General features: G+C 60.7%; 92 protein-coding genes (1 of these 92 cut by a window edge). 52 read left to right on the top strand and 40 right to left on the bottom strand.

The genetic code is table 11. From position 1 onward, the window contains the following. Positions 1-337: 337 nt before the first annotated feature. The 4 genes from AA0535_RS07685 to AA0535_RS07670 form a co-directional block, all read right to left on the bottom strand. Entirely contained in the window at positions 338-1,948 is a 1,611-nt protein-coding gene (locus AA0535_RS07685; protein WP_264815357.1) for an efflux transporter outer membrane subunit, read from the bottom strand. Continuing rightward, positions 1,945-3,126 (bottom strand): efflux RND transporter periplasmic adaptor subunit, encoded by a 1,182-nt coding sequence (locus AA0535_RS07680; RefSeq protein ID WP_264815356.1) that lies wholly within the window; start codon positions 3,124-3,126, stop codon positions 1,945-1,947. Before AA0535_RS07680 ends, AA0535_RS07685 begins: the two co-directional genes overlap by 4 nt. After that, positions 3,126-6,290: an efflux RND transporter permease subunit gene (locus tag AA0535_RS07675; protein ID WP_264815355.1), complete on the bottom strand. Its 3,165-nt coding sequence runs from the start codon at positions 6,288-6,290 to the stop codon at positions 3,126-3,128. Before AA0535_RS07675 ends, AA0535_RS07680 begins: the two co-directional genes overlap by 1 nt. 470 nt (positions 6,291-6,760) lie before the next feature. Then, positions 6,761-7,153, bottom strand: a complete 393-nt coding sequence (locus AA0535_RS07670) for a helix-turn-helix domain-containing protein (protein ID WP_264815353.1) — start codon at positions 7,151-7,153, stop codon at positions 6,761-6,763. A 404-nt stretch (positions 7,154-7,557) separates the two neighbouring features. Between AA0535_RS07670 and AA0535_RS07665 the strand changes: the two genes are divergently transcribed. The 12 genes from AA0535_RS07665 (at position 7,558) to AA0535_RS07610 (ending at position 17,855) form a co-directional block, all read left to right on the top strand. Continuing rightward, entirely contained in the window at positions 7,558-8,061 is a 504-nt protein-coding gene (locus AA0535_RS07665) for a hypothetical protein (protein ID WP_264815352.1), read from the top strand. Between the two features lie 28 nt (positions 8,062-8,089). Continuing rightward, positions 8,090-8,485: a hypothetical protein gene (locus AA0535_RS07660; RefSeq protein ID WP_264815350.1), complete on the top strand. Its 396-nt coding sequence runs from the start codon at positions 8,090-8,092 to the stop codon at positions 8,483-8,485. Between the two features lie 15 nt (positions 8,486-8,500). Beyond that, positions 8,501-8,938, top strand: coding sequence for a hypothetical protein (locus AA0535_RS07655; RefSeq protein WP_264815349.1), 438 nt, complete (start codon positions 8,501-8,503; stop codon positions 8,936-8,938). Further along, the gene (locus AA0535_RS07650; protein ID WP_264815348.1) at positions 8,925-10,250 is read left to right on the top strand and encodes a phage terminase large subunit; all 1,326 of its coding nucleotides are present in this window, start codon (positions 8,925-8,927) and stop codon (positions 10,248-10,250) included. Before AA0535_RS07655 ends, AA0535_RS07650 begins: the two co-directional genes overlap by 14 nt. 9 nt (positions 10,251-10,259) lie before the next feature. Further along, complete coding sequence (locus AA0535_RS07645) at positions 10,260-11,702, top strand: phage portal protein (RefSeq protein ID WP_264815347.1); 1,443 nt, start codon at positions 10,260-10,262, stop codon at positions 11,700-11,702. Continuing rightward, the gene (locus tag AA0535_RS07640; RefSeq protein WP_264815346.1) at positions 11,692-12,123 is read left to right on the top strand and encodes a phage scaffolding protein; all 432 of its coding nucleotides are present in this window, start codon (positions 11,692-11,694) and stop codon (positions 12,121-12,123) included. Before AA0535_RS07645 ends, AA0535_RS07640 begins: the two co-directional genes overlap by 11 nt. Positions 12,124-12,145: 22 nt before the next feature. After that, on the top strand, positions 12,146-13,513 hold the full coding sequence (locus tag AA0535_RS07635; protein WP_264815345.1) for a DUF4043 domain-containing protein: 1,368 nt from the start codon (positions 12,146-12,148) through the stop codon (positions 13,511-13,513). Continuing rightward, positions 13,510-13,926 (top strand): hypothetical protein, encoded by a 417-nt coding sequence (locus AA0535_RS07630; RefSeq protein ID WP_264815344.1) that lies wholly within the window; start codon positions 13,510-13,512, stop codon positions 13,924-13,926. Before AA0535_RS07635 ends, AA0535_RS07630 begins: the two co-directional genes overlap by 4 nt. A 684-nt stretch (positions 13,927-14,610) precedes the next feature. Next, positions 14,611-15,585, top strand: coding sequence for a hypothetical protein (locus AA0535_RS07625; protein ID WP_264815343.1), 975 nt, complete (start codon positions 14,611-14,613; stop codon positions 15,583-15,585). 30 nt (positions 15,586-15,615) lie between these two features. After that, on the top strand, positions 15,616-17,106 hold the full coding sequence (locus AA0535_RS07620) for a phage tail protein (RefSeq protein ID WP_264815342.1): 1,491 nt from the start codon (positions 15,616-15,618) through the stop codon (positions 17,104-17,106). A 3-nt stretch (positions 17,107-17,109) separates the two neighbouring features. Continuing rightward, on the top strand, positions 17,110-17,535 hold the full coding sequence (locus AA0535_RS07615; protein ID WP_264815341.1) for a hypothetical protein: 426 nt from the start codon (positions 17,110-17,112) through the stop codon (positions 17,533-17,535). Beyond that, positions 17,532-17,855, top strand: a complete 324-nt coding sequence (locus tag AA0535_RS07610; RefSeq protein ID WP_264815340.1) for a hypothetical protein — start codon at positions 17,532-17,534, stop codon at positions 17,853-17,855. The genes AA0535_RS07615 and AA0535_RS07610 overlap by 4 nt, the downstream gene beginning before the upstream one ends. 1,140 nt (positions 17,856-18,995) lie before the next feature. Here AA0535_RS07610 and AA0535_RS07605 read toward each other — a convergent pair. Continuing rightward, the gene (locus tag AA0535_RS07605; RefSeq protein WP_264815339.1) at positions 18,996-19,127 is read right to left on the bottom strand and encodes a hypothetical protein; all 132 of its coding nucleotides are present in this window, start codon (positions 19,125-19,127) and stop codon (positions 18,996-18,998) included. Between AA0535_RS07605 and AA0535_RS07600 the strand changes: the two genes are divergently transcribed. The 9 genes from AA0535_RS07600 to AA0535_RS07560 all read left to right on the top strand — a co-directional run bounded on the left by AA0535_RS07600 (position 19,126) and on the right by AA0535_RS07560 (position 26,668). Continuing rightward, positions 19,126-19,992: a hypothetical protein gene (locus tag AA0535_RS07600; RefSeq protein ID WP_264815338.1), complete on the top strand. Its 867-nt coding sequence runs from the start codon at positions 19,126-19,128 to the stop codon at positions 19,990-19,992. The genes AA0535_RS07605 and AA0535_RS07600 overlap by 2 nt on opposite strands. A gap of 66 nt (positions 19,993-20,058) precedes the next feature. Then, a complete protein-coding gene (locus tag AA0535_RS07595; protein ID WP_264815337.1) occupies positions 20,059-20,247 on the top strand; it encodes a hypothetical protein in 189 nt (62 codons plus the stop codon). Further along, positions 20,244-21,302 (top strand): hypothetical protein, encoded by a 1,059-nt coding sequence (locus tag AA0535_RS07590; protein WP_264815336.1) that lies wholly within the window; start codon positions 20,244-20,246, stop codon positions 21,300-21,302. Before AA0535_RS07595 ends, AA0535_RS07590 begins: the two co-directional genes overlap by 4 nt. A gap of 12 nt (positions 21,303-21,314) precedes the next feature. Beyond that, a complete protein-coding gene (locus AA0535_RS07585; RefSeq protein WP_264815335.1) occupies positions 21,315-21,962 on the top strand; it encodes a baseplate assembly protein in 648 nt (215 codons plus the stop codon). Further along, positions 21,959-22,333: a phage tail protein gene (locus AA0535_RS07580; protein WP_264815334.1), complete on the top strand. Its 375-nt coding sequence runs from the start codon at positions 21,959-21,961 to the stop codon at positions 22,331-22,333. Before AA0535_RS07585 ends, AA0535_RS07580 begins: the two co-directional genes overlap by 4 nt. A 39-nt stretch (positions 22,334-22,372) precedes the next feature. After that, positions 22,373-23,515 carry a baseplate J/gp47 family protein gene (locus AA0535_RS07575; RefSeq protein ID WP_264815332.1) on the top strand — a complete coding sequence of 381 codons (1,143 nt, stop codon included), beginning with the start codon at positions 22,373-22,375 and terminating at the stop codon, positions 23,513-23,515. After that, entirely contained in the window at positions 23,515-24,750 is a 1,236-nt protein-coding gene (locus AA0535_RS07570; RefSeq protein WP_264815331.1) for a hypothetical protein, read from the top strand. The genes AA0535_RS07575 and AA0535_RS07570 overlap by 1 nt, the downstream gene beginning before the upstream one ends. Then, positions 24,750-25,412, top strand: coding sequence for a hypothetical protein (locus AA0535_RS07565; protein ID WP_264815330.1), 663 nt, complete (start codon positions 24,750-24,752; stop codon positions 25,410-25,412). Before AA0535_RS07570 ends, AA0535_RS07565 begins: the two co-directional genes overlap by 1 nt. Further along, a complete protein-coding gene (locus tag AA0535_RS07560; protein WP_264815328.1) occupies positions 25,412-26,668 on the top strand; it encodes a glycine-rich domain-containing protein in 1,257 nt (418 codons plus the stop codon). Before AA0535_RS07565 ends, AA0535_RS07560 begins: the two co-directional genes overlap by 1 nt. Positions 26,669-26,683: 15 nt before the next feature. On the opposite strand, the gene AA0535_RS07555 is transcribed toward AA0535_RS07560, so the two are convergent. The 9 genes from AA0535_RS07555 to AA0535_RS07515 form a co-directional block, all read right to left on the bottom strand. After that, positions 26,684-28,006, bottom strand: coding sequence for a c-type cytochrome (locus tag AA0535_RS07555; RefSeq protein ID WP_264815327.1), 1,323 nt, complete (start codon positions 28,004-28,006; stop codon positions 26,684-26,686). After that, complete coding sequence (locus tag AA0535_RS07550) at positions 28,003-29,781, bottom strand: GMC family oxidoreductase (RefSeq protein WP_264815326.1); 1,779 nt, start codon at positions 29,779-29,781, stop codon at positions 28,003-28,005. Before AA0535_RS07550 ends, AA0535_RS07555 begins: the two co-directional genes overlap by 4 nt. A gap of 26 nt (positions 29,782-29,807) precedes the next feature. Beyond that, positions 29,808-30,503: a gluconate 2-dehydrogenase subunit 3 family protein gene (locus tag AA0535_RS07545; RefSeq protein WP_306310228.1), complete on the bottom strand. Its 696-nt coding sequence runs from the start codon at positions 30,501-30,503 to the stop codon at positions 29,808-29,810. 155 nt (positions 30,504-30,658) lie between these two features. Beyond that, entirely contained in the window at positions 30,659-31,510 is an 852-nt protein-coding gene (locus AA0535_RS07540; RefSeq protein ID WP_264815324.1) for a hypothetical protein, read from the bottom strand. A 27-nt stretch (positions 31,511-31,537) separates the two neighbouring features. After that, complete coding sequence (locus AA0535_RS07535; protein ID WP_264815323.1) at positions 31,538-32,548, bottom strand: hypothetical protein; 1,011 nt, start codon at positions 32,546-32,548, stop codon at positions 31,538-31,540. Then, entirely contained in the window at positions 32,545-33,462 is a 918-nt protein-coding gene (gene hslO / locus AA0535_RS07530) for an Hsp33 family molecular chaperone HslO (protein WP_264815322.1), read from the bottom strand. The genes AA0535_RS07535 and hslO overlap by 4 nt, the downstream gene beginning before the upstream one ends. A 56-nt stretch (positions 33,463-33,518) precedes the next feature. Continuing rightward, positions 33,519-34,493: an ornithine carbamoyltransferase gene (gene argF / locus AA0535_RS07525; protein WP_264815320.1), complete on the bottom strand. Its 975-nt coding sequence runs from the start codon at positions 34,491-34,493 to the stop codon at positions 33,519-33,521. Then, on the bottom strand, positions 34,490-35,701 hold the full coding sequence (locus AA0535_RS07520) for an aspartate aminotransferase family protein (protein ID WP_264815319.1): 1,212 nt from the start codon (positions 35,699-35,701) through the stop codon (positions 34,490-34,492). The genes argF and AA0535_RS07520 overlap by 4 nt, the downstream gene beginning before the upstream one ends. A gap of 136 nt (positions 35,702-35,837) precedes the next feature. After that, the gene (locus tag AA0535_RS07515; protein WP_264815318.1) at positions 35,838-37,394 is read right to left on the bottom strand and encodes a D-aminopeptidase; all 1,557 of its coding nucleotides are present in this window, start codon (positions 37,392-37,394) and stop codon (positions 35,838-35,840) included. 60 nt (positions 37,395-37,454) lie between these two features. Between AA0535_RS07515 and AA0535_RS07510 the strand changes: the two genes are divergently transcribed. From AA0535_RS07510 to AA0535_RS07470, 9 genes are all read left to right on the top strand, one after another. After that, positions 37,455-38,081 carry a regulatory protein RecX gene (locus AA0535_RS07510; RefSeq protein WP_264815317.1) on the top strand — a complete coding sequence of 209 codons (627 nt, stop codon included), beginning with the start codon at positions 37,455-37,457 and terminating at the stop codon, positions 38,079-38,081. Next, a complete protein-coding gene (locus tag AA0535_RS07505) occupies positions 38,078-38,587 on the top strand; it encodes a CHAP domain-containing protein (RefSeq protein WP_264815315.1) in 510 nt (169 codons plus the stop codon). Before AA0535_RS07510 ends, AA0535_RS07505 begins: the two co-directional genes overlap by 4 nt. 51 nt (positions 38,588-38,638) lie before the next feature. Continuing rightward, positions 38,639-38,911: a twin-arginine translocase TatA/TatE family subunit gene (locus tag AA0535_RS07500; protein WP_264815314.1), complete on the top strand. Its 273-nt coding sequence runs from the start codon at positions 38,639-38,641 to the stop codon at positions 38,909-38,911. Between the two features lie 7 nt (positions 38,912-38,918). Beyond that, the gene (locus AA0535_RS07495) at positions 38,919-39,536 is read left to right on the top strand and encodes a methylthioribulose 1-phosphate dehydratase (protein ID WP_264815313.1); all 618 of its coding nucleotides are present in this window, start codon (positions 38,919-38,921) and stop codon (positions 39,534-39,536) included. Continuing rightward, positions 39,533-40,090 carry a 1,2-dihydroxy-3-keto-5-methylthiopentene dioxygenase gene (locus AA0535_RS07490; protein ID WP_264815312.1) on the top strand — a complete coding sequence of 186 codons (558 nt, stop codon included), beginning with the start codon at positions 39,533-39,535 and terminating at the stop codon, positions 40,088-40,090. The genes AA0535_RS07495 and AA0535_RS07490 overlap by 4 nt, the downstream gene beginning before the upstream one ends. Next, positions 40,087-40,779 (top strand): acireductone synthase, encoded by a 693-nt coding sequence (mtnC, locus tag AA0535_RS07485; RefSeq protein ID WP_264815311.1) that lies wholly within the window; start codon positions 40,087-40,089, stop codon positions 40,777-40,779. Before AA0535_RS07490 ends, mtnC begins: the two co-directional genes overlap by 4 nt. Then, entirely contained in the window at positions 40,776-41,705 is a 930-nt protein-coding gene (locus tag AA0535_RS07480) for a bifunctional riboflavin kinase/FAD synthetase (RefSeq protein WP_264815310.1), read from the top strand. The genes mtnC and AA0535_RS07480 overlap by 4 nt, the downstream gene beginning before the upstream one ends. 39 nt (positions 41,706-41,744) lie before the next feature. Next, complete coding sequence (locus AA0535_RS07475) at positions 41,745-42,161, top strand: VOC family protein (RefSeq protein WP_264815367.1); 417 nt, start codon at positions 41,745-41,747, stop codon at positions 42,159-42,161. 95 nt (positions 42,162-42,256) lie between these two features. Further along, entirely contained in the window at positions 42,257-42,466 is a 210-nt protein-coding gene (locus AA0535_RS07470; RefSeq protein WP_264815309.1) for a hypothetical protein, read from the top strand. A gap of 44 nt (positions 42,467-42,510) precedes the next feature. Here AA0535_RS07470 and AA0535_RS07465 read toward each other — a convergent pair whose 3' ends face one another. Continuing rightward, positions 42,511-42,933 (bottom strand): hypothetical protein, encoded by a 423-nt coding sequence (locus AA0535_RS07465; RefSeq protein WP_264815308.1) that lies wholly within the window; start codon positions 42,931-42,933, stop codon positions 42,511-42,513. A gap of 331 nt (positions 42,934-43,264) precedes the next feature. Between AA0535_RS07465 and ileS the strand changes: the two genes are divergently transcribed. Genes ileS through mutL form a run of 4 tightly spaced genes read left to right on the top strand, consistent with a single transcriptional unit; the run spans position 43,265 to position 49,179 of the window. Then, positions 43,265-46,153: an isoleucine--tRNA ligase gene (gene ileS, locus AA0535_RS07460; RefSeq protein ID WP_264815307.1), complete on the top strand. Its 2,889-nt coding sequence runs from the start codon at positions 43,265-43,267 to the stop codon at positions 46,151-46,153. After that, positions 46,129-46,731 (top strand): signal peptidase II, encoded by a 603-nt coding sequence (gene lspA / locus AA0535_RS07455; RefSeq protein ID WP_370264814.1) that lies wholly within the window; start codon positions 46,129-46,131, stop codon positions 46,729-46,731. Before ileS ends, lspA begins: the two co-directional genes overlap by 25 nt. 43 nt (positions 46,732-46,774) lie before the next feature. Beyond that, positions 46,775-47,311: a DUF3035 domain-containing protein gene (locus AA0535_RS07450; protein WP_127100026.1), complete on the top strand. Its 537-nt coding sequence runs from the start codon at positions 46,775-46,777 to the stop codon at positions 47,309-47,311. 23 nt (positions 47,312-47,334) lie between these two features. Continuing rightward, the gene (gene mutL / locus AA0535_RS07445; protein WP_264815305.1) at positions 47,335-49,179 is read left to right on the top strand and encodes a DNA mismatch repair endonuclease MutL; all 1,845 of its coding nucleotides are present in this window, start codon (positions 47,335-47,337) and stop codon (positions 49,177-49,179) included. 69 nt (positions 49,180-49,248) lie between these two features. Here mutL and AA0535_RS07440 read toward each other — a convergent pair whose 3' ends face one another. The 4 genes from AA0535_RS07440 to AA0535_RS07425 form a co-directional block, all read right to left on the bottom strand. Further along, positions 49,249-49,950, bottom strand: a complete 702-nt coding sequence (locus AA0535_RS07440; RefSeq protein WP_264815304.1) for a YfdX family protein — start codon at positions 49,948-49,950, stop codon at positions 49,249-49,251. 107 nt (positions 49,951-50,057) lie between these two features. After that, positions 50,058-50,963, bottom strand: coding sequence for an EamA family transporter (locus AA0535_RS07435; protein ID WP_264815303.1), 906 nt, complete (start codon positions 50,961-50,963; stop codon positions 50,058-50,060). Then, a complete protein-coding gene (gene parE / locus AA0535_RS07430) occupies positions 50,963-52,981 on the bottom strand; it encodes a DNA topoisomerase IV subunit B (protein ID WP_264815302.1) in 2,019 nt (672 codons plus the stop codon). Before parE ends, AA0535_RS07435 begins: the two co-directional genes overlap by 1 nt. Before the next feature lie 64 nt (positions 52,982-53,045). Further along, positions 53,046-53,603, bottom strand: coding sequence for a hypothetical protein (locus tag AA0535_RS07425; RefSeq protein ID WP_264815301.1), 558 nt, complete (start codon positions 53,601-53,603; stop codon positions 53,046-53,048). 355 nt (positions 53,604-53,958) lie between these two features. Between AA0535_RS07425 and AA0535_RS07420 the strand changes: the two genes are divergently transcribed. Then, positions 53,959-54,492 carry a hypothetical protein gene (locus AA0535_RS07420; RefSeq protein ID WP_373319295.1) on the top strand — a complete coding sequence of 178 codons (534 nt, stop codon included), beginning with the start codon at positions 53,959-53,961 and terminating at the stop codon, positions 54,490-54,492. A gap of 138 nt (positions 54,493-54,630) precedes the next feature. On the opposite strand, the gene AA0535_RS07415 is transcribed toward AA0535_RS07420, so the two are convergent. Continuing rightward, the gene (locus AA0535_RS07415; protein ID WP_264815299.1) at positions 54,631-55,080 is read right to left on the bottom strand and encodes an RrF2 family transcriptional regulator; all 450 of its coding nucleotides are present in this window, start codon (positions 55,078-55,080) and stop codon (positions 54,631-54,633) included. Positions 55,081-55,192: 112 nt separating this feature from the next. Between AA0535_RS07415 and cysK the strand changes: the two genes are divergently transcribed. Continuing rightward, positions 55,193-56,194, top strand: coding sequence for a cysteine synthase A (gene cysK / locus AA0535_RS07410; RefSeq protein ID WP_304500901.1), 1,002 nt, complete (start codon positions 55,193-55,195; stop codon positions 56,192-56,194). Between the two features lie 86 nt (positions 56,195-56,280). Here the strand turns inward: cysK and AA0535_RS07405 are convergent, their stop codons facing one another. From AA0535_RS07405 to gltX, 9 genes are all read right to left on the bottom strand, one after another. Further along, positions 56,281-57,489: an OmpA family protein gene (locus AA0535_RS07405; protein WP_264815298.1), complete on the bottom strand. Its 1,209-nt coding sequence runs from the start codon at positions 57,487-57,489 to the stop codon at positions 56,281-56,283. Positions 57,490-57,722: 233 nt separating this feature from the next. Then, positions 57,723-58,055 carry a DUF1491 family protein gene (locus AA0535_RS07400; protein WP_264815297.1) on the bottom strand — a complete coding sequence of 111 codons (333 nt, stop codon included), beginning with the start codon at positions 58,053-58,055 and terminating at the stop codon, positions 57,723-57,725. Next, positions 58,052-59,569: a S41 family peptidase gene (locus tag AA0535_RS07395; protein ID WP_264815296.1), complete on the bottom strand. Its 1,518-nt coding sequence runs from the start codon at positions 59,567-59,569 to the stop codon at positions 58,052-58,054. Before AA0535_RS07395 ends, AA0535_RS07400 begins: the two co-directional genes overlap by 4 nt. Before the next feature lie 201 nt (positions 59,570-59,770). Continuing rightward, positions 59,771-62,494, bottom strand: a complete 2,724-nt coding sequence (gene topA / locus AA0535_RS07390) for a type I DNA topoisomerase (RefSeq protein WP_264815295.1) — start codon at positions 62,492-62,494, stop codon at positions 59,771-59,773. A 41-nt stretch (positions 62,495-62,535) separates the two neighbouring features. Next, on the bottom strand, positions 62,536-63,663 hold the full coding sequence (dprA, locus tag AA0535_RS07385; RefSeq protein ID WP_264815294.1) for a DNA-processing protein DprA: 1,128 nt from the start codon (positions 63,661-63,663) through the stop codon (positions 62,536-62,538). A 6-nt stretch (positions 63,664-63,669) separates the two neighbouring features. After that, a complete protein-coding gene (plsY, locus tag AA0535_RS07380; RefSeq protein WP_264815293.1) occupies positions 63,670-64,320 on the bottom strand; it encodes a glycerol-3-phosphate 1-O-acyltransferase PlsY in 651 nt (216 codons plus the stop codon). After that, positions 64,317-65,609: a dihydroorotase gene (locus AA0535_RS07375; RefSeq protein ID WP_264815292.1), complete on the bottom strand. Its 1,293-nt coding sequence runs from the start codon at positions 65,607-65,609 to the stop codon at positions 64,317-64,319. Before AA0535_RS07375 ends, plsY begins: the two co-directional genes overlap by 4 nt. Then, positions 65,606-66,547, bottom strand: coding sequence for an aspartate carbamoyltransferase catalytic subunit (locus tag AA0535_RS07370; protein WP_264815291.1), 942 nt, complete (start codon positions 66,545-66,547; stop codon positions 65,606-65,608). Before AA0535_RS07370 ends, AA0535_RS07375 begins: the two co-directional genes overlap by 4 nt. After that, entirely contained in the window at positions 66,540-67,946 is a 1,407-nt protein-coding gene (gltX, locus tag AA0535_RS07365) for a glutamate--tRNA ligase (RefSeq protein WP_264815290.1), read from the bottom strand. The genes AA0535_RS07370 and gltX overlap by 8 nt, the downstream gene beginning before the upstream one ends. A gap of 709 nt (positions 67,947-68,655) precedes the next feature. On the opposite strand from gltX, the gene AA0535_RS07360 reads away from it, so the two are divergent. Both AA0535_RS07360 and AA0535_RS07355 read left to right on the top strand, forming a co-directional pair. Next, a complete protein-coding gene (locus AA0535_RS07360) occupies positions 68,656-69,723 on the top strand; it encodes a purine-nucleoside phosphorylase (RefSeq protein WP_264815289.1) in 1,068 nt (355 codons plus the stop codon). A 63-nt stretch (positions 69,724-69,786) separates the two neighbouring features. After that, positions 69,787-71,886, top strand: coding sequence for a ComEC/Rec2 family competence protein (locus AA0535_RS07355; RefSeq protein WP_264815288.1), 2,100 nt, complete (start codon positions 69,787-69,789; stop codon positions 71,884-71,886). A gap of 1 nt (position 71,887) precedes the next feature. Here AA0535_RS07355 and AA0535_RS07350 read toward each other — a convergent pair whose 3' ends face one another. After that, complete coding sequence (locus AA0535_RS07350; RefSeq protein WP_264815286.1) at positions 71,888-73,138, bottom strand: cation:proton antiporter; 1,251 nt, start codon at positions 73,136-73,138, stop codon at positions 71,888-71,890. A gap of 222 nt (positions 73,139-73,360) precedes the next feature. On the opposite strand from AA0535_RS07350, the gene AA0535_RS07345 reads away from it, so the two are divergent. Continuing rightward, positions 73,361-74,074 carry a M23 family metallopeptidase gene (locus tag AA0535_RS07345; protein ID WP_264815285.1) on the top strand — a complete coding sequence of 238 codons (714 nt, stop codon included), beginning with the start codon at positions 73,361-73,363 and terminating at the stop codon, positions 74,072-74,074. Positions 74,075-74,122: 48 nt separating this feature from the next. On the opposite strand, the gene AA0535_RS07340 is transcribed toward AA0535_RS07345, so the two are convergent. Together AA0535_RS07340 and nth are read right to left on the bottom strand one after the other, a co-directional pair. After that, on the bottom strand, positions 74,123-74,410 hold the full coding sequence (locus tag AA0535_RS07340; protein WP_264815284.1) for a DUF1330 domain-containing protein: 288 nt from the start codon (positions 74,408-74,410) through the stop codon (positions 74,123-74,125). Next, a complete protein-coding gene (gene nth / locus AA0535_RS07335) occupies positions 74,407-75,093 on the bottom strand; it encodes an endonuclease III (RefSeq protein ID WP_233582001.1) in 687 nt (228 codons plus the stop codon). Before nth ends, AA0535_RS07340 begins: the two co-directional genes overlap by 4 nt. A 115-nt stretch (positions 75,094-75,208) precedes the next feature. Between nth and AA0535_RS07330 the strand changes: the two genes are divergently transcribed. Together AA0535_RS07330 and AA0535_RS07325 are read left to right on the top strand one after the other, a co-directional pair. Continuing rightward, entirely contained in the window at positions 75,209-77,023 is a 1,815-nt protein-coding gene (locus tag AA0535_RS07330) for an ABC transporter ATP-binding protein (RefSeq protein ID WP_264815283.1), read from the top strand. Between the two features lie 264 nt (positions 77,024-77,287). Beyond that, positions 77,288-77,917: a LysE family translocator gene (locus tag AA0535_RS07325; RefSeq protein ID WP_264815282.1), complete on the top strand. Its 630-nt coding sequence runs from the start codon at positions 77,288-77,290 to the stop codon at positions 77,915-77,917. On the opposite strand, the gene AA0535_RS07320 is transcribed toward AA0535_RS07325, so the two are convergent. From AA0535_RS07320 to AA0535_RS07305, 4 genes are all read right to left on the bottom strand, one after another. Then, on the bottom strand, positions 77,900-78,643 hold the full coding sequence (locus AA0535_RS07320) for a hypothetical protein (protein WP_264815281.1): 744 nt from the start codon (positions 78,641-78,643) through the stop codon (positions 77,900-77,902). The genes AA0535_RS07325 and AA0535_RS07320 overlap by 18 nt on opposite strands. A gap of 31 nt (positions 78,644-78,674) precedes the next feature. Then, positions 78,675-79,292, bottom strand: a complete 618-nt coding sequence (rdgB, locus tag AA0535_RS07315; RefSeq protein WP_264815280.1) for an RdgB/HAM1 family non-canonical purine NTP pyrophosphatase — start codon at positions 79,290-79,292, stop codon at positions 78,675-78,677. Continuing rightward, positions 79,289-80,020, bottom strand: a complete 732-nt coding sequence (gene rph / locus AA0535_RS07310) for a ribonuclease PH (RefSeq protein ID WP_264815279.1) — start codon at positions 80,018-80,020, stop codon at positions 79,289-79,291. Before rph ends, rdgB begins: the two co-directional genes overlap by 4 nt. Before the next feature lie 101 nt (positions 80,021-80,121). Then, the gene (locus AA0535_RS07305) at positions 80,122-80,922 is read right to left on the bottom strand and encodes an MOSC domain-containing protein (RefSeq protein WP_264815278.1); all 801 of its coding nucleotides are present in this window, start codon (positions 80,920-80,922) and stop codon (positions 80,122-80,124) included. Positions 80,923-80,996: 74 nt separating this feature from the next. On the opposite strand from AA0535_RS07305, the gene hrcA reads away from it, so the two are divergent. Together hrcA and AA0535_RS07295 are read left to right on the top strand one after the other, a co-directional pair. Then, complete coding sequence (gene hrcA / locus AA0535_RS07300) at positions 80,997-82,043, top strand: heat-inducible transcriptional repressor HrcA (protein ID WP_233582004.1); 1,047 nt, start codon at positions 80,997-80,999, stop codon at positions 82,041-82,043. A 346-nt stretch (positions 82,044-82,389) separates the two neighbouring features. After that, complete coding sequence (locus tag AA0535_RS07295; protein WP_264815277.1) at positions 82,390-82,620, top strand: (2Fe-2S)-binding protein; 231 nt, start codon at positions 82,390-82,392, stop codon at positions 82,618-82,620. A gap of 116 nt (positions 82,621-82,736) precedes the next feature. Here the strand turns inward: AA0535_RS07295 and bfr are convergent, their stop codons facing one another. Together bfr and AA0535_RS07285 are read right to left on the bottom strand one after the other, a co-directional pair. Continuing rightward, positions 82,737-83,228 (bottom strand): bacterioferritin, encoded by a 492-nt coding sequence (bfr, locus tag AA0535_RS07290; RefSeq protein WP_025885276.1) that lies wholly within the window; start codon positions 83,226-83,228, stop codon positions 82,737-82,739. 331 nt (positions 83,229-83,559) lie between these two features. Beyond that, positions 83,560-85,386 (bottom strand): DEAD/DEAH box helicase, encoded by a 1,827-nt coding sequence (locus AA0535_RS07285; RefSeq protein ID WP_264815276.1) that lies wholly within the window; start codon positions 85,384-85,386, stop codon positions 83,560-83,562. Positions 85,387-85,640: 254 nt separating this feature from the next. Here AA0535_RS07285 and AA0535_RS07280 point away from each other — a divergent pair, with 254 nt between their 5' ends. Both AA0535_RS07280 and AA0535_RS07275 read left to right on the top strand, forming a co-directional pair. Next, entirely contained in the window at positions 85,641-87,821 is a 2,181-nt protein-coding gene (locus tag AA0535_RS07280; protein WP_264815275.1) for an FUSC family protein, read from the top strand. Between the two features lie 166 nt (positions 87,822-87,987). After that, the gene (locus AA0535_RS07275) at positions 87,988-88,947 is read left to right on the top strand and encodes a sugar phosphate isomerase/epimerase family protein (protein WP_264815274.1); all 960 of its coding nucleotides are present in this window, start codon (positions 87,988-87,990) and stop codon (positions 88,945-88,947) included. Positions 88,948-89,040: 93 nt separating this feature from the next. On the opposite strand, the gene AA0535_RS07270 is transcribed toward AA0535_RS07275, so the two are convergent. Next, the gene (locus tag AA0535_RS07270; RefSeq protein WP_264815273.1) at positions 89,041-89,688 is read right to left on the bottom strand and encodes a class I SAM-dependent methyltransferase; all 648 of its coding nucleotides are present in this window, start codon (positions 89,686-89,688) and stop codon (positions 89,041-89,043) included. Between the two features lie 77 nt (positions 89,689-89,765). Beyond that, a complete protein-coding gene (locus AA0535_RS07265; RefSeq protein ID WP_264815272.1) occupies positions 89,766-90,392 on the bottom strand; it encodes an LLM class oxidoreductase in 627 nt (208 codons plus the stop codon). A 109-nt stretch (positions 90,393-90,501) separates the two neighbouring features. Here AA0535_RS07265 and dapF point away from each other — a divergent pair, with 109 nt between their 5' ends. The 7 genes from dapF to AA0535_RS07230 all read left to right on the top strand — a co-directional run. Continuing rightward, a complete protein-coding gene (dapF, locus tag AA0535_RS07260) occupies positions 90,502-91,317 on the top strand; it encodes a diaminopimelate epimerase (protein ID WP_264815363.1) in 816 nt (271 codons plus the stop codon). Continuing rightward, positions 91,314-92,558 (top strand): tRNA (N(6)-L-threonylcarbamoyladenosine(37)-C(2))-methylthiotransferase MtaB, encoded by a 1,245-nt coding sequence (gene mtaB, locus AA0535_RS07255; protein ID WP_264815271.1) that lies wholly within the window; start codon positions 91,314-91,316, stop codon positions 92,556-92,558. Before dapF ends, mtaB begins: the two co-directional genes overlap by 4 nt. Position 92,559: 1 nt before the next feature. Further along, the gene (ftsY, locus tag AA0535_RS07250; RefSeq protein ID WP_264815270.1) at positions 92,560-93,522 is read left to right on the top strand and encodes a signal recognition particle-docking protein FtsY; all 963 of its coding nucleotides are present in this window, start codon (positions 92,560-92,562) and stop codon (positions 93,520-93,522) included. 515 nt (positions 93,523-94,037) lie between these two features. Further along, positions 94,038-96,767, top strand: a complete 2,730-nt coding sequence (locus AA0535_RS07245) for a TonB-dependent receptor domain-containing protein (RefSeq protein ID WP_264815269.1) — start codon at positions 94,038-94,040, stop codon at positions 96,765-96,767. Between the two features lie 448 nt (positions 96,768-97,215). Beyond that, entirely contained in the window at positions 97,216-98,010 is a 795-nt protein-coding gene (locus AA0535_RS07240; protein WP_264815268.1) for a hypothetical protein, read from the top strand. Then, complete coding sequence (locus AA0535_RS07235) at positions 98,007-99,752, top strand: ShlB/FhaC/HecB family hemolysin secretion/activation protein (protein ID WP_264815267.1); 1,746 nt, start codon at positions 98,007-98,009, stop codon at positions 99,750-99,752. The genes AA0535_RS07240 and AA0535_RS07235 overlap by 4 nt, the downstream gene beginning before the upstream one ends. 149 nt (positions 99,753-99,901) lie before the next feature. After that, on the top strand, positions 99,902-100,275 hold the 5' end (the start) of the coding sequence (locus AA0535_RS07230) for a TonB-dependent receptor (protein ID WP_264815266.1). It continues 2,092 nt past the right edge of the window; 374 of the gene's 2,466 nt are visible here — the first part of the coding sequence; it begins with the start codon at positions 99,902-99,904; the stop codon falls past the right edge of the window.

The raw sequence follows: 100,275 nt of genomic DNA, 5'->3' as shown, positions 1-100,275 counted from the left end.
GCCATTCGGGCCCTCTGCTCTGGTGTCCACATCCAGAGCTTGAATCACATCTGCTCCAACTTTCCAAACAGGCTCTCAGGTTGACCTGATTATTCAAGGATGCGCACGGTTAAAAGTAGTAATGACCGAACGTCTCATTATAGATCGATGCGAATATCCTATCGATATACAGCGGCTCTCAATGAAGCTCTATTTGTCAATATTTTTCAGAAAGGAATTTGATAAGCTAGATATTTCAAACTTGCTTCGGAGCTGTCGGTAGGAGGGCGCCCGATCTCGCCCAAAGGGGAGATGTCCCGGCTCGGTGTCGTATGAACAAGGCCGGGACCGAGGCGCTTCACTGGTCGTTTATCGGGCGGAGGGTCTTGCCCGTTGCAGCGGCGGGCAGTTGAGGGGCCGCGCTGCTGAGATTTTCGAACTGCTCAGGGTGTTGGGAGATATCCACGCCTCCGACGGGCTGCGGGTGGTGCAGATCATCATATTGCAGTGGGGTGATGGACAATGTCTGATCCATGGTCGGCAAAAGCTTGACGTTCCAGCCGCCGCCGAGCGCGCGGATCAGGCCGATATCTGCCTGATAGAGCCGGGTTGCGACCTCGATCTGGTGAATGCGGGTTTCCAGTGTCTGAACCTGAGCGAAGATAGCTTCGAGATAGGTGCCTACACCGCCCTGATAGAGCGTCATGGTCATGTTCTGTGTAGCTAGGGTGGCGTCGACCGCCTTTTCGAGGGTGCGATTTTCCTGATCGAGACGACTGGTGCGTGACAGGCCATCTTCCACTTCACGGAAGGAATCCAGCACCTTGCTACGGTAATTGTCACGTGTTTCGCGGTAGGACGACCAGGCATGCTGGAGCTCGGCGCGTCTCATGCCGCCTTCGAAAATAGGCAGCTCGAAGGAAGCACCGTAGGACCAGAGCGAATTGGCCAGATTGGCCAGATCGAAGCCGTTCTGGGCGAAGCCGCCGCCTGCCTGAAGCGAGATATGGGGATAGAAGGCGGCGCGGGCGATGCCGATCTCGCGATTGGCCTGAGCCATTTCGCGTTCGGCGCTGGCGATATCCGGGCGGCGCTGGAGCAGCTCGGAGGGGACGCCGGCGGGAAGGTTGGGCTGATGGAAGCCCATGACCTGCGTCGGTGCGATGTGAAACGACGAGGGTGAGGCGTTGGTCAGGATGGCGATGGCATGCTCAGTAACCTCGCGGGCGGCCTGCACATCGAGCTCGGCTGCCTGTGTCGAGTAGAGCTGCGCCTGAGCACGGGCCACGTCGAGACGCGGGGCGGCCTGGTTCAGCAACTGGTTCTGCGTGATTTGCAGCGCCTTCTGGTAATAGCCGATCGACTGATTGTAGATGGCGATCTGGGCGTCATAGCCGCGCAACTGAACATAGTCCGAAGCAAGCTCAGCCTGGAGACTCAACCGCGACATGGCGAAGTCGGCGGCTTTTTCCTGGGCGAACTGCTTCTGGGCACGCACATGGTTGCGGATGGACGACCAGAAATCGGGCTCCCAGGAGGCGAGGCCGTGATATTCTTCATCCGTCTCGGTGATATTGCCCTTGTAGCGAAACAGGCGGTCCTCGGACTGCTTGTTGTCGAAGGCACCGGCACCGAGCGCGAGGTGAGGCAGCAGCTCCGAACGGGCCTGTACGACGAGGGCGCGTGCCTGGATGAAGCGTTCGGCTGCGGCCTGCAGATCGGCATTGGACGTGGTGAGCGTCGCTTCCATCTGGTTGAGAAGCGGGTCGTTCAGCAAGGTCCACCAGTTGGTGGGCAGGGTCGTATCGGCAGGGGTGGCGGTCGCGAATGGGCCTTGTCCGTGCCATGTGGCTGGCACGACGAAGGTGGGCGGCTTGTAGGTTGGCGCGAGGTCACAGGCTGACAGGCCGAAAGCCGTCAGAACCGTGCCGCAGGCCAGTGCCAGCTTCTTGATCTTATGTGTGGTCATTCCGAGGCCCCGAATCCGGACTGGTTATAGCCGCGCTGGGGGGTGGTGACGGTGACCTTGTCACCTTCCAGCAGATCGGCTGGCGGGTTGGCGATAATGCGGTCCTTGGGCGAGATACCCGCCTGGATTTCGGTCGAGGTGTCGGCCATGCGTCCGACGACCACATTCTTGTAATGGACCGTGTTGTCGTCATTCACGACGACGACCTGCATGCCCTTCTCCTCGAAGACGAGGGCAGAAGTCGGTACTTCGTAAAGATGCGCCGTCTCGTTATGCGCCTTGAGCTGGACTGAGGCGAAGGTGCCGGGCCAGAGAACCTCACCGGGGTTTTCCATGGTGAATTCCGAGGTCACGGTACGGGTGTTCGGGTCATAGCCGCGCGCCGTGGTCAGGAAGCTCGCGTGGAATTTCTTGTCCTTGAACTGAGGCACGCTGACATCGGCGCTGATGTCGGATTGGAGGATGTAGGAGAAGACTTCCGGCACGGAGACGAAGAGACGCAGCTTGTGCACGTCGGCCACGGTAAAGAGCTCTGATGCGGCGCCCGTGCTGTTGAGGTTGCCGCCACCATCATGGACGTAATCGCCTACGTTGATGCTGCGCGACGTCACGATACCGTCAAAGGGCGCCACGATGGTCTTGAATTTCTCGAGAGCAGCGAAGTGGTCGACATTGCGTTGGGCCGCGTCGACCTCGGCCCGGGCAGATTGCTCATTGGCGTTCGACACGGAGACGGACTGGCCCGATACCGATTGCGACTTGCCCATGGCACGCCAGCGTTCGGCTGTGACAGCCGCAAGGTGGTACTTGGCGAGCACGGCATTCAGATCGGCCTGCGCCTGCGCGTATTGCGCGTCCAGCGCGGGTGCATTGATCTCGGCCAACGCATCCCCTGCCTTCACATGGGCGCCGTAATCCTTAAACCACATTTTTACATAGCCCGAGACCTGCGGGTAGATTGGCGCCTGATACCAGGCATCGATATTGCCGGGGAGGGTGAGGGCCACCTTGTCGGGCGACTGGATGGGGTTGAGCACGGCGACATTCGGGATGGCGCTCTGCTGCGTCTCGGTGGCGAGAGCATGATTGTGGTGGACGCGGCCGACAACGAGGGCGCCGACCCAGAGCGCGAGGACGCATCCTCCCGCAACAGCGATGATCTTGGGGGAGGTGGCCATTAGACGGTTTCCTTCTGGCGGGCAGAGCGGTTGTGCAGGATTGCGTAGACGCAGGGCACGAAGAGCAGGGTGGAGATGGTAGCCACGATCAGTCCGCCGATGACGGCGCGGCCGAGCGGCGCGTTGGTGGAGTTCGATGTCGCCATCGGGATCATGCCGACGATCATGGCGAGCGCGGTCATGAGGACCGGGCGGATACGACCATAACCAGCCTCGATGGCGGCGCGCAGCGCGTCGCCATGGACTTCGAGGCGCTCACGAGCGAAGGACACGACAAGGATCGAGTTGGCTGTCGCTGTGCCCATGCACATAATGGCACCGGTGAGCGCCGGAACCGACAGGCGTGTTCCGGTAAGGAACAGGGCCCAGGCAATGCCGCCCAACGCGCCGGGAAGGGCCGTGATGATAATGAACGGGTCCAGCCAGGACTGGAAGTTCACGACGATCAGCAGATAGATCAGCACGACGGAAACGCAGAGGCCGAAGACGAGCTGTACATAGGCACCATGCATGGTGGTAGCCTGACCGTGGACATCGACCGCTGTGGTGCGCGGCAGGTTGGGTGCGTCCTTGGCGATGGTGTCGTTGACGGCGTCGAGCACGTTGCCCAGATCGGTTCCCTCGACGTTCACGTAGATGTCGATCTCGGACATCGAGTTGTAATGCGAGACCTCGCCTGGTGTACCGGTGGGTACGACATCGGCAATGGCGCCCAGAAGCTGTGTCTGGTCGTTGGGGTTGCCGTCACCCTTGTCGATGGGAACCGTGAGCAGGTCGTTCAGGTGGGTGAGCTGGTCCTGCGACGTATAGACGTTGAGCGGGAAGGTCACGTTATCGACCGGATCGAGCCAGAACTGGGGATCGACCACGCCAGAACCGGCGAGAGTCAGAAGTTCATTGGTGGCGAGATCGTTTTCGCTCAGACCGGTTGCCTGACTGAAGGTACGGTTGCCGTTCACCATGAGGGTAGGGGTGGACATGGTCTGCTGGATGACAACGTCGGCGGTGCCCGGGATCTGGCGGATCTTGCCGATCAGGTGTTTGGCGTAATTGTAGTTATCCGAGACGCTGGGGCCGGAGAGCTGGATGTCGATCGGTGCGGCCGAACCGAAATTCAGGATCTTGTCGGTCAGGTCGGCGGGCTGGAAGGTGAAGACCGTGCCAGGAAAGCGTGCCGAGAGGTCCTTGCGGAGCAGGGCCCGGTAATCCCAGACGGGGGATTCCTCGTCCTTCAGCGCGATGGTCAGATCGCAATCCTGCGTGCCGACGGTCGGCGTGGGGATGAAGGCCTGGTTGTGCGGTCCTTCAGGCAGGCCGCAATTGGAGATGATGTTCTCGACCTTGCCCGGCAGGAGCTGGTTGATGCGGTTATCGACCAGGGCGGCAATACGCCCTGCGACCTCGATGCGGGTGCCGAGCGGGGCACGCATATGCATCTGCAGCGCGCCGGATTTGACCTCGGGGAAGAAGTCACGACCCGCTACACCATAGAGGCCGAGCGAGGCGACGGAGATCAGCAGGAACACGCCGACGAACATGCCGCGACGGGCCACGCAACGTGTAAGCAGCGTGTTGTAGCCTTCGCGGAAATTGTTGAAGCGGTGCTCGAAGCCACGCTGGAAGCGACCAAAGAAGCCTTTGGGCGCCGGAGCGTGGTCGTCATGGCCGTGGGCGTGATGGACCTGACCGGCCAGGAGGAACTTCGCCATGGTGGGCACAAGGGTACGCGACAGGATGAACGACGCGATCATGGCGAACATGATGGCGAGCGCCATGGGCATGAAGAGATAGCCCGCGACCCCTGACAGTTCGAAAAGCGGAAGCCAGACGATACAGATGCAGGTGGTGGAAACGAAGGTCGGGATGACGATCTGGTTGGCGGCGTCGATGATGGCGAGTTCGAGATCCTTGCCCATTTCGAGATGGGTATCGATGTTCTCGATCATCACGGTGGCGTCGTCGACGAGGATACCGACGGCGAGGGCAAGGCCGCCAAGGGTCATGATGTTGATGGACTGACCCGCCCAGCCGAGCCCGATGATCGAGCAGAGAATGGCAAGCGGGATGGAGGTGGCGATGATGACGGTGGAACGCCACGAACCAAGGAACAGGAGCACCACGATACCGGTCAGGATGGAGGCCGTGATCATTTCACGGACCACGTCCTTGATCTGCTCCTTCACCATGACTGAGGCGTCGGCAAGGATGGAGACCTGAACGTCCGGGGGCAGGATGGCGCGCAGGCGTGGCAGAAGGGCCTTGGTGGCGGAAACCACGTCGAGGGTCGAGGCCGTACCGCCCTTCTGGGTGATCATCTCGACCGCCTGACGACCCTTGACAAGCACAAGGTTGGTCTGGGGATGACCGCCGCGATACACATCGGCCACATCACGAATATAGATGACGGCGTTGCCGACGCGCTTGACCGGAATATTGGCGATGTCTTCCATCGACTCCGGGGCCGCGTTTGTCTGGACCATCCAGTCTGTCGCATCGATCTTCTGGTCACCGGCGGGGAGAACGATGTTCTGCGCGGTGAGCGCTGCCTGCACATCGGCGGCCGAGAGGTGATGGGCTCGAAGCTGTTCCTGATTGAGCGAGACCATCACGAAGCTGTCCATGCCGCCATAGGGATGGGCGACGACCGCGCCCGGAACCGTGGCAAGAAGCGGACGCACGCGGATGACACCAAGTTTGAACAGGTCAGACGGGGTCTGTTTTTCGGAGGTGATCTGAAGCGCGATGACGGGAACCTGCGAGGGATCGAGCGCGACGATCATGGGGGCCGGAACCTTGGGAGGCAGGCCGAGCAGGATTGTCTGGGAGATGGCCGTCACTTCTGCCTCAGCCGTACCGACAGGGGTGCCGGGCTGGAAGTAGATGTTGACGATGGAACGCCCGTAATAGGAATTCGACTCCATATGCTCGATATTCTGCACAGTCGTCGTGACTGCCAGCTCGAAATTATAGGTGATTCGTCCGGCGAATTCGTTCGGTAGCAGACCGGGGTAGGTCCAGATGACCGAGACAACCGGCACCTTGATTTCGGGGAATACGTCGGTAGGCGTCTTGAAGATCGACATGATTCCGAACATCAGAATCAGGATCGAAAAGACGACAAAGGTCAGGGGCCGCCTTAAGGCAGTTACGACGATGGCGTTCATGAATTCATGCGCTCTCTTCTCGTACGAAGGGAAGATGCCTTACGGCAGTTTGTGTTGTTTCATTAATCCGAATTAACATTAAGAAAATGATAGCGGCTGCTTTGTGTCGCCCATTACTTATTCAGATCACTCATCTTCGGATCGTATAAGCGCAGACATAAAATGTCGCATAAATGTTGTTTTAGAGAACGCGAAACAACCTGCGCGCCACTCCCTTTATGGCGAAACGCCATGATCTATTCTTGACATTATGGCACAATGCCATTAATAAGACGTTAATCGTCCAGAAGTCGGATCGACTTCAAGGCGCAGCTGGTCGGTTGAAGCTGATCAATACGCGACGGCGTGAGGCGCGAAAGACAGGGGAAGACGTGCTTGGTCACGTTCTGTTCTTTGCTGCGTACCGCGTCGTACGTCTTGTCGGCGAATGAAGAAGGCTGTGTTCTGGATGTGCGATGAGAACAAGGACGCTAAAAATGGTCCCCATCTGGTATCCTGGGCGGATCAGGCATGTCGAAAGGCATGTTTCTGCCCTTGTGCAACCCCGTGTCCGTGGGCTGGAGCACCAGCTCTGGGTGCAGGGCTGCAAGACGAAGAGCCATCTCTTCATCCGTACGGCCGTTCAGGACCCCTTTCAGAAGGAAATCGGTCGAGACCCGTAACCGGTTCGACAGAGACAGGATAAGAAACACGCTTGGCGCGCGATCACCCTTCTCGATCTTGTTGAGGGTTGAGGCGTCGACGCCAAGCAGGCGTGCGCATTCGCTCTGATTGGGGAAGACGAGTTCCCTTGCCCAGGTGATGCGTTTCCCGATGGCGCGCTGAACGATCGCATGTGAATCAGGGCGTTTGTGTTTGGCCATTTGACATTCATAGCAATGGCTCATTGCCAAATCCAGTAGGTATTTGTGAGGAATTGCCACGTTCCAGTCGGTGGCATTTAGCCAATGATCAGAAACATGCATGAGGGTGGTATGAGGCTTTGCAAGGAACGGCCGAGACGTGCGGCTTCGGGAAAAGAACTGATGTTGGCGTTGGCAGCATTGGACCAGCACGTTGTACCGCCACCGCCCACCGGCATTCTTGTCCGGGATGCCGAGCGCGATGAGTCGGGCGCATTGCCTGCTGGCCATGTTGTGAGCTGGGAGGCGCTTTGGCCTGCCGGAGAAGCCCCTTCCTACGTGGAGATGCGGCGAACAACGACTTTTCTGCGGGGGCGCTGAGTGTTAGCCGCCGATCATCATGCACTTGAAGAGGGAGGTCGATCATGACCAAGTTGGCGCCAGCCATCATGGATTGCAGTCCTACGCCTGAACGACTGCGGCGGGGCCGCTTCAAGAAGGCCGGCGAGGCACTCGTCGTATGGTCGACTGTGGCTTGGCTCTACGAGGCCGGGGATGTCGGCGATGACGAAGTGGCTGCCGCCCGGCGCTGGAGGGCGGAATATGACTATGCCGAGCTTGGCACGATAGAGACCAATGACCGTGGCCGTCAGGTGGAGAAGGGTGACCTTCACACCTGGATGCTTGGGCGCGGCAAATGCGCCCAGCGCCTGCGTGTCCTTCGCGAGATTCTCGGACCGAGCCTTTATAGTCGTATCGATATGATGCTGGTTCGGGAGATGAGTTTCCCAGATATTGCACGCATGGTGTTTCCGGAAGGAACGCGCGCCCAGGCGCGAACAAAGGCGGCAGCGCAATGCGCTCTGGCGCTTGAGCGGCTTGCTGAGTGCTATAAGAATAAAAAACTTGCGAGTTATGATTTATTGTAGTATATATAAGCAATAATGAAATAAAAATATGAAAACAAATTCCCAGATAAAAGCTGGGGATATCGTAGTTTGTCGGAAGTGTTTCTTCCTCGTCGTATTTTCCGATGCCTGTGAGGCGGTACTTTGCCCCCTGATTCTGGCTTCGGATTTGCGCCATCGCGCCGATCTCGAATTTCACTGGGGTGATCTCGCAACGGCCAATCTGCCATTTCGCGACATGCGTCTGCGTGCCACACCTTGCCGGCGACGTCTTTCGACGCTGATCGGCGTGGGGGCGGTGCAACCTGACTGCGTGGTACGGGCCTTGCATCATATGGCGCAGGAAATGCGAGAGAGCGACCGACGCCTTTCATCGGTAGGCTCCGGCAGAACTCAAGCGCGAGGGGAAGGGCAGAAGCCCTCGGGTCGATATCTCCGCCGGTAACGCAATGGAGCCAAAATGAACGACAGGCTCATCAGACGGAAGCGCCCCAGGGACAGCGCCCTGCGTGACGTTTTCCTCGAGCATTTGAAAAAGGCGGCGAATGTATCGGATGCAGCACGTGCTGCCGGTATTGATCGCAAGACAGCTTATAACTGGCGCAAAGGAGATCCACTTTTCAGCGAGAGCTGGAGATTGGCGATTGAGGAGGCGACCGACCTGCTGGAGGGCGAGGCGCGTCGCCGGGCTATCGAGGGATATGACGAGCCTGTTCTGCATGGTGGGCGTCTTGTCTGTGATGCCGAGGGTCAGCCCGTGACACGCAAACGATATAGTGACGGCCTGCTGCGCATGCTGTTGCGCGCTCATCGCCCGGCAAGTTTCGGTGGAGGGCGAACGACGCCCGATCATGATGATCTTCCCCCCGTGACGAGCGAGGGCGATGACGCTCTTTAGGGAGCGCTTTGCCCTCACGCCCGTGCAGATCCAGGCCAACCGGCTGCTCGGTAGCGGCGCGCGGCATATCTTTTTGCGTGGCGGGTCGAGATCGGGGAAGACATTCGTCCTGATCAGGGCTCTGGTGATCAGGGCTTTGCGCGTGCCACAGTCGCGTCATGGCGTGTTCCGGCACCGCCAGATCGCGCTGAGGGCCAGTATCATCCAGGATACTTTTCCCAAGGTTATGCAGTGCTGTTTTCCACGTGTCAGATACAAATGGGACGGGCGAAGCAATTGCGTGATTTTCGGGAACGGCTCATCCATCCTGTTTGGCGGCCTCGACGACTCAACGCGCACCGAGAAAATCCTGGGTCTCGAATTCGCGACGATCTATCTGAACGAGGCAAGCCAGATCAGCTACAGCGCGCGCAACATGCTTCTGACGAGGCTGGCGCAGCGTTGTGCGTTAAAGACCCGGGAATATATCGACGCGAACCCGCCAACGACGGATCATTGGCTCTATGCGCTTTTCGAGGGCGGTATCGAGCCACGTTCGGGCATGCAGCACGGCGATCCCTCGCTTTTTGCCTCGATGATCATGAATCCCGAGCAGAACAGGGCCAATCTGAGCGAGGTCTATCTTCAGCAGCTCGACGCCCTCCCGGAGCGCGAACGCAGACGTTTTCTACTGGGCGAATATCAGAGCGTGATCGAAGACGCGCTATGGCGGCTGGATATGTTCCAGCGTCGTGCGGCACCCGATGATCAGGATCTGGAAAGCCTTATCACACAGATGCGTCGCATCGTGGTAGCCGTCGATCCCTCTGGTGCGGCAGGGCCAGGAGATATGGGTGCCGACGAGATCGGGATTGTGGTGGCGGGCATTGATCATGAAGGGGTCGGGCATGTGCTGCAGGATTGTTCGGGACGCGATACACCAATGGGCTGGGCGCGCCGCGCGATTCAGGCCGCTGCGTCATGGCGGGCAGACAGGATCGTGGCGGAACGCAATTTCGGTGGTGCGCTTGTTGAGGCCACATTGCGCAGTGTCGATCCCAAAGCGTCCCTGAAACTGGTGACGGCGTCGCGCGGTAAGGCGGCGCGCGCCGAGCCGGTGGCAGCGCTCTATGAACAGGGTCGGTTGGTGCACCATGGCCGGTTTGTCGAACTGGAAGCACAGCTGTGCCTGTTTTCCGTGCGGGGGTTTGGCGGTGCGACATCACCCGACCGTGCCGACGCACTGATCTGGGCTCTGAGCGAATTGATGATCGAGCCCCAGCCCGTAAAGGGCAGGTGGCAGGACCGGGGCTGGTTCAGCCTCTCAAGATAAGGAAATGGCATGGATTGGCTGGCGCTCCAGCGACGATACCCGTCATCGTCGGGGCTGACGTCGCGTACCCTCAGGCTTCTGGCCCTGCAGAAGGTACTCGACGGGACGCAATATGATGTCTTGCCCTATCCCTTTGCGATGGAGCGCAGCCCGGCAGGGGAGTATATTCCGCTATCCCAACGACGTCCTTCTGTTCGTACCAATCTGTGCCGGACTGTCGTCGATGAGGCGGTATCGCTTCTTTTCGGGACCACTCATTGGCCGCTGGCCTTGTCACTCGACGCGAAGACTGCCCTGGCGCTGAACCGGTTTGCTGCCGAGGCCTCGCTGCAGCCATGCATGATGCAGGCGGCACTCTGGGGAGCTGTTGGTTCGGTTGCGCTCTGGGTCGAGGTGATTTCGGATCGGGCCTCGGTTTCTGTACTTGGCACAGCCTATCTGACACCGGAATGGGATCGTGATGGCACGTTGTTGAGCGTGACAGAGCGCTATGTCGTAACAGGTCGGGAATTGCTGGCGAACGGGATCACGCCTGGAACCGGTGGGGAAGAAACGCGCTACTGGTGGCAGCGGCGCTGGACACGACGCGAGATCCTGTACGACGTACCCTTTCCTGTCGGAGAAGAGGGCAAGCCGCGTATCGATAGTGGTCGGACGGTGGTTCATGGTCTGGGTGTTGTGCCTATCGTCTGGATACGCAATCCCGGCGGAGATGGTCGGGAGCCCGAAGGCGAGTGCAGCTTCGAGAAGGCGATCGATACGGTTATAGAGGCAGACTACCTGCTTTCACAGGCAGGAAGGGGTTTGAAATACGGATCGGACCCGACACTCGTTCTCAAGACGCCTGACATACCGGAGGGTGTAGCGCGACAGGGCGGGGCAGCCTCGGCACTGACATTGCCCCCGGAAGGGGACGCCAAGCTTCTCGAGATCAATGGTGCGGCGGCGGGCGCTGTACTTTCTCATTACCGGGAATTGCGGCAGCTTGTTCTCGAGCAGCTCCACGGTAACCGGATGCATGGCGACCGGCTGGGTGCCCCGCAATCGGGACGCGCCATGGAACTGATGTGCCAGCCCCTGATCTGGATGGTCGACCGCCTCAGAGGCAGCTTTGGTCATAACGGCCTGTTATGCTTGTACAAAATGCTTTGTCATTTCTCGTCTGTCTTGCCAGGGGGGCTCGATATCGGGGGGGTAAGGTACCGTGACCTCGATCCGGGAGGGCTCGCCTTGCACTGGCCTGCCTGGTTCACGGCAGATGAGGTTGAATTGCAGCCGTTGGCCGCGGGTCTGAGGACCGCGCTCGATGCCGGGCTCCTGAGCCGCGAAAATGCAGCGCGAATTTATGCGAGCGCGGCAGGTATCACGGATCCCGCAGCGGAATGGATCAAGATCCGGACGACGCAAAGCGACGTGACGGAAGAATTCGGAAATAGCGACCATGACGGATGAAATCGATGCGCTTCGCGAAACTGTTGCTCGGCTCACTGTTGAGCGTGACTCCCTGGTTCAGGGCCATCAGGCAGAAATGGCCGAGGTTAACAAGGCGGCGCGGCAGACTGTTCTGACAGGAGCCCTGCGCGCCGAGGCCATGCGTGTCGGGGCCCATGATCCTGACCTTATTCTCGGGGTCGTGGATCGCTCGGCGATCGGGTGGTCTGACGAGGGTATTCCAACGGGGGTAGAAGCCGCAATCGCAGAAGCCAAACGGGCGCGCCGCTATCTTTTTCGAGAGACCGCAGGAGGGAAGACGAGCGCTGAATGTCAGACGAATACGCCCCGTCCAGCGTCCGCCGAAACGCAGGACGCGAGGCGGCTTACCGATCAGGATTACGTGGCACGCAAGCGGCAATTTCTGGCCGGCATCATCTGAATAGCGGATCAGGGAGAGAAATATGGGAATCGAGAATTTTCCGGAACAGCTTCGTGCGGCGATACAGCAGGGTTTTCTGGCAAGGGAATTTCAAACTGGCCTTCATGCACGTCTGGGATTCCGGGCAATCGCTGACCGGGAATTATTTCTCAATGCGATAGGCGAAACGCTGACAAAAACGCGCAAAAGCCTCAAGGCACCGGTCACAACTCCGCTTTTGCCGTCGGGTAACACCAATTTCGATAATGGCTTGTCGTCAAGCGGCTGGGCGATCGAGCAATATACGCTCAGTATCAACCAATATGGCGACACCATCGATTTGAACATGGTGACGACAGGGGTGGGCATTGCATCGCAGTTCCTGGCCAATGCGCAGACAAATGGCATGCAGGCGATGCAATCGCTCGACCGATTGGCGAGAAACGCGCTCTTCGGCGGGGTACCCGGCGGCGTTGGCGGATATCTGGGGGGCAATACGCGTGTCGTGACGACAGCAACCGCGAAAACGACCACAGTGGCAGTGGACGATATCCGGGGATTTCAATTTGTGATTGCATCGGGCCTTGTTCGGCCTGTCAATGCCGGACCTGGAATGGTCGTGACGATAGGCAGCGGTGTTTACACGCTTGTCGGCAGTGTGGCGGATACGGTGAATGTCTCAAAAGCTCCTGGGGGAATTTCCGGGCAGCTGCAGCTCTCCGTAGCGGTTTCGGTAGCCGACGCGACGGCCGGTATGGCGGTGATTGCCTCGACCGCGCCTCTCGTTCTGCGGCCGAATGGAAAACGGACGACGGCGGAACTCAGAGCGAGCGATGGCGACACGCTCGGTATCCAGCATGTGCTTGCAGGCGTGGCGTCGCTGCGCCGCAATAACGTGCCGATGATCGACGGCGCGTATAATTGCTATCTCGATGACCTGCAGCTTCTATCGCTGTTTCGGGATGCAGATTTCAAATACCTCTATCGCGGCGCCTACGGATCGGAAGAATACCGATCCGGACAGGTCATCGAATTGCTGGGGGTACGCTTTGTGCCGACGACCGAGGCGCCACAGCAGGCCTCGCTGGGAGGCGGGCCCATACACAGGGCGTTGCTTGTAGGTCAGGGTGCGCTCGTCGAGGGGGACTGCGCATGTGTAGGACATACGGACATTCCGGATGCGGAACGGGCGCTGATCGAGATGGTCGATGGTGTGGCGATGGTGACACGCGAACCGCTCGACCGTCTGAAGCAGATTATCGCGCAGTCCTGGTACTGGATCGGGGGGTTCGCCCTGCCGACAGATGTCACGGCAGATGCTTCGATCATACCGACGGCCACCAATGCCTATCTCAAGCGTGGCGTTGTGATCGAGACGCTCGGTACGGACGCCGGTGGGCCGGGGAGTTGAGTTCCTGCGACCAGATGCTTTCTGCGCAGGCTTCTGGTGCTGATCTCGACGATGCGGAGAAGGCGGAAATCCGGCGTTTTTGTGGTTACGCTGCGCTTGGCGATGTTGCGAGTGGAGAAAGTTCCTGGCGGTTTTTTCAGGGAGCAGGGGCGCTGGAATGGCGTCTCAACACGCTGAGCGAAGCGGAGCGCCGTCGGGTTCGTTATTTTCTTCAGACTTTGGCGCAGATGGAAAAAGCCATTCATGGGGCGTCGGAAAGCCTGGACATCGAGACCATCTCTGTATGGACGCGCAACAGGCGGGAAGTCCCTGAACGCGTGAAACTGCTGGAATGGTGGCGTCGCAGGCTCTGCGGTTTCCTGGGTGTCGCGCCGGGGCCGGACCTGAAGGATCATGCGGCAATCCACATCTGATCCAGGCGCTTTGGAATAGCCGCGCTGAGTTTACCCTGCGGCGGCGATGAGGGGAATGATGAATAATTTCGGCCCTGATGAGGTTCGTTCGCCTGGATATCTGCAACGTCGCCTTGACGCGGGTGCGGCAAGACTGGCCCGTCGGGTGGGCGCGTGCACGTATCATTATCGGGTTCGCGACCTCGCACGTCCCTTCTCTACGCTGATAGGAACGCCCTTTATCTGTTTCGATACCGACGCAAGTTTCAGAATGCGTCGGCCCAGGTCATGGGGACAGACGTCTCTTTATGCCCTCGGCGATACTCTGCACCTGCGTGTCGGCGATTTATTGCAGCAGGCCGGGCGTTTCTATTTCGTGGCAGAGAAAGAATCCCTGCGACCCCTGCTGTGCACCGCATGTAATCGCCAGGTCACGATAATGGGCATGCGAGGAGATGAAGGAGGATATGTGCAAAAATGTCCGGCAAGTATTTCGCTCCATGGCAGAGGCGGGGATCGGCATAGCGGTATGCCCGGATCGTTACGGGCGGGTAGTTACATGATGCATCTTCCGCTTCTGCCTGACTTTTGTTTGATGCCCTACATGCAACTCATTGATGAGACCGGTATGCGCTATCTGGTGGATGCAGTGGAGCTCTCGCAAAACGGCACACGCGCTGTTCTCTCCGTGCAGCAGGTCTGAGTATGACGGGTATCTCCGACGTGACCCGTGGGCTCGCCCTGTGCTGCGCTTCAGGGTTCGCGGCGAAAGCCTCTTTGCTTGCTCAGTTGCGGGACGCTTCCGTTATCTTCAGGGCGGGTGTGCTCATGCCGTCGGATCTGTTTTCGACCCCGTCTTTACGTGACGATGTGATTTACATCACGTTTGCGCCGGTAGCTGGCACGCAGGAGAACCTTGCGCCACCGCTCGGGCGTGAATGGGTCACCACTCTGATAGTGAAGCCCAGTATCGAGGTACGAGTAGAGGGGCGCCAAGCCTCCTTCATGTCTGAGAGTGACAGCAAAGTGCCCGGTATTGTCATGCTTGCCTGGAAGACTGGTGACGGGCGCTCTCACGCTTTGCGCCATGTTGCGCACGAAAATGAGTCGATGACGCAGGTCGCTCAAGCTCTTGCCATGCAGGGGGATGGACTGGAAGCATCAGGCAATGTGCTGCATGTTCCCTCAGGTGCGCTGAGTGGTGGCATAGGGGGATACGGGCGTTCGACCTGTCTCCTCAGACGTCAGTGCCAACGTTTCACCATGTCGATCTGGACGACGCGCAGCAAAAACCGCGAGCTTCTGGGAATAATCGCGCGCCATCATCTACTACCCCGGGACTGGCTCGATTTACCCGACGGACGCAAGGCACAGATTCTCATCGAGGGTGAGGAGGATCAGGACGCGATGCAGACCCAGTCCCTTTACCGGCGCGATTTGAGACTGCGGGTCTTTTGGGATGATTATGACGAACTCTGGTCGCCCCAGATGCTCGCTGGTGGCGGATGGGTCCTGTCAGAGGGGAGCAGGTCATCATTCGGTCATGAACCGGACGGCCTGCACGACGACATACCCTTTGAAGCATTGCGCGAGATAGCGATGAGACAGGACATGCCAGTGGCCTATCAGGGCTGGTGCCTTGATGCGGCTGGAACGGTATTCCCGTCTTACGCCTCCTAGCCTTATTTCTGGAAACCAGAAGGATTTTCCATGCCGCAACTTATTGAGAGTGGTGCGCTGAATACGGCCGCCTTGCCGGTTCCTGACCTGTATGTGCAGATTGCGCAACCGGAGACCCTGCAAATTGCCGGGCTTTCCTCAGGATTGCTGGGCGTTGTCGGTACAGCGTCCTGGGGGCCGTCTGATACGCCGACGATACTGGGAAGCGTGGCGCAGTGCCGCGAGGCTTTCGGTGGAAAACGTGCCTCAATATCCAATCTCAATCTGGCGGTGGATATTGCGGTTCATCAGGGGGCAAGTCAGTTCTGCCTGGTTCGTGTCACAGACGGAACGGATAGTTGTGCGCTGGGGATGTTGGACAATGCACGCATTCGGGCACGCCATACCGGGTCTGCGGGTAATGGCATCAGCCTCACCCTGGCGCGTCAGAACTATCGCGATGGTGTTTTTGGTCTGACTGTCTCCCATGAGGAACTGGGCACGGCGAGTTATCAGGGCATGGATTGGCTTGCCCTGCAAAAGGCCGTGGCGGACGACACGCGAGCGCTGGTGGTGATCGAGCCGACAGATCATACGGCAATTGACAGTACTGGGACGATCACCCTCGCGGGGGGAAGCGATGGAGCCGAACCACCCGTAGCGCGACTGATCGGCTCATCCGAAGCCAAGACAGGATTGCAGGCTCTGGCCAATCAGGGATGCGCCATTGCCGTGCTGGCAGGTACAGGTGACGCTTCCTCCATGACAGCAATGCTGGCTTTCGGTCAGGCTGAAGCAGTCTATATGGTCGGCGCCGGCCCGAAAGGGGAGACGCCAGCCCAGGCCGTCCAAAGCCGGGCGGCATCAGGTCTTTCCTCGCCCGTGCTGAAATACATGCATGGTGACTGGCTCTGGTGGAATGACGATACGCTTGGTTTGCAGCTGGTCAGTCCAGCAATATTTGCTGCTGCGAAGCTGGCGGCCCTTTCGCCTGAACAGTCAGGGCTCAACAAGCCGTTGACAGGTGTCGTGGGTAGCCAGAAAAACGGGCTCGAATCCAATCGCTTCGGCTATACGATCGCGGAGCTCGGCCTGTTGATCGAGCACGGCATTGATGTGATCTGTAATCCCTCACCCGGCGGGCAATACTGGTCGATGCGTTCGGGGCATAACACGTCGTCGAATGTTGCAATCCAGAATGACGCGTACACAAGGTTGACGCATTATCTTGCGCGTAGTCTTCAGGGATCGATGGGACAATATGTGGGCAGCGTGATCAACGACACGCTGTTTGGAAATATTCGCGCTTCTCTCCTCGGTTTTTTGTCAGGATTGCTTTCTCAGGGCATTTTGGGGATCACCGGGGGACGCCTGCCTTATGCCGTGATATGCGACAGCTCCAACAACCCCATTGAGCGGATCGCGACGGGATATGTGCAGGCTGATGTGCAGGTCCAGTATCAGGGCATCAACGAGAAATTCATCATCAACTTGCAGGGCGGTGCCTCGGTAAATGTCAGCACTGCCAGTGGGAGTATTTGATCGATGGTCAATCCTTACAGTATCGGACGAGATTGCCGGATCACCCTGCTCTGGAACGGATCGCGTATTGATTTGCGTGACGTGACGGGATTCCAGGCTGAGCAACATACCATCACCCAGCGCGCAACTCCCCTCAATGGTCTGCCCGTCGAATTCAACACGCCGAGCGGCTGGCGGGGCGTATTCACGATTGCCCGCGCCAATGCCAATCTGGACAGCCTTGTCGCGGCGATCGAGGCCGCATTCTGGAATGCCGGAAGCATCGGCAGTGGCACGCTTTACCAGTATATTCGCGAGCCCGATGGGACGCAGACAACCTGGGAATATGGCGGGGTTTCTCTCTCGCTCAAGACGGACAGATGGCAGGCTGAGGGGATGATTCACCAGCATGTCCAGTTTTACGCGTCATTGAGGAGCAAGATTTCATGAGCGGCCTCCCCCAGAAACTCGAAGTGCGATCCGGGCATGATTTGAGCCTGCGCGCTCTCGATCCGGCCGATATGCTCGATCTGATCGAAGCGGGAGGAAGTGCCGTATCCGGTCCTTCTGCCTCTGCCTGGCTCTCTTATGCACAGATGATCTGCTCGGTCAGCGCCATCAATGGCGTTCCGGTCCAGATGCCTGCAACGAAAGACGAGATCAAGGATCTGGCCCGTCGCATCGGCAATGACGGTCTCTCGGCGTTGCAGGAGGTTTTCGTTGCGGATGCGTCGGCCGGCGATGGCATGCTGGACACGTCAAAAAACTGAGTCGGCATCCCGTTTTTCGTGAGGTGCTTTATCTGCTGAAAAACGGGGTGCCGTGGCCATTACTGGAGCGTTGGTCTCGGGCGCGACGGATCGCAGCCTGTGTCGCACTGGCGGAGATGGAGGGCTTCACCTTCAACTGGAGCCTCGCTCGGTACGACGAGGAACCAGTGCATGAACTCTGATGACTATCGCCGGAGTACCCGGAAAGCCATGTTCCTATTTTCTGAGCCAGCTCTCGGACGCGTCAGAATGGCTCTTCCGCCTTCCATACCATGCTTTGTGCCCGAGAGGAGTACGGTTACAAGCAGAGTGATTGCGCGAAAAACCATCCATGTAAGTGGCAGAAAAAAATTCGCTACGGCAGCGCATGGCTGGACAGCGCCGCTCGGTCGCAACGACAGGGAGAGACAAAGGTGCGATGTATGGGGTGTCGCTCCTGTTGCGGGGCAGAAAGGGTTTCGACACAAGAAGACTGGTGTCATGAGGCATGGGAGGAATAGCACTCGTCCTCTGGTAGATATTTTCCGATCCTGCCTTGGATCGCCGCGAAGCCTCCCGGTCTCCGCGGCTGTATGGCATTCCAGCGTCGGAGCCATAACTAGGGAAGGCGGCTCGCCTTTCGGCGCAATGCGCCGTTGGGATTACACCAAGGCCCACCATGTCGCCGGGGGCTGGAGCAATTTGCTGCGGCACCTACGCAGAGTAGCTGGGTCAGACGTGGCAGGGCTGGGTGTGACCAAGGCTTTTCATACGATGGGGATGCGATGGCGCGAGGCTGCAGGAAACCCTCCCCCGAACATGTATCGTCTGAGGAAAAGTCCAACGGTGTTCACCTCGCTCGCATCACCAGGGCTTTCTGGGGCCCCTGTGCTCGTCACAGGAGGGAGGGGGTATTCTGTAAGCGGCAAAGGCCCGATTGATGACCTCCCGCAAGGTGGAAAGCAGCATCTGGAAGATTTTGTGCCACCGATGAGGGCGCGAGCTGCTTCGGACACCGTGACTGCCGATCAGCGTCAATCGGTGGGTGGCAGGGGCTGGGGTGCGAGCGATGAGTCTCCCGAGACGGTCATGATAGCAAGAGCCTTGCATGATGGCGAGACTGAGCGGCGGTCCGCGTTGGCAGACGAGTACGCAGCGTCGTCACACCCAGTGATGGACATCTGGCCCGATCACGCTCTGCGTGCGCGAGGTGGCGTCATCGACGAAATCGCAACGCCTCAGTTCCCGAACCTGAGTATCGGCTTCATGTAGAGGAAAGAGAGAACCGGACATGGCGCTTCTGGACGTCGAAACTACTCTGGGGGCTATAGGACAGTTTGACCGGGCAGCTCCCGTCATGCTGGGCACGATGGTGCTTTCCGGTCCCGAGGTGCCTGATGAACTCGTTATCGGAGGACATCAGGCTCTCGTTGTCCACCGCGTTATCGGCGGTGGCCGAGTGATCGATTCACTTGGAAATGATCCGGCCCGGCTGATCTTGAGTGGCCGCTTCATAGGGCCGCTCGCGACAAGGCGCGCGCGGCAGATCGAGGTAATGCGCGAAAAGGCACAGGCTTTGGCGTTCTCGGTCGCCGATCTGAGTGCGCGCGTCTGGATTGCGGCTTTCAGCTGGTCTTATCAGGCGCGAGGAGCAATTTGCCCGTATCGGCTGGTCCTGGAGCGGGAGATGGCTCCCCCGGGAAGGGGCGAGGATCGCTCAGACAATATTGCGCTCAATGTGCGCGGTGGCTTGTCCAGTCTTGGCGTTATTCTTGGGGATATGGCTGAGGCAGGCTGGACCGGAACGAATGCGCTTTCCGGCCTGGCAGGGCAGGTCATGCCGGTAGCGCAAAATCTGGGAGCAGGGGGGAACGTGGCGCGTGCTCAGGCGGCATTGGAAAAGGCAAACGGCCTGTTGCAGTCAGGCATGTCCGTCTCACGCATGACTACAGTTGCAGCTTGCATTCAGACGCCGCTTTCTATCGCCGGAAGTGACCTGGCGCAGATGCGTGATGAGTCGGGCATGGCTCTGGACGAGGGCGTGATAGCCGACACGCATGATTTCGTGAATCTTGCCCAGAATGCGAGCATCGAATTCATGGGAGTGGAAGGTGGTAGTCATGTCGCCCGGGCACAGGCCCTTTTACAGGAATCATAGCATGCGAACTGCCAAGGGGCATGGACAGGCTTTACTTCCGATAGGTGGCGAAAAATGAAAATCCGGGTGACATCGGATGATGTATCTCTCTTCCATCTGGCCGTGCAGCATTATGGAAATGCCTTGGAGTGGTGGCGCATAGCAGAGCGCAACGGGGGGCTGGATCCGGATCTGACCCTGTTTGACGCGCCCGTGCAGCTTGATATTCCGGAACCGGGACAGCGAGGAGATGGATCGGGTCTCCCTGCATCATGAACGCAGCTCTGCGCCGTTGGGCGGTACGTCTCCTGGTAGATGGCAAGTCCGATGAAAGGCTAGCTGTTTGCGCTTTCACGCTTGAGTGCTCGCGCTATGAGCGTTGTGACGCAGCCCGTATCATGATCACCATCCAGGACAAGAGCGCGTTCCACGCAATGCTCGAGGTCCGGTCCAGGTTCGAGAAGCCGGATATTGTGCTGCAGGTGTGTGATGCGTGCGGGGACCAGCAATGGATCACGGTGTTCAACGGCGTTCTGGATGCTGTGACGGGTGGAAACGACGCTGCCCTGTATGGACTGGAATGCCGGGATTATCTGGCATTTCTCCTCGATACGCGGGTGACCTGCTCATGGAGCAATCGCACACCCCTCGATATCGTACGGGAATCCGTCGAATTGGCCGGTCTGAACTTCAGACACGACGACTCAGATGTATGGGGCCAGGAGTACTGCGGTCAGTTCTGGCAGATTGAGCATCGGCGTCTGGCAGCGACCACGCAATGCCGGTTTCAGACCGCGTTCGATCTTGTTTTTTCAGTGGCTCGTGATCACGGGCTTGACTGCTATGCGGATGGCAAGACCATTTGCCTGCATCAGCAGCGCGATTCATCACGAACAACCGTTCACATTCCCCAAGCTGTTACCGCGCGCGCGTTTCGTCATGATCTGGGGTTGGCGACGGATGTGGTTGTGGGCGTCCGGTCGTGGGACTCTCGGCAGCGGGCAGGCAGCATCATCTATTATGACGGCCAGAACTTCTCGACTGCGCCACCAGGGGCGGGAGCAGCGCTTCATACCTTCAGGGTGACGGGACATCGTATGGATGAAATACGACGTCTGGCGATCGGTAAATACAGACGTATCGTTTCTCATGCCTTCGAGGCGAGGCTTGTCATGCCTGCCCTTGCGGGGCTGATGCCCCGCCATTTCATGTCTCTCGACGAGGGAATCATCGACAAAGACAGGACATTATCCGTGGATGCCGTCACGCACCGGTTCGATATTGCTGAGGGTTATCGTCAGGAGGTCGTGCTGCGGGATCGTCTATTCTAAGGATGTGAGACAATGAAAGAGCCCATACAGGCAGTGGCTCATCAGATGCGGATGGCACACGCCGTGCATGGCATCGTTTCCGCAGTTGATCCGTCGAGCCATGCTGTCAAGGTACGCCTTCAGCCGGAGGATATCGAAACCGGGTGGTTGCCGGATACCGCCCTCGCTCTCGCGGGCGATTTACAGCTTGCCAGTCCGTGTTCTCTCGGAAGCCACGTGCTGTTGATACCCATCGAAGGGAATGGAGAAAGTTACGTTATCGCATCATCGTTGTTCGATGTTGTTGCACTGCCCCCGGTCTCCCCGGCGACTGGCAAGGTGGCTCAGCCCGGAGAATTACTGATACGGGCCGGGCGTGGGGCGAAGTCGCAATCGGCAGAACCCGACAAGGAGGCTGCATGGTTTCATCTTGGTCGGAATGGGATTTTTCTCGGTATCGGTGCGCTGAGATGTACGATAGGCGGGGACGCTATCGTGTTTCACGCCGGGTCTTTCGAGATGACGCTCAGCGCGAAGGGGCTCACCCTCAAGGGCGCAGGCATGTCGATAAACGGGGGAGATATCGTCGTCTCAGGTGGCGATGTGAGAACAGAGCTCAACAGCCTGTCTGGGCATATTCATCCAGCTCCCAATGGTATGACCGGAAAGCCTGTGGGATGACTGAGATCTTTCATTATTTTGGTGAGGATTTCCGTCTGGATGCCGAGGGAAATCTGCTCGAAGCCGATCAGGCGATGGCGACACGTCAGAGTATTCTGCGACGCCTCTGCACCAATCCTCCAGCCTATCTGTGGCACTCGGACTATGGGGCAGGGCTGCCAGCGCGCATCGGTATGCCTGTAGCTGAGCTGGCCTTACAAGGCATGATCACCGCCCAGCTCGCCCTTGAGACAGGGATCAATCATGACCGGGAAGTAGCCGTTGATCTGAGCACATCATCGCCGGGGTCGTATCGCTGCATTATCGCATACACGGCTTTGAGCAGTGAAACCGTGCAGAGCCTCGCAATTCAACAAGATGGCATGATCTGAGCGTTTTCCGGCTCAGCGAAATCAGGCCTTGGAGGACATATGGCGCTCTCTTTGCGCTCTTTTTCTTCGCTGGTCAGGGTGGCGATCGTCACGGCGCAGGCAAGCTGCACTTCTGCCTTCAAACTTGATCCTGGATCTCCGGGAAGGGCGCTCATCGAGGCGGCGAGCGCTCTTGGGCTCTGGCTGCAATATTTGCTCATCCGGATTCTGGCGCGCACGCGTCTGGCTACCTCCACCGGAGAGGATTGCGACAGTTTCGTGGGTGATTTTGGCATGAACCGTCTACCGGGGGTCAAAGCGCTGGGACACGTGACTATGACCTGCTTTTCCTATCAGGATATATCGGCCGTCATACGCCCAGGGGTGACCGTTCGTACCGCCGCAGCCACGACCTTTCAGGTGGTGGCGGATCCCTCTCATGAGAGATGGTCTCGGGAGATACAGGCCTATGTGAGGCCTGCTGGGTTTGCAGCCCTAACTTTGCCTGTCGAGGCGCTTAATGCCGGTTCCGATGGAAACGTTTCTGCCGGGGCGATCAGTCTGATGGGTACTACGGTCTCGGGCATCGATATCGTGACTAATGAGAAAGCGTTCGCCAATGGTTCCGATCAGGAAACGGATGCGCAGCTGCGCATCCGTTTTCCTCTCTGGTTGGCATCCAAAGCCAGCGGATCGCGATCGGCGGTAGAAAATGCTGTGGCCGAGACACAGAATAATCTGAGTTACGCGCTCTTCGACGGAGAGTCGCCGGATGGTCTGCTGCGCTCGGGATATTTCAGCGTCGTTGTCGATGATGGCAGCGACGACGTGCCGGAGCAGGTCGTCAGGGATGTCTATGAGCGTGTCGCATTGACCAAGGCGCTCGGGATTGGATTTGCAGTCCAGCGCCCTCTCATTTCGACGATTTCCGTCAGTATGACCGTCAGCGTTCCATCCGGCAGCGATGTCCAGACGGTGGAGACGGCTCTTGTCCGGGCGATTGCCGCCGATCTGCGCTCCACCAAAATCGGTGCGGGATATGCCTTCAGTCGTCTCGCCTTTATTGCCTATGCCTCGGCGGGAATTCCGGTGCTGTCTGTAACCGCTGTCACGCTCAACGATGCGCAGAACGACATTCCCGCCCGGACGCGCCAGTCACTCTTCCCGGGTACGATTTCTATCACGGTCGTTCAGGAGGGATAATGCCGAAATTCAACAGCTATTTTCCTGTTCCTTCAGTCGAGGGGCCGGAGGTACTAATCATTGCCACCCCGGATGGGGTCGAGACACTTAATGCTACCGCAAGCCAGATCGCAGGGGCGCCCGCCAATTCCATGCCTAGCGGCGCGTTTTTCGCTGAGGAAGGGGCAAAAATCAGTCGTTTCGGTGATCGGTTTTTCATAGGGGGGGCATCGGATTATCCAGCTTTGAACACCCGTGACGTTGCGCGACAGGACTGGCTTTCTGCCCTCATGGCGACCACATCGATCGGGCCCTGGGCGTTGGAAAATGCACAGGCCGCCTCTCTGTCGCGCTTTGGAAATTCGGCGTTTGTCGCTGGGTCGCGAACATCTGACGCGCTCAAATCGCGGGATATGCTGGGCCATACGCCAAGTACGATTGGTGTGGCTGCATGGGGCATTGCGGATGACACGACCAACCCTACGGTGACGACTGCCTACGCCTATTATGGTGAGGCGTGGCGTATGCCCGGGGTCAATTACCAGCCGAGTTTTGTCATGGAACTCGAGGCGGTCAATCTTGGTGGACCAGCCCATGGCGTTTCTACCCCGTATCATCCGAATTGCGGTGGGGGCACCTATGCCATTCAGATTGGCGCTGGGGGTGGTCAGACGGAGGGAACGGCCGATTGCGAGGCGGGCATCGTGTTCGTGAGCAATCCTGATTCATGGAAAACCGGGATTCTGTTCGGTCATGCGTCGTTGAGTGGGACGAACGGCCAAGATGGGGGCTACGGGAACGCAATATCGATGGCCTGTCATCAGGGTATCGAGTGGCGAACGCCTGAAACGCGCGAATACGTTCAGGGGCTCGACGCTGGGGCTATGCTGTTTTCGACGGTGACGAAGACGCAGAACGGACAGCGCCTGCAATTTGCCGATGACGGGTTCATGATCACGAATATGTCAGGAGAACTTCTCTTTTCGGTCGCCCCGAATATGGCACCCACCAATACGGTCAATATCCAGGCTGGAAGTGGGCAGGCTGCGGCGGGAATTTACGTACAAAAAGGAGAAGATGGCTCTCCTAATCTGGGCCTCTATCCTGCCGCAGGGGGTGAGATTCAGATGTCTTCGCCCATCGCCAGTCCGGGGCACGCTGTGCCGAGTTCGGCAGAGGGAGGGTTCTTACACCTCAACGTCAATGGCAAGGATTATCGCGTGCCACTTTTTTCGGTCGCGCAGGTCGGTGGCTGATGGCTGTTTTACATGACGAATGTGTTGTGCCTCTGGAGGCAACTGACCGGAAGGCGCTTCATGATACGGGAGTAGCCCTCGGGAGTGCCCGCGATTTTGCCCGGCGCATGCGCCTGCTCCTTCCACAAGGCTGGTTTCCTGCCTATCGGGGTGAGGAAATGGAAGACGCTCCGGTCCTTCACGCGTTGCTGACAGGCTATGGCGCGATTTTCTCTCATATCTGGCAACTGATGAAAGTTGTTTCCGCGCAATCCCGTCTGGGTCAGACAAGTGCGTCTTTTCTGGATATGGCAGCGGTCGATTTTTTTGGCTCTGGCTCACTGACACGCCTTCGGGGCGAAAAAGACACGCATTATCGACGGCGGATGATTGCAGCGCTGGTTGCGCCACGCAATACGAGGCAGGCCGTTTCTGAGGCTATTCAGCAGATCGCAGGCGCTCATCCTCGTATCATAGAACCAGGCAATGCACGCGACTGCGGCGCATGGTGCCTCGCGGGCGGATATGGAGCGGGGATGCACACGCGTTACGGCTGCCGGATGGGGGGGCAGTTTATCCTGGAAATTCTTCCAAAAATACCGATTGAACGCCGTCAGCTCGACGCAGCTATCAAGGCGACCAAAGCTGCGGGTGTCATCGCCTGGGTAAGGATCATCGAATAATGGATCGTCCGATCGTTTATGCGGGGGCCGTGCCCTATGATACCGACCTTTTGCGCCTGGGACGTTATACCAAGGAAGGGATCGGTCGTCTGGCGGAGATTGTTCTTGGGCGCCAGACCGTTGTGGCAAGTGGTTTTGCCTGTACAATCTCGGCCAGCGACTTATCGCTGACCCTCGGCCCTGGCACAGTTTCAGCTCCCCATCCGCTCGATGCGACCCCTATCGGAAGCCTGTCGGCGGGGCTGGAGGCAGATCAGGCCATGACGCAGGCCTTGTTCTACCATGATGATCCGATAACTCTGACCGTCCCAGTGACCGGCGCAACCGTCACGATCTATGCGCTGTGCTATGAGCAGGATGATCTGCCGGATGTGCTGCCCTTTTATAATGCCGACCAACCGGACCAGACAATGGCGGGGCCGGATAACCGTGGCAAGGCGCTTCCAACACGGCGTACAGGGCGGGTCAGTTTCACCATTCCAACAAGTCCTCCGTCCGTAGCAGGAGCTGTTTGCGTTGCGCTTTATATCCTCGAAGTGCCGCCAGACGCCGGGACACTCGCTGGTATCACACCTGTACCGGGACCCGCCTTCATGCCCTGCCTCGCTGATCTGGCGACAATGGATTTCGCACAGCAGATCAATCAGCCCCAGGCCGTTTGCGCCAATAGCCGCCTGTTGTCGATCCCCGACTGGGCTCGACGCGTTGAGCTGAGGGTCATCGGTGCTGGCGGAGGGGGTGCCTCGTGCTCGGCGATGTCGCCTGAGGCAGGAGCTTTTTCCGGGGCCGGTGGGGGGGCTGGGGGTGATTCCTGGGGGATTTTCCCTCTTATACCCTCGCGCGACAACGTGCTCTCTATCACGATCGGCCTTGGCGGCGGTGCGGATCAGCGAGGGGAGCCGAGCTTCGTGACTTATGGCGGGAAGGTTCTGCTCACGGCAGAGGGCGGGTCACCGGGCGCTTTCGCGAGCGCGCAGAATTCGACCGGTGGAGTGGGTGGTGGAGCGGGCGGGGGCACGTTGTGGAACCAGGCGGGAAGTCCAGGCAGTGATGGCCAATACGGAACGATCGTGTTTACTGGTAATGGGGGAGATGGTCCCTGGGGCGGAGGCGGTAAAGCCGGAAATGTCTCGGGGTCGACCGCCAGCAAATACGGAGCCGGTGGCGGTGGTGCCTATGGCGCCCGACTGGCCGGACAAAGCGTTGCGGGCGGCAGAGGTTTTCAGGGCTGCGCGATCTATCGTTTTCTGCGGTAATGCAGCCCGCCGAACTCAGTTGAACGGGTTTGAGGGGGTGTCGTTGATCCAGCGCGCGTTGTGACGTCTGAAAGCGCTGACATCGTTGGCTGAAACTGCGCTGCCGGTATTGCCCCAGCTGTGACGAATGAAAGTGACGACATCGGCAATTTCCTGATCGTTCAAGATATGACCGAAACCGGGCATGGTGAGCGAAGATGGGGCTTTCGCGGTGGCGGGGACACTGGCGCCGCGTAGCACGATCAGGATCAGTGAACTCGGATCCTTATCCATAAGGGTCGGATTTCCAGCCAGAGGCGGGAAAGCTGGCGCGTAGCCATGGCCATCGGTACGATGGCAGGCAGCACAGCGATCAACATAGACCTTGGCACCGGCATCGGGAAGATGACCCTGATGGAGCGCATTCGTAACCGCAGGATTCGCCTCCCAGGGGGTTTCGTTCTTCCTTGCGGGGAGGGAGGTACGCAGATAGTGCGCGATGGCGTGCAGATCGGCGGCGGTCAGATGCTGTGTGCCATGCACGATGGCGTCGCTCATTCCTCCGAAAGCCGAGCCATGAAGATTCCGGCCGGTAGCGAGGAAGTCGACGATGTCGTTTTCGCTCCACCGACCGAGCCCGGTGCGGTCGTCCTGACGCAGATTGACCGGTGTCCATCCGTCAACTGCGGCGCCACCCGCCAGATACTGAGCGCTCTGATCCGATGAAAGCGCTTTTTCCTGCATAGTGAGGGCGCGAGGGGTATGACAGGCGCCGCAATGGCCTGGACCCTCTACAAGATACGCACCACGGGCAATGTCGGCGGCAGGAAAATCACGTGCGGCATTGGCGATCGCCATTTTGGGCGTAGGGGCGAATGCCCAGCGCCAGACTGTCATGGGCCAGCGCATCGACAGGGGCCACGGGATACCGTTCTTGGGTGGAGCTTCTGAAGATGGCGCGACGCCGTCGTGGAAATAGATCCAGAGCGCATGGATATCGGCGTCACTCATGCGGGCATAGGATGGGAAAGGCATGGCCGGATAGAGCGGCTTTCCGTTTCGACCTACGCCCCTGCGAAGAGCGTTCGTGAAGTCCGCCTCGGTGTATTCTCCGATACCATGACTCTTGTCCGGAGTGATGTTGGGGGCGTAAAGCGTACCGATCGGCAGCACGAACGGATTTCCGCCTGCGTAGGGGGCAGACGGATTATGGGTGTGGCATGCGGAGCAATCGGCGGCTTCGGCCAGATAACGGCCTTTATCGATCAGGGGATCGGGAGCCGACGCCATGGCCCTCCCTGTCATGGCGAGAGCGATAATGCCGTGAAGCACATGCGGGATGAGGCGTCGTATCATCATAGAGAAACCAGCGGACCGGGCTGCGCAAGATAGTGGGCGCGGATATGATGGGCTGCCCAATAGGCAAGTGCGGCGACCGTGCCGGTGGGATTGTAGCCCATGCCCTGAGGGAAGGCATTGGAGCCGATGACGAAGACGTTGGAAACGTCCCAGCTTTGCAGATATCGGTTCAGGGCACTGTCTTTGGGCGATGTGCCCATGACAGCGCCGCCACCCAGATGGGTCGTCTGGTACTTGCGCGTATCGAACGCCTCGCCGTGTTCGAGCCTGCCGAGTTCGTACCGACGAGCGCCCAGAGCTTTCATGATCGGTTCGATCTTCCCGACCACATACTGATTCATCCGGATATCATTTTCCTTCCAGGTGAATGTCATGCGAAGCAAGGGTTGCCCGTAGCTGTCTTTCCAGGTCGGATCGAGATCGAGATAGACGTCACGATACGCCATGTTGCTCCCATGCGCGTCCATGGCCATGGAATGACGATAGGTATCGACAAGCCCGGCCTTGTAGCCAGCACCCCAACGGGGGGCAGACTTGCCCCCCCCTGTCATCGCCGCAGCGATCGGCTTGACACCTGCCTGATTGACCCAGACCGGTGATCCACCGATGAAGCCGAGCGGGCCATGGTCGAAATTGTCGCTATTAAAATCGTCGATGGCAACGCCAGCCCCACCTGCACCCACGAATTGGTTCGTGTACTGCTTTTCCGAAAGCCATGCCCGTGACGTGGTGATGGTCTGGTAGACGAAATTGCGTCCCACAACGCCGGTATTACTGACCGGATCATAGGGCGTGCCGATGCCCGAAAGCAGCATCAGATGGACATTGTGGAACTGGAAAGCCGCGAGAATCACCAGATCGGCTTCAATTGTCTCTTCGCGGTTTTCTTTCTGGTCGAGATAGGTCACGCCAGTCGCCTTGCGCCGATCACTGTCGAGGTTGACCCTCAAGACATGAGCGTCGGTGATCAGGGTGAAATCGGCATCGTTGCGTAATGCGGGAAGGATATTGATATTCGGCGATGCCTTTGAATACATGTAGCAATCATAGCCACTACAATATCCGCAGAAATTGCACGGACCCATCTGAAGGCCGTAAGTGTTGGTATATTGTCTGGAGGCATTAGCCGCCGGGAGAGCGTAAGGGTGATAACCGGCATCGCCCGCGGCCCTGCGAAACAGGCTTGCTGTGTAGACGTCCTGCATGGCCGGGAGCGGGAAATGATCGCTGCGTGATGGCGCATATATGTTGCCATTCCCAACGATCTCACCATTGACCTTGTAGGCGTCACCCGAAGTCCCAAAGACTTTTTCCGCCTTGTCGAAAAAAGGTTCGAGTTCTTCATAGGTGACGCCATAATCCTGAAGATTCATGGTGTCCGGAATAAACTTGGCGCCATAGCGCTCAATCACATGACTGCGCAGACGCAGATCATCGGGAGCCGCCCTGAAATGGACGCCCGACCAGTGAAGTCCTGCGCCCCCGACACCTTCCCCCGGCAGAAAAGCCGCCAGCTGGCGATAGGGCAGGGCCGTCTGGTTGACGGTGTTGCGGATGGTCACGGTAGTCTTGGCAGGATTCTGGAAAAGCCGGTGGCGTATCGCACCACGCAACTCATCGATCGATCCGGGATAGGTACCTTCAACTGCGGTTTTTCTCTCCGGACCACGCTCCAGCATGATCACGCGCCGTCCCGCCTCGCGCATTTCTTTTGCGAGGATGGCGCCGGCCCAGCCCGCTCCAATGATGACAACGTCAGTCCGTTTTGAAGTCATGCGTCTTCTTTTCGATGGAAACTGTCTTAGGCTTTCTGCGGATCAATCGATACGGGTTCGAAAGGATAGGCTTGTCCTTCCTGATTGACCCAATCCATGAAGTCGGCCCGGGCGCCAGGGAAGCCAAGCAACATCCAGCCCTGCATGTGCAGGTTGCCGCCATGAATGGGGTCGGCAAACACGCCTTCAAGCGTATTGCGTCTCAACTGCTCGAAAAAAAGCCGTGCGTTGAATGCAGCGAAATGCACGGCTCCCCCTTCGAACGCAGTCAGAAGCTCCGTACGGATCTCTGGTGGTAGCGAGGCAAAATCCTTGCCGCGTTCTGTGCGGGCATAATGATTGGCGCTTTCGATCCCTTGCCGGTAGAGCGCCTGAGGAGCGAGAGGCAACTGGTAGCCAAGGTTGGCTGGACCGTTCTGAAACGGACCCGACATGTACCAGAGCTCGCCTCGCCCGTACGGTGTCTGCATCTGCCGGTCGATAAAGGATGGGACGCCGAGCGCCGAAGCCCCGGGACCGAAGGAATCGTCGGGATAGATGCAGTCGCAGGCGGCCTGAAGAAACCTGAATTCCTCGGCTGAGAAAAATTCGGGTGGTGCAGCGGGAGCCGGGGCGGCAGCCAGTGCAGGGATGGGGAACTCTTGCCCCCCGAGGAGAAAGAAAGCGGTGGTACCCGCAGCGTTCCGGACGAAGCGTCGGCGTGAAGACGAAGGCGCGCTCAACCTGTTCTCCTGAGGGAACATAGAGGGGGAATGCTCACAATGTGGGCATAGACTTCTTCTTCGCGATTGCTGTGTGAAATGCAAGCGGCTTTATGGCGGGATGACGTTGCGGTCCCGCCGAGGGGCTCGTGGGGCTCCCCCCCTTCTCTCAGCCGTCAGGAGTGAGTTGAAGGCAGGGAGAGAACACCCGGCTTGGGTGACTTGACGCTGGGAGTCGTTGCCTGTCCCGCGTCATCTCCCAAGGGGAATATTGCGTCTGGCTCCTGAGGCACGGCAGGGACCGCTGCGTTCTGTAGCCCGGCGCTGGTATCTGTGCCGCTGACATTGGCGGGGGTCGCAGCAACCGGTGCGTTGGTACCAGGGGCAGAGGCGGGGCTCACCGGCGCATTAGGGCCAATATCCTGCTGCTGTATGGCCCCCGGGAGCGGCGCGCCGCTCGCATCGACAAGCCAGTCATGCAGGGATTTCTTGATCTGGAATTCAAGCTCGACATTCATATCCTGCATCATCTGGGTGGTCAGATCATACAGGACCGCACGTGACTCGGGATCCTTATCTCCGGGGTTCAGGCTGCGGGTAATATGCGCCGAGGCATAACCGGCTCTGCCGCCTGAAGGTGCCGAGAGGTCGACATGGGCCTCGAGTTCGCCCAGAAGAGTGCCGCCCGGGGCATGCAGAATGCTCGCCTTGGTGATGGTAAAGGTACCGCTGCCTTCAGAGCCTGCGGCAATGAGTCGATCACGTGCCATCTGTTCCAGGGCCTGCTGCGGCGGGGTGGGCGCCTTGGCGGAGATATCGCCGGGAGCGCTGCCCGGAGGCGACGTATCGACAACCTCGATATGCGCGACGTTGAGATGCATCTTGCTCAGATAGCTGTAATCCAGAGGAGCAAAGCTCTGGGGTTCGCTGTCGCCGCAAGCGGTCAGCAGTGGCGAGAGACTGCCTAGAACCAGACAGACTGAACCAAAACGAAGGAAGGACTTGATTCTGGATTGACTGCGCGGCATGGGCGGCTCCTGTTGGCGAAGGCGATCTTATTTCTTTTTGACGAAAGAGCGTAGGCGACCGAGAAGGCGGGCAGACGATTTTTCGTCCTTTTTATCTGCCGAGGGTGTTTCTGCCGCTGGATGATGATGCTGAAGAAATGCCCAGGATTCGGATATCATGTCAGCTGAAGAGGCATTCGGCGCCGCTGGGAGGGGGACAGCGGCTTCGGGTGTGTCGATCCTGAGTGAAGAGGCGCTACCCAGACCATAGTCACGCGCTTCGAAGCCCGGCGCCGATGCGATGATATCCACATGCTCCGGATGGCTCAGATACCAGCCGAGAATGAGCGAGGGCAGCATTCCCGCCATGGTCTCGTCGCTGATGATGACATTGGCCTTCGGACAATAGAATGATGGCGGCTTGTCGAGCTGCTTTTCCCACCAGGCCAGATAGAAGCTGCAATCGAGTTCTGCATCATGGAAACGATGTATGAGCTGGTGATCGACCACGAAGGAAATCTGCGAGCGGAGCGGCTTTTCAGTGAAAGGCGACAGGACCACCAGCGATTCCGGTCCGATCCGCGTGCCCATGATGCGGCGCACCTGACGGGTCGAAAGGGCCTTTTCACCGACCTGCGCGATACTTTGCCCCTTTTCGAGCAGCGCGGTCTGGATCTGGCGCAGGTCGCCAAGCATGCGTACTGACCAGGCCGCAGCAAGCTGTGTTGCAAGAAAGAGCGGGACGGCGCGCGCATCATGAAGGGGCTGAGGGGCCGCCGCCAGAGAGTGGCGCACGAGGGAGTCGAACCACGGAGAGACTGTAGAAAGAATGTCGTGAGGCTGGAGACGCTGGACAACCTCGATATGGGAGCCGCAATAGGCTCGGCTTTCATCGAGATACCAGACGGCCTTGCGACCGCTGAACGCATCTGCGAGCACCAGACATGTGATGTCGTCGGCCAGAGGGACGATTTCCTGCGGAGTCCACTGATCATAGAGCGAGGATACGGCCTCGCCATCGATCGTCACTGTGCGCAGGAAGGCGTCCATCGGCATCATCGGGCAATCTCTGTTCGCTCGAAGCGGAAGCCCACATTGCAGAACTCGCAGTTCATGGTGATCGTGCCTCCCTCCGCCATGTGATCGAGATCGTCCTCGGGGAATGTGGAAAGGACGCTTGCGAGTCTTGCGCGGTTGCAGCGACACCCAAGGCTGACCGCGCGCGGTCGATCGATCAGCACATCCTGCGAGCCGAAGAGACGCTCGATCAACGTGGTGGCACTGAGGTGGGGATCGAAAATCTCGGCGGCAGTCAGGGTGTTGCCCAGAATGCCAGCTGTTTCCCAGGCATCCTCATCGTCGGTCTTGTCTGCGACGATGCCGCCTTCTTCAGCAATTTTTTCGAGCAGCAGGGCCCCGGCTCGCCAGCCATCCGGTGTCTTCTCACAATAGAGGCGCATCCAGCACTGATGCTGCTCACTCGTCGCGAAATAATGCATCGCCATATCGGCGAGGGTTTCCCCCTCGAGTGCGACGATACCCTGATGGCGTTCCGTATGCGCGCCCTGATCGATGGTGAAGGCAAAATACCCTTCTCCCAGAAGGGCCTTGGCCGGTGCAGGATCGAGGCTCTCGGGCGCGCGCAGATAAAAGCGCAATTCGCCCGCATCGGTGCAATCTGCCACCAGCATGGAAATCGGGCCATCCCCCTTGATCTGCAGGGAGAAGGACCCTTTGAACTTCAGCCCGGCACTCAGTCCCGCGACCAGAGAGAGCGCCTCACCGGCAAGCTGACGCCCGCAATCGGGGATATCATGGCGCGATACCATGATATCCGCGAGTTTGCCCAAACGGATGAGACGCCCGCGAACCGGTCGCCGCGCCAGATGGAAAGGCGTTATGCCGTGCGAGATCACCAGATCAGGCACGGTTTCGGGGCGGTGTGTATCCAGAAAGGCGGGTGTCTCGATCATTGGTGCTTCGTCGGTTGCTTCACAGGGTGTCGAACGGTTGAACGTGCCGACAACGTTCAGACGGGCTTGCCGTATGAACGCCAGTTCTCGCCACCCAGCACCCAGAGGAGCAGACCCTTCTGCGCGTGAAGGCGATTTTCGGCCTCGTCGAAAACGACAGAGGCAGGGCTCTCGAACACCTCCTCTGTCACTTCCTCACCGATATGGGCAGGGAGGCAATGCATGAACAGGGCGTTGGAAGCGGCTTTCTGCATCAGGGCCGTATTGACCTGATAAGGGCTCAGTGTGCTCAGCCGTGCTGACGATTCCTGATCGGACATGCTCGTCCAGGTATCCGTCACGATGCAGTCAGCACCCTGCGCCGCTTCGACTGGGTCATGGACCAGCCTGATCTCGCCGCCCTCGGCATGCGCCCAGTCCAGGATTTCCTGACGGGGTTTCATGCTTTCCGGCGTCGCCAGCGTCAGTGAGAATCCGAAGCGTACAGCGCCCTCGATGAGCGACACGGCAACATTATTGCCATCCCCAACCCAGGCCCAGTGCGATCCGCCTACCGGGCCACGATGCTCTTCATAGGTCATGATATCGGCCAGGATCTGCACGGGATGGGAATCCGGTGTCAGGCCATTCACGACGGGAATCGAACTCCAGCGGACAAGTTCAGTTAGCATGGCGGTTTCACCCGTACGGACGACCAGCACATCGAGGAACCGCGACAGGACACGCGCGGTGTCTGCCAGACTCTCGCCACGGCCGATCTGCATGTCTGCAGGCGACAGCACCGACACATCGCCACCAAGCTGGCGCATGCCCACCTCAAAGGAGAGGCGGGTGCGTGTGGAGGGTTTGGAGAGCATCAGCCCCAGAGTGCGTCCGGCGAGCGGATGGGCGGGATGCATGGGCTTGCGTCGCTTGTCCTGCATCGCCTTGACCGCGCGACCTACATCGAGAATGTCGCGCAGCGTCGCGGCGTCGAGATCCCGCAGATCGAGAAAATGGCGAATAGCCGAAGCGTCTGCCTGTGTGCTCATGCCTGGCTCTCCACCGGGTTTGTCTTGTTGTTTTCAGCGGCTTCAAGGATGGTGGCGGCCCGCGAGAGGATCGCACAGGCCTCCTGGCATTCTTCGCTGCTCACGATCAGCGGCGGCAGCAGGCGCAGCACGTTCTCACCTGCGGTGACGGTCAGGAGACCCTCTTCCATGGCCTGAGCTTGAACCTGTGCAACCGGCAAGCGGCATTTCAGCCCCCACATCAGGCCACGTCCACGGGCGAGCTCGAAAACGGTGGGATGTTTGCGCACGAGGCTCTTGAGCCCCTCACCCAAAGTCTCGCCCGTTGTGGCGACCTGACCAACAAACCCTTCGGCAAGAATCACGTCGAGCACGGCATTCGCCGCCGCACAGGCGAGAGGGTTGCCGCCGAAAGTGGTGCCGTGAGAGCCTGCTCCCATGGAGGCGGCCACTTCCTCATTGGCGAGGATCGCCCCCATCGGGAAACCGCCCGCAATGCCCTTGGCGACGGAGATCACGTCCGGCGTGACGCCATAAGCCTCATGCGCGAAGAGCTGACCCGTGCGCCCCATTCCGGTCTGGACTTCATCGAGCGCAAGAATCAGGCCGAATTCGTCGCAGACCTGGCGCAGCCCGGTCATGAATTGAGGGTCAGCCTGTTTGATGCCCGTCTCGCCCTGGATCGGTTCGAGCATGATGCCCGCCGTCTGGGGGGTGATGGCGGCACGCAGGGCGTTCATGTTATTGAACGGCACATGGTCAAAGCCTTCAACAGGCGCGCCGAAGCCTTCGAGATAGGCCGGATTGCCCGTTGCCGCGATCATGGCCAGCGTACGCCCGTGAAAGGCCCCCGTACAACAGATGACCCGTGTACGCTCGGGATGGCCGCGACCCGCCTGCGTCTTGCGGATCATCTTGACCATGCCTTCATTGGCCTCTGCACCGGAGTTGCAGAAGAACACACTGTCCGCGAAGGAATGGGCGACCAGCCGGCCCGCCAGCTTCTCGGCTTGCGGAATACGATACAGGTTGGACACGTGCATGACGCGTGCGGCCTGCTCGGCTATCGCCTTGACCAGACCTTCATGGCCATGCCCCAGCGACGAGACGGCAATGCCCGCCCCGAAATCCAGGAATCGTCGTCCGTCAGCCGTGTACAAGCAAGCGCCCTGACCATGCTCGAAAGCAAGGTCGACTCGTTTGAATGTTGGCATCAGAGCGGAAATCATGGCGATCAGAAAGCCCGGTTGAAATGGAAGGGAAAAGACGCAACGGCAAGAGCCCCGCACCTGAGAACTCAGGGCAGGGCACAGGCTGCTGCGTGCTTATGATGGGGTTATTCCCCCCCCGACGTCAAATCCCGGCTCAGATGCGCCTGTAGAACAGGTCGCGGGCAAGCCAGCATCCTGCGCGCAGGCCGGTCAGCTTGTGCTGTGCGTCACGCTGAAACGCCAGAGTCCAATACCCGGGCGGCGAGTGGTCGAGTGCTCGCAGGCAAGGCACGAGCCAGACGTCGTTGCCGAGTTTCTGCAGGCGTTCCATGCGTCCCTGGCCGAGCATGCCGGAGAAAGCGCCGTAGAAGGCCTCTTCGCTTCCGGCAATTGTCAGGATGCTATCGAGTTCCTCGCATTCATAACGTCCGGCCAGATCCTGAAAGCGCTGCACCTCCGGGATGGGTATCAGGCGTGTTTCCCGGTTTTCCTGCGGCCGGGACATGACCAGCCCCTGGTCAGCCAGGGCCAATGTCGTTGCATCGCGACCGGCCTTGTTTTGGGTCCAGTCATCGAGAATTTCGGGCGGGTACGCATAGCGTAGCGAAAGCCGCGCGTTCGAAGCCGTCGGGGTGATCGAGGCGGAGAGCCCTGTTTCGGGCTCGAGATAATGACCGATGAACGCGGTTGAGCCCCGCGTACTCTCCTCCTGCACGGGCCGGGTGATCTCAAGGGCGGCAGCGGCAAGCTCGGCAGCGGCTGAATGCGCTTCCGACATGTGATTGAAGAGCACCACTACAGAGAGCCGCTCTTCGGCCAGATGGAGCCGGTGGCTGCGCCAGCCGCGCAGGGCGCCCCCATGCCCTGTAATGGCTCGACCGAAAAGCTTGCCGCGCTGCAATCCAGATCCGTAGCGAGCCAGTCGGCCATCGCGAAAGTGAACAGGTCTGGAAAGCCGGTTATAGAACCCCTCAGGGTCGTCGCGCTGCGCGTCAATCGCCTTTTCCCAGGCGATCATGTCTTCCAGACTTGCTCCTAACCCTGCATCCCCGGTCCACAGGATATTATTGTTGGCGGCGCGATACCCCGTGGCCTCGCTGCCCTCATAGCCCTGGGTGCCATCGGGCATCGATTGGGTATTTGCCGCGAGGAACGCCGTTTTCATGCCGCAAGGGTCGAAAATCTGCGTTTGCAGCAACTCGGAAAAGCTGCGACCCGAACAGGCTTCCAGCGCTTCGGAGATCAGATAGAAGTTCTGGTTCACATAGGAATAGGCGGTGCCGGGCCTGAAATGCAGGCTGCGCGTGCCTGCGATCACCCGCTTTGCCTCGGCGCTGCCGAAAACCGATTCGGTGGGCGCGCCGTGCAGCATCGCTACGGCCCAGTAATCGCGCAGGCCGGACTGGTTATGCGCCAGATCCATGACACCCGGTGGGGGCTCCTGCAGATTGGGGAGGCTCGATGCCACATAGGCATCAAGTGCCGCCTTGTCCGGCCAGGCATCGAGCAGGGCACAGGTGAATTGCTTGGTGATCGAGCACAGGCGGAACTGCGTGCGAGGTGTGAAAGCCAGATGCGTTTCGGCATTGGCAAAGCCCCAGCTATGGCATCCGATGACCTCGCCATTGCGGATGACCGCAGCCGCCCCTCCCGGTCCGGGATAGGAAGAGGGGAGGGCGACCAGCGCGCGATCGAGCGATGAGCGGGGCATGAGGGGTCTCCGTCCGGTTTTCACCATGTTACTGCCATGAAGTTATGGCACAGTGTGTCCATGTCAGCGATTCCGGATCAGATTCCTCCGCCGACTGCGGAAACACTGCGCGAGGCGGCTTTGCGTCATCTGGCGCGCTTTGCCGCGACCGAACAGGGCCTGGCCCAGATCCTTGACCGTGCCGTGATGCGCTGGGCGCGTAAATATGCCAGCCAGGGCGGAGAGAGCGAGCAGATCGAGGCGCAGCGCACAACCTGTCGGGCCATGATCAACGCCATTGTAGGCGATATGCGCCGGATAGGCGCTCTGGATGACGCCGCTTTTGCGCGATCGCGCTCAAAAACTCTGACGCGTACCGGTCGGTCCCGCCGTGCCGTCGCTGCCAGCCTCGCCCAGAAGGGAATCGATGCAGAAACGCTTGGCGACGCGATGGAGGAGGCGCTGGGTCACCGGCATGACGAGAGTGCCAGAGAGCACGAACTGGGTGCAGCCCTCATCCTGGCACGCAAGCGCCGTCTGGGTCCGTTCCGTCGTGAGGATGCGGATGAAACATCGGGCCCGGAACAACACCAGCGGGCTCTCGCTGTGTTCGCCCGTGCGGGCTTCGGTCGCGATGTGGCCGAGCAGGCGCTCTCCCTTGATCTGTCAGAAGCGGAGGATCGCGTCATGGCGCTGAAATCGTCATGAAGAAAATGGCTCTTGGATTTGGCTTTTGTCTCAGTCTCGCTGCCTGCGGCGGCGGTCCGAGAGAGTACGGCCGTGCGAGCTTCAATGGCCCCCTGCAATGCGCTCCGTATGCCCGCGCCAAGACGGGTGTCGCGCTCTACGGTGCCGCCGCTTCATGGTGGCGGGGAGCATCGGGCAAATACAGACGCACTCAGACCCCGGCGCAGGGTGAAATCCTCGTGTTTCGCTCAAGCGGGCGCCTGCCTTCGGGTCACGTATCGGTGGTGCGCAGCACGGTGTCCTCGCGCAAGATCCTGGTTGAACATGCTAATTGGGAGCCAGGGCGTATCGATCGCTCCGTACCTGTGATCGATGTCTCCCGTGATAATGACTGGTCACTGGTCAGGGTCTATTGGGCCCCCATCAAAAATCTCGGGTCACGCGCCTATCCGACCTACGGCTTTATCGTGCCGCGCGATCTCGATGATATTGCCCGCTTGCAAGAGACGCCTGATCACGCCATGTGAGAAGCAAGAGACAAGACGGCGAGACGACCCCGTCGCACGAGGAGAGAGATTATGGGTAGCATGAGTCCCCTGCACTGGCTGATAGTGCTTGCCGTTGTGCTCATCCTGTTTGGCGGTGGCAGCAAGATCAGCGGCCTGATGGGTGACTTCGCGAAGGGGATCAAATCCTTCAAGAAGAACATGGCCGAGGATGAGTCCATGGAGCCGAACCAGGCCCATACCCAGCCAAACGGACAGATTTCGCCGCCGCCTCAGGGCGGAGTGCAGCAGCCTCATTACACATCTCCCGTTTCGAGCGGCAATGTGAACAACGTCAATCACTGAGCTTGTCATGACCCAGTTTTCGGATCGTCTCTGGTCAGAGGCGGTGCAGGACGTCATCCAGGCCGGGGAGCGTATGGACCAGCGTGGCTGGGTGCCGGCGACGGCCGGTAATCTCAGCCGACGATTGGAGGATGGCCGGATCGCCATCACCCGCTCAGGCGGGCACAAGGGCTTTCTGACCGTGCCGGACGTGATCGAGATCGATCCTGCGGGACGTCCGATCGATCCTATGCAGAAATCCAGCGCAGAGACGCTTCTTCACACGCAGCTTTATGCGGCTGATCCATTGATCGGGGCTGTATTGCACGGTCATTCCGTGGCCGCCACCGTGCTGTCCATGGCGCTTGCCGGATCGTCGCTGACCCTGGCTGGGTACGAGTTGCTCAAGGTGTTCGAAGGGCAATCGACCCATGATACGGTGATCGACGTGCCTGTGTTCGACAATGATCAGGATATCGCCCGTCTCGCTACGGTGGTTGCTCCTCGTCTTGGGGCAATGCCCGCCGGATACATCATCCGTGGGCATGGGGTTTATGTCTGGGGGCGGGACATGAAAATGGCCCTTGCCCGTCTCGAAGGGCTGGAGTTCCTGCTGGCCTGCGAACTCGAAAGGCGGAAATTATGAGCCGACTGACGATCTATCGCGATAACGCGCCGGAAACCGCGCTGCTCGACACGGAAAACCCGCGCGAGATTGCCGAGACGCTGCGCCCCCTGAATGTCCGCTTCGAGCGTTGGCAGGCCCCCGTCACTCCCGCCAAGGATGCCCCGCCGGAGCAGATCCTGGAGGCTTACCGCCCGTATCTGGATGGGCTGATGGGGGAAACCGGTGCGGGTAGCGCCGACGTGGTGCGCTTCGACCGCAACACGCCCCAGATCGCTGCGATGCGGGAAAAATATCTCTCCGAGCACACGCATAGTGAAGATGAGGTGCGGTTCTTCGTGCACGGTCAGGGCGCGTTCGTCCTGCATGTGGGCGACAAGGTGTATTCGGTGCTCTGCGTGCAGGGCGATCTGATCTCGGTGCCTGAAGGCACCCCGCACTGGTTCGATGCCGGGCTCAATCCCGATGTGGTGGCGCTTCGCGTCTTCACCGACACGACGGGGTGGATCGCTGAATACACAGGTGATGAGATTGCCCGCCGCTTTCCCGTGACTATTCCGGACATTGCCGCATGAGCACCATCCGCCTGATCCTTCTCGATATCGAGGGCACAACCCTGCCGATCTCCTTCGTGAAGGACGTGCTTTTCCCCTATTCCGACAGGGTCATGCCGGAACTGTTGCGTCAGCAGGCCGGTAATCCGCTGGTCAGGGTGGCGCTGGCTGATATCGATGCCGCCAATCCCGGCTGCGATCCCGTTGCCCAGCTTCATGACTGGACCGTCCGGGACGAGAAGGTAGCCCCTCTGAAATCCCTCCAGGGCCTCGCCTGGAAAACGGGTTTCGAGTCCGGTGAGCTCAAGGCGCGTCTCTATCCGGATGTGCCGCCTGCGCTGAATGCCTGGCATCAGGCGGGTCTGCGTCTGGCGGTTTATTCCTCCGGGTCGGCCAGCGCGCAGCGCCTGCTATACGGCTACTCCGATGCGGGCGATCTGACGGGGTTGTTCGAGGCGTTCTACGATCTGGATATCGGGGGAAAGAAGATCGCGGAGAGTTACCGTGAGATCGCCCAGCGCGCGGGTGTGGCCCCGGCTGAAATCCTGTTCCTGTCCGATATCGGAGCAGAACTCGATGCCGCCGCCGAAGCCGGGCTCAAGACCTGCCAACTGGTCCGCAAGGAAGATGGCACGACCCCGCATCACGGAGCGCGGCAGGCCTCCGATTTCGCTGAGGTCAGTCATTATTTTGCACTGCCCGTCTCATGACCCTGTACGAGGACTGGACGGCGATCCCGCCTGAGGCGCGCGGCGCCGCCGTCGCCCTCGGCAATTTCGATGGAGTGCATCTGGGGCACCGGCATCTTCTGCGCTCGCTCCACGCGGCCCGCCCGGACCTACCGCTCGGCGCGGTGACATTCGAGCCCCATCCTCGCGAGTTCTTCCGACCGCAAGACCCACCATTACGCCTCATGCTGCCCGAAATCCGGGCGCGTATCCTGCAAGAGCAGGGCGCGCAGCGTGTCTTCCAGCTCCGCTTCGATGCGGATTTCAGCCATCTCAGCCCTGACGCTTTTGTTGAGTCCGTGCTCGATCGGGCGCTCGGTGTGAAACATGTCGCCTGTGGTCCGGATTTTGCCTTCGGGCATCGACGTGCCGGCAGCATTGCCTATCTGGGACACAAGCTTGAGACGCTCGGGATCGGCCTGACCATCGTCCCCCCATTGACCGATATTGGCGGCCCTTTTTCTTCCTCGCGTATCCGGCGCCTGTTGCAGGAGGGCTATCCTGAGCGCGCTGCGGAAGAGCTCGGTCGCCCCTGGTTTATTGCCGGGGGTGTTGCTCATGGCGACAAGCGTGGTCGTCTGCTCGGCTTTCCTACGGCCAATATTCCGCTTGGGCGGCATATCGAGCCTGCACGCGGTGTCTATGCCGTGACGATACGCCATCCCGATGGGCGCGTGACGCAGGGCGTTGCCAATATCGGCCGACGCCCGACCATCAATGACGGGCAGGAGAGCCGCCTCGAGGTACATATCTTCGATGTGAACGAGGATCTCTACGGCCAGACACTGGAGGTCAGCCTGCACAAGCTTCTTCGCGAGGAGCGTCGCTTCGAAGGGCTCGATGCGCTCAAGGCTCAGATCGCCGAAGACGCTGCCAGCGCTCGCATCGTTCTCTCCACCCTTTCCTGATCCTGCGGGTGTCGGAAATGCCCGTTGTCTGACGCGCCTCTGATTTCGGGCATCAATCACGTGACGCTCTGCGTAGGTGATCTTGAACGTTCCATCCGCTTTTATCGCGATCTTCTGGGCTGCGTCCTGCGGGCTCGATGGGGCAAGGGGGCGTATATGGAGGCAGGGTCCCTCTGGCTGTGTCTTGAGGTGCATCCGGAGGCGATTCTGCCGGGTGGTTCGGGCGATTCCCATCTCGCCTTCAGCGTCGAGCAGGATGGTTTTACGGTGCTGTGTGCCAGGCTGAGCGGAAAAGTGGCGCGCTGGAAGGAAAACAGGAGCGAAGGCGACTCGCTCTATTTCCTCGACCCCGATGGGCATAAACTCGAGATTCATGTTGGCACATTGGCAACCCGCTTGAGGGCCTGGCGTGATCGGCCCCCTGAGGGGCTGGTCATTCAACCCCAGGAGGACTGATACGAACTTGCCTGTTTTGTGAAGTTTTTAATGTTTCGTCTAACATGGATAAATGTTATAGATTACCCACGGTTAATGAGCGATGGGAGTCTGTCATGTTTGGCGCGATGCAGATGTATCAGATGCAGGCGATGGAACAGCACATCGCCCAGAAGGAATCCCGCAGGAAGGAAAGCGTTTCCCGGCTCGTACGACTCAAAGAGTTCCTGCGCCGCGATCTGACGTCACTCGGTTGTCAGATCGATGAGACGCTCGAAAGCGTCTACGCCCCCTCCGCGTTCTCGTCCCGTAAGGGTCTGCGCTGAGCCTGGTGCATAGGGGCAAGCGCTGTCGGAAGCAGTCTTTGTCCTCAGTTCACCACCGTACAGAATGCCGGGCTACGCGTCGTTCTGAAGAACTCTCTCCCGCGCAACATGTAGATGAACTCGACCGTGACGTTACCTGACATCAGAAATTTCATGTTGGTTGAGCAATAGCGCTCAGTGTCGGCATTCGTAATCATGCGCTTGAGCTCAGTTTCGGAAAAATTGAAGATCGCCTCGTCTGCCACATGAGTGAGGGCAATCGTCTCGACGATCTTGCGTCCTTCACGTCGTAGCGAGAGGATCGTCGCCATTTCGTTATCCTTAAGCGGCGTCTTCTCGTTCATCAGTGTGACGAACCGGTCCAGCACCCGAATCGACATCTGAGGAGGTGTCAGGCTGGTTTGTGCGTCGGCAATGACTGGGCCGCCTGAAAGCGAAAGCAGGGCGGCAGCCACGACTATTTTCATTCCATGAGTCCGTACTGAGTTATTATTGCGATGATGTATGGGAATAGGCGCCGTCAAGGGATGAATAAAGCGTGTAAATGGCGGAAATCTTGATCCAAGCATCTGCCATTATCCGGTGGGCATCTCGCGCGGGTCATTCGCCCTTGCTGTCCCTGCAACAGCGGTAGCGAGGCGGCATGACGCCGCCAGCGCTGGCGGCAGGCCGGTTTTCAGCACAATTTGACGGGCCAAAGCGACCCTATTGTGGGGCCTTGCCAACCCTGCGCTCTTGACCCTTTGCCCCGCATCTTCGCATAACTCCCGGTTCCCTGACTCTGTCGAATGATCGAAGATGCCTGATTCCAAAAGCCCCGATCCTCAGGACCGTTATCGCGACACGGTCTTTCTGCCCCGCACCAGCTTTCCGATGCGTGGCAACCTGCCCACGCGCGAGCCGGAAATTCTGGCGCGCTGGGAGTCGATGGGGCTTGATGAGAAGATTATCGAGGCAGGCAAGGGCAAGCCCGTCTTCACGTTGCATGACGGCCCGCCCTACGCCAATGGCCATCTGCATATCGGTCACGCACTCAACAAGATCAACAAGGACGTGGTCAATCGCGCCCAGCGTATGAATGGCGCGCGTGTGCGCTATGTGCCCGGCTGGGACTGCCATGGCTTGCCGATCGAATGGCGTGTCGAGGAAGAATACCGCAAGGCGGGCAAGAATAAGGATGACGTGCCCGTCCTGCAATTCCGCGCCGAGTGTCGCGATTATGCGCGCCGCTGGCTCGATATCCAGGCCGAGGAATTCAAGCGGCTCGGTGTTCAGGGGGAGTGGAAGAACCGTTACGCCACCATGGATTTCTCGTCCGAATCCGCGATTGTCCGCGAGATCGGCAAATTCCTGCTTAATGGTGGCCTCTATCGCGGTCTGCGCCCGGTGATGTGGAGCCCGGTCGAGAAGACGGCTCTCGCCGAGGCCGAGATCGAGTATCACGACATCACCTCCACCACGATTCACGTGGCGTTTCCGATCGAGGCAGATCCGACTCCCGGTCAGGCGCTTCAGGGCGCGTCAGCCGTGATCTGGACGACCACCCCCTGGACCATCCCGGCGAACCGCGCCATCGCGTATGGGCCCGAGATCGCCTATGTCGTGCTGCGTGCCGATGTGATGGAAGAAGCCTCTCTCGTGGCGCCCGGATCGCGCTTCCTGGTGGCAGAGGAGCGCGTTGCGGATTTCTGCAAGCAGGCAGGCATCCAGGACCATCATATTCTCTACACTCTGCCCGGAGAGGCGCTCGAGGGTACGATTTGCGCCCATCCCCTGCGTGGCTGCGGCTATGAATTCGACGTCCCCATGCTTCCCGGCGATTTCGTGACCACCGATGCCGGTACGGGTCTCGTGCATATGGCACCGGCCCATGGCCAGGACGACTTCCTGCTCACACGCCAATATGGCATCGAAGTGCCTGAGCTCGTGCAGGATGACGGGACCTATGCCCCCTGGGTGCCGCATTTTGCCGGTATCCATGTGTTCAAGGCGGCCGATCCGGTTTGTGCGGCCCTCACCGAGGCCGCACAGCGCTGGGCGGCCTATGGCGATGCGGCGGCCGGGCTCGTGGCGCGGTCGAGCATCGTGCATTCCTATCCGCATTCCTGGCGTTCGCGTAAGCCGATCATCTTTCGCGCCACCCCGCAATGGTTCATCCGCATGGATGGTGACCAGGCCCTCCGTCGCAAGACGCTGGATGCGCTTGCCGATGTCACTTTCGTGCCCGAGGCTGCGCGCAACCGCCTGACCTCCATGATCGAGCAGCGACCCGACTGGTGCATCAGCCGCCAGCGCGCCTGGGGCGTACCGATTGCCGTCTTCGTCGAGAAGAGTACGGGTGAGGTTCTGCGCGATGCCGAAGTCATGCAGCGCGTTGTCGATGCAATGGCCGAGCATGGCGCCGATATCTGGTATAGCGCCGACCCGGCCTTGTTCCTGGGTGAGGGGCGTGACCCCGCGCAGTATGAGCAGGTATTCGATATCGTCGATGTCTGGTTTGAGAGTGGCTCGACGCACAGCTTCGTTCTGGGCGAAGACGGGTTGAACTTCCCCGCCGATCTCTATCTTGAAGGGTCCGACCAGCATCGTGGCTGGTTCCAGTCTTCCCTGCTCGAAAGCGTCGGTACGCGCGGCGTCGCGCCTATGAAGGCCATTGTCACCAATGGCTTCGTGCTCGATGAGCAGGGGCGCAAAATGTCCAAGTCGCTGGGCAATGTGATCGCGCCCAAGGAAGTGACCGACAAGCTGGGCGCGGATATCCTGCGTCTCTGGGTCGTCAATTCCGACAGCAACGAAGATCTGCGTATCGGCAACGAGATCCTCAAGCAGCAGGGCGAACTCTACCGCCGCCTGCGCAACACGCTGCGCTGGCTGCTGGGCGCGCTCGATGGGTACACCCCCGAAGAGGCGGTGCCTTTCGAGCAGCTTCCGGAACTCGAGCGGTATATCCTGCATCGTCTGACCGAACTGGGCGGCCAGATCAAACAGGCCGTGCATACCCACCAATGGGTCGGCGTCTATCCCATGCTGCACGGGTTCTGCACGACCGACCTCTCAGCCTTCTATTTCGATGTCCGCAAGGATGCGCTTTATTGCGATGCGCCGTCCTCGTTGCGCCGTCGTGCAGCGCGTACCGTGCTCGATATCCTGCATCGTGCGCTCGCCACCTGGCTCGCGCCAGTGCTGGTCTTTACGGCGGAAGAGGCCTGGACGTCCCGCTTCGGGGAGGACAGTTCGGTCCATCTCCAGAGCTTCCTCGAGCCTGATCCGAGCTGGAACGACGCAGCACTGGGCGAGCGCTGGAACCGCCTCCGCGCCCTGCGCCGCGTGATCACGACCGAACTTGAAGGCGCGCGCCGTGGCGGGGTTATCGGCTCATCGCTCGAGGCGCGCCTCAGCCTGCCGCTGACGGAACAGGAGCAGGCGGTATTCGGGGATGTGGATTGGGCGGAGCTCGCTATCGTCTCTCAGGCCGATATCCAACTTCTGACCAATGTGCCGTCGCTGTATATCGATGACGTGGCAACCACGGAGCATGAAGGTATCGTCGGCGCGCATCCTGGCCCGAGTGTGGCCGAAGCCGATGGCAGCAAATGCCTGCGCTGCTGGCGTGTTCTCCCTGAGGTCGGCAGCCAGACTGCCCATCCGGGGCTGTGCCTGCGTTGCAGCGATGTGGTGTCGATGTGAAGGGCGCCAAGCTCACCGTCAGCTTCGGTCGACCGGCGACGCTCGTCGCTGGGCTGGCCGCCTTTCTGATCGTGCTCCTGGCCGATCAGATCAGCAAATGGTGGATTCTCGCTGTGTATCACCTGCCTGACCGGGGCAGCGTGGCCATCATGCCTGGGCTGAATTTCACGATGGTCTGGAACCATGCCGTGACCTTCGGCATGCTCGGGGGCGTGGGGTCAAAGGGCCCTCTTCTGTTTTGCACTGTCGCCTTGATCGCGGTACTTGCCCTGCTGTGGCAGACCCTGCGCACGCCGCGCATGGTCGTGGCGATTGCCTCAGCCGCCATCGCGGGCGGCGCCGTTGGCAATGTCATCGATCGCATCCGTTTCGGGGCGGTGGTCGACTTCATCCACGCACATGCCTTCGGCTGGAGCTGGTATGTCTTCAACGTCGCAGATTCAGCAATCGTCTGCGGCGTCATCGCTTGGGTGATCGACTCGATCTGGTCGGATCGTCGTGATGCTGCCTCCCGTACACGCGCTGAAACTGGTGCCACTACCGTCCCGGGCCACGGCCCTGCACCGCATGAGCATTGATCTCTTGTCGATGCCGAAACGCTCCATTAGGATCGGGTCCGATATGGCTCAGCTCTCCCTCCCGTCCGTCCTCCGCGTCCTGCCGGTTCTCGGCCTGACAGCGCTCCTCCCGGCTTGCTCCGGCTCTGACGTTTCGCGGGCTTTTGGCCTCGAACGCTCGATGCCGGATGAATATACGGTGACGACGCGCGCGCCACTCTCGATGCCGCCTTCCGAGCAACTGAGCCTGCCGGGTCAGGGTGATCACACGGCGGATGAAAATCCCCGCACCCAGGCGCTCGAGACGCTCTCGCCCAACGCGGCTCTGCACTCCACCTCGGGGAGCGCCAGCGCCGGGCAGCAGGCTCTGATCGGGGCTGTCGATCAGGCTTCGAAGGCCCCCAATAACGCCGAGCTCGGTGCCGCAGGTGCAGGCCTGACCGATGAGCTGATGTTCTGGCGTGGCGGCAATGCAGGGAGCGTTGTCGATAGCGAGGCCGAAAACCGTCGGATACAGCGCGCCTCAGCCCTCGGACAGAGCCCCTCGACCGGTGCCACCCCGACCAAGAAGTCCAAAAGCTCCTTTCTCGGCGTTTTCTGAAGGGCGTCATCTGATGCCTGAACATGCCCCCCTCTGAACGCCCGTTGCTCCAGCCCCGACTTCGCCGTCTTTCCAATCACGTCATCGATCTGATCGCGGCCGGTGAAGTCGTCGAACGGCCCGCCGCCGCCCTCAAGGAAATTGTTGAAAATGCGCTCGATGCCGGGGCGACGCGCATCGAGGTAGCGTTGCTCAACGGGGGCTGCGACAGGATCGAGGTGAGCGACAACGGCTGCGGCATGTCGCCCGATGATCTCGTGATGGCCGTCGAACGCCATTGCACCTCCAAACTCAGCGATGAAACACTGACCCATATCGTCACGCTGGGTTTTCGGGGGGAGGCTCTGCCCTCCATCGGCGCCACGGCGCGTCTCACGCTCACATCGCGGCAGCATGATGCCGATACAGCCTGGACGCTGCGTCTCGAGGGCGGTGCCCTGACACCCCCTAGTCCGGCCGCCGGGGCGCCCGGAACACGGGTCGTGGTCGAGGATCTTTTCTTCGCGACACCCGCCCGGCGCAAATTTCTCAAGAGCGCGCGTGTCGAAGGGAGCCATGCCGAGGGCGTGATGCGCCGTCTCGCGCTCTCTGCCCCGCATTGCGCCATGCGTTTCACGCTGGACGAACGCCCTGTTTTCGATTTCCCGGTTCAGAGCGTCATCGAGCGTGTCCAGGCCGTGCTTGGCGAAAGTGAGTCCCTGATCGCGCTCGATGAGACGCGCAACGGGCTTCACCTGAGCGGTTTCATCTGCGGACCCGCAGCCACGCGCTCAACGGCGGCGTCGCAGTTCCTGGTTGTCAATAACCGCCCTGTGGCCGATCCGCTCATGCGCACGGCCATACGTGTGGCCTATCGTCCGGTCATCGAACCGGGGCGTCACCCTGTGCTTGCCCTGCATCTGCGCCTTCCCCATGACAGGGTGGATGTGAATGTCCACCCGTCCAAGACCGAACTGCGCTTTGCCGAGGAAGCCGATGTCAGAGGGCTGATGATCGGCGCTATGCAGCGTGCTCTGGGGCATGGCGCGGGCGAAGCCGGGGTCAGGATGCGTTTTGCTGCACCCGCCAGACAGGCCATCCATTATCCGCCCCCGGACCCCGTGAGTCTCACATCCGGATTTATCGCCGCGCACTCGGCTATGGCGGGTTTGGGTGCTCCTGCCGCACTTAGCCCCAAGAGCGACATACAGGGATTTGCAGAGGGGCTTGGAAGCTTCGAGCCGGCAACGCGCCCCTCGATGGAGCCTGATCCGATCCAGCGCACTTCTTTCCCGCTAGGGGCACCCGTGGCGCAGGTATTCGATACGTATATTCTGGCCGTCGGGCAGGATGGCGATCTGATTCTGGTCGATCAGCATGCCGCTCATGAGCGGCTGACGCATGAGAAACTGCTCGCGCAATATACGAGCGGCTCTCTCAAGGCACAGCGCCTGCTTCTACCGGAAGTGATCGACCTGCCTCCCGGTCAGGCAGGTCGTTTGCTTGAATGGAAGACCGCATTGGAGGCGCTCGGGCTCGAAATCGAGTCTTTCGGTGGGGGGAGCGTTCTTCTGCGTACCATGCCCGTCCTCCTCCAAGGGGGGGACGGTGTTTCGCTCCTGCGCGATCTTTCGGAGGAGCTGACGGCCGATCCGGATCTCGTGCCGGGTGACAGTGCGGCGCTGGAGCGGCGGATCGATGCCGTTATCGCCCGTATGGCCTGCCATGGCAGCATCCGCGCCGGACGTCGCCTGCAGCAGGATGAGATGTCCGCTCTGTTGCGGCAGATGGAGCAGACGCCAAGAGCCAACACCTGCTCGCATGGGCGGCCGACCTGGCTGCGTCTTGGGCGGGATGAGCTCGAGAAACTCTTCGGGCGCATTCGCTAACGCTGCGCAGAGACTGCCCTGAAGATCTTACCCGGCAGGGAGCGCGCCGAACCGGGTAGGGTCAACCGTTCAGGAAGGGCTGTTCGCCATCTTGTGACGCTTGGCGGTCGTTGGGTGGGTTACGGCAACGACATCGCCAGAGACGAAGAGAATCGAATCGACCGCGTTCTGCAGGGCGTCGCTTGCGGATTTCGTATCACCGCCATCCATGAAGACCGAGGCGCGATGAACGTCACCGGAAATCATCTCCAGTGGGGCGAGGGCCACCACATACTGGACCTTGGTGCCCACAACCTGCAGGTCCTGGTTGACCAGCTTGGTTTCACCCGTCTTCATATGTTGATTGGCATTGGCCAGAGCCGTTTGCTGCGCCGGAGCTAGCGTATCGGTCACAGCATATTCACCGCCAACCGGCAGCCAGTGCAGCGGTACCCCGCTTACCGCCAGACGCTTGGGTGCACCGTGGCTCGGAACGGGCTGCATGGCATCCTCGGCCTTGATGAAGGCGCGATTGTCCTTGGCAGCCTTCTCGAGGCGGGCTCCTGCGTCATTGATCAGGCTCTGGGCCTGACCATTCTGGTTCGAGGCGAGAGCCTGCTGGGCGAGAATGATGTTGGCCAGAGCCTTCTGTCCATCCTTGGAGAGACGGGCGAAATCGCGATCTGCATGAGCCTGATCAGCCGCCATGGAGGCGCCCGCCGAAGGGGCGGCAAAGGCCGGTGCCCCGGCAAGTGTCAGAAGGGCAGATCCGGCAATCATCAGGCGGCGCATGGATGTTCTCCTCTTGAGGCGTCTCTTGATGAGACGGTTTGGGAAGAGAACGGACCCCGGCACGGCATGTTGCATGACAAGCGCGTTAACACGACGCCATACAGGGTCTAGGTCGGGGGAACGGTCTCGCCGTCCGGGGGCGGCTTGCGCGAGGTGAGCACGTTCCCGGCAGAGGCTCCGGCAATGCAGAGCACTCCCATCCAGCGTGCGACCGAAAGTGTTTCTCCCAGCAAGAGCAGTCCCGAGATCGACCCGAGAACAGGCTCGAGGCTGAGCAGGATACCCAGATCACGCGGCCCGAGCCGCCTCATGGCCATCATGTCCAGAATATAGGGCACCGCCGAAGACAGAATGGCGACGCCCACAGCCTGTATTCCCTGATGGGGATGGGTTACGGCCGGCGCAAGGGCGGGTATCAGCCACGGGAGAAGCAGGATACCGGCCGTTGTCATGCCCAGCGTCGTGGCCTGGGCAGCAGGCATGACCCGCCCGATACGGGTGCCGGTCAGGATATAGATCACCCATCCCACAGCACTGATCAGCGCCGCGATGACGCCGATCAGGTCGAGATGCCCCTCGATATGGTCGGGACGCAGCAGCAGATACAGACCGGATACCACCATACCCGCCCAGACGAGATCGAGCAGCCGGCGTGACCCGATCAAGGCGAGCGAGAGCGGTCCCATGAATTCGAAAGCGACCACCAGCCCGAGGGGCAGGCGAACGAGCGCGATATAGAAGGCGAAATTCATGACGGCCATGGAGGCGCCATAAGGCAGGAGCAGCTTCCACATGCCCGGTTTTAGCACTGAAGGACCCGGACGCATCACAGCAAGCAGGATGACGGCGGCGAGACAGACGCGCAGCCCCACCATGCCCTCTGCTCCGAAGAGCGGAAAAAGGCTCTTGGCCAGAGCCGCTCCGACCTGGAAGGACGAGATGCCACCGATCAGAAGGGCCAGCCCTCCCAGCTTGTCCAGCGGCGTTGCATGAGGGTGCTCGAGAGAAGCCATCAGACGTCGAGCAGTTCGGCCGAGCGGGCATGATCCTGGATGAAGCGAAAGCGCAACTCCGGCTTGCGGCCCATCAGGCTCTCCACGCGGTCACTGGTCACGGCCCGGTCCTCGGGGAGCGTGACCACGCGCAGCAAGGTGCGCTTCGCTGGGTCCATGGTGGTCTGCTTGAGGTCCTTGACCGGCATTTCGCCCAGACCCTTGAATCGCGAGATCTCGACCTTTGCGCCCTGCTTGAAGTCGCGTTTGAGACGCCGCACGCGATCCTCGTCATCCATCGCATAAATGGTCTTCGCGCCATGGGTCAGACGATAGAGCGGGGGCTGGGCCAGGTAGAGATGCCCCTTGCGCACCAGATCGGGCATTTCCCGGTAGAAGAACGTCATGAGCAGCGAGGCGATATGGGCGCCGTCCACGTCAGCATCTGTCATGATGATGACGCGCCCGTAGCGCAGACGGGCGACATCGAAGGTCGAGCCCGACCCGCAGCCCAGTGCCTCGACCAGATCGCGGAGTTCCTGATTGGCCTTGAGCTTGTCTGCCGTGGCCGAGGCCACGTTGAGAATCTTGCCACGCAACGGCAGCACGGCCTGGGTCTCGCGATCGCGCGCCTGGCGCGCGGACCCGCCTGCCGAGTCGCCCTCAACGAGAAAGATCTCGGTATCGGCCGCGTTTTCGCGCGTGCAATCGGTGAGCTTGCCGGGCAGACGCAGGCGCCTCGTGGCGCTCTTGCGTGGCGTATCCTTGCTCTCACGCCTGCGCAGCCGCTCCTCTGCCCGCTCTATGATGAACGCCAGCAAATTATCGGCCTGAGCCGGATTACCCCCCAGCCAGTGGTCCAGACGGTCGCGCAGCGCGCCTTCAACCAGACGGCTGGCCTCCTGCGTGGTCAGCTTCTCCTTGGTCTGACCCTGGAAATGGGGATCGCGAATGAACACCGAGAGCTTGACCGCCAGGGCGCCCAGAGCGTCTTCGGCCGTCACGGCGGCCGCGCGCTTCATGTTGCGGCTCTCGCCCCAGGCACGCAGCCCCTTGACCAGCGCGGCCCTGAAGCCAGCTTCATGCGTGCCGCCCTGCGGGGTCGGAATGGTGTTGCAATAGGAGGTCATGCTCGACGCTCCCTGCTCCATGAAGGCCACAGCCCATTCGAGCTTGCCACCGGTGCGTCCATCGGCGGCCTGGGGCAATTCTGCCTCGCCCGCCCAGACAGGAGCCAGGAGCGCAGGAGATGCGCCGAGTTCGGCATTCAGGCTGTCCGCCAGCCCGTTCGGGAAATGGATGGTTGCCTCGACCGGGGTTTCATCGCCTGCCTTGATCAGGGCCGGGTTGACGCTCCAGCGAATGGTAACGCCACGGAATAGAGCCGCCTTGGAACAGCATAGACGATACAATCGCTGCGGCGAGAAGCTGAGCGGACCGAAGATTTCCGGATCGGGCGAAAAACGGATGGTCGTGCCACGGCGATTAGGCGCGTTCCCTACCTGCTGCAGCGGTGTGATAGGCTTTCCCCGGGCGTAATCCTGACGCCAGAGAAGCTTTTCGCGTGCCACTTCAACTTCGAGGCGATCCGACAGGGCATTGACCACGGAAGAGCCGACGCCATGAAGGCCGCCTGAAGTGTCATAGGCTTTGCCCGAGAACTTTCCGCCTGCATGGAGCGTGGTGAAAATCACCTCGAGCGCGGAGCGATCCTTGAATTTGGGGTGTGCATCTACCGGGATACCGCGCCCGTTGTCGCGCACCATCAGCAGACGCGACTCCTCGAGCGCCAGATCGATGACGCTGGCATGGCCCGCCACGGCCTCATCCATCGCATTATCAAGGATTTCGGAGGCGAGATGATGATAGGCGGTGTCGTCGGTACCGCCGATATACATGCCCGGGCGACGCCTTACGGGTTCGAGCCCCTCGAGGACCTCGATCTGATCAGCACCGTAATTTTCCGGTACGGGAGCCTGAGCCGTCTTGCGGGGCCGACGGGCGGGCTTTTCATCGCTCTGGAAGAGGTCGTCGTTCATATTGCGTTCTTGACGGCCTCGCCGGGGCGCCGTCAAGCGCCCCGTGCAGGGTAGTGGTGAGTTTTTAGGCGCGCGTCTTGTGATGGGGACGACGCGTGGTCGTTGCCCGGCCATGGGTCACGGCTTCGGGTGCCGAGCATGTTTCGAACGAGGCGGGCTGAACCACGTCTTTCGCATCCGCGTAATGGGCCAGATCGGCTCCGTCATTCAGGGCATCGACTTCGTCGAACATGGCGACGCGCTGCTGGCAGAAGATCGTTCCAGCCTTCAGGCCGCCCTCAGACTGCACATTGGCCAGCTGGGTGATGTAGTCGTCATGCGCCTTGGTGGCGTTTCGGCCATAGGCGGATTTGAAATAGGTGTTCAGGCGTTCTTCTTCGGCGGCCAGTTTGGGGCGGAACTTGGTCACGAAAGCGTTGTAACGCTCCTGCGCGCTGCAGGAGAGCGCCGTCACCATCAGTTCGCTCTTGAGACCCTGAACGTTGAATGCCTCATGCGCCGGTGATTCGCCGCAGCCTGCAGCATAGGCTGCCCCTGAGGCCAGAAACGTGCTGGCGATAAGGCCGCAGGCGGTGAAGCGCGCGAAGGGGCGCAGGAGGCGTTGCCGGACGGAAAGCGACATCAGGGGACTCCACAAGGGACGAAGGATCACGGGGCGGTAAAAAGAACAGAGAGACCGAGCCGGAAAGGCATGGGTCGGAATAGATGATTGCAGCGGAACTATGTCGCAGCAAATGCGGCGAGAAAATGCCCTTGCGCAAGGGTTCATGCCGAATTTGCAAAAAAAAACATGCGCTCTCTTTTCTTTTGTTTCTGCCGTGCCTCCCCCCTTCCTGTGGGGCGCGGCTTGCGCTAGGGCCATTGACGAATTTGTCGTGAAGGCGCGTTGATCATGCCTTGGGACATCTTGTGTCGGGCCTGCTGGTGCAAAAAAGGCAGAATCGACTTTCGATGACATGTGAGCAGTGGAGTTCATGGTGCGACTGCGTGGTTCTGCAATTACTCTCGTTTCGGCCCTGACCTTGGCGGCCTGTGCGCAAAAGCCCGTCGTCCAGCGCGTCGTGCCCCCCAACCCCTTCGGTTACCAGAAGGTTTCGGCGGTCTGTACGACCACGCCGGTCAAGACTGCCGCCGATGGCAGCATGAGCGTCGACATGACTGTGCGCAGTGATGACGGGCTTTGCGCCCTGTCGGTCCAGAAGCCCGGCAACACCAATTATCGCTCCTTCGGTGTGTCGCCTGCCCCTGAGCACGGCAAGGCCTTCATGTATAACTTCGACGACCACACCTATATCACCTACACACCGAGCACCGCCTATGCGGGTAAGGACAGCTTTACCGCTATCCTGATCCCGGGTGGTAGTGATCCGCGTGCCAAGCTGACCGTCAATGCGACTGTCGATGCAACGGGCGTGACCGTAGCAGCTCCTCCGGCACCGGTTCTGGCTCCAGCCGCCAAGAAGCCGGTCACCAAGCACACGACGACGCGTCGCAAGACGACAAAGAAGTAAAACCGCGAGCGGGGTCAGGCTGCCTCACAGGCGGCCGCCTGCTCGACGATACGCCTGCCTCTGAGGCTGAGCCCATTGGGGCCGTTTCGGCGGCCCCATGTGACCTTCACATTGCCTGATCTTCAGGCCACCTATTCCTCAGATCGAAAACGAAATCGGCTCATGGACCGGACGGCGCAACCCGGCAGCCTCAGCCCTTCTGACCATCTCCTCGAGCGTCAGGCCTGCCATCTCGCTTCGCACTGTCTCATCGAGAATCTGCCAGCACGGCTCGATCACGTTACGGAACAGGGCTCCCTGGGCCGTTTCTTCCGTATTGCTGTCTTCCGATACCACCACACGAACAATCTCATCCAGACCGATGTCGCGTTGCGGGCGCCCCAGCCTGTACCCTCCTCTGGGGCCACGCACGCTTTCGAGCAGACCGGAGCGCGACAGGGCCTGGAGCAGGGGTTCGATTCCCCTGCGGGCCAGACCTGCACGTTCGGCAATATCTCCACCGCTGACCAGGCTGGAACGTCCGGCATGAAAGGCTACATCGACCATGATGATCACGGCGATCATCGCCCTGTCCCTGCGGAGATACATGTGCATTTTTCCTCAATGACAAATTACGCGTAATGTAGCAGTTATTGCCGATAAATCACAGGCCAGCATCGCAAGACTGGTTTTTTTGCCGATTGCCACGAAGGAGCGCGATTTGAGCGTCGAACAGGAGAAGGGCCGTCCGGACGGTCTGGCAGCACGCTATGCCGCCCCCAGAGGCCGTGTTTATGAGTCGATATTGGAGACTGTCGGCGGTACCCCCCTTGTCGCGGTACCACGCCTGACCGAAGCCGACAGGCTTCACGCAAGGCTTCTTCTCAAGCTGGAGTTCTTCAACCCTCTCGGATCGGTCAAGGATCGTATCGGTCTCGCTCTTATCCAGCAGGCAGAGGCGCGCGGCGAGATCATTCCGGGGCGCACGGTTCTCGTCGAGCCCACATCGGGCAATACAGGTATTTCACTGGCTTTCGCTTCGGCAGCCCTCGGGTACCGGCTGATCGTGACCATGCCGGAAAGTGCCTCGATCGAGCGTCGCAAGATGCTGCGCATGATGGACGCCCAACTGGAACTGACACCCGCCGCGCGCGGCATGGCGGGGGCCATCATGCGCGCTGAGGAACTGGTCGCCTCTCTCCCGGATGCCTGGATGCCCAGCCAGTTCGATAATCCTGCGAATCCCGAGATCCATGCCCTGACAACAGCGGAGGAGATCTGGGAGGACACGAAGGGAGAAGTCGATCTGGTTGTTGCTGGCCTCGGAACGGGAGGCACGCTGACCGGGATCGCGCGCACGCTCAAGCCGCGTAAACCAGGAATTCAATTATGGGGTGTCGAACCTGCCGAGAGCGCCGTGCTGAACGGAGATGATCCCGGCCCGCACGGTATCCAGGGGATCGGGCCGGGATTCTGTCCCAACACGCTCGATTCCTCGCTGCTCGATGGCGTGCTGGTCGTATCAGAGCGCGACGCCATGGCGGCCGCCCGGCGCTGTGCCCGTATCGAGGGGATACCGATAGGCATCTCCTCCGGCGCCGCTCTTCACGCGGCACTCGCCCTGGCGCAGCGTGAAGAGAATGCTGGCAAGACGATCGTGTCTATCGTGCCGTCATTTGCCGAGCGCTATCTTTCGACCTCGCTTTTCAACGGTCTCGTCTGAGAAACCGGCTATGAAAAACCCCGATCCGCTGAGGCGGGCCGGGGTTTCCTGAGCTCGAAGGCGTCATTCAGGCAGTGATCGCGAGATCAGTGCAGGATGATTTCCACGCGGCGGTTCTGAGGCTCACGGGTATTTGCCGCAGTCTGGACCAGCGGGTTGCTCTCGCCGAAGCCTTTGGTCACGATCAGGCCGCCCGCAACACCGTCGCGGATCAGTTCTGCGCGCACGGCGTCTGCACGGCGCAGGGAAAGCTTCATGTTATAGCCCGCGCCACGTGCCCCCGGATGGGCCGCGCTGTTATCCGTATAGCCGTTCACCTCGATGCGGGTGAGCTGGGTGTGCGTGGAATTCTGCGCCGCGGTGCCGACAATCGAACGCGCCCTGTCCGTCAGGTCGGCGCGATCCCAGTCGAAGAACACAAGATAGCTGCGTGCGGGAGCGGGAGCCGGAGCTGTCATGACCGGCACGCTGCGCGGCGGTGGCGGTGCAGGGTTGAACTCGTAACGCAGGCCGAGAAGCAGCGAATGGTTGAAATCGTTGCGCGTCACGCGGTTGCCATCCATTGCCCCGGCAGGACGCGGATTATCATAGCCGCCGATGCTGCCATAACCCGTGGCATGGTGCCCGTTCGGCCCGAGAAGCGAATAGAAGCGATACTCGGTGGTGAAGGACAGGCCGACGGCGAACGGTACGGGGAAGGAGAGACCGAAAATGCCCTGATAGGCAAAATTGCTGGCCGTGCCGTTGATGCTCTGGTTCAGATAATTGTTCGGCGCACGGACCGAGGCTTTCATGGCCTGCCAGCCATAGCCCACACCGGCACCGAAATACGGATAGACCCAGTTTGCGCCGATATCCATGTCGAACAGCGCATTGGCCATCACGCCGTAGCCTTGCTGACGCCCACCGACGGAAGACGGGAAGTAGCTGGACCGGAATTGCTGGAGGCGATTATTGCGATAATTGCCTTCAACTTCAACGCGGAAACCATTGCCGAGACCCCAGCCGACCGACCCGAGGCCGGTAACGCCCGTATCGTAATGGTCGCGGCCACTGGGCAGAACCGGCGAGAGGCGCACGGTCTGATCCTGATTGAAGCTGGCACCGCCCGAGCCGGCGACATACAGCCCCTTGATCACCTGCGCATGAGACGGGGTGGCAAGGGTGAGAGCACTGAGTGCCGTCAGGCCCAGAATGCTTCTGCGGAAAAGCCGGGGGAGCGAGCCGACCGCCTGCCGGACATCGGAGAACGGGCGGCAAACGGTTTCACCGCGCGTTCGGTGTTCCAGCGTCATATCGTCTTCTCCATCCTTTTCACGCGGCAGACTGAAAGAGGACCAGTATGCTGGCCGTCCGCAGCGATCTGAATGCCGTCTTTTTGCTGAACTGTCATCCCTGTGCAACGCAAGTTTATCCTCGCGGTGCATTCACCAAGTTGCGCCTTTCTGTCTTCCTCCCCCGAGTGTGGGATGGTTGCAACAGTCGGTGCCGGATTTTCCGCGAAGAGAAACGGGCAAACCCTGCCGGTTCATGAAGTACGACCTGGCAATTCGGCTTCGATGGGGCTGGTCACGTCTTCAAGAGTGAGCTCCAACACCCACAGATCGGGGTCATAACGCGTTTGTCGCTCGATATAGGTGTCGAGCGCTTGAGTATCTTCCAGAGCGATGCGTTCCCAGCCCGCACCGAGAGCCGCCTCGCGAAGCAGCGCCAGACGTCCCTCGCGATCGGTCAGGACGATCAGGACCGCCCCTGCATCCTCATCGCCGCGCCGCAGCCGCATGGCTGAATGACCTTTGGTCTCGGCCAGACGCATCAGCCCGCGCACCCAGAGCCCTGATTTCAGTCGTGCTTCGATCACGGTGAGGCATCGTCCATGTCATCAGGCATGGCAGAAAGCGCTGCTTTGTAGCTCTCGGGCCGATGCAGGATGAGTGCCGCCGTGTCGAGATCGGCATCGGTACCGAGTGCCGCCGGGCAGTGGCGTCTGATATCCAGAATGCGCGAGACGCTGACCGGAAAACGGAGCTCACGGCTGGCGCGAAGAGTCTCTGCATCCAGCAGCTTGCCCTGGGAGAGGGATTGCAATTGCTGATCGACAGCCAGCGCCCCGCGTGAGGTGCAGATCTGGGGCGTTACGCCCAGTCCCTGCAGGGGCCAGCCGAGGGGCGCGATGACACGGCTCCAGGTTACAAAAAGCTCGCCGCCATCGGGCATCTGGCCCACGGCCTGGACCAGTCCCTTGCCGAGTGTGGCGCTGCCGATCACGACAGCGCGCCGATGATCCGAAAGGGAAGCCGCCATGATCTCGGCCGCGCTGGCAGTGCGCCCGTCCACGAGCGCGATTATCGGCAGGCCATGGGTCATGTCTCCGCCCTGTACGGCCCAGACATGGTTCGATTTCGGGTCCCGGCCTTTTGTGACCACCGCGATGCCCTGATCGAGCACGAGGGCCGTCGCCGTGACCGCCTGCTGCAGGACGCCGCCGCGATCGCCGCGCAGATCGAAGATGAGGCCTGTCAGCTTCTTGTCCTGTAAGGCCTGGTCGATGTTCTGGCTCAACTCTTCTGCGGTGTCGGAGGAGAACGAGGCAATACGCATAACGGCAACATGGTCGTGCATGCTCGCAAACACTGTCTGGGGCGGGACGATCTGACGCTCCAGGCGCATGACTGCGCCGTGATGACCCGGATCGGCCAGTAGCAGCTTCACCTTGCTGCCTGCCGCACCTCCGAGCCAGGATTCTACTGTGGCCGGGTCTTGGTTTCGGGTGGAGCGACCATCCACCGCGAGGAGTTTCTGACCGATATTGGCGCCTGCTGCCCAGGCAGGGCCATTGGCATTGATCGCGGCGACCACAAGTGTCCCGTTATCCCGCGCCAGCGAAAGTCCAACGCCCGCGATATCACCGGTACGATTGGCCCGGTCATTACCGGCAGGGGCAGGGGCGACGTAGCGCGAATACGGGTCCAGATGGTTGAACAACTCGTCGAAGAAGCTCTGGAGCAGGGCGTCGCGTCCTGCATTCCGCAGGGCTGGCGAGGCACGCCAGGCAGAGTCCATGATCGAGACGATGGCCCTTATCCACTCGCCCATGTCGTTGTCACCCGGTTCGCGAAGCTGGGTGAGTTCGTTCTGCCCGATCGACAGACGCAGCATGGCGGGGTCTTTGGGCCCGTGAGGCGGCTCCGTCATGGTGATCGACGGGTCGATCGCCGTCAGACCGTCAAGACCCCATATGCTGAAGGTCCGGCTTGAATGAGCTTCGAGTGTTCTGGGCGTCAGAAAGCGGAATGCGCTCGACAAGACGGAGCCCATGAGCCCCGTATCCAGCGCGGCGATTTCCTGCGCTTGCGCCGGTGCAGCCAGAGCCACGATGAGCCCTGCTGTACCAAGCAGCCCACGGCAGGGCGCGCCAGTCAGGAAAGGAACTTTGTTCAGAGCCGGTGACCTTGACCATCAGGACGATGGCTTCCCCCATCGAACGTCGCTTTAGCTGTCCGGATCGGACCGCGAAAGAGAGCCTAACAGGGGGAGCGACGTTTTTGCCACGCTCTGTGGCCGCAAAAACGCAAATTACGGCGTGTCTTCACCATCTGTTGTCTTGGCCACGCGCGGTTTCCTTACAGGCGCTTTACCCTCACCGGTCTTTTTTGTTGATGCCGCTTTTTTAGCGGCTGTTTTCTTGGCGGTTGTCGTTTTGGACGCGGCTTTCTTTTTGGGAGCCGCTTTCTTCTCGGCCGCCCCTTCGCCTGTTGTGGCTTTCGATGCCGGCTTGCGCGCCACCTTGCCCTTCGCCTTGAGGGGCTTACCCTTCTCGGTCAAAAGGGCCAGGGCCTCATCGAGGGTCACGTCGTCCATCGCCTGTCCCTTGGCGAGATTCGCCACGACCTGACCATGCTGCACATAGGGGCCGAATCGTCCCTTACGCACCATCACAGCCTCGCCATCCTTGGGATGCGCGCCAAGCGTGCGAATGGAGGCCAGCTTCTTGGCCAGGGAGTCGATGGCGCGGTTGAGCCCGACCGTCAGCACGTCGTCATCGGCATCCAGTGTCCCGAAGATCGAGCCCATTTTGACATAGGGACCAAAGCGCCCGAGCCCGGCTTCGATCATCTCGCCGGTCTCCGGATGCGGTCCGAGCTTGCGCGGCAGGGACAGCAAGCCGATGGCCTTGCCCAGTGTCAGCTTGTCGCCCTCCAGCCCCTTAGGAATGGTGGTACGCTTGGGCTTGATCTTCTTGTTCTCGGGGTCAGCCTCGCCACGCTGGATATAAAGACCGTAAGGTCCACGGCGTACGGTCACTTCCTCACCCGTTTCCGGGTCCTGACCGAGGCTTTTCATTCCTTCCTTGAGCGTCTCGCCCTCACCGCCATCTTCCGCCACGAGGCGACGTGTGAACTGGCAGGTCGGGTAGTTCGAGCAGCCGATAAAGGCCCCGAACTTGCCAAGACGCAGCCCCAGACGCCCCGTGCCGCAGGCCGTACACTGGCGCGGATCGCCGCCATCATCGCGCGCAGGGAAGAAATGCGAACCCAGATCCTCATCGAGTGCATCGATGACATCCGAGATCTTGAGATCCTTCGTCTGCGCCACGGCTGCCGAAAAATCACGCCAGAACGCGGCCATGATATCGTGCCAGTCGGCACGACCATCGGAAATGTCATCAAGCTGTTCTTCGAGTGTCGCCGTGAAATCGGTGTCCACATAGCGCTCGAAGAAGGAGGTCAGGAACGCCGTCACGAGACGGCCGCGATCCTCGGGAATGAAGCGTCGCGCATCAAGGCGCACATAGTTGCGGTCGCGCAGAACGGTCAGGATCGAGGCATAGGTCGAGGGACGGCCGATACCGATCTCTTCCATGCGCTTGACCAGACTGGCTTCGGAAAAGCGCGGAGGCGGCTGGGTGAAATGCTGATCGGCTTCGACGCCCCGGGTCGAGAGCGAATCTCCCTCGCTCATGGCTGGCAGCACGCGGCCCTCTTCCTCATCCGACTTCGTGTCGTCGCGTCCCTCGCTATAGAGCTTGAGAAAGCCGTCAAAAGCGATGATCGAGCCATTGGCACGCAAAACGGTGCGGTTGGCGGGATCAGCCAGATCGACCACGACCTGATCGAGCTCTGCGGATTGCATCTGCGAGGCGACGGCGCGCTTCCAGATCAGATCGTACAAACGCATCTGCTCGCCCGAGAGATGGCGGGCCATCGATTCGGGCGTGCGCGTGACGTCGGTGGGGCGAATGGCCTCGTGCGCTTCCTGCGCGTTCTTGGCCTTGCTGGTATAGACGCGCGGCTTTTCCGGCAGATAGGGCGCGCCGTAGCTGCCCGCAATCATATCGCGAATCGCATGCACGGCCTCTGCCGCCATGGTCACGCCATCGGTACGCATATAGGTGATCAGACCGACCGTCTCACCGCCCAGATCGACACCTTCATAAAGCTGCTGGGCAGCGCGCATGGTCGATTGCGCGCTCATGCCGATCTTGCGCGAGGCTTCCTGCTGCAAGGTGGAGGTGGTGAAAGGGGCAGGGGGGTTACGCCTGGCCTTCTTGCGTTCGACCGAGCGTACCTTGAAGGCGGATGAGGCGACCAGATCGCGTGCGGCATGGGCCTTTTCAGCGTTGTCCAGATCGAATTGGTCGAGCTTGCGCCCTTCAAGATGCGTCAGGCGCGCCGAGAAGCCGGCATTGCGCGGCGTGGCGAAGGCTCCCGTGACCGACCAGTATTCGCGGCTCTTGAACACCTCGATCTCAGCTTCACGCTCGCAGATCAGACGCAGCGCCACAGATTGCACGCGACCCGCGCTGCGGCTGCCTGGCAGCTTGCGCCACAGAACGGGTGAGAGCGTGAACCCGACCAGATAATCGAGGGCACGGCGTGCCATATAGGCATCGATCAGCGGCTGATCGAGCGCGCGCGGGTTCGCCATGGCCGTCTGCACGGCTGATTTCGTAATCTCGTTGAAGGTAACGCGCTGCACGTTCTTGCCGCGTAGCAGGTTCTTCTCTTCCAGAGCCGCGCGCACATGCCAGGAAATGGCCTCGCCTTCGCGATCCGGGTCAGTGGCGAGATAGAGCGTATCGGCATTCTTGACCGCTTTCGCGATGGTGGCAATCTGCTTCGCCCCACGCTCATCGGTCTGCCAGTCCATGGCGAAATTCTCGTCCGGCCGCACGCTGCCGTCTTTGGGCGGCAGGTCGCGGACATGGCCGAAGGATGCCAGAACGATAAAGTTATCGCCCAGATATTTGTTGATGGTCTTCGCCTTCGCCGGGCTTTCGACCACTACGACATCAGTCATCTCTACTCCAGAACCGCACCGGCCTGCTCGGACACCGCAGATCAGGTTGCAAGCACAACCTGACCCCCGGGAAGGAAGGTCGCCATGCCGCCCAGTTCGAGTTCCGACAGGGCGGACAGCACCATGGAAACCGAGAACTGGCAGCGCGCCACGATATCGTCAACTGCCACAGGCGTAGGAGAGAGGAGTTGATGGATCTGTGCCAGCACCTCACCGGGGGCAGGAGGGGGCGCAAATCCCGGCGGATCAGCCTCCGCAAAGCCAGGCAGGCCAGTCCATTCCGCCATGCATGTTGCAGGCGTGGTCGTTCCGATCTGGGTCAACACGTCCTGTGCGGTTTCTGTCAGAATCGCCCCCTGGCGGATCAGGTCGTTTCCGCCACGCGACCTTGGATCGAGAGGCGACCCCGGAACGGCAAACACATCACGCCCGTATTCGAGGGCGAGACGTGCCGTAATCAATGTGCCTGACCTGAGCGCGGCCTCCACAAGCACCACGCCCAGAGACAGCCCGGCAATCAGACGATTGCGTCGCGGGAAATGGCTCGATTGCGGGATCGTTCCCAGCGGGGCCTCCGTGACGATGCAGCCTCGCTCCGCAACAGCACGATAGAGTCCCTCATTTTCGGGTGGGTAGAAGCAATCGAGCCCGCCTGCCGCTGCCCCAACCGTCATGCCCTGATGAAGCGCCGCGCGGTGGGCCACGGAATCGATGCCACGCGCGAGACCCGAGACAATCACGCAGCCCTCATGCGCCAGGGCTCCGCTGAGCGCCTCGGCCAGCCGAAGCCCCCCGGCCGAGGCATTGCGTGCGCCCACAATGCCCACCGCACGCTGGGAAAGCCGCTCGACCCGCCCCCAGATGCTCAGAACGGGCGGTGCGTCGGGAATGCGGGCCAGAAGCGCAGGGTAATCGGAATCGCCGAGCACAAGCATCCGGGCGCCGAATCGCTCCAAGGCTGCCTGCTCCTCGCAGACGGAATCGCGTGAGGGGATGACCACGCCGGAGCGTCGCCCCGCCTTGCGCGCCCGTTCCGGCAAAGCCTCGATAGCGGCTGTAGCCGTACCATGCTCCTTGAGTAGGCGCCGGAAATTGACCGGTCCTATCCCGTCGGTGCGCGCCAGACGCACAAGGTCCAGACGGTCATCACCGAGGGGGGACGCGCTCATGAGCGGTCAGATTTCGTTCTTGGTTTGCGGGGGCGGATCGATATTGATCCGCGATTCCCTGCCTGTGAGCAGGCGTCTGATATTGCTGGTATGGCGCAGCAGGATGATGAGTGTAAGGAGCAGGGTCGCGATGGGCAGTGGACTCTGCACCGGTTGTTCGCTTAACGGGGCCATGATGAATGGCGCCACGGCAAACGCGGCCAGAGCTCCCGCCGAGGAGATATGCGAGAGCTTGGCAACGGCTAACCAGACGAGACAGCAGGCGATACCGACCGGCCAGCAAAGGGCGTAAAGCGCACCAAGCCCGGTTGCGACACCCTTGCCGCCGCGAAATCCCAGCCAGATAGGGAAGCAATGGCCGATCACGACCCCTATGGCGGCCACGGCCATACCCGTCTGGATCCCGCCATCCAGAATCAGCCGCACCACGAGCACCGCCAGCGCACCCTTGAGGCCGTCAAGCAGCAGCGTGGCCGCAGCCAGACCCTTGCGCCCCGTACGCAGCACATTGGTCGCGCCGATATTGCCCGAGCCGATCTTGCGGATATCGCCCGCCCCGCCCAGATGGCTGATAAGCAGGCCGAACGGGATACTGCCCAGCAAATAGGCGATGCCTGCGCAAAGTAGGTAAGGTGGCGTCAGAAGCGTGGCAATCATGCCGCCTCACCCCCGAAAACACGCTGACCATTTTTCCACGTGCCCAGAACCCGTCCCTTGAGGCGACGGCCGTCAAAGGGGGTATTCTGCGCGCGCCCCGGTTGTTCGCCCGCTTCGACCACCCAGTCGATATCAGGGTCGAACAGACACAGATCGGCGCTTGCGCCCTCGTTCAGTGTCCCGGCCTCACTGCCCAGAAGGCGTGCCGGATCGCAGCTCATCAGAGCGATCAGTCTCGCCAGCGGCAATACCCCGTCCTGCACGAGAGACAGCCCCACGCCCAGCAATGTGGTCAGCCCCGTGCCGCCAGCGCTCGCCTGCGCGAAGGGAAGCCGTTTGTCATCGGCATCCCAGGGGGCGTGATCGGAAGCGATGGCGTCGATCGTGCCGTCGGCCAGAGCGGCACAGACGGCCAGCCTGTCTTTTTCCGCGCGTAGCGGGGGCGACAGCTTGGCATAGGTACGAAACTCTCCGATCGCCTCTTCATTGAGGGCGAAATAGGGAGGCGCCGTATCGCAGGTGATAGCCAGACCGCGTGCCTTGGCCTGACGGATGAGTGCCAGCCCTTCCCCGGTCGAAACATGGCCGAAATGCAGGCGCGCGCCCGTCATTTCCGCCAGGCGGATATCACGGGCAATCAGAATGGCCTCTGCCGCTGCCGGGATCTGGGGCAGGCCCATGCGGGTGGCTAACGCGCCTGCGGTGGCCGCGCCACCCTTGGCAAGAGACGGATCCTCGGGATGCTGCACCACGAGCGCATCGATTCCCCTGGCATAGGCCAGAAGCAGCCGCATGCGCTTGGTATCGGCGATCGCATGAATACCATCGGTAAACGCGACCGCTCCGGCCTCGCGCAGCATGCCGAGCTCAGCCATTTCCTCGCCCTTGCACCCCTTGGTGAGCGCGCCATAAGGCAGGATAGAGACCAGCCCCGTTTCTTCGCCGCGGCCACGCAGCAGACGCACCAGAGCGGGTTCGTCGATGGCGGGCTTCGAATTTGGCAGGGCAGCGAGCGTCGTCACCCCACCTGAAACGGCGGCGCGGGCACAGGAGGCGATGGTCTCGCGATATTCGAAGCCCGGCTCCCCGATGGCCACACGCATATCCACAAGGCCCGGGCAAAGCACAGCGCCTTTGCCATCGATTCGCTGTGCCCCTTCGGGCATCCCTTCGGCACCGGGCTTGTCACGCCCTGCGAGACGTCCCTCCCGGACCAGAAGGCGTGAAGGCGCATCATGACCATCGACCGGATCGATCAGCCGCACATTTTCAAAAACAAGATCCGTCATGATGCCGTCCGCATGCGTGAAAGTCGGTCGAGCACGGCCATGCGCACAGCCACACCCATCTCGACCTGCTCCTGAATGACGCTTTGCGCCGAGTCCGCTACGTCGGAGGCAATCTCGACACCCCGGTTCATCGGGCCCGGATGCATGACCAGAGCGCCGGGCTTGGCCAGAGCGAGGCGGCGGCTATCGACACCATAGAAGCGGAAGAATTCACGGGCGCTCGGCACTAGACCGGCTCCCATGCGCTCGCGCTGAAGGCGCAGCGTCATCACGACATCGGCGTCGCGCAGGCCGCTCTCCATATCATGATGGATCGACACCGATCCCAATGACGCCATCGCGGCAGGAACGAGGGTAGGCGGTCCCACCAGCCGTACCTTGCTACCCATGGCGGTCAGCAGATGGATATTCGAACGTGCCACGCGGCTATGCCCGACATCGCCACAGATCGCGACGGTCAGGCCGTTCAGCGTGCCCAGATGGCGCTTGATGGTCAGCGCATCGAGCAGAGCCTGCGTCGGGTGCTCATGCATGCCGTCACCGGCATTGACCACGCTGGCCTCGACCTTCTGCGCCAGCAGGGCCGGCGCTCCCGACGCCGCATGGCGCACCACCAGCAGGTCGCAGCGCATGGCATTGAGCGTGGCTGCCGTATCGAGCAGGGTCTCGCCCTTGTTCACCGACGAGGTGGCGACCGTCATGTTGATGACATCCGCCCCCAGACGCTTGCCTGCCAGTTCGAAACTGGTGCGCGTGCGCGTGCTGTCCTCGAAGAACATGTTGATCACCGTCCGGCCACGCAACGCATCGCGCGGGGCAGTGCGCGAACGGCTCAGCAGGGCATAATTGGCCGCGAGATCCAGGTAAGGGGTGATCTCCTCGGTGCTCATGCCCTCAAGGCCGAGCAGGTGATGCCGTCGGGTGAGGGTCTCAGCCATGCGCTATCGCGGCTCCTATGCGGGCCAGAACCTCGTCCCGGCCAAGGGCTTGAAGGGTCAGATCGATACCGGGCGATACCGTGCTGCCGGTCATGGCCGCACGCAGGGGCTGGGCCACCTGTCCCAGCTTGATCGCTTTGGTTTCTGCGAATTCACGCAGTGCCCCGTCGATGGCCGAGGCCTCGAAGGGCTCGACCAGAGCAAGCGCCTGCGCCACGCCACGCAGAACATTCTTGCCTTCTTCCGAAAGCTGCTTCTCCGCCTTGGCATCATAGGTGAAGGGCAGGGATCGACCGAGGAAAGCCGCGCTATCGGCAAGGTCCGTCAGCAGCTTGGCGCGCTCCTTGAGCCCCGGCATGAGGGTCAGCACCCGGGCGCGCAGGGTGTCATCCACCGTGACATCCTCACGCGCCTTCAGGCGATCCACCACATCATCGGTCAGGCGCGCATCATCGGCATCACGCATATAGACGCCGTTCAGATGCGTCAGCTTGACGTAATCCATGCGCGAGGGCGAGCGTCCTACGCCGTCCAGATCGAACAGGCGGATTTGCTCCTCGCGGTTCAGGATCTCGGCATCGCCATGGCCCCAGCCCAGACGCAGCAGGTAGTTGCACAGAGCTTCGGGTAGGAAGCCCTCATCACGGAATTCCACCACTGACTGCGCACCGTGACGCTTGGAGAGCTTGGCACCGTCCGGTCCGTGAATGAGCGGCAGATGCGCGAAATGCGGCAGATCCCAGCCCATGGCGCGATAGATCATGGCCTGACGAAACGTGTTCGTCAGATGATCGTCGCCCCGGATGACATGGGTGATCGCCATGTCATGATCGTCGCACACCACGGCATGAAGGTAGGTGGGCGTTCCGTCCGAGCGCAGGATGATCAGATCATCCATCTCGGCATTCGCCACGCGAACCTCGCCCTGAACCAGATCATTGATGACCGTCTCACCCTCACGCGGGGCCTTCAGGCGCACGGCAAAGGGCGCCCCCGCGGGCGCTTCCGACGGGTCACGATCGCGCCACATGCCGTTATAACGTGGCGGCTGGCCCTTCGCGATCGCGTCCTCGCGCATCTGCTTCAGTTCATCGGCTGTGCAATAGCAGCGATAGGCCAGACCCGTTTCCAGCAGCTCATGCGCCACTTCCGTATGGCGGCCCTGGCGCGTGGACTGGAACACGGGCTCCTCATCCGCCGTGATGCCCATCCAGGCCAGCCCCTCGAAAATGACATCGACCGCGCGCTGTGTAGAGCGCTCGCGATCCGTATCCTCGATCCGGAGCAGGAATTGCCCACCGTGATGACGGGCGAAAAGGAAATTGAACAGGGCCGCACGGGCATTGCCGATATGCAGCAAGCCGGTGGGAGAAGGGGCAAAGCGTGTGCGAACGGTCATGGCGCGTGCATAGCATGGTTGAGGGCCGCACACTACCGGATGGCGATTTGTTGTCCGGCCCGTATGGGCGACTTCGGCCCAAAAACTCCTGTCATGGGGCCTCGCTCCTAGACGGCTTCCCTTCGCAAGAGCCTCCCCGCATGGGGCTCCGCCCCATACCCCGCCAAAGGACAGCCGTCCTTTGAAAACCTGTTCGATTAAACCGGGATGAAAGGGGCGCGCCCCTTTCCGGGGGGCGGGGCAGCGCCCCGCAGAGGCTTCCCGCTGCAAGAGCCTGTCTCATGGGGCTCCGCCCCACACCCCGCCAAAGGACAGTCGTCCTTTGGAAACCTGTTCGATCAAACCGGGATGAAAGGGGCGCGCCCCTTTCCGGGGAGCGGGGCAGCGCCCCGCGAACGCTCCCCGCTGCAAGAGCCTGTCTCATGGGGATCCGCCCCATACCCCACCAAAGGACGGTCGTTCTTTGGAAACCTCTCTGATCAAACCGGGATGAAAGGGGCACGCCCTTTTCGGGGAGCGGGACAGCGCCCCGCAGAGGCTCCCCGCTGCAAGAACCTCCCTCCATGGGGCTTAGTCCCGTCTGGGCAGTGGAATGCCTGTCCGCTCAGGTGCCGTTTCGGAAAAGTGTGTTTCCTCCTGAAAACCGCTCGGGATAAGGTTTATGCAAACGGGATTTGCAGAATTCTGTATTCGATGTAACGGTCTCGATATGAAAATACGCTTTCTCCTGTCCAGTCTTACCTCCATTGCCTGTGTTGTCGGTCTGGGGGCATCGGCTTCTGCCGCACCGGTGGCGCCGCGCGTCATTATTGTTGCGGGGTGGGAAAACGGGGCGGATACGGGGGATGCGCCGGGGGAGTATCAGGACTGGGTCGAGCGCGAGCATCTGACGCGCCAGATTCCGGTCAGGGGCGTGAAAGAGCCGATCCTCAGAGCCAATGAGTCGGGCGTCTACGGGCTTGTGCTGCGTTCCGGCCCTGCGGAGCTGATGGCGCTGGCGCTCGATCCGGCTTTTGACCTCAAGAAGACCTACTGGATCTTTACGGGCATCTCGGGCGTGAATCCCAATGTGGCCTCTGTGGGCAGCGTGGCCTGGGCACGGTGGGTGGTAGATGGTGATGCCCTGCGTGAGCTGGATGATCGGTCCATCCCGAAAGACTGGCCCTATGGACTCTATGCGATCGGGGCCGACCGACCCAATACCTTGCCGAACGACCCGAATCACTATGGCTCGGTCACGGATGTGGCGCAGTTGACCAAGGCCTACCCGCTCAATCAGGGGCTGGCACGCTGGGCGTTCGGACTGAGCAGGAATGTCACCCTGGCCGATGACCCCGAGATTGCGCGCCGTCGCGCGGCGTGGCCCGCTTCCTTGCCTGCCAGCAAGCCGCCGATGATTCTCATGGGGGAAACGCTCGGTGCGCTCCGCTACTGGCATGGTGAGGCGCGCAACAACTGGGCGCAGGATTGGGTCAGGCTCTGGACCAAGGGCCAGGGCGTTTTCGTCATGACCAATGAGGAAAGCCAGACCAACCAGAAGGCCATGCGACTCCTCGCGAAATGGGGCTATATCGATCCGGACCGCGTCATGGTGTTGCGCTCCGGCTCCAATCCTTCCATGCCCCCGCCGGGCGTGTCGCTCACCCAGTCGATGGGCGATGAGGGGCCGGGACAGAATCTTGCTTTCGATAATAACGAGCGCGCCGGGGCGCCTGTCGTAGCGGAACTGGTCAGGCATTGGGACCATTACCGCGACCATGTGCCCAGCGCGCCCTGAGCGCACGGGATCGATCTCTACCGGAGGGGAACACGCCTCCGGTGTGGAAACGAGTAAAGCGCCGTGAGGCGTTTGGCTTTCGCCAAGAAGGTCGAAGCCATCCTGCTCGGTCAGGGACGCGCTCTTGCCGCCTGGCTCCCGGTCGTATTCAGCGCGGGATGTCTCCTCTATTTCCTCCCGCGCCATGAGCCGGGTCCAGCCTGGGCCTGTCTCACCGCCTCGCTTGGGGCGCTAGTGCTGTGGCGGGGCTGGAATCGCCTCATCTCGCGTAGCTTGGGTCTGGCAGTCGTCATGGGGACTCTGGGGTTTCTCGCGGCGCGGGGGCAGGCGCTGCGCCAGCCACCCATGCCCGCCTTGCCCGCTCTGGCGGTCGTGATGACTGGGGAGATTGCCGAGCTCACGACGAGCCGCGACGAAGGACAGATGGCCCAGAGAATCCGCCTGCGCCATGCCGTATTCGAAACCGGTGTCGATATTGGCATGGCGCCTATGCGACGCGATCTGCTCCTGTTCACCCATGACGGGCAGGTTTATGAATCGGGCATGATGCTGCGTCTGCGCGCTGTATTGCGGCCACCCGACTGGCCCGATTTTCCCGGCGCGCGTGACCGGCAGAGAGAAGCCTGGTTCGATGGGCTGGCCGGCACAGGGCGTATCCTCGGTCGCCCCGAGATACTTCAATCCCCACAACGCTATTTCCTTGCGCGCTGGCGGGAAAAAATTGCGACGGAGATAAGCCGTCATCTTGCGGGGCAGCGCGCCGCCATCGCGGCTACCCTGCTCGCTGGCCATGGTGAAGGGATCAGCAAGGCCACGCGTGCGGCCTATGCGGCATCGGGACTGGCCCATATCCTTGCGGTAGCCGGGCTGCATCTTGGGCTTGTCATGGGGGTGGTTTTCTTCACCACCCGTCAGGCTCTTGTGCTCTGGCCGTGGCTCGGGCTGAGATTGCCCTGCCGGGAAATCGCTGCTCTGGCCGCATTACTCACCGGAATGGCCTATGTTGCGCTAACCGGGTTTCATCTGCCAGCTTTGCGCAGCCTCGGCATGGCTGGCCTCGCCAGTCTGGCTTTGTTGGCCGGACGGCGCGTGCTCTCCATGCGCTCCCTCGCCGTTGTGGCGCTGATCCTGCTCATCGCGTCTCCTGTTCTGGTCCTCGATCTGTCGTTCCAGATGTCCTTTGCGGCTGTCATGGCCCTTGTCGCAGGATATGAGGCGCTCCGCCCCTGGTTCATCAGTCGTGCCGAGCGTGGGATAAAAGGGGGGGGTGGTCATCATCTGATCCTGCTCTCCCTGACCAGCGCCCTCGCTGGCGGAGCGACATTGCCATTGGTCATGGCAGGGTTCGGGAGTTTCCAGCCCTGGTTCATCATCGCCAATCTGGTGGCGGTGCCTGTTGCGGCGTTCTGCGTCATGCCAGCCGGATTGGTGGCGCTTTTGCTCATGCCTTTCGGTCTGGCCCGCATACCGCTCTGGGTCATGGGGCAGGGGATCGGCCTGATCTCCTTGATCGCTGACGGGGTGGCCGCCCTGCCTCTGGCCCATGTCGCAGTCCCGGTCATCGGAGGCAAAGGGCTCGCGCTCTACATGCTTGGGCTGACCGGATTGTGCCTGTGGCGAGGGAGGGCGCGTTTCGGCTTTCTTCTGCCGGTCATGGCCGGGCTCGTTTCTCCGTTTCTGAGCCCCTGGCCCCTGGTGCTGATTTCACCCGATGCCGGTCTGATCGCCTTTTCCGAGAATCGTCGCTGGGTGGTCGGCGCCCATGGCGGGCTGGAAAACAGGGTGCTCGACGCCTGGATGCAGGCATGGCCCGGCCCGATGCGTGGGATGGATGACGCTGCCTCGTGCACGGGGGCGCGCTGTACTCTCACCTATCATGGTCAACGGCTATGGATCTGGTTTGCGCCCCTGTCCCCTGAAGAGTGGGGCCCGGACTGTCAGCATGACGGGTTCGTCATCACGGCGCAGCCCTTGCCCGCAGGGTGTCAGCCGGGTCGGTTCATCGATCGGTTTACCGTCTGGCGAGACGGGGCTGTATCGATCATGCCCCACCAGGGGAAACTGGAGATCCGTTCGGACCGCTCATGGCGCGGGGAGCGGCTCTGGGTGCCACGTGTCGGGTTTCGGGGCGTGCCCAATCTGCCCCAGGCCCTGTCGGAATAGGTCAGGAGTTCCTGGGATAGAAGCGCAATGCGACACGCTCCATTGTCAGGCCCTGCACCAGAATGGTGAACACCACAATTCCATAGCAGATTGGCGCAAGGATATCCTTCATCGGCCCCGGCGGAAGGGTGAGGGCGAGGGAGAGCGAAATACCTCCGCGCAGACCGCCCCAGGTCAGTACCGCCAGCATGCGCCCGCGATCCTCGCCATAGAGATGGATTGGCAGGATGGCCAGAAACACGCTCAGCGCGCGCGCTGCAACGGACAGCGGAATCCCCAGAAGGAGCGCCCAGAAGGCGCGCAGGCTGGGAATGGCGGCCAGAACCTCGAAACCGATCATCAGGAACAAAAGCGCATTCAGGATCTCGTCGACGAGTGTCCAGAAGCTGTTGAGCTCCTCACGCGCATGGTCGTCCATGTTGCTTTTGGCGCGTTCGCTCCCGAGGCACAGCCCGGCCACCACCACGGCAATCGGGCCGGACATTCCCAGGGCATGAGCAAGGCTGAACGTGCCTGCGGCGAGACTGAGCGAAACAAGCAATTGCAGATGGCTGTCCCTTGCGGCACGGAAACACAGCAGGCCGATCAGCCCTGCCACAAAGCCCAGCCCCGCTCCGCCCACTGCCTCGACCCCGAAGGCTTCGGCGGCGTCCATGAGAGTGAGGTGATGCGCTTCGCCCGTGACCAGTGTCATGGCGAGTCCGAAGATGACGATACTTACCCCGTCATTGAACAGGCTCTCTCCGGCAAAGATCGCCTGGATGGGGCCGGGCAGTCCGAGGCGACGCAGCATGCCTACCACCGAAACCGGATCGGTCGGCGCGAGGATCGCACCGAGCACCACGCACCACAGGAAAGGCACTGGTAGCCCCACCTGCGCCATCACCCAGTACATGGCCCCGCCCAGCATGAAGACGGCAAGAATGGTGCCGACGATGGCGAGAAAGAAGACCGAGAATTTCCGCTCCATCAGGTGACGCGTATCGACCTGAAGCGCCCCGGCAAAAAGCAGAAACGACAGCGCCCCATCCAGCAGATTGCCTGGCAGATCGGCCGAAGCGAGAATCGTCATGGGCAAGGTGTGCAGATCTACGCTCGGCAGGGCGATATCCAGCCCCTTGACGATCAGAGACACCACGAGCGAAATCAGCAGAATGCCGATTGTCATGGGCAGTTTGAGCAGCTTGTAGTTCAGGATGCCGCAAACCGTGCAGAGCGTCAGCAGGATCGCGAAAAGGCTGAGTGATGACATGGAATCTCTTCGTCGCTGGTGCCGGGGAGGGTCGTTTTACCGCAAGAAAACGTGAACGCACGCCCTTCGTGCAGCTTCTCACATTATGTCATCCGAGCGACCGGGGTTTGCCACGCCGCACGCTTCATTCATCCCATCCATTGCGGTGTCGTATCGTGAGGGTCTAGCTTCCCGATTGGGCGCGAGATGCCAATTGATTCCGTATCGACAGAGGATGGCTGTATGCGCAAGACGAGAAAGACTGTGGTCGCAATCTGCACGGCGCTGCTTCTGGCACCATTGCCGGAGGGTGCATCGCGTGTTCAGGCCTCGCCCGCAGAGAAAAGCGCACTCGACGCCTATCATAGGCAATTGCGCGCGCTGGATCTGCCGCCAGGGCTGGGGGAACCGGCCATGCGTCCGGATCCGATACGCGAGGTCACGCTCGCACCGCTTTTCGATGAGCCCTTCGCCTGTACCGAGCATCCGCTGGGTCAGTTGACGGGAACAGGCGATGCGCTCGGTACGGATTGCATGATCGTGGGTGGCGCGACGGATGAGACGCATGGCTATAACAAGCTTTATCGGGGACTCGGTGAGAAAAACGAGGACTGGTATGGCTGGCACAAGGCCGTTCATGCGCCATTCGACTCAGTCGTGACCTTTGTTCATGTGAACCCTGTCACCAACCTGCCCGGCAGCATGGGCAAGCCACCGGCGAGCGCGATCCTGTTCCAGCGCGCGGACGGTATGAACGTCATCTATGCTCATATTGCTGAATTTCGCGTCAGACCCGGCGATCATGTGAAAGCAGGCGATGTCGTCGCGCTGGACAGCGACAATGGATTTGCACGCAACCCCCATGTGCATGTCGGTGCATATAAGGGCACGGAGCCGTTCCAGATCCGCTGGGACCTCAAGGCCATGGGGGCTGTTCCGGCACTCAGCGCCAATTAGGCTTGTTCGAGCCGCCCCCGAACGGCTCAAACAACGATCCCAACCGGATTATACGCCTTCGACGATCGTCGCGCGATATTTCGCACCGGCAAAGCGATGCTCGCGCACCTTGCGATAGGCCTCACCGTCATACCAGGCCAGAGCCGCCTCCCGATCGGGGAACTCGACAATCACCACGCCATCGGGACCGGTGCCTTCGAGGGTTTCCTGGTCGCCATAGGCAGCCAGAATCTTGACCGGGTGGCCCTTGAACGTCTCGCCGACGAGACGCGAATAGGTCGCCATTTCCTCGGGATTGAGAATTTCCTCGCGTGTGAAAACGATATAGGTGCTCATCCAGCTTCTCCTTTGCTGCTGCTGATCTGGGCCTTGAGCGGGAAAAGGCAAGGCGTGAAGGCAACGCAGCGTCCGCACTCAGGACTGCGCGCCTTGCACACATAACGGCCATGCAGGATCAGCCAGTGATGCGAGGGGCGGAGCATGTCAGGCGGGATACGCTTGATCAGCCCCTCTTCGACAGCGCGCGTCGTCTTGCCCGGCGCCAGCCCGGTGCGGTTTCCAAGCCGGAAGATATGCGTGTCCACCGCCATGGCACTTTCGCCGAACATCACGTTCAGCACGACGCTCGCCGTCTTGCGTCCAACCCCGGCCAGAGCCTCCAGCGCGGCGCGGTCCGAGGGAACCTCGCCACCATGCAGGGCCAGAAGCTGCTCCGAGAGCCTGAGTACGTTTTTCGCCTTTGCGCGCCACAGTCCGATCGTCCGGATATGCGCGGCAATGCCCTCCTCCCCCAGAGCCACCATGGCACGGGCATCGGGCGCGTCGCGAAAGAGCCCGATTGTGACCTTGTTGACCGATTTATCCGTCGCCTGCGCCGAGAGGACAACGGCCACCAGAAGCGAGAAGGCGTCGGTGTAAACCAGCTCGCTCTCGGCATCGGGCATGGACTCGGCAAGGGCGGTGATGAACTGGCGGGCCTGCGCGCGGGTCATGGCCCGCCTGGCCGAAGGAAGAGACATCAGAACCATTTCATCATGTTGCATAAGGGCGTTCGACACCCCACAATAAGCGCTTCCCGCCCCAGACTTCCAGTATGCCCGCCCGGTCGATCGTCAGGCGGAGGAGCTTTCTTTAGTGTCCGACACTGACCAGACTACCCGCCAGAAGCGCGACATCGCGTTTGTCGATATCGTGCGCTTCGTCATGCGCCGCTGGCTGGAGCATCCGGCTTTTCTGACACGTACCGTGCTCGGGATCGGGCTTGCCACTATTGCCGATGTCGCGACACCTGTGCTCTCGGGGCGCCTGGTGACCGATATTTCCAGCCATGCGGGCGGCGTGCCCCATGATGCGGCTCAGACGGCGCTCTGCAACGACGCGCTTCTGATGGTGGGCGGGCTGATTGCGCTCGGACTGGTCGGACTGCTCGGGCGGCGCTCCTCCTATCTTGGAATCACTCATCTCAGCCTTGCCATCATGCAGCGCGCCCTGTCGCAGGGCTTTGCACGCGTTCAGCGCTTCTCGACCGACTGGCATGCCAATAATTTCGCCGGCTCCACCGTGCGCAAACTCACACGCGGCATGTGGGCCATCGACACGCTGGATGACACGCTGCTCCTGCTGATCGCTCCGGAAGTGCTGGTCCTGACCGGCACCACGCTCGTTCTGGCTTGGCACTCTCCGTTCATGGGGGCGGTGCTTGCGCTTTCGGTCGTGCTCTTTACCTGGCTCTCCGTCGTGCTGACGCTGCGCTATGTCGCGCCCTCAGCTCGTGCGGCCAATCGCTGGGACACGAAAGTAGGGGCGGCCATTGCCGATGCCGTGACCTGCAATGCCGTGGTCAAGGCGTTCGGTGCCGAGCATCGTGAAGAGCGCCGTCTGACGCGCGTTCTGCGTGCCTGGAGTGCGCGCACCGCGCGTACCTGGATCAGAGGAACGAACAGCGCCAACCTGCAGGGCTTTGCCTCGCTGGTCATGCGCATGTCGCTCGTCGCGCTTATTGTCTGGCAGTGGTGGCAAGGCAAGGCCGGGCCGGGCGATGTGGCCTATGTGCTGACCATGGTGTTTCTGGTGCAGGGCTATCTGCGCGATCTCGGCCAGCAGGTGAGCCAGGTGCAGCGCTCGGTCAATGAGATGGAAGAGCTTGTTGCGATTTTCGACGAGGCGCCCGGTGTTCAGGACCAAAAGGGTGCACGCAAGGCCGCCTTTACCGAGGGGCGCGTCCGCTTCGAGAACGTGACATTCCAGTATCCCGGACAGGACACACCGCTTTACGAGCATCTCGATGTCTCGATCGAGCCGGGTTCACGTGTGGCGCTGGTCGGGCCGAGTGGGTCGGGCAAGACCACTTTCACCAAGCTCATCCAGCGCCTGTACGATACGAGCGACGGGCGCGTACTGATCGATGGTGTGAATGTCCGCGATGTCACACAGGACTCTTTGCGCGCGCGCATCGCCATCGTGCCGCAGGAGCCCATGCTCTTTCATCGCTCCCTCGCCGAGAACATCGCCTATGCGCGCCCCGGCGCAACCCAAACCGAAATCGAGCGGGCGGCGCGTCTGGCCAATGCCAGCGCGTTCATCGAGCGCCTGCCGGAAGGTTATGCCACGCTCGTCGGGGAGCGCGGCGTCAAGCTGTCTGGCGGCGAGCGCCAGCGCGTAGCCATTGCCCGTGCCTTCCTGGCCGATGCGCCTTTGCTCATTTTCGACGAAGCGACGTCCAGTCTCGACTCCGAGTCCGAAGCTCTGGTGCAGGACGCCATGCACCGCCTGATGGCCGGACGTACCGTCATCGTGGTGGCCCATCGTCTTTCCACGGTCATGGAACTCGATCGTATTCTGGTCTTCAGCAAGGGCAAACTGATGGAGGACGGAACCCATGGCGGGCTTGTGCAGCGCGAGGGCGGGATCTATCGCCGCCTGTTCGAACTCCAGTCTCTCGAGGGTTAGGCCGCAACAGACATCCTGCACCAGCCTGTGTGGCGAGCGGACGCTCCTTGTCGAGGCATAATCAGGAGGGGGCGATCAGGGCGCGTCCGCTCCGGCCCTGAAGCCGAATGAGGCGATGGGGTTTGCACGGGCGCATCACCGTCCGGATCGTCCTTCAGAGGACTTCGAAAGCCTCCACGCATTTTATGGGCTTTCAGGCGCGGTGGGCTGTGGCAGGGTTCGCCTGCACATTTTTCCCTCCTGCAAGACTAAGGGACGTCAATCATGACCCTGCAAACCTGGTGGCTCTTTGTCGTCACCGTGTTCTTCATCTCGGCTACACCGGGGCCGAACATGATGCACGCGCTGAGCCGCAGCGTTCAGGTGGGGTTCAGGCGCAGTATCGCTGCCATGGCGGGCTGTATAAGCGCGTTGCTCCTGGCTCTGGTTCTCTCGGTGGTCGGGATCGGGGCGGTGCTGGTGGCCATGCCGCATCTTTTCGAGGTCATACGGTACGCGGGGGCGGGATATCTGGTCTATCTCGGTATCAAGGCCTGGCGGGCAAGCGATGATCCGGAGCAGCCCGAGGCGCAGGTGGAAGGGCGTGCGGTCATGACCCCATTCATGCTGTATCGCACCGGATTTCTGGTCGGAATCAGCAACCCGAAATTGCTGCTTTTTGCCGCGGCCTTCTTTCCGCAGTTCATCGACCATCATCAGCCTGTCCTGCCGCAATTCGGCATTCTGGTCGTGACCTATCTGTTCTCGGACGGGTTGTGGCTGACGCTCTACGGGCTCGGCGGCCGTTCGCTTTCGCGCTTCCTGGCACGGCGACCGGTCAGGCGGGCATTCAACCGTCTGACCGCCATCGTGTTCGTGACGTTCGGGATCGTGATCTTACGAGCGAAGGCGTGATGAGGCGACACCGTGGCGGGCGCTCAGCCCGGTGAGCGTGACCACCACCTGATCGGGCGTCGTGCCGATGTCATCCACCACATGAGCTCCGGTGCGGAACATGACCGGAATGGCAAGTGCTTTGGGCGCAAGGTGGAACTGGCTTTGCGTCCCGTTGATCTCGGTGCCTACCAACCCATCCGGATGGGTCTGGAGCACGATATGCGCGCTATGAGTCGAATCCAATGTGCCAAGAGTCACGCCATTGGCAGTGGCCTCGGTGATCTGACCGCGCAGGACGATACGATCGCCATCGACCAGAATACGCATGACGGGCGCAGTATCGTTGTCGGGCCCGAGTTCTGCCAGAATGACCGAACCGCGCTTGGGAAAGCGATCGATATGGATCGTGGTATCGAGCGATGCGCTGGCATCCTGCACCCGCCATGGACGGGATTCTGACAACTCGGTCCGCGGCTGACGGGCATGATAGGCTGTCGGCTTGCGTGCCTCGCTGCTCAGTACGATGCCGCCCGGAACCAGACGATAGGGAGCCGCTCCCTGCGCGAGGTTCTGCTTCTCGCCGAGAGAGATAGCAGGCTCCACGGCGATGCTGAACGCCTTTGTTTCACGCAGCTCGAAACCTGACAGGTCGAAAGACGGCGTTGCCGGGCCAGCAAATGCCATATGGGAGGCCGCCATGAAGGGAGCGAGCGCACAGGCGGCAAAAAGGAACGGGCTCTTCATGGGGATGACTCCTCTAGGGGCTTCAGCATGTCTATGGTGCGACACAGCTTTCCAGAAACCGCGCCAACGCGCGACCCCGATGGCTGGTCGCATTCTTCTCATCCGCCGAGAGTTCGGCAAAACTGCGGCGCTCGCCCTCCGGGACGAAAATCGGGTCATAGCCGTGACCCTTATCGCCGCGCGGTGGCCAGCAGACCTGACCCGAGCAGCGTCCTTCGACAAAGCGCGTTGTGCCATCGGGCCATGCCAGACAGAGCACAGCCACGAAAGCCGCCGAGCGGTCTTCATGTGCGCCCATTTCGTCATGAACACGCTGCATGGCATGCATCATGTCCCCGCCCGGACCGGCCCAGCGTGCGGAATACACGCCAGGTCGGCCATTCAGGGCCGAGACGCAGAAACCGGAATCATCCGAGAGCGCAGGCAGACCGGTGGCTTCTGACGCGGCAAGCGCCTTGATGGCGGCGTTGCCCTCAAAGCTGTCAGCCGTTTCCTCAGGTTCGGGCAAAGCGAGATCGGCAGCGGAAACGATTTCGATACCGCTCCCGGCCAGAAGGGCTTGGAATTCGACCAGCTTGCCCTTGTTATGGCTGGCCAGCACGATGCGCTGGCCAGGATGCAGGCGACGGGGCGCTTCGGCCTCGCTCATGCAACGCCCTCGAGCGCAGCGCGCTGCGCGTCGAACAGACGTGCCGTGCCGGTCTTGGCAAGTGCCATGAGGGCATTGAACTCAGCCTCGGAGAAGGGAGCGTCTTCGGCCGTGCCCTGTATCTCGACGATGCCACCCTCACTGGTCAGGACGAAGTTCGTATCGGCCTGGGCAGAGCTGTCTTCGATATAATCGAGGTCGAGCACGGCGCCGGCTTCGGTCAGACCGCAGGAGACGGCGGCCACCTGAGCGCGCAGGGGCGAGCGCTTGAGCACACCCGCCTTCACCTGCTTGTCCAGCGCAATGGCCAGAGCCACCCAGGCACCGGTAATGGCAGCACAACGCGTGCCGCCATCGGCGTTCAGCACGTCGCAATCGAGCGTGATGGTCATTTCACCCAGAGCACGCAGATCGACACAGGCGCGCAGGGCACGGCCAATAAGGCGCTGGATTTCCTGCGTGCGGCCCGATTGCTTGCCCTTAGCGGCCTCGCGGTTACCACGCGTATGGGTGGCGCGCGGCAGCATACCGTATTCCGCGGTAATCCAGCCCTGGCCCTGCCCACGCAGGAAGGGCGGCACGCGATTTTCGATGGAGGCCGCGCAGAGTACTTCCGTACCGCCTACGCGGATCAGAACCGAGCCCTCGGCATGACGGGCGAAGCCCGGCTCGATCGAGACAGGACGGTTTTCATCGGCCTTGCGGCCTGAAGGGCGGGGGCTGGACATCGGGTTTTTCCTCACTCAGTGGCGCAGGCGCGCATGCTCGGTGCAGCCTTAGCGCGTCAGGCCAGGATTGACAAAGTCGGCGGCCCTAGGCGCGCCTCCGCTCAGCCCAGGATTTCCACAGCATCGCCCAGTGCGATCGACCCGCTCCGGCGGATCACGGCATTCTCCCCGAACATCACACCGCCAGGGCGGAAGCGAAACCCGGTCAGGGTCTTGAGCGGCTCTCTCGGCACGGGGATCACGCCGGTTTCTTGATCGATGGTCGTCACGATGCAGCGGCTGCACGGCTTGACGAGTTCCAGCTCGACCGTTCCGATACGCAGCCGGGTCCAGTCATCTTCCCCCCAGGGCGTCTCGCTTTCGATCACGATATTGGGCCGAAAGCGTTCCATGGGAACGGGCTCCCCGAGCCGCGTATTCAGATCGTCCAGCGAGGCCGTATTGGTGACAAGCAGGGGAAAGCCATCGGCAAAGCTCACACTGCCGAAATCCGTCGGTCGGGCTCGGTCCGGCTCAGCCATATGCACCAGACGGCACGGTGTATCGAGCTGCGTGCTCAGCCAGTCTGCCGCCTCATCTCCTGCATCGCGTGCCGCAATGGCATGATCCTTCCAGACGCTGACTGCGCGCACGGGAGCGTCGGGGGCAGGGGGCACCACGCTGAGGGTGAGGTCCGGATCCCGAGCCGCGCTCAGGGTCAGGATTTCGCCATCGAGCCGCGTCAGAATCAGCGCCATCGCCGGAAACTGACGCTGCGTCATGAACCGCCCGTCGGGTGTGATGACCAGCCAGCGCCTGTCCCCTCGGGGGCCCCATGGGTCGAGATCCATCCGCGCGACATCGATCCGATGCAGGCTTTTGACAGGATGGATATATAAGGCTGCAATACGGGTCACGGTCACGACTCCAGATCCGGAATTTGAGGCAGGCAGACCATGGCCCTTCTCGTCGGGCGGGTCACGCGAAAGGGCAGGGCATGATCGATCTCTCCAACCTGCCGGGCGGCATGGATGCGCGGTCAGCCAGCGTACTGCGCGAGATTGTCGAACAATATATGGAAACGGGTGATCCTGTCGCCAGCAAGACCCTGGCCCAGCGCCTCACGCCTTCCCTTTCCCCGGCGACCATACGCAATGTGATGGCCGAGCTGACCCAGGCAGGGCTCTTGTTCAGCCCGCATGTTTCTGCGGGGCGCCTGCCGACCGAGAAGGGGGTACGGTTGTTTGTCGATGGCCTCCTGCAATTCGGCGCGCTGGACGAAACGGAAAGGGCCCAGATTGCGGGGCGTCTCGCATTGAGGGGGCGCTCGATGCAGGAGACCCTCGCCGAGGCCTCCACCATGCTGTCAGGCCTCTCGGCAGCCGCCGGTCTGGTTCTGGCGCCCAAGGGCGACGGTGCGCTCAAGCATATCGAATTCGTGGCCCTCGGGCCGGGCAAGGCGCTGGTCATTCTGGTGGCGGCCGATGGACAGGTCGAGAACCGGGTGATCGAAACCCCGCCCGGATTGCCGCCCTCCGCGCTCGTCGAGGCCGGGAATTACCTGAACTCCCTTCTGGGCGATGTGACGCTCACCGCGCTACGCCAGCGTGTGTCGGAGCATCTGCAGCAGAATCGTTCCGATCTCGATGCGCTTGCCACAAGTGTGATCGAGAGCGGTCTCGCCATGTGGGACGAGCAGCATGGCACGCTCTATCTGCGCGGTCAGGGCAACCTCCTGACCGATATCACCGAGATCGAAAAGCTCACCACCATACAAATGCTGTTCGAGCGTCTCGAGGCGCAGGAAACGATGTTGCGTTTGCTGCAACTGGCGCAGGAATCCGACGGTGTGCGGATCTATATCGGGGCGGAGAGCGGGTTTTTCGGCATGTCGGGCGTGTCGATGGTGGTGGCCCCGGCCCGCAACGAGCAGAATCGCATTGTCGGTGCGATCGGGGTGATCGGCCCGACGCGCCTCAATTACGGGCGTATCGTCCCCGTCGTGGATTACACGGCGCGCGTGATCGGGCGTCTTCTCAGCTGATCTCAAAGGCCGCGGTCGGGGTGGGGTTTTGCTGCAACAGAGGCGTAAGCGTCAGAGGTTGGCGCGGACGTCGCCGGGCGGATGGCAAGAAGCAAGGAGCGCTGGGCGCCGGACGCCGCGCCAGGCAAAGGCAAGCGCGTGCCTGCGAGGGGTCAGCATACGGGCCACAAAGTTTGAAACGACGTGAATGAGAGCGGCAGATCGGAGGCCGCGCGGCAGGAGATCGGTCAAGATGGCCGAGGTACCGGAGAGACTTTTGCGTTTTTTAAGAATCTCTCGCAATTTATCGGTTGAGAATTATTCTCATATGCTGTTAGGGTCGCGCCGTTCTGGAGTGGAATGGCTGATGATCGTCTGTTCGTGTAACGCCCTGACCAATCATGATATCGCCGACGCCGTTCGTCGGGGCGCCTCACGACCCAATGAGGTTTATGCCTCCAAGGGATGCAAGGCGCAGTGCGGCAACTGCGTACCGGGCGTTGTCTGCGCTCTGCGAAGCCTGATCCGCGAACGCAAGGAGGCCGCGATGGCCTTCGCCCCTGTCGACCAGGGAGCGGGCAGCGTCGCCTACGCCTGATTAGGGCCTATCTACGAGAAAACCCGCCAGCCTCTCGGCTGACGGGTTCTTCATCTCATCTTCGCAGCCCAGCCCTCTCAGGGGCATAGCTGACCCGGCGTTGAGTGCCGGAACGCTTACTCGGCGGTCTGTTCGGGGGCCGGCGAGGAGTTCAGCGTGATGTAGCGCTGGATACCGACCTGCTTGATCAGGTCGAACTGGCGATCGATGAAGTCCTCATGCTCTTCCTCATTGGCGAGGATGCGGATCAGCAGATCACGCGACACGTAGTCACGCACGCTTTCGCAATAAGCGATGCCTTCGCGCAGATCGGCCAGAGCCTTCTCTTCAAGCTTGAGATCGCAGGCCAGGATTTCCTCGACGCTCTCGCCGATCAGGATCTGGTTCAGGCGCTGCACGTTCGGCAGACCGCCCAGATACAGGATGCGCTCGATCAGCCAGTCAGCATGGCGCATCTCTTCGATGGACTCGTCATATTCCTTCTTGCCGAGCTTGGTCACGCCCCAGTGGTTCAGCGTGCGCGCATGCAGGAAGTACTGGTTGATGGCGGTCAGTTCGTTCGTCAGCTGAATGTTCAGATGCTCGACGACTTTCGGGTCCTTCAGCATGGAATGCTCCTTTCTCTGTCCTGTGGCGATGGGGCAGCACAAGGCTGTCCCTGACAGGCTGTGTGCAGTTGTTCAAGCATGGATAAGATATGAGTGCAACAGAAATAACGTTGATGATAATAAAAGTATCGGTGTTGAGAATGACTCTCTTTATTTCTACAGAATCAATAAACGAAGTTGATTTTCAGTCGCAACAACAGCCCATATTCTGAATCTTCACCCCAAACGCAAAACGCCCCGCATGAAGCGGGGCGTTTTAAGGAGCACGTTCGAGGCGCGCCCGTTATTGAGCCTGACAGGGCAGGCTCATATCAGGGGGAAGGGGAGAGGCTCAGTAGCGCTTGCGCGAGGAACCCTTGCCGTTACCGACATTGCTGCCCTTGCGGAAGGACGGACGATCACCGCCCCGGTCACCGCCACGCTCCCCACGGTCACCGCCGCGCTCGCCGCGATCCCCACGGAAGCCACCCTTGCCACGGGGCGCGAAGCCCCCTTCACGCGGGCGGCGCGGGCCACGCGGCGGAGCGGACGGGCCGGTCGGCGCCGAGGCGGGTTCGATCTTTGCTTCATCGGCATCCGCACCTGCCACGCAGGACCGGAAACGCTCGGCGCTATCGGGAGCGATTTCGAAAAGCGTGTGCTCCACATCGATATGGATCGCGCCGATCTCGCTCTTGGTCACGCCGCCCAGACGGCAGATCAGAGGCACGAGCCATTTCGGATCGGCACGCTCATTGCGTCCGATGGCGAGGCTGAACCATTCACCCCCGAGACGGTCCACGCGGCCTGTGAACTCACGAGGGGCGCGATCGTCGCGCATCCCACGAGCCGGGGCCTCGACGCTGACAGGGCGGATGGATTCAACGCTCGGCAGGCGGCTCTTATAGAGGCGCACCAGAGCGGTCGCGAGCTGATGGGCATCATGGACATCGGCAAGCTGCGACGCCAGCGCATCTTCATTTGCCTGCGACGGCGCGAAGAGCGTCTCGTCTTCCATCAGGCGCTTCGCATCCTGCTCCAGAATCGCGTCGGCCGAGGGAACACTCTCCCATTCGGCGTTGCTGATCTTGGCGTAGGCCAGCAGGCGCTCTGCCTTGCGACGCTGATTGACCGGCACCATGACCACGCAAGTACCCTTGCGTCCGGCGCGGCCCGTACGGCCCGAACGGTGCAGCAGGGTCGCGGCCTCGCTCGGCATATTGGCATGGATGACCAGCGAGAGTGCCGGAATATCGATACCGCGAGCGGCCACGTCGGTGGCTACGCATACGCGGGCAACACCCGAACGCAGGGCCTCGATGGCGCGCGAACGTTCGTTCTGGCCCATTTCGCCCGAGATCGCGACAGAGGCAAAGCCACGCTCGACCAGGGCGGCCTGCACCTGCGCGACCATGGCGCGCGTGTTGCAGAACAGCATGGCCGTGGGGCTCTCGTAGTAACGCAGTACGTTCACGATCCCGCGGCCGATATCGTTGGGCGACGTCAGCACACATTTATAGGTAATGTCGTCATGCTGCTTGCTGGTCGAGACCGTGTTGATACGCTCGGCGTTCTTCTGGAAGCGACGCGCCAGATTGGCGATTTCCTTGGCGATGGTCGCCGAGAAAAGCAGCGTACGACGCTCTTCGGGAGCGGCGTCCAGAAGCTGCTCCAGCTCTTCGCGGAAGCCCAGATCGAGCATCTCGTCAGCTTCGTCGAGAACCACGACACGCAGATCCGACAGGTTCAGGGCGCCGCGCGACAGATGGTCGCACAGACGTCCCGGTGTCCCCACCACGATATGCGCACCGTTGGAGAGGTTGCGTGCTTCACGGCGCGCATCCGTACCACCGATGCAGCTCACGATCCGCGCGCCCGTCTCGGCATAAAGCCACTGCAATTCGCTCTGCACCTGAAGCGCGAGTTCACGCGTAGGTGCGATCACCAGAGCCAGAGGGCTGTTCGCGGGAGGAAGGCGTTCACTGCCCTCGGGAATGAGGGTCGGAGCGAAGGCGAGACCGAAAGCGACCGTCTTGCCCGATCCCGTCTGCGCTGAAACGAGCAGATCGCGTGTCTCCAGCCCCGGCTGCAACACGGCTTCCTGCACGGCGGTCGGTGTTTCGTATCCGCGTGCCGCCAGAGCGCGACTGAGAGACGGGACGGTATCGGGAAAGGGCATGCGGTTCGGACTCGATCAGGACTATGCGAAGGGAGAACGCCGTAACAGGAATGCGCTGTTCGAGCGTGGCTCGCGGCGTAAGGAAGGCGGTCAATAAAGAATATGCGAGCCGAAATCTAGGATTAAACCGCAGCGAAGCTGAAAACGCTTCTCTCCGGGATGTGACTCGCCATTACCCCAATATATGGGATTTGCGACATGATTTGAAGCGATCACGACGATCCCTTCCCTAAATTTCGGGTAAGACGCGGCGCATGATTGCAGCTTATCTCGCCCGACAGAACGCGGCGCTCACACGCTGGCGGGGGCGTTCCTGGCCTTTCTCGTGGCTCTTCGCTCCCAGCATGAATGCGGTCGAGTTTGCCCTGCGCAACACAATCGCATCGCTTGTCGCCCTCGGTATCGCTTTCTGGATGGAACTGGGCGAGCCACAATGGGCAGCCATGACCGTATGGATCACCGCCCAGGGTTCGCGCGGGGAGAGTCTGTCCAAGGGGCGGTGGCGCCTCGTCGGAACGGTACTGGGGATGGTGGGAGCGGTCGCGCTCGTCTCGGCTTTTCCGCAGGCACCCTGGCTGTTCATTCCGGCCCTCGGGCTCTGGGCAGGGCTCTGTACCGGTCTTGCGACATTATTCCAGAATTTCCGCGCCTATGCGTTTGTGCTGGCAGCCTATACCTGCGCCATAATTGCGACCGGAGCGCTGAACGCCCCCGATCATGTGTTCGAAATCGCCATGGCGCGCGGAACCTACATCTTTCTCGGTGTCGTATGCGAGATGGTGGCCGGGCTGGTATTTTCGGCCTCGCTCGCGGTGAAGGCGCGCCGTACCATGAAAGCCTGGCTGAATGAGGCAATAGGCGCCGCCTCTCATCTCATCGGCGATGTGCTCGATGGCGCCGCCCCGCCGGAGGCAGCCATACGAGCCGTTTTCAGCAGGACGCTGAAACTCAACGAGCAGCTTGAATTCACAGTGGTCGAGGTAGGGCGCAGTGATCATGCGATCGCCTGTGCTTATGCCACGATCGGCATTCTCTCGAAGATCGTCTCACGTGGCCTCGGTATGCAGGCGCGCCTTTCGACAGCGTCTGCGATCTCGCCCGCCATTCTTACTAATCTGCATGAGGCGGCGTCATTCATCCGGTCCCTGCCGATGAGGCTGGAAGACAAGACGATGAGAGCCGCGTTGCGAGCAGAGCTCACGCAACTGAGAGCGCGTTTCGATAGCACTTATCGCCTCGCCGATGAGTCTTCCGAAACCCGGCTTCGCCCGGAAGGGAGCCAGCGCTGTTCGGCGAAGGACAGGATCATCCTGCATGGCATCGGGCTTATTCTGGAGGAATACGCGACTCTGCTGCTCTATCTTGAGGCAGATCCGCGTGAGGCGCTGGCTCCCGCGCGGTTTCGCCTGCGCCGGGTGGTCCATCTTCACGCAGCTTTCCACAATGCCATACGCTCTGCGATTGCGATCTGTCTGGCAGGATTGATCTGGGAGGTGACAGCCTGGCCCCAGGGGGCGTCGTTCATTTCTTTTATCGCGGTTGTGGTCGGTCGCTTCGCTACGACCGATAATACGGTTCTTGTCAGCAACAGGTTTTTCTATGGTGCCTGTCTGGCCGCACTCGCCTCGATCATTCCCGTATTTTTTGTCATCCCGACAGGGACCGGATTCGAGGCCCTGATTGTCGCGCTTGCGCCCCTCATGTTCATCGGTGGTCTGGCAGCGCGCAATCCCGCCACCGCCACAGCGGCGGGCGCCTATAATACGTTTCTGCCTGCTCTGATCGGTCTCGATAACCACGCGCGCATGGACGAGCTGACCTGGTTCAATGCAACGATCGCGCTTGTTCTGGGCCTTGGCGCCGGGGTGCTGGTCTTTCGCTGTATCCTGCCGTTCAACATTCATCAGCTTTGTGTGCTGCTGCGTCGTCGTGCCCTGCACGGGCTGATGCGTATCTGCGCGCCCAGACGCCGAATACCTGCGGAGAATCGCTGGATCGGGCTGATCACTCAGGGGATGGAACGGGTCATCCGCTATGCGGGCGCGCGGCTCACACCTTTCATGGAACTCAATCTCCACGGCCTGCTTTCGGTCATGACGCTGGGCCGAAACCTGCTTTTCCTGAGGATGATGGCGCGCCGTCCAGCCCTTCCTTCCGAACTGGCGGAACTCATCGCCGGGTTCTTCACGGGGCTCGGACCTCATCTTCTGCGTAGCGCAGCGCGCGAGGAAGCGGGCTTCAGCCAAAGGATAGAGCGAAGCATCGCGATCTTGCGCGATCGCCTGGATACCGTTGGGGATGAGGCGCGCCCCGTCTATTGCGAGGTACTGGGCAGTCTGATGGTGGTCGATCATGAGTGGCGCAACAATCAGACCTGGCTGGATGACCGGAGCTTCAGGCACGCCCTACAACAGGCGCGACTGGAGGGCGTCTGACACCACAGCGCTGCCGCACTGATCGAGCTAACCCAGAAGTCACAGCGATATGATGCTGTCATAACGAATTAATGTTCCGATTCTTCCGTTCAAAGAGAATATAAATTCCCGGACCGGCAGCATCTTCGCGATGCGGCCCGATTTCACTGGGAGTGGTGAGCGCATCATGAAGATCGGATTTGTTTCTGACAGTCTCGGGAGCTTCTCGCTCGAGGCGGTGCTGGATCAGGCTGTAGCCCTTGGCGTCTCTGGGGTCGAGGTGAACACGGGAGGCTGGTCGCATGCGCCGCATCTCGATCTCGCCCAGCTGCGTCAGAGCCCGGCGGCACGGCGTGAGTTCACGCAGGCATTCGAGCGCAGAGGGCTCGAAATCATCGCTCTCAACGTGAATGGCAATCCGCTTCATCCCGTGGACCACCGTCAGAGCCATGATCTGCACGAAACCATCCGTCTGGCCGGAGATCTCGGGATCACCAAGATCTGCACCATGTCCGGCCTGCCAGAGGGACGCGAGGGAGATCTTTTGCCCAATTGGGTGGTGAGTTCCTGGCCGCCCGAAGGGCAGGTGGCCAAGGAATGGCAGTTCAGGGAGCGCCTGGTGCCCTATTGGGAAAAGATCTGTGCCATGGCCCCTGATCATGGGGTGACCCAGTTTGCGCTGGAACTTCATGGCGGACAATGGGCCTATAACGTGCCCAATTTCCTGCGTCTGCGCGAGGCGCTTGGCCCGATGATCGGCGCCAATCTCGACCCGTCGCACATGTTCTGGATGGGTGCCGATCCGTTGGCGGCGATCGATGCGCTGGGCGACGCGATCTGCCATGTCCATGCCAAGGATGCGGGCTTCAACGAGGCGAAGCGCGGTGTCACGTCCAATCTTGAAAACGGACCTCTGGGTCTCCCCTCCGATCGGTCTTGGTCCTATCTGACGCTGGGTTACGGCCATGACCCGCTCTGGTGGCGTCAGTTCTGCTATCGTCTTCGCATGGTCGGTTACGATGGCTGGCTGTCGATCGAGCACGAGGATCCGCTTCTCGATCCTGTGGAAGGGCTCGCCAAATCCGTAGCTCTGCTGCGTGAAATTGCGCCCGTCGCAATCGGGGGCTTTACCCAGCAGGAGGTCTGAGAGCCTTTCATCTGGGTGACAGGATCGGCAGCCTGGGCTTCGTCCCGCGCAGGACATGGTTTGCGGCTCCGTTGCCCGGAGCCGCCGACGGGCTCACGCCGTCAGTTTCTTGCGCCCGATCACGGCATGGACCGTGTCGTTCCACGCGGTCAGGTCTTCAGGGGGGACGACCTCGCCTGTATCGAGATCGGCAAACCCGGCTCGATCGAGAAGCAGCGTGATCAGGCGGGTGCGGTCTGCGGGTTCGAGCGCCTGCCAGAGCGCGACCGCCTTCTGCGGGATGAAATTGTCAGAGAACGTGACGATCAGCGGGGCGCCGGGGCGGAGCAGACGATTGATCTCCGCAAGAATTGTGACCGGGTCGGTCAGATAGGCGAAGCCGTCACAAAGGCAGACCGCATCCAGCGAGGAGTCCGGCAGATCAATCCGGGGCCTCTCGTTGATGTCCTGCACCACACGCTGCGTGAGAGATTTGTTTGCATCCAGCGCGGCCCCGTTCACGTCGAGTCCGATCACCGTGTCATGCGCGGACTCTTCGGGCAGATGGCTCAGCGTTCCGGCCATCAGATCGAGGATCACCCCCGAAGCGGGCAAGGCGGTCTGGTAGAGTGCGGTCACGGCGGTGCGTGCGCCTGCGTCCATCTGGGTCGAGTCGCTGCGCCCGGCGTAGAATTCGGGATCGGGGTCATTATTGGCACGGGTGAAAGCCGCAGGATGCAGCCCCGACGGGGTATCAGTCATTGGCCCTGTCCTGTCTGGTTCAACGGAGAATCAGGCAGGGATGCAGGGGCTGCGCCGTGGCGTCAAGGCAGGGCGGGTCAGAGTGCCGCGCCATGCCATTCGAAGGGACCGTTCGAGATCCCTGCGATGCGGGCATGGCCATCGAGCGGAACCGATTGCTGGCGCAGCAGGGGCATCAGCGTTTCACAGACGGCGCGATAAGGTGCGCGAGCACAGGGCGCCATAAGTATGACATCGAAAATGCCGAGCTTTCGATAATCGTTCAGGCGCTGCGCGATCTCCTGCGGGGTCCCGATCAAGGCGGAGGCCGCGATCTGGGTAGGCAGACCCTCATGGATGAGGGTCTCGGCGTCTTCCCAGGCCTCCTCCGTGTTTTCACGCAGGACAATGTCCAGCGCGACGACTGAGCGAGCAGGGTGGTCTGCAATCTGCGAGGGTAGGCAGTGAAGGTAAAGCGCCATCGTCTCCGCCAGGCTGCCATCGGGGCGGAGACGCTCTACCCCGGCATCGGTTCGACGCAGCAAATTATGGCGTGGCGCCTGCTGGCGGAGCCATTCGATATCTTCGTCAGCAACGAGAAGGCTCGACCCTGTCGGTAATTGCGACAGACAAGATTTCATGTCCTCCCGGCTCATATCAAGGCACGACCAGATCAGGCGCAGGTGACGTGCGATGGCAGGCGTATCGTGGGAGGTAATGAACATGGGTCAGTTTTCCTGCACCGCAGAAGGCGATGCGTCGGCATGAAAAAATACGAGATGAAACCGGAGGTTTCCCGTGCCGGACAGGCCCGGACCCTCTATAACTGCGCAGATGATGATCCGGTTTCATAAGATGCAGGGCCTCGGGAATGACTTTGTCATCATCGACAGGCGCCATAAGCATTTCGACGTCCCATTACATACTATGTCCCTGCTGTGCGACCGACGCTTCGGCGTGGGCTGCGATCAACTCGTGCTGCTCGATCCCCCTGACCGTGACGGGGCGACTGTCCGGGTGAGCTTCTTTAACCCGGACGGGTCCGAGGCCGGGGCATGCGGGAATGCTTCGCGCTGCGTTGCCGCCCTGCTGGGCGAAGCGCCTGTGCTTGAGACCCGCGCAGGGTTGCTGCCCAGCTTCATCACGCCCGAGGGGGAAATCGGTGTGGATATGGGTCCACCCGCCCTGGACTGGCAGGATGTGCCCTTGGCCCGCCCCATGGAAACGCTCGAATTGCCTCTCTCCGGCAGCCCCGCAGCCTGCTCGATGGGCAATCCGCACGCGACATTCTTTGATGGGATGGAGCGCGCCGAACGCGATGGTGCGGCGCTCGAACGCGACCCTCTCTTTCCAGAGCGCGCCAATATCGGCTGTGCCGAAATCGTGGCACGCGATCATGTCAGGCTGCGCGTCTGGGAGCGCGGGGCGGGACTGACCCTCGCTTGCGGCTCGGGCGCCTGCGCAGCTGTGGTTAACGGGGTGCGTCGCAGCCTGCTTGACCGCGGATGTCGGGTGGAAATGGATGGCGGGTCCCTGCGTATCCACTGGCGCGAGGCAGATAATCATGTGCTGATGATCGGCCCTGCTACCCATGTGTTCGAAGGGCTCTGGCCGGCTGTTCCGACAGAGGGGGCGAAGCCAGGCGCATGAGCGGCGCACGGCTTCTGACCTTTGGCTGTCGCCTCAATCTGCATGAGAGCGAACGCATGCAGGCCCTGACAGGTCACCTGGATGATGTGGTGGTGGTTAATACCTGCGCCGTAACCACCAGTGCGGAGCGTCAAGCGCGACAGGCCATACGCAAATCCCACAGGGAAAACCCGGACAAACGCATTGTGGTGACCGGTTGCGCCGCCCAGATTGCGCCGGAAAACTGGCGCGACCTTCCGGGTGTGGCGCAGGTCATGGGCAATGCCGAGAAGCTCGAGGCGTCGAGCTGGACGCAGGACGCGCTCCGACGCGAGAGTGCCATTGCCGACATCATGGATGCGGCCCCCGTGCCGGCATCTCCTGTGGTCGAGACGGGCGGACATGTGCGGGCGCTGTTGCAGGTTCAGCAAGGCTGCGATCACCGCTGCACCTTCTGCATCATTCCCTATGGGCGCGGTCGATCCCGCTCCGTACCCGTCAGCGAGGTCATCGAGCGGGCGCGTGGGCTCGTGGAGGCCGAGCACCATGAAATCGTTCTGACCGGTGTCGATATCGCATCGTGGGGGCGTGATCTCGATGGAACGCCAGCGCTCGGGACCTTGTGCCGGGCGGTGTTGCAGGCAGTGCCGGAACTTCCGCGCTTGCGGCTTTCGTCACTCGACCCGGCCTCTGTCGACCACGATTTGTGGTATCTTCTGGCGGAGGAGCCCCGCTTCCTGCCGCATTTGCATCTTTCACTCCAGGCAGCGAGCGATCTCGTGCTCAAACGCATGAAGCGACGTCATTCGGTGCGGGATGCGGCAGATCTCATCAGGCGCGCCCGCGCCCTGCGCCCCGATATCGCCATCGGCGCGGACCTGATTGCGGGTTTTCCGACTGAGACGGATGAGCAGGCTCAGGAGACGCTGGATTTCGTCACGGCCCATCGCCTGCCTTATCTGCATGTCTTTCCCTATAGCGAGCGCCCCGGGACTCCGGCAGCACGCATGCCCAGCGTGCCGAATGCCAGGCGTCAGGCCCGCGCGGCGGCCCTGCGAGCAGTCGGGGAGACCAATCGGCAGGCCTACTGGCAGGGAATGATCGGGCAGCCTCTCGACGTTCTGATGGAAGGAACGGAGCGCGGCCACTCCGCGCATTTCATCCCTGTGCGCCTGAAGGGCGGCCAGGCACAGCGAGGGCAACGCCTGACCCTGAAAGCGCATACTCTTGACGAAGCAGGGCTGGTAGCAGAGATCAACTGACATGGCCGGATTTTTCTCACGTCTGAAACAGGGGCTGACGCGCTCGACGCAGAAGCTGAATGCTGCTCTCACCCATCGCTATCTCGATGAGACGGCGCTGGAGGAGCTCGAAGACGAGCTGATCGCTGCCGATCTGGGCCCAGCCGTGGCTGGACGCGTGATCGAGGAGTTCCGCAGCTCTCGCTTCGGACGCAATGTGACGACCGAGGAAATCCAGGAAGCCCTCGCGACAGAAATCGCGCATGTGCTCGAGCCCGTGGCCCAGCCTTTCGAACTCAAGACCGAGCACAAGCCTCATGTGGTGCTGGTTGTGGGCGTCAATGGCGTAGGCAAGACCACCACCATCGGCAAAATGGCGAAGTGGTTCCGTGATCAGGGCCGCTCGGTCATGATGGTGGCGGGCGATACCTTCCGCGCGGCGGCCGTCGAGCAGTTGCAGGTCTGGGGCGAACGGACAGGCGCGCCCGTCATCGCGGGCAAGCCGGGTGGCGATGCGGCAGGGTTGGCCTATGAGGGCATCAAACAGGCGCGCGAATCCGGCACGGATCTCCTCTTCGTCGATACGGCCGGGCGTCTGCATAACAAGGGCGCGCTCATGGAAGAGCTCGCCAAGATCATCCGCGTGATGAAGAAATTCGACGAAACGGCGCCGCATTCCGTGCTGCTGGTCCTTGATGCCACGACAGGTCAGAATGCGATGGAGCAGGTGCGCGTGTTCCGTGAACTGGTCAATGTGACCGGTCTGATCGTCACCAAGCTCGACGGTTCGGCGCGTGGCGGGATCGTGGTCGCGTTGGCAGACGCGTTCAAGCTGCCTGTGCATCTTGTCGGTGTGGGTGAGCAGGTGGAAGACCTGCGCCCCTTCTCGGCGCAGGACTACGCTCGTGGTCTCGTGGGGGGGACCGGTGGCGATCTGACACGGCATCTTGTCGACGAGCCGCAGGACCCGTCCGAGCTGAGCTGAGCTGACCAGCCGGGCTTCTCCGCCTTGAAACGGTTGGAGGGGACCTATCCACGGTCTTCATGGAGGCGCTCGCCCATGTGGCGGTTTTCGCGAGCCCGTCAGGTACGCGGCATAGGCCCTTTTTTCAATAATCGTTGAAAGAGCCGGAGGAGCCGAGGGAAGCGTTGCAAGCGCCTGCTTCACTGTTTTGGCGGCACACTTGACGTCCGGCAGCCCGAAAATTGTGTCTTTTGCGCAACGACTATCTGGATAGAAGCGTCAGAATTAACGTTAATTTAACGAACTAGTGCTGATTCAAATTATTTTTAAAGTTCGATACATAACAGCAATATTAAGTCGCACTCACCCGTTTCTCGTTATGCCAGCGTTACGTTTCGATTGAATGTCGTTACGTATGGAGCGTTTGAACGATGGCGTTGAGCCTGCGCAGATCTTTCTTGTTAACGTTTACCGCCGTCGCTGGCTTGTCCGCATCCGGTTTTTCTCTTTCTTCCGCCTTGGCTGCGAGCGTTCCCATGGACGCTACCGCCACCAAGAAGAAAACCGTGGTCAAGACCAAGGACGCGGCGCCCAAATCCGAGACCATCATGGTCACGGGTTCCTATCTGCGTAGCTCCAATAACAGCTCGGCCAACCCGGTTCAGGTCGTGACGGCGAAGCAGATCCAGCAGACCTCGGCGATCTCTCTTGGAGATTACCTGCAACGCCTGCCGTCGGTGGGGTCTTCCGGCACGCCGAATCAGCAGACCAATGGCGGCGGCGGCGTAAGCTGCACCGATATCCGCAATTTTGGATCGAAGCGCGTGCTCATCCTGATCGACGGCAAGCGCACTGCCATCAACGCCGCCACGTCCTGCGTCGATCTGAACACGATTCCCGTTGAGGAGATCGCGAGCGTCGAAATCCTGAAGGATGGCGGCTCGGAGCTTTATGGCGCCGATGCCGTCTCGGGCGTGATCAACATCAAACTGCGCCATGATGTGACCAGGGCCACCATCACCATGCGTGGTGGCATCTCGCAATATGGCGATGCCAAGACCGGCCTGCTTTCGGCCATGAAGGGATTCAACTTCGATCATGGTCGCGGCAATGTCACGCTGTTCGGCCAGTACAACACGTCTGGCGGTATCATGAGCCAGGATCGTGCCTGGGCGGCTAACCCGCAGCAGAGCAATCCGGTGAGTGGCACGCCGCTCTATGGCTCATCCATCATTCCCGCAGGCCGCGTGACCAACCCGAACACGGGTGCCAATCTGGTATCGAATGGCGATGGCACTTTCCATCGCTACAGCAACGCCGACCGCTATAATTTTGCCAAAGACACAATGGTCCAAAATTATAACCAGAATTCGGCTCTGTCCGGCGATGCCCATTACGATGTAGACAGCCACTTCCAGCCCTATGCCAATGTGCGCTACAGCCACACCACCACGGCGCGCCAGATGGCTGCCGCTCCCGTCTCGGGTGGCATCAAGCCGTCGCCGCTTCTGTCGTCATGGACCATCCCTGCGGGCAGCCCCTATAATATCTGGGGCAAGGACGCGATCATGTCGCGCCGCATGAACGACCTCGGCCCGCGCAAGATGGATTATGCCACCGATACATGGACTGTGATCGGGGGCGCCAAGGGCAAGATCTGGCGTGGCTGGGATTATGACGCCTCCATGACCTACGGTCAGAGCCGATGGACGGCCAATACGCAGAACATGGGCAATTACCGTCATTTGCTTCAGATGACCGGCGTGCGCCAGCTCGACCCGACCAATCCGGGGAGCAAGATCGTCTATGATCCGACGGTCTGCACCAGCCAGCCGGGTTGCGTCCTGTCCAACCCGCTGGCGCCGCTTTCTCCTGCAGCCGCCGAGTACGGCAAGTTCACCCAGCATGACCACGCCGAATACCAGCTGCGTGACTTCAACCTGCGTATCAACAACAGCAATGTTGTGAAAATGCCGTACGAGCATGGCGGTAATGTCGGCATTGCGTTCGGTATGGAACATCGAAGCGAGCAGCTCAGCAGCAAGCCTGACCCGATCGTCGTCAGCGGCGATTCGACGGGCAATGCGTCCAGCTACAGCGGTGGCGGCTTCAACGTGAACGAGGTCTATGCCGAAGGGCAGATTCCCCTGTTGCAGAACGCGTTTCTGGCCAAGGATCTGACGATCGACGGTCAGGGCCGCTGGTCCGACTACAGTACCTTCGGTTCCACCAAAAACTGGAAGGCTTCGATCAACTGGGCTCCTGTGCGCGACATTCGCTTCCGAGCCACGCTGGGCACCTCCTACCGACAGCCGAACGTGTATGAACTCTATGGCGGCCAGAGCCTCGGCTATCCCTCGGCTTACGACCCGTGCAGTGCGGTCGCAGGGTACGGAGCGCAGGCGGCCGCCGTGCAGGCCCGCTGCGCTGGAGAGGGGATCAACACGGCAACGTTCGTGCCTCAAAATACCGGGCAGGTGCCCACCATTTCGGGCGGAAATGCCAAGTTGCAACCGGAGAGCGGGCGGACTTACACAATCGGCACGGTCGTTACGCCGCGTTGGGTGCCCGGTCTATCGGCTTCGGTGACCTACTGGCACTACTCGCTTAATAACACGATCGGGACGCTGACCCCCCAGTATATTCTGGATAATTGCTATACCGGAAGCGATACGAGCCAATGCTCCGCTATTGCCGCGCGGTCGACCTCGCAACAGCTCACCTCGGTTAACGCATTCTACCAGAACCTGGGCAGTATCCGCACCAGCGGTATTGATTTCGATCTCGACTATCACGTGCGTCTCACCTCTCATGACAGCCTGAATGTGTCGAACAACATGCAGGAACTGGTCAGCTATTTGCAGCAAAACGTGCCGAACGGTAAATGGTATAACTATACCGGTCGCCTGTTCTACACGGGCGGAAGCGGCCAGCCGCGCGTAAGCGATTATGCTCAGGCCACATGGCAGCATGACGATTTCAGCTTCACCTACATGATGCGCTATATTGGTGGCATGGTATGGAACAACGGTGTGACCGATCTGACGGCAAAGACTGCCGGGCAGTATAAGACGCCCGGAATTTTCACCCACGATATTACCTTGGGCTATCGTCTCAATCGCTGGAACTTCGAAGCTGGCGTCAGCAATCTGTTCGACAAAAAGCCACCTTTCGTGATGGATGCCGCCACCAACACGAATATCTACCAGTACGGCAGCCTGATCGTCGGCCGCTACGCGTTCCTTCAGGCCGGGATCAGCTTCTGACCCCTGAGGAATGATGCGGGTCAGGGCGCTTTTCGTGCAGCGCCTTGATCCGCATGCTTAGCGCTGGCGTCGCAGCCAGCCCGAGGCGAAACTTCTGTCACTTCCTCCTGCAGAAGAGACATTCGACGAAGGCCGCGATTGCCGTTTTCAGTCGTCTCGGTTTGCCGACCCGTTCGGTCATTTCCGTAAAATTACGCACATACGGTGATACCTGAAGATAGGCGGGTAAAACGCTGGGTGGCTGAACGCCTGCATCCGGCAACCGGCAGGGCTCTGGACTGAGGCTTCGCCTCTAAGGGCACGCGTTGAACAGACCTCAGGATCCAGGCGCGTGATCGCCTTGCAACACAACAGCTTCCGCCTTGGGGAGAGTAGGGAACGGCCCGCTATCATCACGGTTTGGTGATATAGGACCGTATCTCTTCTCTCCTTGCTTGCGGATTGTCTGTTGCGCCGACTTCGTCTCCCTGTGTTTCGTCCCGAGAGCATTGCCGTTCTCACGCTGCTTGCTCCTATCTTCCTCAGCATCCCCTGCATGGCGCAGCGTGCTGAGGGCGCGCAATCCGCGGGTGGGTTTGCTCCAGGCGCGCGCGCCTCGGCTTCGGCCAATGCGACGCTCGATAGCGTGGTGGGTAATCGCCCCTCACCGGTGAAGAATGAGGTTTCTCTCGGCGGCACCACCTACCGGGTTTCGCCTCAGGGTGTGGTTAGCGGTCCTGACGGAAAGGCCGTGGCCGGGGGATGCCCTTCTCCCGTTTCCGTGGCTTCGGGTCAGTTCGTAGCGGGCGGAGCACCCGCCGAGCCAGCATTGCTCGGCTCTCATGGTGCGGGGATAGGCGCAGGGAAGAGCGAGGCGGTCATGATCGGAGTGACGAAACAGGCCCCTCGAATCGCTCCACCGAACGTACCGCCCGCATCAGGGGAGATGCGGGACTATGCCACGATGAACGCGTCTTTCGGCCCCGCTGGCGTCTATGTGCTGCCCCATCCCTGCCGTATCAGCGGTGCGGACAAGCAGGCCATGATCGCAGACGCCGCAGCGTCTCTCGCCTCGGCGGGGGGAAATGCCTTTGCTCTGGCCGGTAATCGCGAGGGTGTCCGACAGGTGGACCTTGCCACGCTTCTGCCTGATGGCGACGTGATGCTCAGCTCCGATCGGGCCGCAAAGGCAGCGCCACAACTGACAACAAATACCTCTGAGCGGCAGGCTGCGCCCGCCATACCCGCAGGCGCGCAGCCATGAGGCGCCTTCGCACTATAGCGGGCCTGATCATTCTGGTCGCCGGGGCGTTTCTCCTGCCGCATGAAGGCGCGGCGCGTTCGATACTCAGGCCGGGTGGGGCTGCCTCTGCCTTGCCAGAACTCTCCTCATCCGTCCCCCGACAACCGGCGCTCGTTCCCCAGGCGCTTAGCTCTTCCCGTCCGGCTTTACCGCTTTTACGGGCGCTGGTTATCGCCCCGATGGGGATGAGCGCGCAACAGAAGCGGGACAGAGCGCTCACTACCGTCAATCTACCCTTGCTTGAAACCGCTGCGTTCGCCAAGCGCATCATGCCCTTTATCGGGCGTTCCCTCAGCTTCGGTCAGATGCAGGAACTGGTGGATATCGTCGTCGGGTATTATCGCGAAAAAGCCCATGCCTTCGTGACGGTCAGCGTACCTCCCCAACGCGTTCATGCGGGCGTCCTGCGTCTCGACGTGCTGGAATATCGCATAGGCGCCCTGCGCGTGATCGGCAATCAGTGGTTCTCGGATCGGGTTATCCGCCAGCAGAGCGGTCTCTCCAGCGGTCAGGTGCCGACGCTCGATGCATTGCAGACGGATCTGCGCTGGCTCAACATCAACCCGTTTCGCACCGTCGATATGGTGTATCGGCCAGGCACCACCCCCGGCGTGACCGATGTTGATCTGCGCGTGGCCGATCGCCTGCCGCTTTACGTGTATGGTGCTTACGACAATCAGCTTGACCCCACTCTTGGGCGGCTGAACTGGGATCTGGGCGTCTCCTGGGGAGACGCATTCCACCTTGGCCAGACACTGACCTATCAATTGCAGCGCAGCGTATCAGGACGGTTCACCGGTCATAACGCAAGTTGGGAAATTCCCCTCTCATCCCGTGATGCCCTGCTGGTTTTCGGCAATTATTCGGTCTCTCATCCGGTAGCTGACCAGCCTTTGAGCAATAAGGGTATTTCGGGGCAGGCCTCGTTACGCTGGCTACACATGCTGCCCCATCTGGCTCTTGGGGCGCGGTTTGGTGTGGATGGCACGGTTCAAGCGGGGTTCGACTGGAAATCCACGATTTCAGACCAGTTCAGCGCCGCCGTGCCCCTGATCCTGGCCAATGCCGAGACCAATCAGTTCGTTCTCGGCTTTATCGGCTCCCTGCAGGACCCTTGGGGCAAGACCGAAATCAATAATCAGATCGTCTATGGCCCGCCGGGTATCTCCGCCTATAACAAAAGGGGATGGTACGAGACCATTTTTCCTAACGCCAAGCCGAATTACGTCTATGACCGGCTTCTCCTGAAACGCGCCCTTTCTTTGCCTTTCGGTCTCACGGCCAATACGAAATTCGGCTGGCAGGGTGCCACGCATAATCTGCTTTACAGTGAGCAGCTCATGATTGGCGGTATGGGTACCGTGCGCGGGTATTATGTGAATACCTCCTTTGGCAGTCGCGGTCTGATGGCAAGCGAGGAAATCGACACACCTGGCTTTTCTCTGGGTAAATGGATCGGGCTGAAGGCGCTTGATGACAAGAACACGCTGGGTGCCTTCTGGGACTGGGGCGATAATTCCCAGGTTCACCCTGCGGGGATAGGGCCGCGTGTCGTGACATTGTCGAGCCTTGGCACCGCGCTGAGCAGCAAGATCAACCGTCATCTGAATGTGAGCATCGATGCTGGCTGGAGGCTCCGGCGGGCTGCCAGCCGAGGAAGTCGAGGTGTGTTCTGTGACTTCAATCTCGTCGCTGGATTCTGATTGGGATAAAGTATCGTCCCTCGTGATCTCCAGTGAGGATTTCCTGAATTACGAGACCTATACTTTGGTATAGAGAGATCATACCAAAGAGGGCATTTGATCGGACGCGTATTGTCATTAGGGAATTTCCGAACAGGGAAGATCTCAACATGAGCCATGATACGCATCTCCGGAAAATCGCCGTTTCCTGTGGGAATCAGACCATTTTCGCGCGTCAGGCGGCCTGCATGGCAGGCCTGATGCTACCACTCCTCCTGCCCTGCGAAGCTGCGCTGGCCGCGGAAAATGCCGCGACGGCAAAAGCCGCTTCTGAGGGGAAAAACCACGCCGGAAACGCGGCCAGATCAGCAGATCGGAGAAACGGCCGAACTGTCATTCGGGCGAAAGAAGAGGACCGTCAGACCTCGGGGAAAACTGCTGCGTCCCAGACCGAAACCATCAGGGTTGCCAGAGATGCCCATCGCGCGGTCCAGCCCAATATGACCGTGCTGACCCCGGCCGACTGGCGTAATACGCTGAGTGG

Source organism: Asaia krungthepensis NRIC 0535 (assembly GCF_025995175.1).
Taxonomy (GTDB): domain Bacteria; phylum Pseudomonadota; class Alphaproteobacteria; order Acetobacterales; family Acetobacteraceae; genus Asaia; species Asaia krungthepensis.
The sequence above is the reverse complement of the archived record's forward strand: the minus strand, read 5'-3'. Positions and strand labels throughout refer to the sequence as shown.

Excerpts from the sequence above, each read along its gene's own strand:
- AA0535_RS07685 (WP_264815357.1), bottom strand. The coding sequence starts at position 1,948 with ATGACCACACATAAGATCAAGAAGCTGGCACTGGCCTGCGGCACGGTT.
- AA0535_RS07680 (WP_264815356.1), bottom strand. The coding sequence starts at position 3,126 with ATGGCCACCTCCCCCAAGATCATCGCTGTTGCGGGAGGATGCGTCCTC.
- AA0535_RS07675 (WP_264815355.1), bottom strand. The coding sequence starts at position 6,290 with ATGAACGCCATCGTCGTAACTGCCTTAAGGCGGCCCCTGACCTTTGTC.
- AA0535_RS07670 (WP_264815353.1), bottom strand. The coding sequence starts at position 7,153 with ATGGCCAAACACAAACGCCCTGATTCACATGCGATCGTTCAGCGCGCC.
- AA0535_RS07665 (WP_264815352.1), top strand. The coding sequence starts at position 7,558 with ATGACCAAGTTGGCGCCAGCCATCATGGATTGCAGTCCTACGCCTGAA.
- AA0535_RS07660 (WP_264815350.1), top strand. The coding sequence starts at position 8,090 with ATGAAAACAAATTCCCAGATAAAAGCTGGGGATATCGTAGTTTGTCGG.
- AA0535_RS07655 (WP_264815349.1), top strand. The coding sequence starts at position 8,501 with ATGAACGACAGGCTCATCAGACGGAAGCGCCCCAGGGACAGCGCCCTG.
- AA0535_RS07650 (WP_264815348.1), top strand. The coding sequence starts at position 8,925 with ATGACGCTCTTTAGGGAGCGCTTTGCCCTCACGCCCGTGCAGATCCAG.
- AA0535_RS07645 (WP_264815347.1), top strand. The coding sequence starts at position 10,260 with ATGGATTGGCTGGCGCTCCAGCGACGATACCCGTCATCGTCGGGGCTG.
- AA0535_RS07640 (WP_264815346.1), top strand. The coding sequence starts at position 11,692 with ATGACGGATGAAATCGATGCGCTTCGCGAAACTGTTGCTCGGCTCACT.
- AA0535_RS07635 (WP_264815345.1), top strand. The coding sequence starts at position 12,146 with ATGGGAATCGAGAATTTTCCGGAACAGCTTCGTGCGGCGATACAGCAG.
- AA0535_RS07625 (WP_264815343.1), top strand. The coding sequence starts at position 14,611 with ATGACGGGTATCTCCGACGTGACCCGTGGGCTCGCCCTGTGCTGCGCT.
- AA0535_RS07620 (WP_264815342.1), top strand. The coding sequence starts at position 15,616 with ATGCCGCAACTTATTGAGAGTGGTGCGCTGAATACGGCCGCCTTGCCG.
- AA0535_RS07615 (WP_264815341.1), top strand. The coding sequence starts at position 17,110 with ATGGTCAATCCTTACAGTATCGGACGAGATTGCCGGATCACCCTGCTC.
- AA0535_RS07610 (WP_264815340.1), top strand. The coding sequence starts at position 17,532 with ATGAGCGGCCTCCCCCAGAAACTCGAAGTGCGATCCGGGCATGATTTG.
- AA0535_RS07600 (WP_264815338.1), top strand. The coding sequence starts at position 19,126 with ATGGCGCTTCTGGACGTCGAAACTACTCTGGGGGCTATAGGACAGTTT.
- AA0535_RS07605 (WP_264815339.1), bottom strand. The coding sequence starts at position 19,127 with ATGTCCGGTTCTCTCTTTCCTCTACATGAAGCCGATACTCAGGTTCGG.
- AA0535_RS07590 (WP_264815336.1), top strand. The coding sequence starts at position 20,244 with ATGAACGCAGCTCTGCGCCGTTGGGCGGTACGTCTCCTGGTAGATGGC.
- AA0535_RS07585 (WP_264815335.1), top strand. The coding sequence starts at position 21,315 with ATGAAAGAGCCCATACAGGCAGTGGCTCATCAGATGCGGATGGCACAC.
- AA0535_RS07580 (WP_264815334.1), top strand. The coding sequence starts at position 21,959 with ATGACTGAGATCTTTCATTATTTTGGTGAGGATTTCCGTCTGGATGCC.
- AA0535_RS07575 (WP_264815332.1), top strand. The coding sequence starts at position 22,373 with ATGGCGCTCTCTTTGCGCTCTTTTTCTTCGCTGGTCAGGGTGGCGATC.
- AA0535_RS07570 (WP_264815331.1), top strand. The coding sequence starts at position 23,515 with ATGCCGAAATTCAACAGCTATTTTCCTGTTCCTTCAGTCGAGGGGCCG.
- AA0535_RS07565 (WP_264815330.1), top strand. The coding sequence starts at position 24,750 with ATGGCTGTTTTACATGACGAATGTGTTGTGCCTCTGGAGGCAACTGAC.
- AA0535_RS07560 (WP_264815328.1), top strand. The coding sequence starts at position 25,412 with ATGGATCGTCCGATCGTTTATGCGGGGGCCGTGCCCTATGATACCGAC.
- AA0535_RS07555 (WP_264815327.1), bottom strand. The coding sequence starts at position 28,006 with ATGATGATACGACGCCTCATCCCGCATGTGCTTCACGGCATTATCGCT.
- AA0535_RS07550 (WP_264815326.1), bottom strand. The coding sequence starts at position 29,781 with ATGACTTCAAAACGGACTGACGTTGTCATCATTGGAGCGGGCTGGGCC.
- AA0535_RS07540 (WP_264815324.1), bottom strand. The coding sequence starts at position 31,510 with ATGCCGCGCAGTCAATCCAGAATCAAGTCCTTCCTTCGTTTTGGTTCA.
- AA0535_RS07535 (WP_264815323.1), bottom strand. The coding sequence starts at position 32,548 with ATGATGCCGATGGACGCCTTCCTGCGCACAGTGACGATCGATGGCGAG.
- hslO (WP_264815322.1), bottom strand. The coding sequence starts at position 33,462 with ATGATCGAGACACCCGCCTTTCTGGATACACACCGCCCCGAAACCGTG.
- argF (WP_264815320.1), bottom strand. The coding sequence starts at position 34,493 with ATGAGCACACAGGCAGACGCTTCGGCTATTCGCCATTTTCTCGATCTG.
- AA0535_RS07520 (WP_264815319.1), bottom strand. The coding sequence starts at position 35,701 with ATGATTTCCGCTCTGATGCCAACATTCAAACGAGTCGACCTTGCTTTC.
- AA0535_RS07515 (WP_264815318.1), bottom strand. The coding sequence starts at position 37,394 with ATGCCCCGCTCATCGCTCGATCGCGCGCTGGTCGCCCTCCCCTCTTCC.
- AA0535_RS07510 (WP_264815317.1), top strand. The coding sequence starts at position 37,455 with ATGTCAGCGATTCCGGATCAGATTCCTCCGCCGACTGCGGAAACACTG.
- AA0535_RS07505 (WP_264815315.1), top strand. The coding sequence starts at position 38,078 with ATGAAGAAAATGGCTCTTGGATTTGGCTTTTGTCTCAGTCTCGCTGCC.
- AA0535_RS07500 (WP_264815314.1), top strand. The coding sequence starts at position 38,639 with ATGGGTAGCATGAGTCCCCTGCACTGGCTGATAGTGCTTGCCGTTGTG.
- AA0535_RS07495 (WP_264815313.1), top strand. The coding sequence starts at position 38,919 with ATGACCCAGTTTTCGGATCGTCTCTGGTCAGAGGCGGTGCAGGACGTC.
- AA0535_RS07490 (WP_264815312.1), top strand. The coding sequence starts at position 39,533 with ATGAGCCGACTGACGATCTATCGCGATAACGCGCCGGAAACCGCGCTG.
- mtnC (WP_264815311.1), top strand. The coding sequence starts at position 40,087 with ATGAGCACCATCCGCCTGATCCTTCTCGATATCGAGGGCACAACCCTG.
- AA0535_RS07480 (WP_264815310.1), top strand. The coding sequence starts at position 40,776 with ATGACCCTGTACGAGGACTGGACGGCGATCCCGCCTGAGGCGCGCGGC.
- AA0535_RS07470 (WP_264815309.1), top strand. The coding sequence starts at position 42,257 with ATGTTTGGCGCGATGCAGATGTATCAGATGCAGGCGATGGAACAGCAC.
- AA0535_RS07465 (WP_264815308.1), bottom strand. The coding sequence starts at position 42,933 with ATGAAAATAGTCGTGGCTGCCGCCCTGCTTTCGCTTTCAGGCGGCCCA.
- ileS (WP_264815307.1), top strand. The coding sequence starts at position 43,265 with ATGCCTGATTCCAAAAGCCCCGATCCTCAGGACCGTTATCGCGACACG.
- AA0535_RS07450 (WP_127100026.1), top strand. The coding sequence starts at position 46,775 with ATGGCTCAGCTCTCCCTCCCGTCCGTCCTCCGCGTCCTGCCGGTTCTC.
- mutL (WP_264815305.1), top strand. The coding sequence starts at position 47,335 with ATGCCCCCCTCTGAACGCCCGTTGCTCCAGCCCCGACTTCGCCGTCTT.
- AA0535_RS07440 (WP_264815304.1), bottom strand. The coding sequence starts at position 49,950 with ATGCGCCGCCTGATGATTGCCGGATCTGCCCTTCTGACACTTGCCGGG.
- AA0535_RS07435 (WP_264815303.1), bottom strand. The coding sequence starts at position 50,963 with ATGGCTTCTCTCGAGCACCCTCATGCAACGCCGCTGGACAAGCTGGGA.
- parE (WP_264815302.1), bottom strand. The coding sequence starts at position 52,981 with ATGAACGACGACCTCTTCCAGAGCGATGAAAAGCCCGCCCGTCGGCCC.
- AA0535_RS07425 (WP_264815301.1), bottom strand. The coding sequence starts at position 53,603 with ATGTCGCTTTCCGTCCGGCAACGCCTCCTGCGCCCCTTCGCGCGCTTC.
- AA0535_RS07415 (WP_264815299.1), bottom strand. The coding sequence starts at position 55,080 with ATGTATCTCCGCAGGGACAGGGCGATGATCGCCGTGATCATCATGGTC.
- AA0535_RS07405 (WP_264815298.1), bottom strand. The coding sequence starts at position 57,489 with ATGACGCTGGAACACCGAACGCGCGGTGAAACCGTTTGCCGCCCGTTC.
- topA (WP_264815295.1), bottom strand. The coding sequence starts at position 62,494 with ATGACTGATGTCGTAGTGGTCGAAAGCCCGGCGAAGGCGAAGACCATC.
- dprA (WP_264815294.1), bottom strand. The coding sequence starts at position 63,663 with ATGAGCGCGTCCCCCCTCGGTGATGACCGTCTGGACCTTGTGCGTCTG.
- plsY (WP_264815293.1), bottom strand. The coding sequence starts at position 64,320 with ATGATTGCCACGCTTCTGACGCCACCTTACCTACTTTGCGCAGGCATC.
- AA0535_RS07375 (WP_264815292.1), bottom strand. The coding sequence starts at position 65,609 with ATGACGGATCTTGTTTTTGAAAATGTGCGGCTGATCGATCCGGTCGAT.
- AA0535_RS07370 (WP_264815291.1), bottom strand. The coding sequence starts at position 66,547 with ATGGCTGAGACCCTCACCCGACGGCATCACCTGCTCGGCCTTGAGGGC.
- gltX (WP_264815290.1), bottom strand. The coding sequence starts at position 67,946 with ATGACCGTTCGCACACGCTTTGCCCCTTCTCCCACCGGCTTGCTGCAT.
- AA0535_RS07360 (WP_264815289.1), top strand. The coding sequence starts at position 68,656 with ATGAAAATACGCTTTCTCCTGTCCAGTCTTACCTCCATTGCCTGTGTT.
- AA0535_RS07350 (WP_264815286.1), bottom strand. The coding sequence starts at position 73,138 with ATGTCATCACTCAGCCTTTTCGCGATCCTGCTGACGCTCTGCACGGTT.
- AA0535_RS07345 (WP_264815285.1), top strand. The coding sequence starts at position 73,361 with ATGCGCAAGACGAGAAAGACTGTGGTCGCAATCTGCACGGCGCTGCTT.
- AA0535_RS07340 (WP_264815284.1), bottom strand. The coding sequence starts at position 74,410 with ATGAGCACCTATATCGTTTTCACACGCGAGGAAATTCTCAATCCCGAG.
- nth (WP_233582001.1), bottom strand. The coding sequence starts at position 75,093 with ATGTCTCTTCCTTCGGCCAGGCGGGCCATGACCCGCGCGCAGGCCCGC.
- AA0535_RS07325 (WP_264815282.1), top strand. The coding sequence starts at position 77,288 with ATGACCCTGCAAACCTGGTGGCTCTTTGTCGTCACCGTGTTCTTCATC.
- AA0535_RS07320 (WP_264815281.1), bottom strand. The coding sequence starts at position 78,643 with ATGAAGAGCCCGTTCCTTTTTGCCGCCTGTGCGCTCGCTCCCTTCATG.
- rdgB (WP_264815280.1), bottom strand. The coding sequence starts at position 79,292 with ATGAGCGAGGCCGAAGCGCCCCGTCGCCTGCATCCTGGCCAGCGCATC.
- rph (WP_264815279.1), bottom strand. The coding sequence starts at position 80,020 with ATGTCCAGCCCCCGCCCTTCAGGCCGCAAGGCCGATGAAAACCGTCCT.
- hrcA (WP_233582004.1), top strand. The coding sequence starts at position 80,997 with ATGATCGATCTCTCCAACCTGCCGGGCGGCATGGATGCGCGGTCAGCC.
- AA0535_RS07295 (WP_264815277.1), top strand. The coding sequence starts at position 82,390 with ATGATCGTCTGTTCGTGTAACGCCCTGACCAATCATGATATCGCCGAC.
- bfr (WP_025885276.1), bottom strand. The coding sequence starts at position 83,228 with ATGCTGAAGGACCCGAAAGTCGTCGAGCATCTGAACATTCAGCTGACG.
- AA0535_RS07285 (WP_264815276.1), bottom strand. The coding sequence starts at position 85,386 with ATGCCCTTTCCCGATACCGTCCCGTCTCTCAGTCGCGCTCTGGCGGCA.
- AA0535_RS07280 (WP_264815275.1), top strand. The coding sequence starts at position 85,641 with ATGATTGCAGCTTATCTCGCCCGACAGAACGCGGCGCTCACACGCTGG.
- AA0535_RS07275 (WP_264815274.1), top strand. The coding sequence starts at position 87,988 with ATGAAGATCGGATTTGTTTCTGACAGTCTCGGGAGCTTCTCGCTCGAG.
- AA0535_RS07270 (WP_264815273.1), bottom strand. The coding sequence starts at position 89,688 with ATGACTGATACCCCGTCGGGGCTGCATCCTGCGGCTTTCACCCGTGCC.
- AA0535_RS07265 (WP_264815272.1), bottom strand. The coding sequence starts at position 90,392 with ATGTTCATTACCTCCCACGATACGCCTGCCATCGCACGTCACCTGCGC.
- dapF (WP_264815363.1), top strand. The coding sequence starts at position 90,502 with ATGATGATCCGGTTTCATAAGATGCAGGGCCTCGGGAATGACTTTGTC.
- mtaB (WP_264815271.1), top strand. The coding sequence starts at position 91,314 with ATGAGCGGCGCACGGCTTCTGACCTTTGGCTGTCGCCTCAATCTGCAT.
- ftsY (WP_264815270.1), top strand. The coding sequence starts at position 92,560 with ATGGCCGGATTTTTCTCACGTCTGAAACAGGGGCTGACGCGCTCGACG.
- AA0535_RS07245 (WP_264815269.1), top strand. The coding sequence starts at position 94,038 with ATGGACGCTACCGCCACCAAGAAGAAAACCGTGGTCAAGACCAAGGAC.
- AA0535_RS07235 (WP_264815267.1), top strand. The coding sequence starts at position 98,007 with ATGAGGCGCCTTCGCACTATAGCGGGCCTGATCATTCTGGTCGCCGGG.